The following is a 115,343-nucleotide window of genomic DNA, read 5'->3' as shown; positions in this document are numbered from 1 at the left end:
CGATTGCAGGAATTTTATTGACTGTGTTTGTCGTTCGTAATTTCCTGAACAATCACATAGAAAAAGGCAGTTCCAAAGTATTGTATGCGGTTGCCAAAAAAGGCGGCATCATGCCCAAAAAGCAAATGTATGCCCAAATCGTAACGAGTTCGCTAACCGTTGGACTAGGTGGTTCCGCAGGTTTGGAAAGCCCGATTGTGATTACGGGCGCGGCTTTTGGTTCCAACTTCGCACAGAAATACCATTTATCACAAAAAGACCGAATTTTACTTTTGGCGTGTGGTGTTGCGGCCGGAATTGGTGCGGCGTTCAATGCACCGATTGCCGGAGTTCTATTTGCCATAGAAGTAGTTTTAACTGATATTTCTATTTCGGCATTTATCCCAATTATCATTTCGGCAGCAACGGGCGCATTGATTTCAACCATTACTTTGAGTGACGATGTGATTTTAAATTTCCAACAAACGCTTAAATTTGATTACCACAATACGCCTTATTACATTTTATTGGGAATTTTAGCAGGCCTAACTTCAATTTATCATGCTAGAAATTTTCAAAAGGTCGAAAAATTCTTTGGTACGTTTAAAAACAAAGGCTATCGTAGAGCTTTATTTGGAGCAATACTTCTAGCTATTCTGATTTTCTTTTTCCCAACACTTTTTGGTGAAGGTTATGAAAGTATCAAAACATTAGCTTCCAAAAACCCAAGCATACTATTAGACAACACCATGCTTGAAAGATTCAAAAGCAGCGAATGGGTTTTGTTGGCTTTCATTGGTGTTACGATGTTATTGAAAGCATTCGCAACCGGTCTAACTTTAGGCAGTGGCGGAAACGGTGGCAACTTTGCGCCTTCGCTTTTTGTGGGTTCATATTTGGGTTATTTTGTAGCCAAATCAATCAATCTTTTAAACTTCACACATCCTTTACCAATCGCCAATTTTACCATCGTAGGTATGGCCGGAATCTTGAGTGGCTTATTTCACGCGCCTTTAACAGCTATATTTCTTATCGTAGAAATTACGGGCGGTTATGATTTAATGGTGCCTTTAATGATTGTATCTTCAGTGAGTTTTGCCGTTTCCAAACAGTTTGAAAAACACTCTATGGATGTCAAAAGCTTAGCTGATAAAGGGGAAGTTTTCACTAGTGACAAAGACAAAAACATTTTGCAAAGCATTGACTTTTACAATTTGGTGCAACAAAATTATAAAACTTTAACCGTTCAAGATTCACCAGGAAAAGTCGTGGATATATTTTCTACTACCGAACAAAAAATAATTCCCATTCTCAATGAAGACAAATCATTAATAGGTTTAGTCGATTTTGAAGAAGTCAAAGCTTTTATTTTCAACCCAAATCACGTCAAATTTATGACTATGCCTGAAATCATTAGTCAACCCAAAGAATTAATACTGTTTGAAGACAAGCCTGAGAAAATAATGAAATTGTTTGAAGGCTCTAAAGTCAATGTTTTACCAGTTATTCATAAAGGAAAATACTTTGGTTTCCTCTCTAAAATTGATGTGCTCGAAAGCTATCGCCAACGACTTAGAGAAATGGTGATTGAATGATTTTTAATATCGGATAGGTTTAAATTTTTATATTCCCGATAATTATCATATCTTTGTTTTTGAAATGTGGAATATTGATTTAACCTATCGCGAAGAATTCTATACAACTTTTGAAAGATTGTATGACAAGCAAGGTCTTTTACAAAAAAGCAGACCATTGCCAAACATCGCTTTGCAAAAAATAAAAGAAACACTCTCTATCGAATGGACTTATAATTCTAATAGTATCGAAGGCAATACTTTATCCTTACGTGAAACACAAATGGTTTTGCAAGAAGGAATTACCATCAAAGGAAAATCACTTCGGGAACATTTTGAAGCCAAAAACCATGAGAAAGCCATTGATTATTTATACAGTATTGTTAATGATGATTATGTTTTAAGAAGTATTGATGTTCTTTCATTACATGGTTTGGTTTTGCGTTCCATTGAAGATGATTATGCAGGAAGAATCAGAAATGCCGGTGTTAGAATTTCAGGGGCTAATTTTATACCACCTAATGCCAATAAGGTTTCTGATTTATTGGATGAGTTGATTGCTTTTGTAAATGCTAATCCGCTTGGTTTAAATGACATAGAATTGGCTACTGTTTTTCATCATAAATTGGTTTGGATACATCCGTTCTTTGATGGCAACGGAAGAACCGTGAGACTAGCTATGAATTTACTCTTGATGAGAAAAGGGTTTCCACCGGCTATCATTTTAAAAAATGACCGAGCAAAATACTACGAAGCGCTCAATCAAGCCAATGGTGGCAATTATCAAAAACTCACTTTGCTGATGTGTCAAGCCTTGGAAAGAACATTAAATATTTACATTAGTTCTCTTCCTGATAATGATTATGATTTTAGAGAAATTTCCAGTATTGTCAGTGAGCCAAGTTCCACTTATAGTCAAGAATATGTATCGCTTTTAGCACGTCAAGGCAAGATTGATGCTCATAAAGAAGGTAGAAATTGGTTCACCACCAAGAAAGCCATCGAGGACTACATAAACAATAGACAAAGAAAGCGTTAATCCAATTTTAGCGCTTTCTTTTTTAACAATTACTTCTTAACTGTCTATTCAAAAATTGCATCCAAAACACTACCTTTGCTTCCGAAATTTCGGAATGCCCAATTGCTATGCTTGAAACAGAAAATACTATTGAAGTTCTCGGCGCTCGAGTACACAATCTGAAGAATATTGACATCAACATTCCTCGCGAAAAACTGGTCGTTATTACCGGTCTTTCGGGTTCGGGGAAATCGTCTTTGGCTTTCGACACCATTTATGCCGAAGGGCAACGTCGTTATATCGAAACTTTTTCGGCTTATGCACGTCAATTTTTGGGCGGATTGGAACGTCCGGATGTGGATAAAATCGATGGATTGTCACCCGTAATTGCCATTGAACAAAAAACAACGAGTAAAAGTCCGCGTTCAACTGTGGGAACGATCACTGAGATTTATGATTTCCTACGCTTACTTTACGCCCGTGGTGGCGAAGCTTATAGTTATGTCACCGGCGAAAAAATGGTTTCTTATTCGGATGAACAAATCAAGGATTTGATTATTCAAAACTTTACCGGAAAACGCATCAACATTTTGGCTCCCATTATTCGCGCCAGAAAAGGACATTACGCCGAATTGTTCCAACAAATCACCAAACAAGGTTTTCTGAAAGTACGTGTCAATGGCGATGTGCAAGATTTGCTTCCCGGAATGAAACTCGACCGTTACAAAACCCACGATATCGAAATTGTCATCGACAGGATGGTGATAGAAAACAATGAGGACAACGAAAAACGCTTGGCCGAAAGCATCAAAACCGCGATGTATCACGGCGAAAATGTTTTGATGATTTTGGACCAAGACACGAATGAGGTTCGTTATTTCAGTCGGAATTTGATGTGTCCGACTTCCGGAATATCCTATCAAAATCCGGAGCCGAATTTATTTTCGTTCAATTCCCCAAAAGGTGCATGTGAAGAATGTAAAGGTTTGGGAACAGTTCACGAAATCAACTTAAAAAAAATAATTCCGAATCCGAAGTTATCCATCAAAAATGGTGGTTTTGCTCCGTTAGGCGAATACAAATCGTCATGGATTTTTAAGCAGTTGGAGATTATCGGAGAAAAATTTGGCTTTAGCCTAACCGATGCTATTGAAAATATTCCCGAAGAAGCGATGCAGATTATTTTGCACGGAGGCAAAGAAAAATTTAGTGTAGAATCAAAAACTTTGGGCATTACTAAAGAATACAAAATAGAGTTCGAAGGCATTTCGCATTTTATCAAAAACCAATACGATGAAAGCAATTCGACTTCTATCAAACGTTGGGCGAAAGAATTCATGGATGAGATAAAATGTCCAGAATGTGAAGGTTCGCGCTTGAAAAAAGAAGCGATGTATTTCCGAATTCACGAAAAAAACATCTACGATTTATCGACTATGGACATTTCGGATTTGTCAGTTTGGTTTGATAATTTGGATAAACACCTTTCTGAAAAACAAACCATAATTGCTTCCGAAATTGTCAAAGAAATCAAAGACCGTTTGCGCTTTTTGGTGAATGTGGGCTTGAATTATTTATCGATAAATCGCAGCTCCAAATCGCTTTCGGGCGGTGAAGCACAGCGTATTCGTTTGGCCACGCAAATTGGTTCGCAACTCGTTGGCGTGTTGTATATTTTGGACGAACCAAGTATCGGTTTGCACCAAAGAGACAACGAAAAACTGATTCATTCTTTGGAACAATTAAGAGATATTGGGAATTCTGTTTTGGTGGTGGAACACGACAAAGACATGATAGAACGAGCCGATTACGTCATTGATATTGGTCCGAAAGCCGGAAAATTTGGCGGGGAAATCATCAGCAAAGGCACGCCTAAGGAATTGCTCAACGAACACACCATTACCGCCATGTATTTGAATGGTGAAATGAAAATTGAAGTGCCAAAGAAGCGACGTGAAGGCAATGGTAAGTTTATGAAACTAAGCGGCGCAACCGGAAACAACTTAAAAAATGTTTCTATCGAGTTACCTTTGGGTAAATTGATTTGCGTAACCGGAGTTTCGGGCAGTGGTAAATCGACTTTGATTAATGAAACGCTCTACCCTATTTTGAATGCGTATTATTTCAACGGCGTTAAAAAACCGCAACCTTATAAAAAAATTGAAGGTTTAGAACATATCGACAAAGTTATTGATATTGATCAAAGTCCGATAGGCAGAACGCCACGCTCGAATCCGGCGACTTATACCGATGTGTTTTCAGAAATCAGAAGTTTGTACACCCAAACGCCTGAAGCCATGATTCGCGGTTATAAAGCCGGACGTTTTAGCTTTAATGTTTCGGGCGGAAGATGTGAAACTTGTGAAGGTTCGGGTGTTCGCACCATTGAAATGAGTTTCTTACCGGATGTTTATGTCGAATGTGAAACTTGTCAAGGGAAACGTTTTAACCGGGAAACGTTAGAAATTCGATACAAAGGCAAATCCATTTCCGATGTTTTGAATATGACCGTGGATGAAGCCGTAGTCTTCTTTGAAAACATTCCGAAAATTTACAGAAAAGTCAAAACGATACAAGATGTTGGTTTGGGTTACATCACTTTAGGCCAACAAAGCACAACACTTTCAGGCGGTGAAGCGCAACGCATCAAATTGGCCACAGAACTATCTAAAAAAGACACCGGAAACACGTTTTACATCATGGACGAACCGACAACCGGACTGCATTTTGAAGACATACGCGTGTTGATGGATGTGATTAATAAATTGGTCGACAAAGGCAATACGATTTTGATTATCGAACACAATATGGACGTGATTAAACTAGCCGATCACATTATAGACGTTGGACCGGAAGGCGGCAAAGGCGGTGGACAAATTCTTTGCGCCGGAACACCGGAAGAGATTGTAAAGAACAAGAAAAGCTATACGGCTCAATTCTTAAAAAAAGAACTAAATTAGCAGGCTGTTTTTAGCCCGGATTGTAACAGAAATCCTTTTTAATTTTTCTTTAAAATTAAAAAGATTGCCGTGGAAAGCCGGAAACAGCTTCAAATAAAAATTAAAAAAATTACTATGGCATTTGAACAATACGAAAATGAAGACGATAAAATTCAGGAAAAACTAAAACAAAAAACCTGGAACGAAATAAGAACCAACGATTCTTGGGCAATTTTTAAAATCATGTCGGAGTTCGTCAACGGTTACGAAAGCATGGCGCGCATTGGTCCGTGTGTTTCGATTTTTGGTTCAGCCCGAACCAAACCGGATAACAAATACTATTTATTGGCGGAAAAAATTGCTTATAAAATCAGTAAAGCCGGTTATGGTGTCATCACCGGTGGCGGACCCGGAATTATGGAAGCCGGAAACAAAGGCGCGCACAATGGCGGCGGTACTTCGGTGGGTTTGAATATCGAATTGCCTTTTGAGCAACATTTTAATCCGTATATCGACAAGGATAAGAACTTGAATTTTGACTATTTCTTTGTGCGCAAAGTCATGTTCGTCAAATATTCTCAAGGCTTTGTAGTTATGCCGGGAGGATTCGGGACTTTGGACGAATTGTTTGAAGCAATTACTTTAATCCAAACGAAGAAAATTGGCAGATTCCCAATCATTTTGGTTGGCACTGAATTTTGGTCAGGCTTATTAGATTGGATAAAAACAACCATGATTGAGAAAGAACACAATGCCAGTCCGGACGATATGAACCTCATTAAAGTGGTTGATACCGAAGACGAAGTGGTAGAAGCTTTGGATAATTTCTACAAAAAATACAATTTGAGTCCGAATTTCTAGGCTCAACATTTAAAAAAAAGAATTAAACCATTAAGGAATTAAGAAAAATTAAGATTTTGGCGCTCTTAATGAAACTTAATTCCTTAATGTTTTAAAAAATAAAACAGTCATATCCAAAATAAATTCATTTGAAAAAGCTATTGTTTTTTATTTTCCTAAGTCAGGCAATTTTTGCCCAACATCATTCTAAAATGGTGGTGGAAATCAATAGCGAAACCAAAACACTCAACGTTGTTCAAGAGCTAACGTTTCACAACCAATCAAACGACACTTTAAGTTTTATCGTTTTAAATGATTGGAACAATGCGTATCGGGATAAAAATACGCCTTTAGCCGAACGTTTTTCCGATGAATTTGTGCGTAATTTTCATTTGGCACAAGACAAAGAACGAGGTCAAACCGATAACATTACCATCATCGACCAAAACCAGTCGATGCTGACTTGGGAAAGAGATGACAAGTATCCCGATGTGATTCAGATTCGTTTGCGCGAAAAGTTAAGTCCGAATCAAAAAGCAACTATCAAATTGACCTATTTTGTCAAGATTCCAAGTGATAAATTTACTTCTTTTGGTTATGGCGACAACGAAAAAATGAACCTCAAAAACTGTTTTCTGACTCCGGCGCGATACGAAAACAAAGCCTTTGTCAAATACAATAATTTGAACTTAGATGATGCCGCGAATGCGGTTACGGATTATGATTTAAACATTAGAGTTGCGGCAAATTTAGCGGTGAACTCCGATTTAAATCAAGTTCAAAAAGAAACGCAAAACAACCAAAACCAGTACTTGTTTTCAGGTAAAAACCGATTGAATCTTAACTTATTTGTTGCTATTCCCAAAGAATATTCGGTGTTCAAGAACAGTCAAGTAGAAGTCATTTCTAACCTAAGAGACAATCGTTTGACCGACATTCAACGAGCCATTGTTATTGACAAAATCGTTAATTATGTCTACGAAAATTTAGGGCAATATCCACATGAAAAAATTACAGTTTCCCAAGCTGATTACGATAGAAATCCGTTTTATGGTTTGAATCAATTGCCCAATTTCATCAGTCCGTTTCCTGATGAATTCCTATATGAAATTAAGTTTTTGAAAACTTATTTGAATAACTTTTTGCACAATGCACTCCAACTCGATCCAAGAAAAGACAGTTGGATTATCAACGGCATTCAAGTGTACACGATGATGAAATACATTGATGAATTTCATCCTGAAAGCAAAATGATGGGCAACGTCGCCAAGCTCAAAGTTTTGCGGGCTTACAATTTGGTCAGCCTTGATTTTAATGGACAATACAGCTATTTCTACATGTTGATGGCGCGAAAGAATCTCGACCAACCTTTGGGCGCGCCTAAAAATACTCTGATTAAATTCAACGAAAAAATCGCATCGAAATACCGCGCCGGATTGAGTTTGAAATACCTTGACAGTTATCTCGAACAAAATGTTGTACCCAACAGCATCAGACAATTCATCGACTTGAATAAAAAGCAACAAACCAGTCGGAATGATTTTGAAAGCTTACTGACCAAAAACTCGCCCAAAGACATCAATTGGTTTTTTGACAAAATCATTTACTCACGGGATATCATCGATTTCAAATTTGACAAAGTAATCAAAACCAAAGACAGCATCAGTTTTTCACTAAAGAACAAAACCGAAACCAATGTGCCAATTCCTATTTATGGTATCAAAGGCAAAAATGTAGTCTTTAAAAAATGGATTGATACCTTTCCAAAAGACAGTGTTTTTACCGTTCCGAGAAATGAAGCCGAGAAAATTGTCATCAATTATAAAAACGAAGTGCCCGAGTTCAACTTGAGAAACAACTGGCAATCACTGCGGGGATTTCGCCTAAACAGTCGACCAATAAAATTCATTTTTTTCAAAGATTTAGAAGATCCGAATTACAACCAGATCGTGTACATTCCGACTTTGGAATACAATTTATACGATGGTTTATTGCCGGGTATTCGCATTCACAACAAGACCATTTTAGACAAACCGTTTAATTTTGATGTCAATCCGACGATTTCTACCAAAACGCAAAGTCTTTCGGGGAAAGCCAATTTTATGGTCAACCAATTCAATCGCGAGAGTAATTTGTATAATATTCGGTATCAACTGAACGGCCACTATTTGCATTATGCCCCTGATGCTTATTACACCAAAATCAATCCGATGGTTTTCCTACGGTTCCGTCCCGATGATTTGAGAGACAACAAAAAGGAAATGCTTGTCTTCAAATACATTATGATTGATCGAGAAAAATCAGCTTTTACGACAGATGAAAACACCGAAAACTACAAGGTATTCAATGCCAAATATTACAATGGTAAAACCGAAGTCACTCAGCACTATAACTTCTTGGGCGATTTTCAATTGTCGAGTTCTTTCGGGAAAATAGCCGGAGAGGTACAATATCGTAAACTTTACAACGACAAAAGACAATTAAATTTACGTTGGTTTGCCGGAACATTTTTTTACAATAAAAATGTCTCTACCTATTTCGATTTTGCTTTAGATCGACCTACCGATTATTTGTTCGAATATGATTATTTAGGTCGCTCTGAAACCACCGGTTTATTCAGCCAACAATTACTTCCTTCAGATGGATTTTTCAAATCGATATTGGAAACCAGAACGGCTAACCAATGGATGACGACTTTAAACGCCAGCACCAACATCTGGAATTGGATTGAAGTGTATGGCGATGTCGGAATGATAAAAAATAAGAATTCTGCGGAGCAATTTGTTTACGACAGTGGTGTTCGCTTGAACTTAGTTACCGATTATTTCGAATTGTATTTCCCGGTTTATTCGAACAACGGTTGGGAAATTGGCGAAAAAAACTACGGCGAAAGAATCCGATTTATCGTCACTTTCAATCCTGATACTTTGATTGGCCTTTTCACCAGAAAGTGGTTTTAAGCACGGTTCAAATCGTTTAAATATTACACATTTCTTTACGATATTTGAATATTGTTGAAAATTTCTCAATCAACTCTCTTTTTTAAGGTTTAAAATTATTGATACTGAAATTAGTTTTTTTCAACAGTATGGTGGAAATTACTTCTTTTTATTTAAATTTGTTACTTCAAGAAACTTTTCCACTATGACTGAAGCACAAACCAAGACCGAAATTACCTTCGAAGATTTCAAAGCAGAAGTACTGAATGATTACCGAATTGCCAAGATAAGCCGCGAATGCAGTTTGTTAGGCCGAAAAGAAGTACTGACCGGAAAAGCCAAGTTCGGTATTTTCGGAGACGGGAAAGAAGTGCCGCAATTGGCCTTGGCGAAAGCGTTTCAAAATGGTGATTTCCGTTCGGGTTACTACCGCGATCAGACTTTTATGATGGCGATTGGGCAATTGACTATTCAGCAATTCTTCGCCGGTTTGTATGGTCATACCGATTTGGCTCACGATCCAATGAGTGCCGGCCGTCAAATGGGCGGTCACTTTGCCACCCATTCATTAGATGAAAACGGGAATTGGAACAACTTAACGCAACAAAAAAATTCGAGTGCCGATATCTCGCCTACTGCCGGACAAATGCCGCGTTTGTTAGGATTAGCACAAGCTTCAAAAATATACAGAAACGTTCGTGGTTTAGAAGAGTTAACAAATTTCTCTAACGCCGGAAACGAAGTCGCTTGGGGAACGATTGGAAATGCTTCCACTTCAGAAGGATTGTTTTTTGAAACCATCAATGCTGCCGGTGTTTTACAAGTGCCGATGGTGATGAGTGTTTGGGATGACGAATACGGAATTTCTGTTCACGCCCGTTACCAAACCACCAAAGAAAACATTTCGGAAATCTTAAAAGGATTCCAACGCGACGAAGACAATAACGGTTACGAAATCATGACTGTGAAAGGTTGGGATTATCCGGCTTTGGTAGAAACTTATCAAAAAGCAGGCGCGATTGCTCGTGAGCAACATGTTCCGGTTTTAATACACGTTTACGAATTAACGCAACCGCAAGGTCACTCGACTTCGGGTTCACACGAGCGTTATAAAAATGCCGAGCGCTTGGCTTGGGAAGCCGAATTTGATTGTTTGGCTCAAATGAAAACTTGGTTAGTCGATAACAATTTGGCCACCGCCGAAGAATTAGAAACCATCGATAACGAAGCCAAGAAAGAAGTGCTCGAAGGCAAAAAAGCCGCTTGGACTGCTTTTGTTTCGCCTATGAAAGAAGAGCAACAAGAATTGGTTTCTATACTAAATTCGATTGCGGAAACCAGTTCGAATAAAGTCTTTATTGAAAAATATGCCGCTGAATTGGCTTCGATTAAAGAACCAATTCGCAAAGATATTATCACAACCGCGCGTAAAGTATTGCGTTTGGTAGTCAAAGAAAGCGGTCAATCACAATTGGCGACATGGATTACCAATTACACTAATAAAATCCAGCCGAAATTCAGTTCGCACCTGTTCTCGCAATCAAATTCAAATGCCTTAGCCGCCACTGAAGTAGCGGCCCAATACAATGAGGCAGCGGAAGAAGTGGATGCAAGATTGGTATTGCGCGACAACTTTGATGCGATTTTTAATAAATATCCTGAGACTTTAATTTTTGGAGAAGATGCCGGAAACATTGGCGATGTAAACCAAGGTTTAGAAGGCATGCAAGAAAAATACGGTGAACTTCGCGTGGCCGATGCCGGTATCCGTGAAGCCACCATTTTAGGACAAGGCATCGGGATGGCGATGCGTGGTTTGAGACCGATTGCCGAAATCCAGTATTTAGATTATTTGTTGTACGCCATCCAAATCATGAGTGATGACTTGGCGACTTTACAATACAGAACCCACGGCCGTCAAAAAGCACCGTTGATTATCAGAACGCGTGGTCACAGACTCGAAGGAATTTGGCACTCAGGTTCACCGATGGGTATGATTATTAATGCCATTCGTGGGATTCACGTTTTGGTTCCGAGAAACATGACTAAAGCAGCAGGATTTTACAACACTTTATTAGAAACCGACGAACCGGCTTTGGTAGTAGAATGTTTGAACGGTTACCGTTTGAAAGAAAAAATGCCGACCAACTTGGGCGAATTCAAAACCCCGATTGGCGTGGTGGAAACCATTAAAGAAGGAAGCGATATCACGATAGTTTCTTATGGTTCTACGCTAAGAATCATTGAGCAAGCTGCAAAAGAATTATTGGAAGTTGGGATTGATGTCGAAATCATCGACGCCCAATCGTTGTTGCCGTTTGACGTGAACCACGACTGTGTGAAAAGCATCGCCAAAACCAACCGATTATTGGTGGTTGATGAAGATGTTCCGGGTGGCGCTTCGGCTTACCTACTCCAACAAATTGTAGACGAGCAAAACGCTTACCAACATTTAGACAGCCAACCGCAAACGCTAGCCTCGAAAGCGCACCGACCGTCTTACGGTACTGACGGAGACTATTTCTCCAAACCTTCCGCTGAAGATGTTTTTGAAAAGGTTTACGCGATTATGCACGAAGCGAAACCGGAGGAATATCCGAGTTTGTATTAATATAAAGGAACCGGTTGGTTCCTTTTTTTTATGTCCTCAGTTTTGTCATTCCACTATTCATTGCTTTGTCATTCTGACGAAGGAAGAATCTCATTATTCATTTACCACCGACTAAAAACAGAATTTTACGATGAAAGGAGTTTTTTACAAGACGATGGATTATTATTTTATGGGTTTGGTTATATTTGAGAGATAGCCAAATAATTTGTGAGAATACCTTAAAGTATTTCGCATTAACATATTCAACTCATTTTAAAATTAACTCATAAACATTATGGATAAAGGAGCTCACTTTTATAGATGCGATTTTCAAGTTCATAGTCCAAGAGATATAGCCTATACAGGCAATAAATATGGCCTAAATCCTGAAGAGATTGAAAACATAACTCACCAACAAAAGGAAAAGATCATTTCAGAAAGGGAGCAGTTTTCAAAGGAATATTTACAAAAGATGAGAGACGCTGGATTAAATGCGATAGCGATGACAGATCATCATGATGTTGTATTTGTAAAGCAGTTGAGAAAAGTTGCAGAAGCAGAGAATCAAATCTATAAATCAAATTCGGAATTCGAAAAAATTATTACTGTATTTCCAGGTATTGAAATGAGTTTAGCGAATCCTGTTAGCCAATGTATAATAATTTTTGATTCTGACTTCAGCGATTCAAATTTAGATTCAGTGTTACATTTTTTTGGAATAAATCCAACTAATGAATTTGAAAAAGTAACTACACCAACATTAAAAATATCACAGACCGTAATCAATGACCTAGTTCATTTACACGAAAAATTAGATGAACTAAATTATTGCAAAGGCAGATATGTAATACTCCCAAACGTTGGAAAAAGTGGAGACCATACAATTATGCGAAATGGTTTTCATGAACATTATAGAAAAATGCCTTGCGTTGGAGGGTATGTTGACAAAGCAATTTCACAGGAAAGCGGTTATCAAAATAAACTGAACGGCGGTGATGTTAATTATGGAAATAAATCTATTGCATTAATTTCTACATCAGATAATCGTTATGAAGATGGTAGAGAATTTGGTAAATATTCAACTTGGATAAAATGGGCTGAACCAACTGCGGAAGCTATAAAACAAGCTTGCCTTGCAAAAGAATCTAGAATATCGCAAATAGAGCCTGAATTACCACAAATTTTCATTCATTCAATCGATGTTACTACCTCAAAATTTCTCGGTACGTTCAACATTAATCTAAATAGACAATATAATGCTTTAATTGGTGGAAGAGGAACCGGAAAGTCTACAATCCTTGAATATTTAAGGTGGGGACTTTGCGATCAAACAATTCAAAATTCAGATTTTGATGAATTAAGTATTATAGAAAAAAGAAGAGAAGCATTAATTCAAAAAACACTTACTGATGTTAATGGAGAGGTTCGCATTACAATGGAGAAAAATGGTATTTTGCATATAGTTAAAAGAAATTCAAAATCACGAGAGATCCTTTTAAAAATTGGCAATGGGGACTTTCAGCAAGTAAAAGAAGATGATATAAGAAAGATTCTTCCAATACAATCTTACAGCCAAAAACAACTAAGTGATGTTGGTGTTAAAACTGATGAACTAAAAAGGTTTATTGAACAACCTATAACCAATCGATTAGATTCAATAAAATTTAATCTTAATGAAACTAGTACGAAACTCAAAAACTCATATAACCAGCTAATTAGAAAAAAAGAGATTGAGCAAGAAATTGACAACTTTAATCTTGAATCTCAATCTTTAAACAATCAGGCAGAAAATATTCGTAAGTCTTTAAAAGGGGTTACAATTGCTGACCAAGAAACAATTAATAAAAAACCAAAGTTTGAGAAAGAGGAAACTATAATTTCAAATTCAAAAAATGAACTGACAGTTTTTGAGAATAAAGCAGATGAATTACTTCGCCTTTTGGAAAAATATCCAGAACCACTTGGCGACATTGGAGAAATAGAAAATAAAGAGATTATTCAGAATATATCAAATGAAATTGATTCAACATTTGGAGAAATAAAAACCACGGCTCTTGCACTTAAAGCAATTTTCAGTCCTGAAAAACTATCAAAACTAAATGAATTTATTCAACAATGGAATCAAAAGAAAGAAGCTTTTGAAATAGCTTATGAACTCTCAAAAAGCAATTCGCAATCCAGCCAGCAACAACTTTTAGAAATTCAAAGAATAGAAAAGAGACTTAGCGAAATTAACAAAATTATATCTGATAGGAAACTACTTTTAAAAGAAATCGGCTCACCAGAAGAAGATTTCACAACACAAAGGCATAATTGGCAAAAATATCATATTGAAAAAGTTGAATTGCTAAATGATCAAGCGGCTAAATTTACAGATTTATCTAAAAATCTAATTAAAGCAGAGGTTACCAAGAGTATAAATCTTCAACCTTTCAAATCACAACTCAAAAACATATTTGAGGGAACAAGAATTAGAGAAGAAAGAATAGATTCTGTAGTTGAAACCATAAAGCAATCAGCAGATCCAATAAAAGAATATACAGCTATTCTTGAAGAATTCCGTCTTCTTGCAGAACTTAAAGTATCTGAAGACAAAACCCTCAAAATTCCAGAGACTCCAATATTAACTAATTGCGGTTATAGTGAAGACCATAAATCAAAACTATGTAGTCAAATATCTGCTGATGATTGGTTACGCCTTTCTGCAAGTGAACTAGAATTCAATCCTGAATTTTATTACACTACAAATAATCAACTTGGAGATGTAATCCCTTTCAGAGAAGCGTCAGCTGGTCAACAAGCTACCGCATTATTGACAGTATTACTAAACCAACCTGGTATTCCATTATTAATTGACCAGCCTGAAGACGACATTGATAATAGAGCAATAGACCAAATAATTAAAAACATTTGGGAAGCTAAGAAAAAAAGACAACTCATATTTACTAGTCATAACGCTAACCTTGTTGTTAACGGTGATGCTGAACTTGTTATTTGTTGCGACTATAAAGATTCAACAAGTCAAACTAGAGGTATAATAAAAGAAGAGGGAGCTATTGATAAAAAATTAGTTAGAAACGAAATTACCTCAGTTATGGAAGGTGGAGAGAAAGCATTCAAACTCCGAAAAGACAAATATGGGTTTTAAACGAAAAACCTGATACTAAAGATTGTCAATCCAAATCAACAAGTACAATCAAACACCTAACCGCCTAAAACCCCGTTAGGTGTTTTTATTTCCCCAAAACCCCAAAACCCAACTTCCCAGCATTTCCAAGCCTTCCCAGCCCGCAAACGAGCTTCGGACTCACACAAATTAGCTTCGGAGATTTACTGATGGCCTTCTAAATTCTTGTGGCAATTTTGAAATTGATTTTCATTTTGCCACAGTTTTGTGGCAATTTTAAAATTGATTTTCATTTTGCCACAGCTTTGTGGCAATTTTGAAATTGATTTTCGTTTTGCCACAACTCTTCTTTTAGTCTTGACAAGCACTTCGACTCCAAACTCCTTTCTCCAAACTCCCAACTTAAACTCCTAATTCTTATCTTTACCAAAAATAAAAAACCATGCAACACATTATAGACCGCTTTATCAGCTACGTCACTATTGATACCGAATCAGACCCGAATTCAACCACTACACCGAGTACCAAAAAGCAATTCGATTTAGCCAATAAATTGGTGGACGAATTGAAAGCTATTGGTATGAAAGAAGTCACGATTGACAAACACGGTTATGTGATGGCGACTTTGGCTTCGAATGTGAAACACCAAGTCCCAACAATAGGTTTTGTATCGCATTTTGACACTACGCCCGACTTTACCGGGAAAGATGTTAAACCACAAGTGATTACCAATTATGATGGTGGCGATATCATACTAAACAAGGAACAAAACATCGTTTTATCGCCTAGTTATTTCAAAGATTTATTGCAGTACAAAGGACAAACGTTAATCACCACTAACGGTCTGACTTTATTAGGTGCCGATGACAAAGCGGGAATCACCGAAATCATGACCGCGATGGAATATTTAATCCAACATCCGGAAATTCAACACGGAAAAATCAGGGTGTGTTTTACACCCGATGAGGAAATTGGTCGTGGTGCCGATTTGTTTGACGTGAAGAAATTCGGAGCCGATTGGGCTTACACTATGGATGGCAGTCAGATTGGCGAATTAGAATATGAAAACTTCAACGCCGCCGGAGTGAAAATTACTTTCAAAGGAAAATCAGTTCACCCAGGTTATGCCAAAGGTAAAATGATCAACTCGATGTTGATTGCCAACGATTTCATCAACGAATTACCGAAGCACGAAACACCGCAAGAAACGAAAGGTTATGAAGGTTTTTTCCATGTAACGGGTTTGACCGGAAGCATTGAGGAAACCAAATTGGAACTCATCATTCGTGATCACGATATGAAGAAGTTCCTCAAGCGTAAAGAATTGGTTCACAAAATCACGAAGAAATTCAATAAAGAATTCAAAAAGCAATTCGGAGAAGACATTGTCATCTGCGAAATCAAAGACCAATACTACAACATGAAGGAAAAGGTAGAACCGGTAATGTTCATCGTGGATTTGGCCGAAAAAGCGATGAAATCTTTAGGTATTAAACCGCTAATCAAACCGATTCGTGGTGGAACCGATGGTTGTCGTTTGTCTTATATGGGATTGCCTTGCCCGAACATTTTTGCCGGTGGACACAACTTCCACGGGAAATACGAATACGTTCCGGTAGAAAGCATGCAGAAAGCGGTAGAAGTGATTGTAAAAATTGCGGAATTGACGGCAACGACTGATTTTAGTAAAAAGGCGAAGAAAGAAAAGAAGGCTAAGAAGAAATAAGTACGAAGTACAAGGTACGAGGTACGAAGTGAGTATAAAATCCTAATCAGTAATATGAAAGAAGATAAAAACCCCTGGATGAAAAATGAGCAATGGAACGAAGAAATTGGTCTGTTGCGTGCTATTGTTTTGAAAACCGAATTGGTGGAAACCAACAAATGGGGTGGCGAAGTTTATACGGTGAATAACAAAAACGTATTGGGCATTGGGAGTTTTAAAAACTATTTTGCGCTATGGTTTTTCAACGGTGTTTTCTTAAAAGATGAAGCCAAGGTTTTAGTCAATGCCAATGAAGGCGTGACGAAAGCTTTGCGACAATGGCGATTTACTTCGGCTACCGAAATTGATGAAAAACTGATTTTACATTACATAAACGAAGCGATTGCCAATGAAAAAGCTGGCTTAGCTTTCAAACCCGAAAAGAAAGAAGCGATGCAATGTGCCTTCTTTGAAGCCGAATTGAATAAAAATACTGCATTAAAAAAAGCTTTAGAACAACTGACGCCTTTCAAGCAAAAAGAATATTGGGAATACATGGCGACAGCCAAACAGGAGAAAACGAAAGTCACCCGATTGGAGAAAATCACACCAATGATTTTGGAAGGCAAAGGATTTAACGACAAATACCGAAAATAAGTAAGAAGTACAAAGTACGAGGTACGAAGTGAAAAGGTTTAAAAAAGAATCCCAAACTCCATTATGGAATTTGGGATTTTTACTTTGTATTTCGTACTTCTTACTTCGTACTTTGCTTTATGCTTTCTTATTAGCCGCTGCAGTCAATTCTAAAGAAATAGCGGAACGCTCAATCTTTAATTTACCCGACATGGTTTCGATGACGGCTGTACCTTCTGACAACTCAGCAATTTTACCGTGGAAACCACTTTTGGTGATGATTTTATCGCCTACTTTTAAGCTTGATTCAAATTCTTTTTCTTGTTTGATTTTCTTTTGTTGCGGTCTGATCATAAAGAAATAGATCACGACAAACATTAATAAAAACGGGAAAAAACTTCCTAATTGTCCAAATTGTTCCATAATAATAATTTATTTTGCTCCTTTCGGAACTTCGATGTTAGCTTTAATGGTTAGTATTTTATTGCCTTCTGCAGTGTTACACATGATAGAAACGGTTTTGGCTGTTGATCCGGTCTTTCCTGCAGAATTAAAAGACACTTTAATATTTCCTGATTCTCCCGGTTTGATAGGTGTTTTAGGATATTCAGGAACGGTACAACCGCAAGAACCTTTGGCAGAAGTGATAATTAAATCGGCTTCCCCTGTATTTTTAAACTCAAAAACATAACTTGGTTTGTCACCTTGTTGGATAGTTCCAAAATCATGTACTTCATTGTCAAAAGTCATTACCGGATACTTTCCGTTTGCGTCTGCTTGAACTACCGGAATATCATTCATATTGGCTTCCGGTTGTTTTACCGAAATGGTGTCGGCACCCGAATTGTTTTCGGCTGCATTGTCTTTTTTACAAGCTGTTGTAAAGGCTAACAAAGCTGAAATGGCGATTAAATAGATTCTTTTTTTCATAGTTTATAATTATAGTAAACCTCTACCGGTTTTTTTGATTTTATCTTCCGTTTGAAATTCTTTGACTAAATTATCTAAAATTCCGTTGATAAAAATACTGCTTTTTGGCGTAGAATATTCTTTGGCAATTTCCAAATACTCGTTAATCGTAACTTTTATTGGAATAGACGGGAATTTCAAGAACTCACAAATGGCCATTTTTAAAATGATGGTGTCAATTTCGGCAATACGATCGGCATCCCAATTTGGGGTTTTATCGATGTATTCTTTGGCTAATTGTACTTCATTTAAAACTGTTTTCCTGAACAAGTTGCCCACAAATTCTTTGTCTTCTTCGTCTTTGTACAATTTCACCACTTTGAATTCGCCCTTTTCGGAAACCAATTTTAACTGCTTCTGAATTTGGGTATTCACTACCGGAATATCGTCTGTCCAAGTTAGTTTGTTGTCTTCCAAATATTCATAAAGCTTTTCATTGGGTGCAATTAGATCCGTGAACATGTCAACCACAAACTGTTTGTCTTCTTCAAAATTATTCTGACGGTTGCTCATGTATTTGGCATACAAATCACTCTGCTTGATGTCATTAAGCAAAATCAAAATATAATCATCGTTTAGTGACCAATTGTTGATTTTTCTTTGTTCTAAAGCGATACTCAACGAGCTATTCTCTTCCAATTGAAGCAGCACCGCATTATTGATAAATTTTTTATTGGGATTTTTTTCTTCAGGCGTGGCCAAATGTTTTTTACTGGAAGCTTCCAAAAAAACAATCTCTTTTTTTCTGATTTCTGTCAAAGTCGACAACATGATTAAATATAAATCCTGAATGTTATCAATACTTTGGATTAAGAACTTTTCTTCTTTCTCCAATTCCTCAGAATTTTTTTGATGCATGGCGTAGATGGACTGCATCACTTTTACTCGAATATGTCTTCTGTTTAACACGGATAAGAACTTTTAAAAATTAACAACGCGAAAGAATTTCTTTCGCGTTGCAAAAATAGGAATATTTTAAAACCTAATATTATTTATTAGCGTTTTCTTTTTTTCTTTGGTCAATTCTGTTTTGCGCAATTTGCATCGCTGCTTGTTGCGTAGTCATGTTGTTGATGTCGGCAAAATTGAAAATCTCTAACGTAGTGTTATAGATATTCTCAGTTTTTTTCATGGCTTCGTCTTTACCGTATTTCACGATTTCGCCGTAAACATTGATAATTCCACCGGCGTTGATTAAGAAATCAGGTGCATAAGCGATGCCTCTTTCTCTTAAAATTTGACCGTGAATGGCTTCTACTGCCAATTGGTTGTTAGCCGCTCCTGCGATTACTTTAGCTTTAATTTTGTGAATCGTTTCGTCATTGATGGTAGCACCTAAAGCACAAGGCGAATAGATATCAACGTCAGCACTGTATAAATCGGCTCCGGTGAAAATTTTGGCGCCATATTTCGCTACCATGTTTTCCATTTTATCTTGGTGAATGTCCGACACAAAAACCTCTGCGCCTTCTTTTCTTAAATAGCTGATTAGCGTTTCACCTACGTGACCGGTTCCTTGCACCAATACTTTTTTACCTTCTAATTTTTCCGAACCGAATTGGTATTTAGCGGCGGCTTTCATTCCCATGTAAACACCATAAGCCGTTACCGGAGAAGGATTTCCTGAACCTCCGATTGACTCAGAAATACCCGTAACATGATTGGTTACTTTGTGGATTCTGTCCATGTCTTCCGTTGTTGTTCCAACGTCTTCGGCCGTGATGTATTTACCACTTAAAGAATTTACGAATTCTCCGAAACGTGTTATCATCTCAGGCGTTTTATCGGTTTTAGAATCGCCAATGATAACGGCTTTTCCACCACCAAGATTTAAACCAGTGATGGCCGACTTGTAAGTCATTCCGCGTGACAGTCTTAAAACATCATTTAATGCTTCCCATTCGTTAGCATAATTCCACATTCTAGTGCCACCAAGCGCCGGTCCCATAACTGTGTTGTGTATACCAATAATTGCTTTTAAACCTGTATCTTTGTCATTACAAAAAACGATTTGTTCGTGATTGTCAAAAGAAAGTTGACCGAAAACAGGATCCATCTTTTTTAGCTCGACCGGTGTAGTGATTTCTGAAGTCATAATGAAGTTGTATTAATTTAAGACTTTGTAAAAAGTCGGTACAAAAATAAAATATTATTCAATAAAACTCACCAATATCAGGAATAATTAGCAAATTGTTAATAAAATCAATTTAAATAAAGAATATAATAATTTAATTATTTTCAGCGTTTTAACAAATTTTAGGTCGTAATTCCCGTTTTTGAAAAATTAACATGAAAGAACTTCAATATTTAAACAAATACTTTATCAAATACAAATTCCATTTCTTATTAGGAATTTTAATCACTATAGTCGCACAAATTTTTTCTCTTTTTACTCCTAAGTTAATCAGCAAATCTTTCAAAGCCATTGAGGATTTTAACCGCAACAAAATAAGCAGCGAATTGATTAAAGCCGAATTGATTGAAAACATCCTTTGGATTATTGGTACTACTTTGATTGCCGGTGTTTTAACTTTTTTGATGCGCCAAACTTTAATCGTAATGTCGCGCCATGTGGAATTTGACTTGAAAAATGAAGTCTTCAAACATTACGAAGTTTTAGACCAAAATTTTTACAAGCGCAACCGAACCGGTGATTTAATGAACCGCATCAGCGAAGATGTTGGTAAGGTGCGTATGTACGTTGGACCGGCCGTGATGTACACCATCAATACTTTTATTCGATTTACTGTTGTCATTATTTATATGTATAATGTATCGCCTTTATTGACTTTATATACCATTTTACCATTACCGATTTTATCCTTTATCATTTTCCGATTGAGTACCGAAATCAACAAACGCAGTACGACTTTCCAACAATATTTATCTAAAATTTCGAGTTTTACCCAAGAGATTTTCTCCGGAATTCGTGTCGTGAAAGCTTATGCGATGGAAAAACAATACCAAGAAGAAATCATTGACTTGGCTAAAGAAAGCAAAACGAAAAGTATGAGTTTAGCTCGTGTACAATCGCTTTTCGGCCCGTTGATGATTGCACTAATTGGCGTAAGTAACTTGGTGGTAATTTATTTTGGTGGCTTAATGTATATCGATGGAACGATTAAAAGCATCGGAACCATTGCCGAGTTTATTTTGTATGTCAACATGCTGACTTGGCCGGTAGCTTCTATCGGATGGGTTTCCTCTTTAGTACAAGAAGCCGAAGCTTCACAGAAAAGAATCAATGAGTTCCTGAAAATTGAACCGGAAATTAAAAACAAAGCGACGGAAAACACCAACATTCAAGGCGAAATCGAGTTCAAGAACGTAACTTTTACTTATGAAGATACTGAAATTACAGCGCTAAAAAACATCTCCTTCAAGGTCAAAAAAGGAGAAACTTTAGCCATTTTAGGGCAAACCGGTTCGGGGAAGTCGAGTATACTTTCCTTGATTACCCGAATGTACGACATCAAAGAAGGCCAAATTACTATTGACGGAAAAGCTATAGACCGAGTTAATTTAAACGATTTGAGAAACAGCATTGGAATCGTACCACAAGATGCCTTTTTATTTTCGGATACGATAAAAAACAACATCAAATTCGGTAAAGAAAACGCAACTGATGAAGAAGTAATGACGGCAGCCAAAAACGCTGTAGTTCATGACAACATTATGAATTTTAATTTGCAATACGAAACCATTTTGGGTGAACGTGGGATTACGCTTTCGGGCGGGCAAAAACAAAGGGTTTCCATTGCTCGAGCGATTATAAAAAATCCGGAGATATTGTTGTTTGACGACTGTTTATCGGCAGTGGACACCGAAACAGAAGAACAAATTTTGAATAATTTACTCCAAATCTCTAAAGACAAAACTACCATCATAGTGAGTCACCGGGTTTCATCGGCGAAAAATGCCGACAAAATTATCATCATCGATGAAGGCCAAATAATACAAGAAGGTTCTCATAATCAATTGGTAAACCAACCGGGTTATTATGCAGAGTTATATCTCAAACAACTTTCGGAAAAAGAATTAAATTAATTGTTGTTTGGTAACAAAAAATTTACCATTTTTGAACTATATAGAAACACCATTAATTGACTGAAAGAATATGAGAGAAAATGATATGTTAGAAAAAGATGAGATTTTTTCTAAAGTTTTAAGAGCGGGAAGAAGAACTTATTTCTTCGATGTGCGTGCCACCAAAGCAGATGATTACTACATTACCATTACCGAAAGCAAAAAGTTTACTGAAGAAGATGGTTCTTTTCACTTCAAAAAACACAAAATCTATTTGTATAAAGAAGATTTCGCCGCTTTCACTGATATTTTAGAAGAAATGACCGCTTACGTTTTGAACCACAAAGGCGAAGAAGTAATTTCAGAAAGACACCAAAAAGACTTCAAAAGAGAATACCAACAAGAAACAGCTGAAGAAACCAATACAACTTCTGAAAAGAGTTTCACTGATATCGACTTTGACGATATATAAAAAAGTAATTAGTGACTAGTAATAAAGATAAGTCCGGAGCTGAAAAGTTTTGGACTTTTTTAAATTAATTGATATGCAAAAATTTACAGCTTTCATCAACAAGTATGGCATCCTATTTCACAGTCTGAGCATACTGTTTTGGCTATGGCTGATTTCTAACGGTATTCAAACCATGCAAACTGAGGAATTACCTTTAACGAAGAAAATCGCTTTTGGAGGTTTGATCATGTTTTTGTTTTTGTCGATCTTTAATTTGTACAGAGCTATAATTAAAAGAAAACAAAGCTAACCAATCCTCAAGCCATTCTCGACTTTCAAATCGGAAGTCAATAAAACAATATCATTGTCAGCTCCGACTGAACCTAAAACCAAACATTCGCTCATAAAATTCCCTATTTGCTTTTTAGGAAAGTTAACCACTGCGACGATCTGTTTGCCAATTAAATCTTCTTTAGCATATCGCTTGGTAATTTGGGCCGATGATTTCCTGATGCCGATTTCATTTCCAAAATCAATTACCAATTGAAACGCCGGTTTCCGGGCTTCGGGAAAATCGTTTGCTTCTAATATGGTTCCTATACGCATAGCTACTTTTTCGAATTCTTGCCAAGTCAATTCCATAATCTTTGGTTTAATCAATAAACAAACCTAAGAATTATAAAAACATGTCCTTAAATTGTGTAACGCTTTTTTCAGGTCAGAAGTGTAATTTTATAAATCAATATTTGAGCGAAATCAAATGTAAAATTCCAGCAAGATGAGAGAATATCAAGTAGACCATGAACCGGATTTAAGAGAAACTAATTTCATAGTTCAAGAAAATTCAACCGATAAATTTATCGAAACTGCGCCCAATGTAAAACTCTACGTCAAAGATTACGGCTATGGAAAACCGGTGATTTTAATTCATGGTTGGCCATTGTCAAACGAAATGTGGGAATATCAAATTGAAGCTTTGGTCGAAAGCGGTTTCCGAGTAATTGCTTATGACCGAAGAGGTTTTGGAAAATCTTCACAACCTTGGAACGGATATGATTATGATACTTTAACCGATGACTTAAAATCGATTATCGACCAATTGGATTTAACTGATGTTACACTGGTAGGATTCTCTATGGGCGGCGGCGAGGTGGTTCGCTATTTCAGTCGTTATGGTGGAAAAAATGTTTCCAAAGCCGCACTGATTTCCTCAGTGACGCCATTCAGATTATGGACAGAAAACAATCCTGAAGGTAATCTTCCAGAAAAAAACGAAGCCACTGCCAATAAAATCAAGGAAGACCGAATTGGTTTCTTGGATGGTTTTGGAAAGACATTCTTTGGCGTAAGTATGCTAGCCAATCCTATGAGTTCTTCTCTATTGGATTATTTCAAAATGTTGTGCTCTTTTGCTTCACCACGGGCGACTTTAGAATGCGCCAAATCCTTTTCGACGACGGATTTCCGTAAAGAAATGGCAACCATAAAAGTTCCAACGCTGATTATTCATGGCGATGAAGACGAAATTGTACCGATTGAAGTTTCTTCTGAAAAATCGGCCGCTATGATTCAAAACAACACCTTTATTATTTACGAAGAAGCACCACATGGCTTATTTTATACCGAAAGAGAGCGATTGAACAAGGACTTAATTGCCTTTCTTAATTCATAATTCAAAAACCTTAAGATGAAAATCCGGAGCGCACTTCAAATGCACTTCGGGTTTTTATTTTATAACCTTATTATTTTTATACAATACTGTTAATCTAAAAGTTGAATATATTTTATACATTTAGGTTTTAATAAATCACACTAAGGTTATCGCTATGAAAATTGCCTTGTTTACTAACGAATTTCCACCGAATATTTATGGCGGCGCCGGAGTTCATATCGATTTTCTAAGTCAGGAATTGGCTAAATTAAGTGAAGTGAAAGTGCGTTGTTTCGGCAACCAAGAAGAAGCAACCGAATCGATGAATGTCATCGGAATTCAATCTTCTTTAACCAAACCCGAAGACGACAACAATCCGCATCTCAAGATGTTTCATAATTTGAGTCGGAATGTCGAAATGTCGCAACACACTTTACAAGCCGATATCATTCATTGTCACACTTGGTACACGCACTTGGCCGGAATCTTTTCGAGAGAATTATTGCAATCGCCGTTAATTTTAACGACACACAGTTTAGAAACACATCGCCCTTGGAAAGTGGAACAACTGGGCAATGGTTATTTTTTGTCGCGTTGGATAGAAAACCATGCTTACAATACCGCCGACGGGATTATTGCCGTTAGCGAACAAATGAAAACCGATGTCATTGATGCTTATGGCGTTGCTCCGGAAAAAGTAACAGTCATTCACAACGGCATTGATCCTGATTTTTACGCACCCACTTTTGACAACGATTTATTAAAGGAATACAACATCAATCCTGATATTCCGTTTGTGCTTTTTGTGGGTAGAATTACGCGCCAAAAAGGGATTTCTCAATTGATTTCGGCTGCTAAATATTTCAATGCAGATTGTCAAATTGTACTTTGTGCCGGTGCGCCGGATACTCCGGAAATAGCTCAAGAAACAGAAGAATTAATAACCGATTTAAAAGCGAAAAGAAATGGGGTCATTCTGATTTCAGAAATGTTGCCTCGCGAAAAAATCAAAGTGCTTTACAGTCACGCTCGCGTTTTTGCCTGTCCGTCATTATACGAACCATTTGGCATTATCAATCTCGAAGCCATGTCTTGTGAAACTCCGGTTGTTGGAAGTGCTGTTGGCGGTATTCCCGAAATTATAGTTGAAGGCGAAACCGGTTATTTAATTGAACTGGAAAGCATTTCCAGAACCGATTTTAACCCAAAACATCCTGAAGCATTTCAGCAGAACTTTGCTGCTAAAGTCAATCAATTATTAGCCGATGAAAGTTTGGCAACGCAATTGGGCAAAGCCGGAAGAAAAAGGGTTTTAGAAAAATTCAGTTGGGCCTCCATTGCCAAAACCACTTATAACTATTACCAAGACGTAATCAACCAATTTGAAAAAGAAAAAGCCTGATATATATCTCAGCCAAAAAAAATTGAAATATGATAAATAAAAGCACACTAGCCATTATTTTAGGTGGCGGACAAGGTTCAAGATTGGCGCCATTAACACTGACCCGTTCAAAACCGGCTGTCCCGATTGCCGGAAAATACCGTTTGGTGGATATTCCGATTTCGAATTGTATCAACTCTGATATTAAAAGGATGTTTGTGTTAACGCAATTCAATTCGGCTTCATTGAACCAACACATCAAAAATACTTATCATTTTAGCCATTTCAGTACGGCTTTCGTTGACATTTTAGCGGCCGAACAAACACCCGACAATATTACGTGGTTTCAAGGTACAGCTGATGCGGTTCGACAGTGTATGCATCATTTTATGAACCATGAGTTTGATTATGCGCTGATTTTATCGGGTGACCAATTGTACCAAATGGATTTTAATGCGATGATCAAAGCGCATCATGATGCCGGTGCCGATATTTCGATTGCCACTTTACCGGTTACCGCTAAAGAAGCTACCGAATTTGGGATTCTAAAAACTGATGCCGAAAATTACATTACTTCTTTCATCGAAAAACCCAATGCGAGTTTACTCCCAGAATGGACTTCAGAGGTAAGCGAAGAATCTCAAGCCGAAGGCAAACATTATTTGGCGTCAATGGGAATCTACATCTTCAACAAAGAATTGTTAGTTGAATTGATGAAAAACCCGGACACTAAGGATTTTGGCAAAGAAATCATTCCGCAAGCCATTGGAAAGCAAAAAATGTTAAGCTATCAATATGAAGGTTATTGGACCGACATTGGAAACATTGACTCATTCTTTGAGGCCAATTTAGGCTTAACCGATGACATTCCTAAATTCAATTTATTTGACAATTCGAGTAAAATTTATACCCGTGCCAGGGTTTTGCCTCCGTCAAAAATTACCGGTTCATCAACCGTTGACAAATCAGTTATAGCCGAAGGTTGTATTTTAAACGGAGCTACTGTTGAACATTCAGTGATCGGGATTAGAAGTCGCGTAGGTTATGGATCAACCGTAATCAACTCCTATTTGATGGGCAATGATTATTATCAAAACCTGGAAGAAATCAGAACCAATTCATTGCATGGAATTATCAACGTTGGTATTGGTGAACGTTGTTTTATCAATAACACTATAGTTGACAAAGATTGTAGAATCGGCAATGATGTTCGTCTCAACGGTGGAAAACACTTAGAAGATACCGATACTGAATTATACACGATAAAAGATGGCATCATAGTCGTCAAAAAAGGTGCTATCCTTCCGAATGGATTTACTGTATAAAATAAAAAAACACTCTAAACAGAGTGTTTTTTTATTATTGCATAGTCAAATAATTGTAGATTTTTTGACCTTGGGCATCATCTAAGTTGGCTTTCTTTTGCATATCTAAAACAATCGGTTTCCATTGTTCTGCATTGTAGTCAGTTGGTTGGTATAAAGAATGGCATTTACCACAATTATTCTCAAAAAGAGATTTTCCTTCTGCCAATTCAGGAGTCATGACTGTAGCGAATTTAATTTCCTCTTTTGGTGTTGTTGCCATTGGCATACTCGATTTAGAAGCACATGAATAAATAATAGTGGCCAAAACAGCCAAGGCAAGTACTTTATATTTCATGATTTTTAGTTATTGGTTGAAGTAAATGTAAAGAAAAATCCCAACCGTAAACAGTTGGGATTTTCTTTTAATCAAAACTTAAGTTTTGTATTACCCTTTTACATCCATTAATTCTACATCGAAAACCAAAGTTGCATCCGGTGGAATTACACCTCCGGCGCCGCTTGAACCATATCCTAAATAAGACGGAATTACAAAACGCGCTTTATCTCCAACTTGTAACAAGGCAATGCCTTCATCCCAACCTTCAATCACGTGACCTTTTCCTAATGGGAATTCGATTGGTTTTTTACGTGGATAAGACGAGTCAAATGTTTTACCATTTTCTAATTGTCCGGTATAATGAACTGAAACCGTTTTGCCGGCTTCGGCTTGTTTGCCGTTTCCTTTTTGGATGAATTTGTAACGCAAACCGCTTGCTGTTTTTTCAAAACCGGCAGCCAATTTTTCCATCGATTCTTCCGCTTGTTTTTTAGCTTCTTCGATTCTTCTTTGTCTTGAACCTTCAAACGTTCTGAAGGCTTCAATGGCATTCCATTTTTGAGCTTCATCTCCTACCCTAACGATTTCCAATGTTTCTATTGAATCACCTTGGGCAACTGCATCAACAATATCTTGTCCTTCAACCACGTGACCAAAAACAGTGTGTTTTCCGTCTAACCAATTTGTTGGTACATGCGTGATGAAAAACTGGGAACCATTGCTTCCCGGTCCGGCATTGGCCATTGATAAAACACCCGGTTTATCGTGTTTTAACGTTGGGTGAAACTCATCGTCAAAATTATAACCCGGACCACCGGTTCCGATACCTTGCGGACAACCACCTTGTATCATAAAATCGGGGATTACTCGGTGGAATTTTAAGCCATCATAATAAGGTTTTCCCATAGGTTTGGCTGAATTCTCTAATTGTCCTTCGGCTAGGCCTACAAAATTCCCTACCGTTCCCGGTGTTAAATCGTGTGTTAGTTTTACTAAAATCGATCCTTTTGTGGTGTTGAATTTAGCGTATATTCCGTTTTCCATGGTGTTATTTTTTAAAAAATCTGGTGCAAAGGTACTATTTTATATTGTAAATTTGGTTACCAAAAACAAAAGCATGAGTTCAATTTTCAGTAAAGTCGACAACGATGTAATCATCTCCAGAATCCACCAACTCACCCCGGAAAGTAAAGCTTTATGGGGAAAAATGACCGTAGACCAGATGTTGTCTCATTGTCAGGCACCATTGGATTTCGCTTTTGGAAAAACACCTATGAAGGCCAATTTTTTGATGCGTATCATTGGGAAATTGGCACGGAATAAAATATTGAATTCAAAAGAATACCATAAGAACAGTCCGACTGCGCCGGCTTTTATCCGAAAAGAAACTTATGATTTTGAAGCCGCAAAACAAGGACTGATTGAAAGAATCAATATTTTTTCTGAACTGGGTCAGAAAGCCATTAAAACGACTAAGCATCCTTTCTTTGGGGAAATGACTTATGAAGAATGGAGTAAAATGCACACCATGCATTTGGATCACCATTTGAGACAATTTGGGGTTTAAAAAAGAAAATAGAATATAGAAAATAGAAAATAGAGAATAGAATATAGAGAATAGAATATAGAGAAAAGATGAAAGAAGGTTCCGATTATATCAAACTCAATAAAGCTACTTGGAACGATAAAGTGGATGTTCACATCGCTTCAGCGTTTTATGATATGGAAAGTTTTTTGAACGGAAAATCAACGCTGAACGACATTGAGTTGGCTTTATTGGGCGATGTTTCCGGTAAAAAGATATTGCATTTGCAGTGTCATTTTGGGCAAGATACGATTTCGTTGTCGCGAATGGGTGCCAAAGCCACCGGATTAGATTTATCGGATAAAGCCATTGAAAGAGCTCGAGAATTTGCTAAAAAACTTAATCTCGACGTAACTTTTGTTTGTTGCGATATTTATGAGGCTCCAACATTAATCGATGAAAAATTCGATATTGTTTTTACCAGTTATGGTACTATTGGCTGGTTTCCCGATTTGGAAAAATGGGCGAAAGTGGTTTCGCATTTTTTAAAGCCGAACGGACAATTTATCATGGCGGATTTTCATCCGGTGGTTTGGATGTTTGATGATGATTTTACAACCGTTTTTTATAATTATTTTAATGTCGAGCCCATTATTGAAAACACTACCGGAACTTACGCCGACAAGCAAGCGCCGATTGAAACTAAAACCATTACTTGGAACCACCCGATTAGTGAGATTTTGAACAGTTTGATACAAAGCGGTTTGGAAATCAACACTTTTAACGAATACGATTATTCGCCTTATAATTGTTTTAACCAAACGATAGAATCAGAACCGGGAAAGTTCCGTATCAAACCTTTGGACAATAAAATCCCGATGGTGTATTCGATTTTGGCATCGAAGAAATAAATTTCCTCTTTAAATTGAAACCCTAGCCCGGATTGAAGTGAAAATCCTTTTTTAATTTGCCGTGGGTTTTAACCCTTGGCAATTTAAAAAAGATTGTAGCGGAAAGCCGGAAACAGCTTCAAAAAAAACTTCTTTATATTTGCACCATGCGAATAGACATCATTACCATATTACCCGATTTATTGCGAAGTCCGTTTGAAGGCTCGATTATGAAACGCGCCATCGAAAAAGGATTGGTGGAAGTGCATTTTCACAACCTGAGAGATTACACGACCAACAAGCAGAAAAGTGTTGACGATTACCAATTTGGCGGCGGTGCAGGCATGGTCATGATGATACAGCCGATAGACGATTGCATCACGCATTTGAAAAGCCAACGCGAGTATGACGAAATTATTTATATGTCGCCCGACGGAGAAACGTTGAACCAAAAAATGGCCAATACGATGTCGATGTACGAGAATATTATCATTCTTTGCGGCCATTATAAAGGCGTTGACCAACGCGTTCGCGATCATTTTATTACGAAGGAAATCTCGATTGGCGATTATGTCCTTTCGGGTGGTGAAATTGGCGCGATTGTTTTTTGCGATGCAATTATCCGATTGATTCCCGGTGTTTTGAGTGATGAAACTTCGGCTTTGACAGATAGTTTTCAGGACAATTTGTTATCGGGACCAATTTATACACGACCGGCAGATTATAAAGGTTGGAAAGTGCCTGAAGTGTTGACTAGTGGTCATTTTGCTAAAATTGACAAATGGCGAGAAGACATGGCGTATGAGCATACCAAAAATAGAAGACCTGATTTATTGGAAGACTAATCATGGAAAAACCGGTTGTTACTGCTTTGTTGGCTTACGGCATGTCGGGGAAAGTTTTTCACGCGCCGTTTTTAGCAACGAATAAAGGTTTTCAGCTTTATGCCGTTTTGGAACGAAATGCAAAGAAAGCGGCAAACGATTATCCTGAAATCATTAGTTTTTCGACTATTGACGAATTACTTTCAGATGAAACCATTGAATTGGTGGTAATCAACACGCCGAATAATACTCATTTTGATTATGCCAAGTTGGCTTTAGAAGCTAACAAACATGTCTTAATTGAAAAACCGGCTACTGCTACTCCGAAAGAATTTGAAACGCTTTTGGCTTTGTCCGAAAAAGTAACCCGTAAAGTTTTTGTTTACCAAAATCGTCGTTGGAGCAGTGATATCACTTCGGCTAAAAACATCATAAACTCAGGAAAACTCGGCGATATTATTGAAATGCATTTGAGATTCGACCGTTATCGTCCAACGATTGGTGTCAAAACTTTTAAAGAAACTCCGATTCCGAGTAGCGGGATTTGGTATGATTTAGGTTCGCATTTGATTGACCAAGCGATTTCTATTTTTGGAAAACCTGAGCGTCATTACAGACATAAAAATAGCTATCGCGACAATTCTCAAGTTGATGATTTTGCGTTTATGCATATTGTTTTCCCGAATAAAGTCAATGTATTTATTACTACAAGTATGTTGGTTACCGATGCCCAGGCCGGCATTGTAATTCATGGTACTAAAGGAAGTTTCATTAAAGCATTCTGTGACGAGCAGGAAAATCAATTGATTGAAGGCATGTCACCTTTACATCCAAAATTTGGCATGGAAAAACCAAACAAAGAAGGAAAACTGACTTATTACAATGAAAACGACCAACAAATAGTTGAAACGATTCCGTCAATTAAAGGAAATTTCAATGCACTATTTGATGAAGTTTATCAAAGCATTCGCAGCAACAAAGAGTATTCTGTTAAAAATCAAGACATTACGGCTCAATTAAAATTGCTTGTTTGATTAAAAAAAATTCGTAATTCGTAATTCATAATTCGCAATTCTTTTTTATCTTTGCCCCCACATTTGACTAACCTCTGGCGAAAACCGTGAATGTTGCTCAGATTTCAAACCATAATATTCTTAAAAATGGCAAATTTAGTAGATTTCGTTAATAACGAATTATCAACAAAAAAAGATTTCCCTTTATTCGGAGCTGGTGATACTATCACAGTTTACTACGAAATTAAAGAGGGTGAAAAAACAAGAACTCAGTTTTTCAAAGGAGTTGTAATCCAAAGAAAAGGTGCAGGATTGACTGAAACTTTTACTATCCGTAAAATGTCTGGTGCTGTTGGTGTAGAGCGTATCTTCCCAGTAAACATGCCGGCTTTGCAAAAAGTTGAAGTAAACCAAAGAGGTAAAGTTAGAAGAGCTCGTATCTACTACTTTAGAGAACTTACCGGTAAAAAAGCAAAAATCAAAGAAAGAAGAAGATAATTCTCCGCTTTGTACTCATAAAAAAAGTCCCGATTTTGTCGGGACTTTTTTTATTCCTGACAATTTAAATTCGATATTTTGACAATTCAATATTTTTTTCTGCTTTAATTGTCGATTTGATAATTCAATCGATTTCGTAAAAGGTTCGCCTTGATTTCTTTATATTTGCTTGCTTCAAAATAAACACTTTTGAGGTCATACAACACAAACAAACATTACGAATAAAAACCTTTACAATGACACAAAAAGCAAAAATCCACTACACTTTAACAGATGAAGCGCCAATGTTGGCCACGCATTCGTTTTTGCCTATAGTACAAGCCTTCACCGCTCCGGCTAATATCGATATTGAATTAAGAGATATTTCACTGGCCGGAAGAATTTTATCTAATTTCCCGGAATACTTAAAAGATGACCAAAGGGTTAGCGATGCTTTAGCCGAATTAGGACAACTGGCTACAACGCCTGAAGCCAACATCATAAAACTACCCAACGTTTCCGCTTCTATTCCGCAATTAACAGACGCTATTGCCGAATTACAAGCACATGGTTACGCAGTTCCGAATTATCCTGACAATCCAACAACCGACGAAGAAAAAGCTATTAAAACAGCTTATGCTAAAGTATTGGGTTCTGCCGTAAATCCGGTTTTACGTGAAGGAAACTCTGATCGTAGAGCACCGAAAGCGGTGAAAAATTATGCCAAAGCCAATCCGCATTCTATGGGCGCTTGGTCTAAAGAGTCTAAAACCAAAGTAGCCTTTATGAATGAAGGCGATTTCTACGGTACTGAAAAATCGGTTACAGTGGCCAATGCAGCTCAATTCAAAATAGAATTTGTTGGCATAGACGGTTCGACTAAAGAATTAAAAGGCTTATCTGCTCTGAAATCAGGAGAAGTAATTGATTCTTCGGTAATGAATTTAAGATCCCTAAAGACTTTTGTTTCTAAAACTATTGAAGAAGCCAAAGCCGCCGGCGTTTTATTATCGGCTCACTTAAAAGCCACGATGATGAAAGTGTCCGACCCGATTATTTTCGGGGCGATGGTGGAAGTATATTTCAAAGACGTTTTTGCTAAATATGGCGACGTATTCAAATCATTAGGCTACAAAGCCGATAATGGTTTAGGTGATTTGTATGTAAAAATTGCAGGTCATCCGCAAGAAGCTGAAATCACAGCTGCGATTGAAACGGCAATTGCCAACGGACCGGCGTTAGCCATGGTGAATTCTGATAAAGGAATCACTAACTTCCACGTACCATCAGACGTTATTGTTGACGCTTCTATGCCGGCGATGATTCGTACTTCGGGACAAATGTGGAACAAAGAAGGCAAAGCCCAAGATACTTTTGCTTTAATTCCGGATAGATGTTACGCAGGTCTTTACGTAGCGACTATTGAAGATTGTAAAACCAATGGCGCGCTCGACCCAAGAACTATGGGTTCAGTACCGAATGTAGGTTTGATGGCTCAAAAAGCAGAAGAATACGGTTCACACGACAAAACTTTCCAAGCCGAAGCTGACGGAACTATTCAAGTTTTAGATGCAGAAGGCAATGTATTGATGGAACAAGCGGTAGAAGCCGGAGATATTTTCAGAATGTGTCAAACCAAAGATGCACCCATTCAAGACTGGGTAAAGTTAGCGGTAAACAGAGCGCGATTATCCGCGACACCTGCCATTTTCTGGTTGGATGAAAACCGTGCACACGATAGAGAAATCATCAAAAAAGTACACTTATACCTAAAAGATTACGACACCAACGGATTGGACATTAGAATCATGAATCCGATTGATGCGACTAAACTGACTTTAGAAAGAATCCGTCAAGGGTTAGACACCATTTCAGTAACCGGAAACGTATTGCGTGATTATTTAACCGATTTGTTCCCGATTTTAGAAGTGGGCACTTCGGCCAAAATGTTATCCATTGTTCCATTAATGAATGGCGGTGGCTTGTTCGAAACCGGAGCCGGAGGTTCAGCACCAAAACACATTGAGCAATTTATTGAAGAAGGTTATTTGCGTTGGGATTCGTTAGGCGAATTCTTAGCACTCGGCGCTTCCTTGGAACATTTAGCGCAAACCCAAAACAATCCTAAATCGATGGTTTTAGCCGAAGCTTTAGACGTTGCCACTGAAAAATTCTTGGCTAACGATAAATCTCCGGCGCGTAAAGTCGGCCAAATTGACAACAGAGGTTCGCATTTCTACTTGGCGATGTATTGGGCAGAAGCTTTAGCTGCTCAAACTAAGGACGCAGAATTACAAGCTAAGTTTACTCAAATTGCAGGTGAATTAAACGCTAACGAAGCTAAAATTAATGAAGAGCTAATTGGAGCCCAAGGGAAACCTCAGCAAATTGGCGGTTATTATCAACCTTCAAAAGTTTTGACTGAAAAGGCAATGCGTCCGAGTGAAACTTTTAATACTATTTTATCAAAATTAGTATAATCAAATTCGATTTATTTAATAAAAAAAGCGACTTAATTAAGTCGCTTTTTTTTATTTCTGTTCTTGTAAACCGCCGTCATCTTTTAAGATAATTAATTTGGCTTTGACACCGGTAGTCAAGTTCCATTTATTAGTGGTTACAATGCCTTTCTTTTGGTCGTAAATTACAAACTGCGCTGTGTTTGGTCCGGATTCTCCCTGATTTAAAGCTTCTATTTCTATTTTGTTGATCCCTTCGTTTAAGTCTAGATACACTTCTTTGAAACTAACTTCTAATAAAATAGCATCAACCACAATTTTATCATTGAGCCAAATTCTAACCAAATCTCCGTCAGGTGCTTCATGATCTCTACAAGCAATACTTATAGTTTTGGAGCCGGTTTTAAATTGGCCTAAAAAACTATCACTTTTGAATTTTTCCAGAATTTCACCATCGCTGCTTTTCTTGTTCATTCTTTCAGTATATGGCTTTGATGGATCAGCAAATTTCTCTTTTTCCATTATACTCTTTTCTTCCTCGGGTTTCTTTTTTAACAGAGAAACATTTTCGAGCAACTTGTCTTTCTTATCAAAAATACTAGGATAAGTAATCGATTTTGAAGAAGTTGGAGATACTTCTCCGGTTGGATTAGTTACCGGTGCTATTTTTAAAGTCTTCTTGGGCTGCTCAAATTGAGCAAACCCTTCAAAACTGACAATTATCAAAAATAATATCGTAAAACTTGCCTTCATTATATCTTTCTTGTGATTAGTGAAAATAATAAAATCTCTAAAAAAACTGTTTTGTATTAACCAAACCTTAACAAATGATTATGAGGAAATTACTAATTTTATCAAGAATTTTGCAACTCTAAAAGCCAAATTTATGCCAAAAAATATTTTCACTCCTATCTTTTTAATATTATTAACGTTTCAACTCTATTCTCAACAAAAATATACCATCAGTGGTTTGGTTTCAGACGGGAAAAATAAAGAGACCTTAATAGGTGTTTCATTGTATATTCAAGAAACCAAAACCGGCCTGACCACTAATGAATACGGTTTCTATTCTATTACTTTGCCCAAAGGAAGCTATACTTTATCGATTAGTTACATTGGCTACAAAACCATCACTGAAACCATAGAACTTACTCAAGACATTCGAAAGAATTTTTTAATATCAGAAAGCAGTCAACAACTTGATGAAGTCGTAATTCTTCAAAACAGCAAGCGTGTCGATGTGAGAAAGCCTGAAATGAGCGTCAACAAACTGACCATTCAGGAAATCAAAGAAATGCCCGTAATATTCGGAGAAGTTGATGTGATTAAATCGATTCTAACGCTTCCCGGAGTGACCAATGCCGGCGAAGGACAATCGGGTTTTAATGTTCGTGGCGGTGGTGCAGATCAAAACTTGGTTTTGTTAGATGAAGCTACTATTTATAATTCCTCTCACTTGTTTGGGTTATTTTCAGTTTTTAATCCGGATGCTATCAAAGATTTAAAGCTATACAAAGGTGGAATTCCTGCAAGATACGGAGGTCGATTATCTTCTATTTTAGACATTTACCAAAAGGAAGGCAACAAAGATTCCTTTCACATGAATGGCGGTATTGGTCTAATTTCAAGCAGAATCCTGGCTGAAGGACCAATCGTAAAAGGTAAGGGTTCCTTTGTGGTTGCCGGAAGAGGTTCGTATGCGCACCTTTTTCTAAAATTGGTAGACAATCCGAACTCGGCTTATTTTTATGATTTGAATACCAAATTGAGCTATTCTCTTAATGAAAAAAACAATGTTTATCTTTCGGGATATTTTGGCAGAGATGTATTTCAATTGAATAATAGTTTTGTCAACACTTATGGAAATACCGTTATTAATTTAAGATGGAATCATTTATTCTCAGACAAATTATTCTCTAATCTTTCTATGATTTATTCTGATTATTATTATGGCCTTCGATTGGATTTTATCGGATTCAATTGGGACAGCGGTATTAAGAACTACAATTTAAAATACGATTTCAAACATTATTTGACCGATAAATTCAAACTGACTTACGGTTTACAAACCAATTATTACGATTTTAATCCGGGTAAAATTGAACCTACCAATGAAGAATCCGGAATTAATGCGGATCAATTGGACAAAAAATATGCTGTGGAAAATGCCGTTTATTTAGATGCAGAACACCAAATCTCTAAAAACATTGCGCTTTCTTACGGCATTCGCGTTAGTAATTTTCTTCGTTTAGGACAACAAACTTTAAACACTTATGCCAATAATCAGCCGGTCACTTTTAATTCTCAATATCAAATTTATGAAAGCGCGGAACCTATCGGAACGGTGAGTTATGGTAAAAATCAAACGATAGCCCATTTCGAAAATCTTGAACCTCGTTTTGCTATTGCTTACACCTTAAATGATGACCAATCGATAAAAGCGAGTTACAACCGAATGTCGCAGTATTTGCATTTGATTTCCAACACGCAGTCGCCAACACCTTTAGACGTTTGGGCACCAAGTGACCAATATTTGAAACCACAGATTTTAGACCAAGTCGCTTTGGGTTATTTCCGAAATTTAAGTGATGATTTATATTCGCTTGAAGTAGAAACTTTTTTTAAGAAAATTAAAAATCGCGTCGATTATATTGACGGTGCAAACTTAATAGCCAACGAAGCCATTGAAAGAGTTGTTTTAAACGGAAAAGCCAGGGCTTATGGTTTAGAAATTTTGTTCCGAAAAAACTCGGGTCGATTCAAAGGTTGGGTTTCTTATACCTTGTCGAGAACAGAACAACAAGTTGAAGGCAGAACACCAGAGGAAACGGGTATTAATAACGGAGAATGGTATCGCACCGGTTTTGATAAACTGCATAATTTGGCCATAGTAGGCAATTATAAATTAAATGAAAAATGGCGTTTTAGTTCCAATTTTATTTTGCAAACCGGTCAACCCGTTACCTTTCCAACCGGTCAATATGAATACCAAGGCATCACCGTTCCGATTTTCAGCTCGCGAAACGAAAATAATTTACCAATGTACCATCGCTTAGACGTTTCGGCTACTTTGACACCAACTAAAAACAAAGGCAGAAAGTGGCAAAGTGAATGGGTTTTCGGAATTTACAATATTTACAACAGGATGAATTCGGCTTCCATTACATTCAGACAAAACCAAGAAACCGGTTCTAATGAAGCCATCCGACTGTCGATTTTCGGAATTGTTCCCAGTGCCACTTATAACATTAAATTCTAAATTTATGAAAAAGATATTATTCAGTTTATCCATAGTTCTTTTTGCTTTCACTTCTTGTGAAAAAGTAATTGATGTGGATTTGTCTACCTCAGCACCAAGATTGGTTATTGAAGCTTCTATTCAATGGATGAATGGAACTCCGGGAAATGAACAAATCATCAAACTTTCTACTACGACCGGTTATTTCTCCAATGAAATTCCTCCGGTAACTGATGCGATAGTTTACATTACCAATAGTTCTAATGAGGTTTTTAATTTTATTCAAGACACAGAACTCGGAGTTTACAAATGCCTAAACTTTAATCCGGTATTAAATGAAACTTACACTTTAACCGTTATCTATGAAGGAGAAACTTATACTTCAACTGAAAAATTGTTAGATACGCCAACAGTAACCAGAATAGAACAAAACGATGAAGGCGGTATTTTAGGCGATGAAATTGAAGTGAAATTCTTTTTCAATGATTTAGTCAATGAAACCAATCATTATTTGGTAAGAATTGATGACCCCTATAAAGTCATCCCCGAATATGGTGTAATTGAAGACCGTTTTTTTCAAAACAATGAGATGTTTGGTTTGTATTTCAGTGAAGATTTAAAAGCCGGAGACACCTTAAAATTTACCCTAAACGGTATTACCCTAAATTACTATAACTATATGGATATCTTATTGGAACAAACCGGTTCAAATAGTATGGGACCATTTTCTACACCAACGTCAACGGTTAGAGGCAATATCATCAACCAAACGGATTTCAATAATTTTGCCCTAGGTTTTTTCAGATTGAGCAAAACCGAAGTTTCCGAATATATTATACAATAAATTGACACGCTAAGCCTAACGATTTTAGATTTCTGAAGTTTAGAATAAAGTAAAACAATATCACTAAATTTACACCTTTTCATTCTGAAATCTTAAGTCTAAAATCTAAATTCACAATGTCATCACATCACATCGTTCGCGACGACCAAGAACCAGCTTTGATTATTGCCAATGGCGAGGCTTGTAGTACAGAACTATTAGGACAATTGCTTGAATGGTCACCACTAGTCATCGTTCTAGATTCGGCTATTGAGCGGGTTTTGGAGTTAGGGATTAAAGTTGATGTATTGCTGGGCGATTTTGACCGAGGTTTTGACCCGGAATATTACAAAGAAAAGCAATACCCCATTGAAATTGTTTACGCACCCAACCAAGAGAAAACCGACTTGGAAAAAGCCTTTGATTATTTAATCGAAAAAGGTCACAAAGCTGCCAATGTGATTTGGGCTACCGGAAGAAGAGCCGACCATACAATTACCAATTTAACCAACATAGTTGCTTATCGAAATAAATTAAAAGTCGTGATTCTTGACGACCATTCGAAAGTGTTTTTATTGCCGAATCAATTTGAAAAATGGTATACGGAAAACACCATACTTTCTCTAATTCCTATCGGAAAAGTAACCGGCATCTCAACCCAAAATCTTTTCTATTCTTTAACCAATGAAGCATTAACCATCGGTTACCGAACCGGAAGCAGCAACCACGTTACTAAAGACGGAATCGTAAAAATCACTCACACCGACGGCGATTTGTTGCTGATGGAATGTTGGGATTAAAAATAACCGCAGATTCGCAAATTAAATATCTCATAAATAATTTGCAGTTACTAAATTAAAATATACTTTGAAAACTCAAAATAGTTCAGAAAAAACAAGCTTCCACCCGAGAAATCCACACCGATTTCGATATGATTTCGACGCTTTGATAAAAGTTTGTCCCGAATTGCAAAGTTTTGTTTACACCAACGAGCACAACATAGAATCTGTAGATTTCAGTAATCCTGATGCTGTAAAAGCACTGAACAAAGCCTTGTTGATTTTCTATTACGACATTCAAAATTGGGACATTCCGACCAATTATCTTTGTCCACCGATTCCGGGAAGAACTGATTACGTTCATTACCTCGCCGATTTATTGGCCGAAACAAACAATGGTGTCATTCCTGAAGGCGAAGCTATAGTAGGTTTAGATATTGGGATTGGTGCCAATTGCATTTATCCAATTATTGGAAATAGCTCTTATGGTTGGAGTTTTGTTGGCACCGATATTGACGAAAAAGCGCTGCAAAATTGCAAAAAAATCATAGCCAATAATCCAAAGTTGATTGAGGTGATTAGTTTACAATTGCAAATTGAACCTAGATTTATTTTCAAAAACATCATTTTGCCGGAAGACAAATTTGCTTTTACGATTTGTAACCCGCCGTTTCACAATTCGGCTGAAGAAGCGGCGAAAAGTGCTTTGCGAAAAGTGAATACTTTAAGTGATAAAAAAACCTCAAAACCCGTTTTAAATTTCGGTGGCCAAAATGCAGAATTGTGGTGCCAAGGCGGCGAAATAGGTTTTATCACCCAAATGATTTATGAAAGCGCCAAATATCCGATGCAATGTTTATGGTTTACGACTTTAGTTTCCAAAAAAGACAACCTGAAAAGCATTTATAAAACGCTGAATAAAGTTGGCGCTGCCGAAATCAGAACCATCGATATGGCGCAAGGCCAAAAGATTAGCCGAATAGTGGCGTGGACGTTTTTGACCAATAAACAACAGCAAGATTGGAAGTACGAGGTACAAAGTACGAAGTGAGAAGTACGAAGTGGGAAGTGGGAAGTGTGAAGTGAAAATTTTAATTTTGATTTATATGACAAATGATTTGAAACAAAGAACAAAAAAGTTTGCTTTAGATTGTTGGAAATTGTGCTCACAATTACCAAAAACCAGAGAGTACAATGCCTATGTCAATCAACTTATCAGAAGTTCGAGTTCTGTGGGTGCCAATTACAGGGCATCACAACGGGCTAAATCAACCGCAGATTTTTTAAACAAACTTAAAATTGTGGAAGAAGAAATTGATGAAAGTGATTATTTTTTAGAGTTACTTTTTGAGGTTTCTCAAATGGAAAAATTAAATTTGGAATCTGGATTTCAACCATTAATAAAAGAGGCAAAAGAATTAACCGCTATTATAGTTGCGGCTATAAAAACAACCAAAAGTAATATTAAAACCAAATAAAAACTTCGTACTTTGTACTTTGTAAATCGCACTTAAAAAATGAAATTCCAAGTCGTATCCGAATACCAACCTACCGGTGACCAACCACAAGCTATAGACAAACTAGTCAAAGGCATTGTTAATGGTGAAAAATACCAAACACTTTTAGGCGTAACCGGTTCCGGAAAGACGTTTACTATGGCTAATGTGATCCAAAATGTGGAAAAACCGACTTTGGTTTTGGCTCACAACAAAACCTTGGCAGCTCAGTTGTATTCAGAGTTTAAGCAATTTTTTCCGAATAATTCCGTACAGTATTTTGTGTCGTATTATGACTATTACCAACCCGAAGCTTACATTCCGGTTACCGGCGTTTTTATCGAGAAAGATTTGTCCATCAATGACGAATTGGAGAAACTGCGTTTGAGCACTACTTCTGCCCTATTATCAGGACGAAGAGATGTTTTGGTTGTAGCTTCTGTCTCTTGTTTGTACGGTATCGGAAATCCGGTCGAGTTTCAAAAAAATGTGATTTCAATTGACAAAGGCCAAATAATTTCACGCACTAAATTATTACATCGCCTAGTGCAAAGTTTATATTCCAGAACCGAAGTAGAATTCACTCCGGGAACATTTAGAATCAAAGGCGACACTGTGGAAATCTTCCCGAGTTATGCAGACGAACCTTTCCGTGTGCATTTCTTTGGCGACGAAATTGAAGAAATAGAAGCTTTCGACCCAAAAACCGCCAAAGTTTTCGAACGCTACGAAAAACTGAATATTTATCCCGCCAATATGTTTGTAACATCACCCGATGTTTTGCAAGCGGCAATTTGGGATATCCAACAGGATTTGGTGAAGCAAGTCGATTATTTTAAAGAAATAGGCAAACATCTTGAAGCCAAACGTTTGGAAGAACGCACCAATTTCGATTTAGAAATGATTCGCGAATTGGGCTATTGTTCCGGAATCGAAAATTATTCTCGCTACTTAGACCGAAGACTTCCCGGAACACGACCTTTTTGTTTGTTAGATTATTTTCCCGACGATTATTTAATGGTGGTAGATGAAAGTCACGTCACGATTTCACAAGTACATGCCATGTATGGCGGTGATAGAAGTCGGAAAGAAAACTTAGTCGAATACGGTTTTCGTTTACCGGCCGCGATGGACAATCGTCCGTTGAAGTTTGAGGAATTTGAAAGCATGCAAAACCAAGTGGTTTATGTTTCCGCCACACCTGCAGATTATGAATTGCAAAAATCCGAAGGAATTTATGTAGAGCAAGTGATTCGTCCAACGGGCTTATTGGATCCAATTATTGAAGTACGTCCGAGTTTGAACCAAATTGACGATTTAATCGAAGAAATTCAAGTTAGATGTGAAGCTGATGAGCGAGTTTTGGTCACCACTTTAACCAAAAGAATGGCGGAAGAACTGACCAAATATTTGACGAAGGTTTCCATTCGTTGTCGCTATATTCATTCGGATGTTGATACTTTGGAACGTGTTGAAATTATGCAGGATTTGCGCAAAGGTTTATTTGATGTTTTGATAGGCGTAAACTTATTGCGTGAAGGTTTAGATTTACCCGAAGTGTCTTTGGTAGCGATTTTGGATGCCGATAAAGAAGGTTTTTTGCGCAGTCATCGTTCGTTGACCCAAACCGTAGGTCGTGCCGCAAGAAACGTGAACGGAAAAGCAATTATGTATGCTGACAAGATTACCAACAGCATGCAAAAAACGATGGATGACACCAATTACCGTCGTGGCAAACAAATAGAATACAATACGCTTCATGGATTGGAACCAAAAGCACTGAACAAAAGTTTAGGAAATGCTTTAAGTGGTAATTCGGTTTCAACCCAATATTTTGAAGACAAAATCGCCAAAGCAGCCGAACCGGAAAGTTTGTATTTATCCAAACCCGAAATCGAAAAGAAAATCCGTGACGCTCGAAAAGCCATGGAAAAAGCGGCAAAAGATTTAGATTTTATGCAAGCGGCAAAGTTTCGTGATGAAATTCAGACGTTGCAAAGTAAATTAACTACAACATAAAAAATACTATGACAAAGACACTCTATTTTTTCATTGTTTTAATCTCATACACAGCTTCTGCACAGGAAACAATTAAACCTAAAGCCAAAAAGAAAAACACCATCTCTATAGAATTTTACCAGCCCATACAAAATTCTCTTCGGGAGTTTTATAACGATGATTGGTTATTATCGCCCTATTTGACAGAGAAGAATAATTATTCCAGAAATGCTTTCTCAAATGCCTTTGGAATCAGTTATGAAAGAATCAAGCATGATGTCGTTTTTAGAACAAGATTAGGACTTACCATACGAGACATCAAAGAACATCTGGATTTTGAAGCTTTCAATATTGATGAAAATATTAAAACAACTGTCAATAACAACTACACTTATACTCAAAATCATATCAATGTCTTTGTCGGTATTGCAAAACGAATTCATTTAGCCAATAATTTTGATTTTGATTTTGGAATCGATCTTGCTTCGGTTTATTATTTGGAAGGAAAAGGTGATTATAACTACAATCTTTACCAAGAAAGTACTTTGGACAACAGTCCTTTGTACGAACAAAACATAACTGTTAATGATAGGATTGGAAATATATCCAGTTTCGGATTAGGCCCGGTTTTTAAACCACAATACAATTTTTCAGAGAATTGGGTTGTATCTGCCGAATTTCAGGTTTACTTCATGAAAACATTTTCCAATAACAAGTCGACGCGACTTGAAATAAGTGATGTATCGGTTCCTAATCAAAATATTAATGAACATGTTGAAGTATATGGAGACGTAAAATATGATGTAAAACAATGGAATTGGACGAAAATATCTCCTCTACTTAGAATTGGATATCAATTTTAGAACCTACCAATTGAAGAATTTTTATAATATTTTCACAAACTAAGAAGAAATTATTTGGCTGGAATTTTAGGATAAACGACAAAATAATCTAATTATTTATCTGTTGCTATGCGAAAAAATTTTCAATGAAATTAAGGCGTTGCAAAGTAAATTGACTACGATTGAATGAAAAGTATTTTTACCCATAAATCGGAAACACCAACAGAACTTCAGCTTCAAGAAGCTTTGGGAGAAGCCTATCCTTTTTGGCAAACTTTTATGGAACATACTTTAAAATTATATCCGGAAGCTGTAAGCGAATGGCATTTTTCAAGCGAGAAATTCGGCTGGAGTTATAGGATAAAAGATAAAAAAAGAGTGATTATTTACTTGTTACCAAGGGATAAATTCTTTAAAGTTGCTTTTGTTTTTGGCCAAAAAGCCACCGATGCTATTTTGGAAAGTAACATTTCTGAAACTATAAAAACCGAACTTCAAGCGGCTAAAGTATATGCTGAAGGACGTGGAATTAGGATTGAAATTACTGATAAAACTTTGCTAAACGATATATTAAATCTCATTGAAATAAAGATCAACCATTAAATAAAAAAGCGCCCTAATTTAGGACGCTTATTGATTAAAGGATATCAATCAATCTTTTTGGTTTAGGCAACGCTTCTTGCTTTTTTGGTAACGTTACAAACAATACTCCGTTTTCATAATTAGCATTGATGTCCTCTGTGTTTACTGTTTCCGGTAAAGTAAATGCTCTTCTGAAAGCAGCATAGCTAAACTCTCTGCGTGTATATCTTCCGTTATCGTCTTTTTGCTCATTTTCTGTTTTTACTTCTGAAGAAATAGTCAAGACATTGTGGTCGATTTCAATGGTAAAATCGTCTTTAACTTTTCCCGGTGCGGCTAACTCTAAACTGTAATTAGTGTCGGTTTCTTTAATGTTAACGGCCGGTATATTGGTTTGTAAATTTTGAAATCCGCCAAACCAATCAGGCTTCAAAAACTCATCAATGATTGATGGAAAGTTGTTGTAGTTTCTTTTAACTAAGTTCATGGTTGTAAAAATTTAATGTTAAACATTTTATTTTAATCACAATCCAAAAAACAAACAATATACCAAGACAATACATAAGTCATTTTGGCAATATTTTTAAGTTAGAAATGAAATTTTGTCGGATTTAAGAATCTTTTAACTGACTAAAAATCAGTTTAATTGCTCTTGAAATACTTCGAGTAAAAACTCCGGAGAAATCATTTTGGTAGGCGAAATTTCCATCGCTTTCAATACGCGTTTAATTGCATGCGGATTCAATCCCATATTGATTCCTATTTCATGAATTTTAATCTGTTCACGTTCGTGTAACACACCATCACAATGCATTAACAAAGCCAAACGATAGAATTGTTGGATACGTTCAAACTCTGTTTTGATATGAGTAGGATAATTTTCTTGATGAAATAAGGCTTTAAAATCTTCTTTTGCCACCTGAAGTTCATCGGCTATCATTGATAAAAAAAGGAATTCTCTTTCGTGCAGTCTTCCGTCAACTACAGAAAAAGCAATCATTTCGGCCAATAACGCTAATTTTTCTTCGTATTTATTCATCAATCAATAATTATTTTTTTGCTAAAATATGATTTTTTGTCAAATGTTAATCATTTATTTTAAACATTGATACCTCCATAATTTTAGTTAATTTTACCTTTTTAAAAATTAATGCTACCATGAAAATAGTAAAAATAGTGTTGTTCTGTATTCTCTTTTTTACAATTGAAGCCAATGCACAGTTTGTTAATCCCAACGGCGGACAAGGCATGAATAGAAATAACCGAATGCAAAGTCCTCAATCAACCCCAAGAGAGTTAACTCCGGCAGAAATTGAAAAAAACAGGACTAAGCAAGTTGACAGCTATATGTCTGTTTTAAAAACTGAGTTGACTCTTGACGAGTTGCAATATATTGCGATTAAAAACGAAATGATCAACAGTAGTAAAAGAATGGATATTGTACTTAAAAGTGACTATTCAGACGAAGAAAAAACAGCGGAAATGAAATCCATTCAAGAAAATATGGATAAAACCATAGTGAGTTATTTGAATGCTTCCCAAAAAGAAAAATACGCACTGTTAAAAACTCAAAAAGCAGATAAGAAGAAGAAAAAAACAAAAGGCACTACCGAGCAAAGCGGAGCTGAAGAAAAGGAAAAAGAAACCGATTCTAACAACTAATCATTTTGAAAGTCCTTTTTTTTCTTCTAGTTAGTTTTGCTTTCAGTCAGCTAAATGCCCAAGAAAGCACAGCCAGCAAGCAAGTTTCAACTTTTACCATTGAAGCGCCGCAACTAAAAACCACTAAGAAAATCTGGGTGTACTTGCCTAAAAATTATTCGGCTTCCGCCAAAAAATATCCTGTTCTTTACATGCATGATGCTCAAAACCTTTTTGATGCTAAGACTTCCTATGTAGGCGAATGGAATGTTGATGAGACTTTAGACAGCATCAATGCACAAGTAATCGTAATTGGAATCGAACATGGTGGAGAAAAGCGCATCGAAGAATTGACGCCTTATCCGCATCCGAAATACGCTGGTGGCAAAGCTGATGATTATTTAGATTTTATAGTCAGTACACTAAAACCTAAAGTTGACGCGACTTACCGGACCAAAACCAATGCCAAAAACACAGCCATTATGGGAAGTTCTTTAGGCGGATTGGTTTCCTTTTATGCCGCTTTGAAATATCCTGATGTGTTTGGAAAAGTAGGTTGCTTCTCGCCTTCTTTTTGGTTTAATCGAAAAGATATTAATGATTTACTATCAAAAACAACTGAATTCAAAACCAAAATCTATTTTCTTTGTGGCGATAATGAAGGCGATGCCGATATTGTCCCAGACATGGAAAATGTAGAAAAATGGGTCAATACCAAGCGGTGTGAATGCAAAAAACTCAACAAAAAAGTAATTGTCAAAGGCGGACAACACAACGAAAAATTGTGGCGGGAGAATTTTAAAAAGGCGTATCTTTGGCTGTTTTAAAGTACGAAGTAAAAATTACGAAGTACAAAGTAAAATTTGAAAAATGAACAACAACGATATATTCAAAAAACTCCGTGTCGCTTTACAACTGCGCGATGACCAAATTGTAGAAATCATGCAATTGGTAGATTTCAGAATTTCGGCAGCCGAATTGGGTGCTTTTTTCCGTAATGCCGACCATCCTAAATATATGGATTGTGGTGACCAAGTGCTACGTAATTTTCTGAACGGATTGGTCATTCATTTGCGTGGTACCAAAGAAGAACCCAAAAATGCGATGGATGTGATTAAACAAAATCAGGAAGCGGTAAAGAAAAATGTAATTGAAAAGCCAAAAACTGAATTCAAGCCAAAGCCTAAAACAATTACAAAGAAAAAGCCTTTCAATCCAAAAGACAAAAAGCAAGCGCCCAAAGTCCAAGTAGTGGAAAAAGTGCAATATAAAAACGGTAAAAACAAAAAATCCTGAGCTTTCACTCAGGATTTTTTTATTCTAATCTTAATCGTTTCTGCTCTCTGGCGAGTAACGTATTTTTCAGCAACATAGCAATCGTCATTGGACCAACACCACCAGGTACCGGTGTGATATAAGAAGCTTTTTTGGATACAAATTCAAAATCAACATCACCGGTAATTCGGTAACCTCTTGGATCAGTATCATCGGCTACACGAGTGATTCCTACGTCAATTACTACGGCGTCATCTTTAATCATTTCGGCTTTCAAGTAATTTGGAACACCTAAAGCGGTGATAATAATATCGGCTTGCGTGGTGATTTGCGCAATATTTTTAGTGTAACTGTGTGTCAAGGTAACGGTCGAATTTCCGGGAAATCCTTTTCTTCCCATTAAAATACTCATTGGGCGACCAACAATGTGACTTCTTCCAATGACAACGGTATGTTTTCCTTTGGTTTCTACATTGTATCGTTCCAATAATTCTAAAATTCCAAATGGTGTTGCCGGAATAAAAGTTGTCATATCCAAAGCCATTTTTCCGAAGTTTTCAGGATGGAAACCATCAACGTCTTTGCTTGGATCAATCGCCATCAAAACCCTTTGTGTATCGATTTGTTCCGGCAAGGGCAACTGTACAATGAAACCATCGATATCATCATTTTCATTGAGTTCTTTGATCTTCTTCAACAACTCCGTTTCCGAAGTAGTACTTGGCATTTTAACCAAAGTTGATTCAAAACCCACCAATTCACAGGCTTTTACTTTGCTTCCGACATACGTCAAACTCGCACCGTCATTCCCTACAATTACTGCAGCTAAATGTGGTACTTTTTCACCATTGGCTTTCATTTTATTCACTTCAGCCGTGATTTCTGCTTTAATATCGTTCGATACTTTCTTTCCGTCTAATAATTCCATAATCGATGTTTCAGGTTTAAAGTTTCAGGTTTAAAGTTGTGTAAAACTGAAACATTAGTAGTTAGTTATATACTGAAAAAATTTAAGGTTTAAAACTTCATAACTTGAAACTTTAAACCTTAAACTAATCTATCTCATTCCTTTCATGCCGCCCATCATGCGCATTAAGTTTTTGCCACCACCGCCTTGCATCATCTTCATCATTTTGCTCATTTGGTCGAATTGCTTCAGCAATTGGTTTACCTGCTCTATTTTCGTTCCCGAACCTTTGGCGATTCTGTTTTTTCTTTTCATATCAATAACAGCCGGTTTGGTTCTTTCCAATGGTGTCATCGAGTGAATGATGGCTTCTATGTGTTTGAACGCATCGTCTTCAATTTCAACATCTTTTAGTGCTTTTCCGGCACCTGGAATCATGCCGACTAAGTCTTTCATGTTCCCCATTTTTTTCACTTGCTGGATTTGGGCTAAGAAATCGTCGAAACCAAATTCGTTTTTAGCGATTTTCTTTTGGAGTTTTCTAGCTTCTTCTTCGTCGTATTGCTCTTGTGCTCTTTCTACTAACGAAACCACGTCACCCATGCCAAGTATTCTTTCCGCCATACGCGATGGATAGAATACATCGATAGCTTCCATTTTTTCTCCGGTTCCGATAAATTTGATTGGTTTGTCTACTACCGATTTGATAGAAATCGCAGCTCCACCTCGAGTATCACCGTCTAATTTGGTTAAAATTACTCCGTCAAAATTCAATCTGTCGTTAAACGCTTTGGCAGTATTTACGGCATCTTGACCGGTCATCGAATCGACTACAAACAATGTTTCTTGTGGTTTGATAGCTGCATGCACATTAGCAATTTCGTTCATCATTTCTTCATCGATGGCCAAACGACCGGCAGTATCGACAATGACTACATTGAATCCTTTTGATTTGGCATATTGAATGGCATTTTGAGCGATGGAAACCGCATTTTTATTTTCAGGTTCAGAATATACTTCAACTCCGATTTGGTCACCAACCACGTGTAACTGGTTAATCGCCGCCGGACGATAGATATCACAAGCTACCAATAATGGTTTTTTCCCTTTTTTGGTTTTCAAGTAATTAGCCAGTTTTCCTGAGAAAGTGGTTTTACCCGAACCTTGTAAACCCGACATCAAAATAATCGATGGCGTTCCTGACAAGTTGATTCCTGTAGCTTCGCCGCCCATTAATTCGGTCAATTCGTCTTTTACGATTTTGACCATCAGTTGTCCCGGTTGTAATGTAGTTAATACATTTTCACCGATAGCTTTGTCTTTAACTCTAGTGGTAAAATCTTTGGCAATTTTAAAATTAACGTCGGCATCCAATAAAGCACGACGTACTTCTTTTAAAGTCTCGGCTACATTGACTTCGGTGATTTTTCCATGTCCTTTTAGGATATGTAATGCTTTATCTAGTTTATCACTTAAATTATTGAACATAATGCTATGCTTTGTTTTAATGAAGTGCAAATTTAAGGATTTGATTTAGAACTTCTATGCTTGACCAAATAAAAAAACCATCCTTTTTATCGGGATGGTTTTCAATCAATAACTCTATTTAAAATCAAACTTAATTTTTAGTAAACACTAAGGTATCGGTTCCGCCATTTCCGCCGCTAACATCAATTAATGAAATGGTTGTTGCAGTATAAGACACTATATCCCAATCGTCTGTAAGATCAGCAAAGTTAGCTGGTGAAGTAAAACCAATATTAAAATCTAAATCGTTGCTTGGACTATCATCGTTACTGTCATCAGAAGTAACCGACCAAGTTCCGGCATAAGTATTGGTTCCGTTGGTTGCCGTTAAAACATTACCTGTAGCAAACGTAAAATTGTATCCTGTAAAATGATTGGTTTCATCGTTACCTGAATCAACGTAACTCGTTACTCTCCAAGTTCCATTCGTAGCAGTATTGATTACCGGAGTAGGATCTGATGAGGAAGAGGAATCATCATCAGAACTGCACATGGATGCCACATTTAGCATGAATAGGCAGAAAAGGGCCGGGATTAAAATTAGTTTTTTCATTGTTTTAGTATTTATTAGGTTAATATTTAGTTTTTTGTAAAAGTCAGGTAATCGGTACTTCCATCGCCGCCGCTGACGTGTTTCAATCTGATTTGCGTTGCTGAAAACTCAATGATTCTCCAATCTTCTTCTATTTCATCTAAAGCATTTCCGGCAAAACTTAAGTCCAGTTTATTTACTCCGCTGTTAACATATGTGCTCCAAGTTCCATTGGTGGTCACTCCGTTTTTAACCGCTGCAACAGTACTATTATTATTGAAAGTAAAATCATATCCGTTAAAATAACTCGTTTGGTTATCATCATCTTCCATGAAATAAGAAATATACCAAGTGCCGGAAGTCAAAACAGCTATAAAAGTTTGATTTCCGCTTCCACCGCCTGAATTATTATCATCACAATCATCTATAGAATCGTCGATAAAATTCTCTAACTCATTATTTGAATTAATAACGATTGTTTGTCCGTTAGAATTCACTGCCGAGATAGGATAATTAATAGCTACAAAAACATTGTTTCCTAAATTGCTCAAAAAATTAAAAAGATTACTGTTATTGGTAATGGTTATAGTATTAGCCAACTGATTATTACTATCATAGATATTCAATGTAATTGGGTAAACCAATGTAATACAGTCAATTTCATCAAAACCGTCATCTTCATCACAATCCTCTAAGACATCCTCTAAATCATCAGCATCTTGCAACACTTGGGTTTGAAAATTTTGATAAATAATAGTTATCGGATAGACAAAGTTCACCAAATCATCATCATCTGAAAATTCATCAATTGCATTTTGAACCGTTTGGTAATCTGCTTGGTCAGATACAACTATTTGTTGTGCGTTTACAATCACAGTTACTGGCAATTGCACGCTAAAACAACTCGAACTATCCAATACATTATCAACTGCCGTTGGGTTTTGAGAAGTTCGAGACAACAATCCTGCTATCCTTGAACCAACCACAAAAGTTTGGGTATTGTCTTGAATAATCGTTTCCTCTTCTTCCTGACAACTGCCTAAAGAGATAAAAATAAAGCCGAAAATTATATATCGTACTGCTTTCATAAGATGATAATAGGTTTAGCTCCGCTCCGTTCGCCTTTGGCTTTGGTTGGTTTGGATGTAAAACAAGTCAATGTAAAATTACCCTACTTTAATTGAAAAAAATAATTATTTTTACCAAAGACTTAGCCACTAAATTTTATGTCAAACAAGGAATTATCAGGGATTTGTAAGGAAAATATTTTTTCCGGCTTTTTTAAAAGTCATGCCAAAGCCTTGCGGAATTACCTTTATTACAAATTTGGCAACGAAGACCAAGCCGAAGATATAACCCAAGAAGCCTTTATCAAATTATGGCAAAATTGTGCCGATGTTCCCCTTGAAAAGGCCAAATCTTATATTTATACGATTGCCAATAATGCTTCCTTAAATGTTATTGCCCATCAAAAAGTGGTTTTGAATTATGCTAAAAGTGCTCCCAATAAAGATACCACTAATGTAAGTCCGGAGTTTATTTTGGAAGAAAACGAATTCAAAAGCAAACTATTAAAAGCAATTGACAATCTAAACGAAACCCAACGTGTAGCCTTTTTAATGCATCGTATTGATGGTAAAAAATATGCTGAAATTGCTGAAATATTAAACATCTCTGTAAAAGCAGTTGAAAAACGAATTCATTTGGCTTTAGTAGAACTAAGAAAAGAGTTTGATCATTTTAAGTAGGGTAAAATTAAATAAAACGGTTTCAGTATTGAAATGCAGAAGATTATGGAAGAAAATTACAAATTAGCAAAATGGCTGGCCGGCGAAATGACCGATGAAGAATTGGCTGCATTCCAAGCGGAACCCGACTTTGCCATTTATGAAAATATTAAAAAACACTCATCATCTTTGGAAACACCCAATTTTGATGAAGATAAAACTTTGCGGACTATTTTAGCTTCACCAAAGAAAGAAATTAAAACCGTTTCACTCACTCAAAATTGGTTCTTCAGAATTGCGGCAGTTTTAGTCATCGGATTGGGATTGTTTTTGGGTTACCAAAACTTTGCCACTTCAACTGAGTATGCTGAAAATGGTGTTTTAAACTCATTTATTTTGCCGGATAATTCAGAAGTAGTTTTAAACTCGGGTTCCAAAATAGACTATAAAAAATGGAATTGGGACAACCATCGATCGCTTAAACTCAACGGAGAAGCTTATTTTAAAGTTGCCAAAGGGCAAAAATTTGAAGTCAATACTTCACTCGGAAAAGTGACTGTACTCGGAACACAATTTAATGTAAAACAACGCGATAACCGATTTGACGTAACTTGTTATGAAGGAAAAGTCAAAGTGAATTATGGCGATACTGAAGTCATTATTACCAAAGGCATGAGTGTTGCTTTTGAAAACGGAAAATCTATCAAAATTCCCGAAAGTACTATTCAAAATCCGGAATGGCTGAACAATGAAATGGTTTTCTATCAAGCCAATTTAAAATCAATTATAGGTGAATTCGAACGTCGTTTTGATGTAACTTTGACCTTAGAATCAAATGACAATTCCCAATTATTCACCGGAACTATTCCGGCAGAAAATATTGATGTTGCCTTGCAGATTTTGTCCACAACTTATCATTTGAAACCTACTAAAGTGAGTAAAAACAAAATCCTCTTAAAAGCGGTTGATGCTCAAAAATAGATTAGTCTATTCTTTCTTTATTTTTCTTTTTTTGGTTGCCCAATGTTTGGCGCAAGGAGAAAAGAAGGCCATTCCATTGAAAAATATTTTGGCACAAATCACGAAGAAACACGAAGTAAAATTCAGTTATATCGAAGACGAAATTGTAGTTTATGCAATTGTTCCACCCGATAAAAATTGGACTTTGGAACAAAAAATTGATTACTTAAAAAAAGAAACTCAGCTCGGATTCAAAGCCATTAGCCAAAAATATTACAGCATTTTCAACGACCAAAAATTAGACAAACCACTTTGTGGTTTTTTGCTTGATGTTGAAACCGGAAAAGGAATTGAAAATGCTTTACTCAAAATTGACAAAACCTCGATTTCAGTTTTTACCAATGAAACCGGCTATTTTGAATTGCCTAAAATTTCTTCCGATTTAATTGAAGTGCAACACCAAAGCTACCAATCGTTTAGCATCAATCCGAAAGATTTAAATGTTGCTGATTGTCCTAAATTCAAATTACAGTCTATAACACTATCGCTTGATGAAGTTGTAACGCAAAGGTATTTGGCAACCGGAATCAGCAAAAAAACGGATGGTTCCATTGAAGTAAAACCAAAGAAATTCGGCATTTTACCCGGTTTAATCGAACCCGATGTTTTGCAAACGATGCAACAAGTTCCGGGCATTATCAGCGTTGATGAAACGATTTCTAACATCAATGTTCGTGGCGGAACGCATGACCAAAATTTATTTCTTTGGAATGGCATTCGGATGTTTCAAACCGGACACTTTTTTGGCTTGATTTCGGCTTTTAATCCATCATTGGCCCAAACTATTTTGATTTCAAAAAACGGTAGTTCGGCATTTTTTGGCGAAAGTGTTTCGAGTTTGGTTGACATTTCTTCCAGAACCAATTCGATAGAAAAAACCAATAGTAGCATTAGTACCAATCTTATTAGTGTTGAGTTTTACACCAAATTAAAAGTTTCCGAAAAGGCCAATTTGACTTTGTCTGCCAGACGTTCATTAACTGATTTTTTTAAATCGCCTACGTATAAAAACTACAGTGACAGAATTTTTCAAAACACCGTAATTACCGATTTGAACAACAATGAAATTGTGAATTACAAAAGTGAAGTCGATTTCTATTTTTACGATATGACGGCACAATTTGAGCAAAAAATTGGTTCCAAAAACGAATTGAATATTGATGTTATTGCCATTGAAAACACTTTACAATTCAATCAAACTTCAACCGATTTGAGCAGAACCAGCCAATTGGAGCAGGAAAATTTCGGTGCTACAATTCAATGGAAAACCAATTGGAATGCAAAAAATGTTACGGAATTTAAAGGTTATTTTTCGAGTTATGATTTGAATTCGTCTTATGAAACTTTGGAGAACAATCAGATTTTAGATCAAAAAAATCAAGTGCTTGACACCGGATTTCAAGTTAGGCATTCGAATACGATTTCAAATCAATTTACCCTTAATTCGGGTTACCAATTCAATGAAACCGGGATTACGAATTTTGACGAAATCAACTCACCTTTCTTCTCGAGAACCATTACCAATGTTTTGCTGACACATGTTGGAATTACCGAAGGTGTTTTTGAAACCGAAAGCAAAAAAACCTTTTTGAAAGCCGGTTTTCGGGCCAATTATTTTGACAAATTCGATGCCTTTATTTTAGAACCGAGACTTCAGTTCAATCAAGCGTTAACTTCTGAGTTGAGATTTGAAATTTTGGGCGAACAAAAAAGCCAAACACTTTCACAAATTATCGACTTGCAACAAGATTTTTTGGGTGTTGAAAAACGACGATGGACATTGGCTAACAATTCGACTATACCTATTCAAAAAAGCAATCAGATTTCATTAGGTTTTAGTTATAAAAAGAACAATTGGCTTTTGACTTTAGACAATTTCTATAAAAAAATCACCGGAATTACCAGTAGCAGTCAGGGTTTTCAGAACCAATTTGAATTGGAAAAAACCACAGGTGATTACCGGGTTTTGGGTTCCGAATTTTTGATTCAGAAATCATTTAATCGATTTTACACTTGGTTGAGTTATACTTACAATGACAATAAATACGATTTTGAAGTCTTATCGACTACTACTTTCCCTAACAATTATGCGATTACTCATGCTATTTCTTGGGCGGGAATTTATGAATGGAAGCAACTGAAATTGGCTTTGGGAACCAAATGGCATACCGGAAGACCAATTACAACGCCGGCTTCATTTACGGTTACTGAAGCGAATCCGAATATCGTTTATCATTCACCGAACAATTCCAGACTTAAAGATTATTTTCAAGTCAATTTTTCGGTTTCTAAAGATTGGAAATTGAGTTCGAAAGTTACATTGCAAACTGTTGCTTCTATCTTGAATTTATTGAATACCCAAAACAGTTTGAATCGCTTTTACAGAGTCAACACAACCGATAATTCGGTAGAAAGTGTCGATACTTATTCGCTTGAAATGACGCCAAACTTCAATATAAAACTCAGTTTTTAGTATAAAAAAAGGCCGGAAAAAATTCCAGCCTTTTTCTGCACAAACTAACCAAAAAAATTAAAATGTTGTCAAACTATTAGGCTGATACACAAAATTAAAAGTAAAGTAACGTCCAACAGAAGTCGCATCCGGATTTGAAGGTGCGTTTTGATAATAACTTAAAATTTCGAACTTGGCATATTTCCCATCATGCGTTTTTACTACAAATATTTTACCGGCAATTGGCGAAATGATGTTATTGCTTGGATTGTAATCATACCAACCGTTTCCACTTCCCGTTGGAATAGCGTAAGTTGCATTTCCATCCTGAGCAAAAGTAGAAGCGGCAGGAATTAATGTAACTCCAGCCAATGTTCCAGTCACCATGCTAACTGCTCCAACACCGGTTCTTGTTGGTTCATCTGTAATTCCGATTTGAGTTCCGCCATTTACAATGATGGTTGTTCCTCTAAAAGCAATATCCCAATTGTCATTGGTAACTACGGCATTTTCCGAGAAACTGAATTTGGTAAACGCGCCGCCAACAGGCTGTCCTTGACCACCGGTTTGTGGTGCAAATAAATTAGAGAAAGTTTCTGTTTCCAAAGCCGTATTTGCGTTGGAATCGTCATTACTACAAGAAGAAACGACTATAGCTAAGGCTATCATTGAAAGTTTTAAGAAATTTGTTTTCATAAAAAAGGATTTATAGATTAAAAATTAAATTGAATTCGGGCAAAAAGTTGTCTTCCGGAAATATTGCTGATTTCCTGCGGATTGGTAAAATCGAATAGATTATTGGCTCCGATTTGGAGTGAGAATTTTTCTTTAAAATGTTTGGAAACCGATAGATTAGTGATGAAATAGCCATCGACAAAATCGTCGTATTTGTCTAAAATTTGATTGCTGTTGCTGTCGAAAATGCCATATTTACTTCGGTAAAAAATTCTCAAATTGACATCTGTTTTTAGCTTTGTAAAAGTGTAATAGGCTTTGAAATTGGCGGTATGTTTCGACCGATTAAACAATCCGAAATAGTCTGATTTTTTGAGTTGAAAAGACTGTAAGGTTTCGGGATCACGGGCAAAAACTTCTCCGTTCTCTATTGCTTCAATTACTGATTTGTCTTTGGCAATTAAATATTGGTAACCGACAGAAACTTTAAACTTATTCGTGAAATTATAAGCGATGTTATTTTCGATGCCGTAAGTGAAAATTTCATCGATATTGAAATAACTGAATACATTTTGACCGTTGGTTCTTTGGGCAACAACTTTGGTATCTATCAAATTGGAAATCGAATTGTAGAAAGCATTAATGTCAATCGTCAACTTGCCTTTTTGGACATAAGTTCCGAAGTTGAAATTCACCGAACTTTCCGGTTTTAGAGGATTGTTGAAATCAATGCCCGGACTTCTGAATAAAATTTGGCCTTGATTGTCTAATTCGTTCAAACGATCTTCTGCGACATTGTAACCTAAAACGGTATAACCAACGGATGAATTGGTGAAGTCGAAATACAATTGTCTGAAATCGGGTGCTTTGAAACCGTAACCGACAGAAGTTTTTAAAGAAATGACTTTGTTAACTTTATAATTTAGAGCCAATTTTGGACTGAATTGCGACTGATATTGATTGTGATTGTCGTAGCGAAATCCGGCCAAGATGTTCCACTTTTCTGTTGGATTGTAATCATATTGCAAAAATCCGTATTGCGAATTGAAAGTGACATTGGAACTGAAATAGGTTCGGTCTAAAGTTTCATGGTTGATACCGATTCCGGCCGTAGTTTTACTTTTTGGAGTTGAGAAAGCGGTTCTAATTTCCGGTCGAAATAGCCATTGGTTATAATAACTTTCTTCAAAAAGTTGGTTATTGACATCTTTTAAAAACTCTGCTGTTTTGTAGTTTGTAGCGTAAATTTCGTATTCGGAATTAATTTTAGCATTCCATTTTTGTTCCAATTTTAGTTGCGAATTCCATTCGTTAATTTTCGCATCGCCATTATAATTTTCATCTGAAACAACCGCTTTATACTCTTGTTTTTGATGGTAAAATCGATTACCAAAAACCAACTTTAGGTCTTCTGAAAATTCATAATACAATTTGGGCTGAATGGTTGTGCTGAAATAAGGTTCTACGGTTTGAATCGCATTGGTTTTGTCCAAGTCATAACCATCCGTTGCGAAGTAATTGGTAAAAATACTTCCAGAAAATCGCTTTTTTTTCCAAACAAAATCAGCATTGGCATCATTCGTATTAAAAGTTGCATATCGATAAGACAGATTTCCTGAAAGATTGTCTTTTTTTGGTTTTTTGGTGATGATATTAATCACGCCGGCCAAAGTTTCGGAACCGTATAAGGAAGATGAGGCGCCTTTTACAATTTCAATTCGTTCAATATTGCCAACACTAATTCTGGATAAATCTAAAGTTCCGGCACTTCTTCCAACTAGCGGAACGCCATCGATCATAATTAAAGTGTAAGCAGCGTCTAAACCTTGTACTTGAATGCCTTCTACTCCGCCAAAATCCGGAATCGTAATTAATCCGATTTGCTCTGCTAAAATTTCATTCAATCTGGTAACACCGGCTCTTGAAATTGCATCAGAAGTTATGATGGATGTTGGTAATGGTAACGAAGAGAGTTTGCGTTCTGTTCTGGTAGCTGTAATGACAACTTCATTTAGCACATTGACTTTTACACTGTCAACTGTTTGCTTTTCCTGAGCAAAAACAAGACCTGAGCACATTATCAATCCAAAACAAAAACATCTATTTAGAAACATTCTTAATAATTTTTGACAAATATATATTCTTATTTTTATTTATTCTAAATTAATTTAATATTTTTGTCACATAATTTCAAACCTAAATTTTAACAATATGAAAATCAATTCATTTCTATTTTCAACAGCAATTTTGCTAATCGGATTCAGTGGTTTTAGTCAGGAAACCAAAAAACAACAAGATCAAAAAGCTATTAAATCGATGTGTGGTTGCTATGAAGTCAAGTTCAATTTTGCGGAAACTTTCAGTTATTCAAAAGACAGCGCAAACTACAAACCGTCCAAAACCAAACACGACAGCGGATTAGAATGGGTAGAATTGGTCGAAAACCAAGAAAACAAAATTGTATTGCAACATTTATTGATTGTCGGAAGTACAGAAAAAGACATTGTTAAACACTGGAGACAAGATTGGCTTTATGAAAACACCGAATTGTATTCTTTCTTCAAAGACAAAACTTGGAAATACCAAAAATTAGCGCCAAAATCAGTAAAAGGCCAATGGACGCAAAAAATTTATCAAGTTGATGACAGTCCGAGATATGAAGGAACAGCGAGTTGGGTTTTTGTAGACGGCAAAAGCTATTGGAACACCACCACCGATGCGCCGTTACCAAGAAGAGAACACACTAAAAGAGATGACTATAATGTGTTGAAACGCAGAAACATTCACGAAATTACCTCTTACGGTTGGTTACACGAACAAGACAACGACAAAATTGTCAGAGATGACAAAGGCAATGATGTTCTTTTGGCACAAGAAAAAGGACTTGATGTTTACACCAAAGTCGATGACAGCAAGTGTAAAGCGGCGCAAGATTATTGGAAAACAAACAAAGCACTTTGGCAAAAAGTTAGAACGAAATGGGATGCCGTTTTTGCTAATGACAAAGATTTAACACTTCAAAAATCGGTGAACAACAAACCGCTTTACTCCTTTCTGTTTGATTTAAAACCGGAAGCCAGTCAGCAAGAAGTTGATGCGATTATTGATTCTTTTGTTGTAAAATAAATATTGATTGAGGCAACAATTAAAAACAAAAAATCCAAACTGTTCAGTTTGGATTTTTTGTTTTTACATTCTTTCCGGAACGTCTATTCCTAGGAGTTTGAAGGCTGATTTTATGGTTTCGCCCACCTTTTTAGAAAGTTGGACTCTGAAGGTTTTCTTAGTCAAATCTTCTTCGCCTAAAATTGACACCGATTGGTAGAACGAGTTGTATTCTTTGACCAATTCATAAGTGTAATTAGCGACCAGCGCCGGACTGTGATTATGAGCTGCATTTTGAATTACTTCCGGGAAAAGTTCGATTTGTTTTAATAGTTCTTTTTCTTTGTCGTGTAATTCGATTGCAGTTGTTATTGCATTTAAATCGAAATTCGCTTTGCGCAAAATCGATTGGATACGCGCGTAAGTATATTGAATAAACGGACCGGTATTTCCGGCGAAATCGACTGATTCTTCCGGGTTGAACAGGATTTGTTTTTTAGGATCAACTTTTAAGATGTAATATTTCAAAGCACCGAGACCAATCGTTTTGAACAATTTGGCTTTTTCTTCGGCTGAATAACCTTCCAATTTTCCTAATTCCGTTGAGATTCTTCCGGCGGTTTCGGTCATTTCTTCCATTAAATCATCGGCATCAACAACGGTTCCTTCACGAGATTTCATTTTTCCCGAAGGCAATTCGACCATACCATAAGACAAATGATATAAACTTTCTGCCCAATCAAATCCAAGTTTTTTCAGAATTAAAAATAGTACTTTGAAGTGGTAATCTTGTTCGTTGCCAACGGTGTAAACCATACCGCCGACATCCGGGAAATCTTTCACACGTTGGATGGCTGTTCCGATATCTTGCGTCATGTAAACGGCGGTTCCGTCAGAACGCAATACAATTTTTCGGTCTAAACCATCTTCGGTTAAGTCAATCCAAACCGAACCATCCGAATCTTTTTCGAAGATGCCTTTTTCTAAACCGAATTGGACTACTTCTTTACCTAACAAATAAGTATTGCTTTCGTAATAATAGCTGTCGAAATCGACGCCTAAGTTTTTATACGTTTGGGCAAAACCGTCGTAAACCCATTGGTTCATTTTTTTCCACAACTCAATGATTTCAGACTTTCCGGCTTCCCAATCCAGAAGCATTTGTTGGGCTTCTACAATAATTGGCGCTTGCTTTTTGGCTTCGTCTTCGGTTTTACCTTGGGCAATTAATTCGTTTATTTGTGCCTTATATTCTTGGTCGAATTTTACGTAGAAATTGCCAACCAACTTGTCGCCTTTTAAACCGGCTGATTCCGGTGTTTGGCCTTCGCCAAATTTTTGCCACGCTAACATTGATTTACAGATGTGAATACCGCGATCGTTGATGATTTGGGTTTTGTATACTTTTTTACCTGAAGCTTTGATAATTTCGGCTACTGAGTAACCTAATAAATTGTTACGAACATGACCTAAATGCAACGGTTTATTGGTATTTGGCGAAGAATATTCTACCATTACTGCTTTATCATTTGGCTTAACCGAAACAAATCCGAAGTTTTCATTTTCTTTAATACCGTTGAAGAAATTCAAATAATAATTATCAGAAACGACAATATTTAGGAAGCCGGAAACAACATTAAATCGAACCACTTCTTCAGCATTAGCCATTAAATACTCCCCGATTTTTGTTCCAATTTCTATTGGATTTCCTTTGATGACTTTCAATAACGGAAAAATAACCATCGTGATATCGCCTTCAAAATCTTTGCGGGTCAATTGAAACTCTACCCTTTCAACATTGGCATTGAATAGTTCTTGAATGGCAACTTGAATGTGACTCGTTAAAATTTGTGAAAGCTTCATGGTAATTTCTTTTTGGTTGGCAAAGATAAACATTCATAGATAAATTATAATAATTGGTTTACCAATATAAAATTTGAAAATAAGTAAGTGAATAATACGTATTTGTAAGTTTTATACTTAATAAAAACGTTTTGTATTGCATTTCATCGATTTTATTTGCTCTTAAACGATATTATTATCAATATTTGTCTCGTCAAAATCCCCAAATCATGAAAAAACTATTATTATTTATTTCGATCTTAATCTCTACTCTAGGATTCTCACAGGCTATAACGGTTAGTACAACCAGTTATACTGTACCACAATTGGTCAACAATGTTTTGATTAATTCCCCTTGTGTCTCGGCGACGAATATCACATGGAGTACGGGATCTAATTTTGGTTCCTCTAATGGAATTGGATTCTTTCAAAACACCAATCCCAATTTTCCTATGCAAAGTGGTGTAGTTTTGAGTACCGGAAATGCTTTGAATGCGCCAGGGCCGAACACCTCAATTTTAAATGATGGTTCAGTTGCTTGGCCCGGAGATGCGAGTCTTGAAGCTACATTAGCAGCAGCAGGCATTCCAATGGTTTCTTCGAATGCTACTGTATTGGAATTTGACTTTACACCAATTTCACCTAATTTTAGTTTTGATTTTATATTTGCTTCTGAAGAATATGGTAATTTTCAATGTCAGTATTCTGATGCTTTTGCATTTTTATTGACTAATATGAATACCGGAATAACTACCAACTTAGCGGTAGTACCTAACAGTAATAATCCTATTTCTGTTGTAACCATTAGAGATTTTCTTTTTAATTCTTCGTGTCCTTCGGCGAACTCACAATATTTCGGGAGTTTTAATGGTGGTTCAGGTGCTGCAGGTGCTGCCACCAATTTTAATGGACAAACTACAGTATTAACTGCGGCTTCAGTTTTAACTCCGGGTGTGCCTTATCATATTAAATTAGTAATTGCAGACAGATTAGACCCACAGTCAGATTCGGCTATTTTTATGTCTTCTGACAGCTTTAACATTGGACAAAATGTTTTAGGTTTAGACTTAACTACAGCAGGCAATAATGCATTATGTTTTGGAACAACTCATACTTTAAATACCGGTTTGAATGCCAGTGATTACACCTTTGTTTGGGAAAGAAATGGTGTGGTATTAACTGGTGAAACTTCACCATCTCTTGTAATTAACCAAGAAGGAGATTATACTGTTACTTATACTAATAATAACAATTTTTGCCAACCCATTTCAGACACAGTAACTATAGAATATTATCCAGAAATAGTTTCATTGAATCCAAGAGCACTATCAAGATGTAATACCGGTGCAGCTCTCTATTCTTTTAACTTAGATTCAAACACTAGTAGAGTAAAGCAAGGTTTAGATCCTTTAACTCAAGTTACTTATCATCTTACGCAAAATGATGCTAACAACAATCTTAATCCGTTACCTCTTCAGTATGATACAGCTTATGACCTACTTATTTATGTTAGAATTCAATTGCCAAATGGTTGCTTTAGAGTTAAATCATTCTATTTAATAATATCTCCGCCCCCAACAGCAACACAGCCACAAGATTTGATAATGTGTTCTAGATCTCATGCTGATAACGATGCTTATTTCAATTTAACTTCGCAAACTCTTGCTATACTAAATGGACAGTCAACCTCAATATATACATTAAGATATTACACCTCGCTACTTAACGCAACCAATGCGACTAATCCTATATCTACTGCTAATTCCGTTAATTTTTTATCCTCTGAACAAACTATTTATGTTAGGGTTTTCAACTCAAATGACACGGCTTGTTTTAGTACTACAAGTTTTAATCTAATCGTAAACTCGACACCAATTGTTGATGATTTAGAAGACGTTATAGTTTGCTCAAATTACACCTTGCAACCACTAACCCACGGGAACTATTTTACGGAAACAGATGGTGGAGGCACTATGCTGAATGCCGGTGATGTTATAACTGAGACCACAACCCTATATATTTATAATCAACCTAGTGGTTCAACTTGTGGTGCAAATAGTTCATTTACCATAACAATTCTTGATATCCCTTCGCTTACACCTTCCAGTATAACGAATTGCGGAAGCTATACTTTACCGTCATTGGATTATGGAAAATATTATACCGGACCGGGTGGATCAGGAGCTGAAATTCCTGCAGGAACAATTATCAATACTTCACAGACCATCTATCATTATTTTGTAACCGATACACCTCCTCTTTGTGTAGTGGATGCAAGTTTTACGGTTACTATTCTCCCAACTGTTGAAGTTGGTGAAAGAGCTAATGTTTTTGAATGTTCTTCGTATACTTTGCCGGCTTTGTCTTTAGGAAACTATTTTACAGGACCTAACGGAAGCGGAACACAACTTGCTGCAGGAACGCAAATTACTACCAGCCAAACGATTTATGTTTTTGCTACTACAACCGGGACAACACCTTGTAGCGATGAAGACAGTTTTGAAGTAGTTATTGGGTTAACAGCGCCTCAAGATGTAGCCCAATGTAATGGCTATACATTGCCTGAATTAGCCGTGGGTAATTATTTTACAGGTCCTAACGGAAGCGGACAACAAATTCAGCCAGGTACAGTTATCAACTCCAGTACAACACTGTATATATATGCTGTAACCGCAAGTGGTGGATCAAACTGTACAAATAATTTATCTTTTACTATAAGCATAGCGCAACCGTTAATTGATACATTAAGTGATGTAGTCGTATGTGAAAGTTATACACTACCGGCGTTAACTCATGGAGAATATTACACAGAAACAGATGGTACCGGTACATTATTGTATCCGGGTGACGTTATTATTTCAACTCAAACAATTTATATTTTCAAAAGATTGAATAGTACTTGTTTCAACCAATCAACTTTTACTGTAACAATTAATCCATTACCGGCAATTAGTTCAAGATCAGATATTGATATTTGTGACCAATACGTTTTAACCCCTTTACAAGTAGGAAATTATTACACTGGCCCTGATGGTACAGGAGCAATAATCCCAGGCGGAACGGTTATCACAACCTCTCAACTGATTTATATTTATGCCATTTCTAACTCAACTCCGGCTTGTAGTGCACAAAATAGTTTTCAAATCAATATTTTTACAACTTCTGCAGATGAATTAGCTAATGTAACCGCTTGTGATAGCTTTACTTTACCAACTTTATCAACAAACAATAAATATTATACACAATCTGGAGGTCCAAATGGAACCGGAACAGAAATTTTGGCCGGAACCACAATTACTTCTACACAAACTATTTACATTTACAAAGAGTCTGAAATTAGAACTGCATTCTCCTGTATTGATGAAACATCATTTACAGTAACCATTAATAACACTCCTATAGTTGCAACTATGGCCAATGTGTTTGCTTGTAATTCTTATACACTACAACCATTAACTGTTGGTAACTATTACACAGGCCCTAATGGTACCGGAACTATGTTAAATGCCGGTGACGCTATAACTTCAACTCAAGTTGTTTATGTTTTTGCAAGAACAAATACTACTCCGGATTGTACCAGCGAAACTAGCTTTACCATCACTATTTTTAACGTAGATGATATACCCAATGTGACAATTTGTGAGAGCTATACTTTGCCTGCTTTGACCATTGGAAACTATTTTACAGGACCAAACGGAACAGGAACACAACTCCCTGCAGGAACTACATTTTCAAACTCACAAACTATTTATATTTATGCTCTTTCGCCTTTCACTCCTAGTTGTTCTGATGAAAGCTCATTTACAGTAACTATCATTGATACACCGGTTGCTAATCCTGTTCCAGTTGCTCAAAGAACCGTTTGCGATGAAGATGGAACGAATGATGGGGTAACTCCTTTTAATTTATCAACTTTGTCTGCTGCCGTTTTAGGTGCTCAAACCGGAAACGAATTCACTGTTGCTTACTATGCTTCATTAGCCGATGCTTCAAACCAATCCAATGCTATTGCAACCACTACTCTTTCAACTATTTATGTTAGAGTTAGCAATACTTTAGCTACAAGTTGTTTTGACATTAAGCCAATTACAATTATTGTAAACAAACTCCCTGAACCGACTCCAATTGATGGGGTAATCTGCTTTGACAGTGAAACACAAACACTTTTAAATGCTTACAATATCTTTAGCGGATTAAGTTCAGCTACCCATACTTTTGTTTGGACAAATGAACAAGGTGTTACGGTTGGAACCGGAAACAATTATACTGCTGTATTACCAGGAGTTTATACTTTAGTAGCCACTAGAACTTCAACGGGATGTAGTTCAGAACCGGTAAATGTAACTGTTATTGCCTCTGAACCGGCAGTAGTTACTTATACTGTGACAGAAGATTTTTCGGATTCACAATACATCACTGTTGTTGCTACCGGTCAAGGAAATAATTTTGAATACCAATTGGATAATGGACCATTCCAAGACAGTCCGGTTTTTGAAAATGTTTTATCAGGTGTACACACAATCACTGTAAGAGACAAATATGGATGTGGCTCTACTACTATTCAAGCTATAGTAATCAACTATCCAAAGTATTTCACCCCTAATAGTGATGGTTACAATGATACTTGGAATATCTCTAATTTATCAAATCAGCCAAGTGCCAACATTACGATCTATGACCGATATGGAAAAACCATCAAACAAATAAGACCTAGCGGAAATGGTTGGGATGGCACCTACAATGGAAACATGATGCCTTCTGATGATTATTGGTTTGTAGTTACTTATACTGATGAGAATCAGACGAAACAAGAGTTCAAGGCGCACTTCGCTATGAAACGGTAATTTCTAATTAAAAATAACATTTAAAACTCTCAATTTTTTTGAGAGTTTTTTTGTTTTTACTGTAACAAATAAATGTTTTTCAAGTCTACTTGGTTGAATCAAATTAACAACTGTTGAAGAATCATCTTCATCGGTAAAAATCTCAACATTAAATCATCAATTAAAACAAAATGAAATTTAAATTATTTTTTCTTTTAGTGCTTAGTAATTTTTCAATACTAATGGCTCAAAGTTCAACAAACAATGGTATAATCTCGGGTAAAGTAATCGACAAAAATTCTAAACAACCAATACCATATGTTAATGTGTCTGTTCTAGAAAATGAAAAAATCATTACCGGAGGAATCACCCAAGAAAATGGTAGTTTCTCTATAAAAGGTTTGGCTTTAAAAAAATACACCATTGAAATTCAATTTATTGGCTATAAAAAAGTAATTCAAACAGTGACTTTATCAGAAAGCGATAAAAACGTTAATCTCAATACGATTGCTATTGAAGAAGAGGCAGTACAATTGACCGGAGTTGAAATCGTAAAAGAGCGTTCAACTATCGAACAAAAAATCGACAGAAAAGTAGTTAATGTTGGAAAAGACTTAATCGCTTCCGGAAATACTGCTTCAGAAATCATGAACAATATTCCAACGGTTAGTGTTGACCCGCAAACCAAAGAATTGAGTTTGAGAGGAAATTCAAACGTAAGAGTTTTAATTGACGGAAAGCCTTCAAACATTGATCCGGCTCAATTGTTACAACAAATTCCGTCTTCTTCTATCAAACAAATAGAATTGATTACCAATCCTTCGGCCAAATACAATCCGGAAGGCATGAGCGGAATCATCAACATCATCTTACACAAAAATTCACAAGAAGGTTTCAACGGAAGCATCAATTCAGGCGTAACTTTTGGTATCACTCCTAAAGTCAATACAGCTTTGAATCTAAATTATAAAGTGGGAAAAGTAAACTTCTACACCAATTATGGTTTGAATCATGGCAAAAACGCTAATAACGGTTACATCGACAGTTTCAGACCACTTTTCGAAAACAATCAAGAATTTGGTGGTTCAAACTTGAATACTTCTCATCTGATTAAATTTGGAATGGATTATTTTATTAATGAAAAAAACACGATTTCCTTTTACACCAATCAAAACATTGTAAATGGCGGAGGATTTGGCTACACGAATATTGATTATCTGAATTCATTATTGAGAAATTCTAGACAAACATCGGATTCTGACACTGAAAACCATACACAAACTTATGATTTAGCTTATAAACATGATTTTACTAAAAAAGGAGAAACTTTAGATTTTCAGGCTAACTTTTCGAATACTAAAAGTCCGGAAAACACTGACTATGTATTTGCTCAAACCAACCCAACCTCAACAAGATTTACCAATAATGACATCAAGCGTGATACCGATTATTTGCAAATCAACTTAGATTATGTAAATCCGTTATCAGAAACGGTTAAGTTGGAAATTGGTGCTGAAACGCGTCTACAAAAAATCACAAACGATTTTGATGAAGTAATTACTGAGTCACCTACCTATAGTAGAGTTGGAAATTCAAATTTTGAATTTACCCGAAATATTCATTCTTTTTATACCAACTTAGGTAAGCAATGGGAAAAATGGAGTGTACAAGCCGGAGTAAGATTGGAACAGTATGAAATAGATGGCGATTTTGAAAACGTGGTATCTTCCTCAGATCCGACCGAGAATATCAATGACCAAAGCAGTATCAAGGACGAGATTTTCTCAGTTTATCCCTCTTTATTTTTCAACTATAAAGCCAGTGACAAAGATTCTTTCAACTTCAACTACTCAAGACGTGTTGACCGACCAAGTATTGGCCAAATCAGCCCGATCAGAGAATGGACAACGCCATTGGTTGAATCAAGAGGAAACCCGGCATTAGAACCGCAATTTACCAATTCATTCGAAGTAAATTATACCAGAACAACTAAAATAGGCTCGGTTACTACCGGTGTTTTTTACAGACAAATCAATGATGAAATTGGTAGAATCATTTATAAAAACCCTGACAATAACAATCAAGACATTATTTCTTATGACAATTTTGATGATAATAGTGCCATTGGTGCCGAAGTTTCTGCCAACTTAAAGTTAACCAAATGGTGGTCAGTCAATGCCAGTAGCGATGCTTATTTTAAAACCGTTAGAGGAACGGTTCAAAATGCCAATACCCAAGAACAAGAAAGAGCCGAAGCCGATGTAGTCATCTTCAATGCGAGAATGAACAACAACTTTGTAGCAACCAAAAAATTGAGATTCAATTTATTTGCCATGTACAGAGGAAGAGATTTAGGGTTACAGTTTGAAAGAAAACCTATGTATAAAATGGATATCGGGTCTACATATACTATTCTAAAAGGAAAAGGAAGTATTACCGCCCGAGTAAATGACGTTTTTGAGACAATGAATTTCGCCTTTGATGGAAATATTCCTTATCGTCAAGTGGGAGCCTTTTACTGGGAAAGTCAAACCTTCTATTTAGGATTTAACTATATGTTTGGTGGTGGCAAAAACAGTGCTATGCAACGCAAACAAAGAGATCAAAACGAAACACAAGGTAGTGGTGGCCTTTTATAATTATCACATGGATTATTTGAATTTAGTTGTTATGAAAAAGCCAAACGTAAAGTTTGGCTTTTTCTATTGATACAGGTTTGTTTTTACCACTTTATAATTGCACTTGCCCAAGTAAATCCGCTACCAAAAGCTGCCAAAACAATAGTGTCGCCTTCTTTGATTTTACCTTGCTCCCATGCTTCTGTTAAAGCAATCGGAATAGAAGCAGCTGTTGTGTTCCCGTATTTTTGAATGTTATTAAAAACTTGGTCGTCTCTCAATTTGAATTTTTGCTGAATGAACTGAGAAATTCTCAAATTCGCTTGGTGCGGAATCAGCAAATCAATATCTGAAACTTGTAAATTATTAGCTTGTAAACCTTCGTTAATGACTTCACTAAAACGAACTACTGCATTCTTAAATACAAATTGTCCGTTCATGTGAGGAAAATAACTTTCGTCTTCAGGATTATTTTCAGCGATAATATCAGTCACCCATCTTCCGCCCATTCCCGGTGCTAAAACGGCTAATTCTTTAGCATGTTCTCCTTCTGAATGCAAGTGTGTTGAAAGAATTCCTCTTGTAGCATCTTCTTCTCTGCTTAACATTGCAGCACCTGCGCCATCACCAAATATTACTGAAACACCTCTACCTCTATCGGACATGTCTAAACCTAAGGATTGCACTTCTGAAGCAACCACCAAAATATTTTTATACATTCCGGTTTTGATAAATTGGTCGGCTACAGATAACGCATATATAAAACCTGAACATTGGTTACGAATATCTAAAGCACCAATAGTTTTTAAACCTAATTCTTTCTGCAAAGCCACACCCGGTCCCGGAAAATAGAAATCGGGAGAAATCGTGGCAAAGACAATAAAATCAATGTCATCATGAGCAACACCGGAACGTTCTATGGCAATTTTAGCCGCCTTTACACCCATGGAAGTTGTTGTATCTTCGCCTCTTATGATGTGTCGTCTTTCTTTGATACCGGTGCGTTCCTGAATCCATTCATCATTGGTATCCATTATTTTGGCCAAATCATCATTGGTCACAACATTATCGGGAACATAAAAACCTAAGCCTGTTATTTTGGACTGGTACATATTTCGTTTCTATTAATTTAGTAAAAATGAAGCGTTAAAAGTAAGCATCTTTTAAAAAAGCACCACACAAGGTAGTCATTTTTTAGAGATTGCTAAAATATGGGTTTGGTATTTTATTTAAAACTTAGGCAAAAGAAACCACCTGGCAATAAATCTTCTTGACTTTCAAAAAAAAGGATTTGGGTTTTGTATTTTGCCTCTACCAAATAATGACTGCCTTTGTAATAACTATTGACGATTTCAACTTTTAAATCAGACTTTGGAACCACTTTCAATTGATGTGGATAAACATATTGAAGCTTACCATCGATTTCAATTTCATTAACGTCTCCAAAAAGCGAAGCGATGTATTTGTTGGTTGGATTTTGGTACAAATTTTTAGGCGAATCCGCCTTGATAATTTTGCCATCTTTCATCACAATCACTTCATCAGAAAAAGAAAGCACATCAGAGCTATCGTGTGTTGCCACAATGGTTGTGATTTTTTTTTCTTTCAGGTAGGCAAACAATTTTCGACGCAAACTATTCTTTCTGAAATTATCGATATGGCTAAACGGTTCGTCTAACAACAACACTTCGGGTTCGAGTGCTAAAACTCTGGCCAAAGCCACGCGTTGCATTTGTCCACCACTGAGAAACTGGGCTTTGCTATTCTCATATTCGGTCATTTCAACAATTTCAAGTAATTCAGCTATGCGTTCTTTTTTCTTGTCTGCATAAATATTTGAAAGGTATTTACCTACATTTTCCGCGACAGTAATAAAAGGCATTAAATCAAAATCTTGCGCCAAATATTTCATATATTCCATACCGGGAACTAAATGATATTTTGGCCCTAAAACTTCATTTTTGTTCCATAATATTCGCCCTTCGTTTAAATCATATAAGCCATAAACCAGTTTAAGCAACGTACTTTTTCCACAGCCACTTTCACCAATTACCACTAAGCTTTTCCCTTTTTCTAATTGAAAAGAAACGGAACTCAGTGTGGGTTTATCTTTATAAGAAAAAGAAATATTTTGAACTTTCAGCATGGGTTTAAGGAATTGGTGCCGGTATTAAATTTCACAAATGTGCAATTTTGCATAATCTCGCATTGTTTTTTTTACAAAAATCCTCAACTTTGTTGAGATTATGGTCTATTCACGGAACAAAATAATTTATTACACAAGATGTTCAAATATACTTTGAAATATGAAATTGAAATTAATTATTTTTCTATTTATCGTTTTTGTTACTAACAAAACTTTGGCTCAGGTGGGAATCAATACAACTTCACCCGAAGCCCAATTTGATATTCGCTCGAGTAACCAATCTACTCCGGCCAATACTGATGGTATATTGATCCCAAAAATAGACAGCTTTCCTGCCACAAATCCAACAGCATTGCAACAGGGAATGTTAGTTTATCTTACTACAACTGCAACATTTGCGAGTAGCAGTCGCACTCCAGGTTTTTATTATTGGGACAATGGGACAGCGAATTGGATTGGCATTCAATCCAGTGAAAGAATTGATTGGAATATTTTGGGAAATGCCAATACAAATCCGGCAACCCATTTTTTAGGAACAACTGATAATCAAGATATTGTTTTCAGAAGATTTAACATTAGAGCGGGTTATATTGGAGATCCAACTTATGACGGTGGTTTCAATTTTAACAATGGAAACACTTCTTTTGGTGCTAATTCAATGCTTAATCCTACCATTAATTTTGGAACACAATCTGGAGTAAGAAATACCGCTTTTGGTGTAAATGTCATGCCGAGTTTAACAACCGGAAGATTAAACGTAGGTGTCGGAGAATTTGCTTTATTCTCCAACACATCAGGAATCACAAATACGGCTATTGGTTCAGGAGCGTTATATTCCAATAGTTCCGCCAATAACAATGTGGCCATTGGAAGAAATGCTTTGACTACATCCAATAGTGACAATAATACGGCAGTAGGTTTTGCTGCTTTACGCCAAAATGTTTCTGGCACCAACAATACCGCTTTAGGTTATGAAGCCTTGAGGAATGTTTTGGGCAGCGGAAACGTTGGTATAGGATATCAAGCAGGAAGATTAGAAACGGGAAGTAACAAACTGTACATTGAAAATTCGAATGCTGATGCTTCTAACGCTTTGATTTATGGTGAATTTGACAATAACATCCTAAGAACAAACGGTACGCTACAAATAGGAAATCCAACAACGACCGGCTATTCTTTTCCAACCAACAGAGGAACAAACGGTCAGTTTTTACAAACCGATGGCGCAGGAATTACGACTTGGGCAACCGTTCCAGTGAATACAATAAAACCATATACAACCACCGGAGCAGCCACCGGAATTTACAACGTTTCTTTGACAGAATATACCATAAGAGTTTTTGGTGGTGTTTCGGAAATTCGTTTGCCAAATGCTATTGGTAATGCCGGTAAAGTATTTATCATTATTGGCAGTAACGGCATTGGTGCTAAGATTTTTTCAACATTAGGCGGAATAATTTATGACGATGTAACCAATACCATATTAAATACTTTAAATGCAAATACCCGATATATGGTACAAAGCGATGGTGCCGACTGGATAGTGATTGGAAATTAAATTGGCTTTTTATAAAAAAAGATAAGAGCGACGGGACTCAAACGTGGAGTGTCGCTCTTATCAACCTAACCAATAAATAAACAATCTTTAATTCTGAATGTATTTTTCAAATGACTTAGTGTCAATTCTTGCTTTTAAATCATGTAATAAATTATACAATCCGAAGAAGGTTCTGTTGATGTATAAAAAGTGCTTTGAACCTCTATTTCCATTCATTTTTCTGAGTTGGGTGTCTTTAGAAAATTCTTCACCCATTTGGGCAATTTTACCAAAGAAATCTTCGTCTGAAAAATCAAAATAGTCGCCATGAAACGGTTTGGTAAACAAACTCAGCAAATCGTGAAATATCTTGGTAAAATAGTCTATTTCCGCTTTGCTGTCATCGTGACGCAAAATTTCTAATTCATATAATTTTTCATTGAACAATTTTGGATTGCCAATGATTTCAGGTTTTGCCAATTCAAAATACGGAATGTAAAATTCTTCCGGAACGTGCTTGATACAACCAAAATCTATAGCCACTAATGTTCCATCAGCATCAATTAAAAAATTACCCGGATGCGGATCGGCGTGTACTTGCTTCAAATGGTGCATTTGGTACATATAAAAATCCCATAATGCTTGCCCAATTTTGTCGCCTTTAACCCTATCTTTATTGTGCGCTGTGAATTCTGAAAGATGCTCTCCGTCAATCCATTCCATTGTCAAAATCTTCTCTGAAGAAAATTCTGGATAATATTTCGGAAAACGCAAGTTGTCTATTTTGCTACACCAATCGGATACTTCTAAGCTTTGTTTTAATTCCAAGATATAATCCGTCTCTTCCAATAACTTATTTTCTACTTCCAGAAAATACTTCTCAGAATCCTTTCCTTTCAGATTAAACATTCTGGTGGCAAAAGGTTTCACCAAAGCCAAATCAGAGCTAATACTATCCGCCACTCCCGGATATTGGATTTTCACAGCAAGTTTTTTCCCATTTTTTGTTGCTTTGTGTACCTGACCGATACTCGCCGCATTCATAGCATCCGGAGTGAAGGAGTCGTATAATTCTTCAGGATATTTTCCCAAATATTTTTTAAATGTTTTTCGAACCAATGGCGCTGACAAAGGCGGAACCGAAAATTGTGACAACGAAAACTTATCGACATAAGCTTGCGGCATAATGCTTTTGTCCATGCTCAACATTTGAGCGACTTTCAAAGCACTTCCTTTTAAGTTTTTCAATCCGTCATATATATCTTCAGCATTGCTTTCATTTAGCTTATCACGGTTTAAATTAGGATTCACTATTTTTTCACCATAATAAGCTACGTAATTCCCTCCAACTTTAATTCCGGTTTTAACCAGTTGACTGGCGCGTTCAATTTTACCGGTTGGGATTTTATCTAATGTTTTCATTTATTGCATTTTTTCTTTCCAAAGAAATTTGCCTAAATCAAACAAACTTTCCAATGGTTTAGTATCTAATAAATCCACTACAGTATTTACTGATTTTTCAATCAAGACATCTGTTTTTTCGAAACTTTTAGAAGAATCATCCATCCAAAATTTCAATATGAATAAGAACTGAAGCCAAGCACCTTCAGAGAAAACAGGTTCGGTTACTTTCGCTACTTTCCCGAATTGCTCTGAGGGTTTTGACTTTATTTTATCTACGATATATTCTTTAAAATGGTTTCTGAAAAGTTTTAAGTTTTTCAAATTTTTTAATCCTTCCTTATTTTCTTTTAGTGAAAACAACACATAACTTCTATTCAACGTTAGAATTTCAAACAAAGTAAAATAAAGTGTCAATAATTTATTCTTGTCCGAATAACTCTGAAACTCTTGCTCTTTTTCAATTGTAGCGATAGCATTTTCCAAAAACTTGACCCAAATATTCTGTTTTACAACTTCTAACGAACCAAAAAAGGAATAAAAATCGCTTTCCTCTATTTCATGCTTCTTACAAAACACAAAAGCATTTTTGGGTTCTTCATTGGATTCTAAAACATCATTAATAAACAATTCTATAATGTAATCGTCATTAATGATGTCTTTTTTTGCCTTAGCGCGTTTAGTTGTTGCCATAGTGTTGATTTTAAAAGATACGTAAATTTACAACTGTTCAATCATTTTTTAAAATAACTAAACAAAAAGTTTTGTTAAATGTTGTTCAAAAAAAATGAAAATAAAAAAAGCGTTCACTTGTGGTGAACGCTTTCAATTAAACATAAATGATTCTTATTTTCCCGCTTCTTTTTGAGCTTCTTGTACCATTTTCTCATTGGCCGTGATAGCAAACTCCACTCGACGGTTTTGACTTCTTCCTTCAGGGGTATCATTAGTTGCAATAGGATCTGCAATTCCTAATCCTGTTGTAGTAAATCGTCCTGATGACAAACCTTTACCAGCTAGATAAGTTCTAACTGAGGCAGCTCTTTGCTCAGACAAGGTTAGATTATATTCAGGACTTCCGGTAATATCGGTGTAACCATAAATCTGAATATTAGTATCAGGATATTGATTAAATACAGGAACCAATTTATCTAAATTAGCTTTGGCAGTAGTTGTAAGTGTTGATTTGTTAGTATCAAAGCGCACTGCATTTTCTCCTAAAACCAATCGTATTCCTTCACCAACTCTTTCCACTTGGGCACCAGGCAAAGCTGTTTCAATTTCTCTGGCCTGTTTGTCCATTTTGTTACCTATTACACCACCCGCAACACCACCAATTACACCACCAAGAACAGCCCCAAGAGCACCATTCCCTCCTTTTCCGATATTATTTCCTAAAACTCCACCTAAAACAGCTCCTCCAACAGCCCCAATGGCCACACCTCGTTGTGAATTACTGGTGTTTTTTACTGCTTCACAACTGGTAAAAACTGTTGACAAAACCATTAAACCTCCTAATAAAATTGCGCTATACTTTTTCATGTTTATTAATTTAATTTTTCAAATTGATATACTACATCAGTTAAAGTTCCTCCAACATTGATTTTGTCAATCAACTGAAAAGAACTGCCGGTTTGATTGGCTACTCTTAATACGTAACCAGATTTAACCGTTTTGGCTTTGGACTCATCCAAAATTTTCAATACAAATTCACCTTCTTTGTTAATAAACCAAGAAATTGGCGTAGAATAGGCAGTACAACTTGAACTGTTTAAAGCCATATTCCCTTTGTTGCTCATGGAAACAAACTTCCAAGTACTTCCGATAAAACACTTAGAATCAGCAAGGTCAAACGAGGTAACTTTAATTACTTCCGAACCGGGATAAGACACTGAAGAAACCCTCCATTCCCCTTTAATCGCCATCTGAGATTTTGAGTCAATTTTTGTACTGGTGGCCGAATTCGATTTACAAGATAGAATCAAAACCGATAATAAACTTAGTAAAATAATTTTTTTCATCCTATTGTATATTTATATTTTGTTAAGACAAATATACGGTCATTTTTGATTACATTTTTACATAATTTCTGTTAATGATTGTAGAATTGTTACTACGTCAATTTGTCATAAATCATATAATTGGTATTAGTTTTGACAATCAGTTTTCAAATTGTTTAACCCGCCTGCCCGCTGGCAGGTTTAAAAATCTAAATATGACAACAGGAAAAATTAATGTATCAGTAGAAAACATCTTTCCACTAATCAAGAAGTTTTTATACAGCGACCACGAAATTTTCTTGCGTGAATTAGTATCCAATGCTACGGATGCTACTTTAAAATTAAAACATTTAACCAGTATTGGCGAAGCCAAAGTCGAATATGGCAATCCAATCATCGAAGTCAAAATCGACAAAGAAGGCAAAAAATTACACCTAATCGACCAAGGATTAGGTATGACAGCCGAAGAAGTGGAAAAGTACATCAACCAAGTCGCTTTCTCAGGAGCAGAAGAATTTTTAGAAAAGTATAAAGACTCTGCCAAAGACTCAGGTATTATTGGTCATTTTGGTTTAGGCTTTTATTCTGCATTTATGGTAGCCGAAAAAGTAGAAATCATCACCAAATCATTCAAAGATGAACCGGCAGCGCATTGGACTTGTGATGGCAGTCCGGAATTTACTTTGGAACCGCATGACAAAACCGAAAGAGGAACCGAAATCATTTTACACATTGCGGAAGACTCCTTAGAATTTTTAGAAGAATTCAAAATCCGTGAGTTGTTGACTAAATACAATAAATTCATGCCTGTGCCGATTAAATTTGGTACCAGAAAAGAAAAAATAGAACAGAAAAAAGGCGAATCAGTTGCCGAAGAAGACAAAGACAATATTTTCACTGAAGTGGAAGTAGACAATATCATCAACAATCCGAATCCGGCATGGACTAAACAACCGGCAGATTTGACTGATGAAGATTACAAAAACTTCTACCGCGAATTGTATCCGATGCAGTTTGAAGAACCATTATTCAATATCCATTTGAATGTGGATTATCCTTTTAACTTAACCGGGATTTTATATTTCCCGAAAATGTCAGCCGATTTACAGATGCAAAAGGACAAAATCCAATTGTACCAAAATCAAGTTTATGTAACCGACAATGTAGAAGGAATCGTCCCGGAATTTTTAGGCATGCTGAAAGGTGTGATTGACTCTCCGGACATTCCGCTGAACGTTTCTCGTTCGTATTTACAAGCCGATGGTAATGTTAAAAAGATATCGAATTACATTACCAGAAAAGTAGCGGATAAATTGAAATCGTTATTCAATGAAAACCGTGAAGACTTTGAAAAAAAATGGAATGACATCAAAATTGTATTGGAATATGGAATGTTATCGGAACCAAAATTCTACGAAAAAGCCGGTGACTTCGTTTTGTATCCAACAGTTGACAACAAATATTACACCTTGTCTGAATTGAAAGAAGCCATTACTGCCAACCAAACCGACAAAAACGGAAAATTAGTCGTATTGTATGCTTCTAACAAAGATGCACAGCACAGTTATGTGGAAATAGCCAAAGAGAAAGGCTATAAAGTATTGCTATTGGATTCGCCTATCGTATCACATTTGATTCAGAAACTGGAAAGCGATAATGAAAACTTAACTTTCACCCGTGTAGATTCTGACCACATTGACAAGTTAATTCAGAAAGAAGATACCCAGATTTCAAAATTATCTGAAGAAGAATCAACCACTTTGAAAACGGTTTTAGAAGAAATTGTTCCAAAAACCAATTACTCTGTTCAATTAGAACCAATGGACAGTAGTGCAGCACCATTTATTATCACACAACCGGAATTCATGCGAAGAATGAAAGAAATGAGTCAGTCCGGAGGCGGCGGTATGTTCGGCATGGGTAATTTCCCTGAAATGTATAATTTGGTGGTGAATACCAACTCAAACTTGGCGACAACCATTTTAAATACTGTTGATAAATCGGCTCAGGAAAGTTTGGTGAAACAAGCTTTAGATTTAGCTAAGATTTCTCAAGGTTTATTGAAAGGCGAAGAATTAACCGCTTTTGTAAAAAGAAGTTTTGAATTAATCAAGTAATTAGGCATTAGCCAAAAGATAATAGTTAGAAAACCTGTGAGTGAAAGCTTGCAGGTTTTTTTATTAAAATTAATTGTCGAACTTCGTAATTCGTAATTCATAATTCTAATGACACTCAACATAGAAACTCCGGCCTTATTGTTTTCAGCCACATCATTGATTCTATTGGCTTATACCAATCGGTTTTTGACCATTGCGCAAATCGTTCGTAGCTTGAAAAAGCATTATGACGAAGTGCATACCAAAAGTATTTTACTCCAAATCAGAAACCTCAACTTGAGGCTTTCTTTAATTCGTTATATGCAACTTTTTGGGGTTTTGTGTTTGTTTCTTTCCGTGTTTGCGATGCTGTGTTTGTTTGTGGAATGGCAAACCGCGGGGATTTATCTTTTTGCGGCAAGTTTACTTTGTTTACTGACTTCCTTAGCAATTTCTTTTTGGGAAATTAGTATTTCGGTAACCGCATTGAGACTTCATTTAAGTGATATAGAGGAAGAAGAGAGAAAAAAGTAAAAAACTTACACTTTATTTTATATCTTTATTGATGCCAAATAGTTAACCAAAAACCAACATCAATGAAACAAAAACTACTATTCCTTTTTTTACTGACTTTTTCCATAGTTATTGCTAAGCCGAAAGAAGCTGCTGTTAATGGCCCGGCAATTGGTTTAAAGATGTCTGGTGTTTTTTCGGGCGGATCTAGCAACATTCAATTTTCTTTTTATATAAAAAATACTGGTACCGAAACCCTCACCAATATATACATAACCGAAGCACCTGGTACAACGCCTATAACATACAATTTCAACACTATAGCTAGTTTGGCTCCCGGCGAAGAAATTAGCTACTTGTATGGTTATAAATATGCAATGTGCTATGACATAAGTCAAACCATTGTCCACGCTACAACTACAGCTAATGCAGAAATAACAGATTTATCTTCGGACCCTTCGTATCCTTCCTATGGCACCTATTATAATGACATTATTACGCATACCGTTTACGAGGATAACATCGGTCAAGTTTCTCAAAACGGAACTTATTTTGACCAAAACAGCAACAATATAGTTGACGTTGGTGATGTTATCAATTATACCTATCAATTTTTTGGATTCGTCAATTTCCAGACTTTTTTCGATGATAATGCCATAATTTCAGATATCACATATTCGTCAGGTCAAGTTTCAGCAACAGGCATTCATTATATTACACAAGCTGAAGTGAATATGGGCTATGTCTACAACAACTCCCATGTCAATTACTCTTCTCAGTGTTGGGGTTCAAGTTATGTTGAATTCGAAGATGAATCCGTTTGTTATAGTTGCCCCAATCCAAATAATGCCAATATTATTACTAAAATAAGTAACTTACAACCCCATCTAATCTCAGGCAATGTAAAATTCAACAACAATAATGACAATTGTAATACCGGTGTAAATTTTCCAAACAGAAGAGTGGACACATCCGATGGTACTCATAGCTATACAACTTACACCAATTACAGTGGTGACTATCATATTATACTTCCTAATATGTTTGGAAATTATACCACAACTGCTACGACTAATTTAAGTCCCAATTTTACCTCTAATCCTATTTCGTTAACAACCACAACTTATAATTCGGGCATACCGGTTAATTATAATAACAATAATTTCTGCATCAGTGCTATTACAGATTTTGCCGATTTAAGTATTTCTATGTTCAACATCAACCAAGCCATTCCGGGCAATGTAGCAACCTACAGAATTGTTTATTCTAATCGTGGAAGTACTAATTTAAGCGGTAGTATCCAATTGACTTTTGACAATGGAAAACTAACTTTTGGAAATAGTTCACCTGTTCAAAACAATGCAACTTCCAATACTTTGACCTGGAATTACAACAATTTATTGCCTTTTGAAAGTCGACACATCAATCTGTCCTTTAACGTTCTGACGCCGCCAACAGTTAACGTCAATGATTTATTAAATTTTACAGTGGTTGGAAACCCAATTGCCGGAGACAATAATACTTCCAATAATACTTTGGTTTGGGATCAAATTGTCAGAAGCTCTTTTGACCCGAATGACAAAACCGTAATCGAAGGAGATTATATTACTACGGCTGAAGCCAATAATTATCTGACTTACCTGACTCGTTTTCAAAACTCCGGAACTGCTAATGCAACTACTGTAGTTATCAAAGAAACATTAGATGCCGATTTGGATTGGAATACATTTGAACCTATTGCTTCCAGTCATGAAGCCAATATTCAACTGCGTTACGGCAATGATTTGACTTATACTTTTTCTAATATTGATTTGCCGTATGAATCGGCTAACGAACCGGCAAGTCACGGTTGGATGGTATACAAAATCAAACCTAAAAGTAATTTTGCCATTGGCGACATAGCGAGTTCAAAATCAGATATTTATTTTGATTACAACTTACCAATCACAACCAATACAGTCACAACTCAAATGGTTGCATTGTCTATTGCAGAAAATATTAAAAATAATTTCACTTTGTATCCAAACCCAACTTCAAATCATTTTACAATTCAAATGCAAACGGAAATGAATGCCCAATACCAAATCTTTGACATCAATGGAAAACTCCTTCAAAGCAGTACCGTTGAAAGTTTGAAACCGATAGATATCAGTACTTTTCAAAGCGGATTTTATTTCGTCTCCATCAATACAGAACATGGAAAATCGACATATAAATTGGTCAAAAATTAAAACTAAAAATCCCGATAACTCGGGATTTTTTTTATTTACTCAAATACATTTTTCTTCTCGAATACAATTCATAGAACTGATCGTCTTTCAAATCATCTATGAACAAAATGCTTTCTCCGGTTGATTTCATCTCTGGTCCGAGTGCTTTGTTGACATTCGGGAATTTGCTGAAAGAGAAAACCGGCTGTTTGATCGCATAGCCTTTCAACTGTGGATTAAAAGTAAAATCGGTTACTTTATTTTCGCCCAACATTACTTTGGTTGCATAATTTACGTATGGTTCGCCATACGCTTTCGCAATAAATGGCACTGTACGCGACGCTCTCGGATTAGCTTCAATGATATAAACGATATCGTCTTTGATGGCAAATTGGATGTTGATTAAACCAACGGTTCTCAAGGCCAACGCAATTTTCTTCGTGTGGTCTTTGATTTGTTGCATGACAAATTCACCCAAGTTAAACGGTGGCAAAGTCGCATTCGAATCGCCCGAGTGAACACCACAAGGTTCGATATGCTCCATAATTCCAATAATGTAAACGTTTTCACCATCACAAATTGCATCGGCTTCGGCTTCAATTGCTCCGTCTAAATAGTTATCCAACAACAATTTGTTCCCCGGAATATTTTTCAACAAATCGATTACGTGTTCTTCCAATTCCTGTTTGTTGATTACGATTTTCATGCCCTGTCCGCCCAATACATAAGAAGGACGAACCAATAACGGGAAATCCAACACATCGGCCAAAGCGGAAGCTTGATCAGCATTTTCGGCTACGCCAAATTTTGGAAACGGAATTTTTAATTCGGTCAACAAGTCGGAGAAACGACCTCTATCTTCGGCTAAATCCAAAGCGTCGAAAGATGTTCCTAATATTTTGATGCCGTAACGGTCTAATTTTTCGGCCAATTTCAAAGCGGTTTGTCCGCCCAATTGCACGATTACACCTTCCGGTTTTTCGTGGCGGATGATGTCGTAAATGTGTTCCCAAAATACCGGCTCAAAGTATAATTTGTCTGCCGTATCAAAATCGGTCGAAACCGTTTCCGGATTACAGTTGATCATGATGGTTTCGTAACCACACTCTTTAGCCGCTAAAACCCCGTGAACACAAGAATAATCAAACTCGATTCCTTGTCCGATTCGGTTTGGTCCCGAACCTAAAACCACGACTTTCTTTTTCGGAGTGACAATACTTTCATTGTGAACATATCTTTCTCCGGTTGCCGTTTGAATTTCGGCTTCAAAAGTAGAATAGTAATAAGGTGTTAAAGCTTTAAATTCGGCGGCACAAGTGTCTACTAATTTGTAAACTCTTTTCACATTCATTTCGTCTCGCAACTTGTACACTTGGCTTTCCAAACAACCCATCATGTGGGCAATTTGGCGGTCACCGTAGCCTTTTTGTTTGGCCTCGAGTAGCAATTCTTTGGGTAAGGTGTCGACTTTATATTGAGAAATCTCTCTTTCTAATAAGTATAACTCTTCGTATTGTTTCAAAAACCACATGTCAATTTTAGTAATTTCGTGGATTCTGCTTAATGGAATGCCCATGGCAATCGCATCATAAATCACAAAAACTCGGTCCCAACTCGCAAAAGTCAGTTTCTCGATAATTTGTTCGTAGTTTTTATAGCCTTTTCCGTCTGCTCCGATTCCGTTGCGTTTGATTTCTAACGACTGAGTCGCTTTGTGTAAGGCTTCTTGGAACGAACGCCCTATTCCCATCACTTCTCCAACCGATTTCATTTGCAATCCTAAAGTTCGGTCTGAACCTTCGAATTTATCGAAGTTCCAACGCGGGATTTTTACGATTACGTAGTCTAAAGTTGGTTCAAATAAGGCTGAAGTTGATTTGGTGATTTGATTTTGTAATTCGTTTAGGTTGTAGCCTAAAGCTAACTTTGTCGCCACTTTGGCTATAGGATAACCGGTTGCTTTTGAAGCTAAAGCTGACGAACGAGAGACACGCGGATTGATTTCAATGGCTACTATATCTTCTTTTTCATCCGGAGAAACAGCGAATTGTACGTTACAACCTCCGGCAAAGTTTCCGATAGAGCGCATCATTAAGATGGCATAATCACGCATTCTTTGAAAAGTGGTATCTGATAAAGTCATGGCCGGTGCAACCGTAATCGAATCTCCGGTATGGATTCCCATTGGATCCATATTTTCGATGGAACAAATGATGACTACGTTGTCGTTTTGATCTCGAAGTAATTCTAATTCGTATTCTTTCCAGCCTAACAAAGCCTTATCAATTAGGACTTCGTGTATTGGTGATGCTTCTAAACCTCTGGTTAGCAACTCATCGAAATCTTCTTTTTTGTGTACGAATGCCGCTCCGGTTCCACCCAAAGTAAACGATGGTCGGATTACTAATGGGAAACCAAATTCCTGTGCAATTTCTTTTCCTTTTAAGAAAGAAGTTGCTGTTTTCGCCGGTGCTGTTGGTACATCTATTCTTGCCAACAATTGTTTGAATTGCTCACGGTCTTCTGTAATGTTAATCGCGTTGATATCGACACCGATTAATCGCACGCCGAAATCTTGCCAGATGCCTTTTTCGTCGGCTTCCAAACACAAGTTTAAAGCGGTTTGTCCGCCCATGGTTGGTAACACTGCATCAATTTGCGGGTGTTCTTTTAAGATTTGGATAATCGATTTGGTGGTTAATGGCAAAAGGTAAACATGGTCGGCCATGGATGGATCGGTCATAATCGTGGCCGGATTGGAATTGATTAAGATAACTTCGATTCCTTCTTCTCTGAGTGAACGAGCCGATTGAGAACCGGCGTAATCAAATTCGCAGGCTTGTCCGATTACGATTGGTCCGGAACCAATAATTAAAACCGATTTGATGGAGTTGTCTTTAGGCATTGTAGTTTGTGTTGTGTGTTATTTAGTTGTTTTCTATTAATTCTGTTCCGAATGTCCACTGGACATTCTCCTCTTAATATCAAATGTTGTTTATTCTTAACCCTAGCCCCGATAGTAGTGTAAATCCTTTTTATTTTTCTTTAAAAATAAAAAGATTGCAACGGATAGCGGGAAATAGCTCCTAAAAATTATCAATATTTATGAACAGGTTTAAAAAAAAGCCGCTACTAATAAAAGTAACGGCTTGATATTGATTAATTGCTAATCATTATTTTTTGTGTCTTGGTTCAGAAGATACAGTCAATTTATGTCTTCCTTTTGCTCTACGACGCGCAAGGACTTTTCTTCCATTTGCAGAAGCCATTCTGTCCATAAATCCGTGTTTATTTCTTCTTTTTCTTTTCGATGGTTGAAACGTTCTTTTGCTCATTGCTCTGTATCTTTAAAATCTTGTTTAATTTCTATGGTATACGGCTGTTTTAAAACCGAGTGCAAATATACAAACCTTTTTTTTTCTGGCAAGTAGTTTTATAAAAATATTTTCAAATCCTTTTATTACCTTTGTGCCACTAAAAATTAAAAGACATGTTTCACAGATTTATTAAATTAATCATAGCGGCATTGATGGTCGCAGTAGGCATTTGGCAATTTACGGAAGGCAATATCGGTAACGGTATTTTCTTGATTTTATTGACCGCTATTCCTATCTTTTTATATTACAAAAACGAGTTCATCCTATTGGCTTTCTTGAAATTGAGAAAGCAGGATTTTGCCGGAGCGAAAGTTTGGTTGGACAAAATCAAAAATCCGGAAACGGCTTTAGTTAGAAAGCAACAAGGTTATTACAATTATTTGCACGGATTGATGACGTCGCAAACCAATTTGCACCAATCAGAAAAATTTTTCAAAAAAGCGATTGAATTGGGTTTAAGTATGGATATGGATTTGGCCGTAGCCAAATTGAATTTAGCCGGAATTGCCATGTCGAGAAGACGCAAAATGGAAGCTACCGCTTTATTAAACGAAGCAAAAAAGCTTGACAAACAGAATATGCTGAATGATCAGATTAAGATGATGAAAGAGCAGATGAAGAAGATTTAGTGTTCAGTCACAGTTTACAGTAAATAAAAAACGTCCTGAAAAACCAGGACGTTTTTTTATTTTGATTATTTCTGCTTACTGAGACTGCGACTGAAAACTCAATTAATATCCCGCTAACGGAATTTCAATTTCGTATCTTTTCTTATTAGGATTCACCAATTTTTTATCTCTCAACCAAGGATTGTGGATTTTCAGAATCTTATAGTTGATGCCTTGCGACATGGCAAAACCGGTTAAATCAGTAATAGTACTATCTACAGCAACTCTTTTGGTTGGAATCGGCGCATACAAATCGCTCTCAAAAATATTGAAACCGTATTTTGCAGGTTGTTTCATGATTTCTTTTAAAGCTAAGATTCTAAAAACATAACGTGAAGTTTCTTCGGTTAAAGCCAAATCATAATAGTTACTTACTTTTTGCTCCTCAATTTTTTTAGTAATACCGGCCATTCCACCGTTATAAGATGCTGCCGCTAATGTCCAGGAACCAAATTTTTGTTTGGCGGCTAATAAATAACGACAAGCGGCTTCAGTGGATTTTTCTAAATGGTATCTTTCATCTACAACGTCATTGACTTCCATTCCTTTTTCTTTAGCGGTATCGGGCATAAATTGCCAAACACCTCTTGCTCCTGCCGGAGAAACCGCATTGACTAAACCACTTTCGATGACGGCTAAATATTTAAAATCATCCGGAACACCATACTTGGCTAAAATAGGTTCGATAATTGGAAAAGCGCGGTTGGCTCTTTTTATAATTAATGCCGTGGTTGCGTCAAGATTGGCATTGATGAGCAATTCTCTATCCAATCTTTCTCGTACGTCTGTAATTTGAAGTGGTGCTTTTTCACCGGCAAAATCAACCTCTGTCGGGAAATATAGGGCTGTGCCTTCTCGCAAGACTTTATCTTTTTTATCTCCGGCTATTCCAAAAATCAGAAATCCCGAAATTACAATGATGGTTAGAGTCGAAAATAGGGCTTTATTCGTTTTCATAATGATTCATTTTTACATTGTAAAACTACAACTTTATATCGTAAAGCTACAAAAATTGAACCGTTACGACTTATCTTCTAACATTATTTTAGGCAAATTTTCATTTAGCCAACGGTATTTACTTAAAATCATAATGTGCGTTCCACCTTTAACCGGAATAAAATTTTTAATATACTTTGGAGGAAAAACTTCGTCGGCATCGCCATGAATGTGTATTATCTCTTCGTCTATTTCTGTTCTGTCCCAATTGATAATTTTTTCGATTGCCCAATCCAAATAGCGCTTGTCCCGAACAGCCAAAAACTTTTCATACAATGCCATCCTTTGCTTAACAATGGAAGAACCAAAAGAGAACTTAACCAACATTTCAATGTTTTCAAATAATTTTGTTGGGATGAGTTTATAAGCCTTAGTGGTTTTAGCGACTTTAAATCGTCTAGGAAATTCTGTATTTGACTTAACGCTGGAAATAATGATGACTTTCTTTGGTTTGAGAAACTGTTTCATCTCTTGCACTAAAACACCACCAAAGGAAACACCAATCAAAATAGGATTTTCATAGGTTACTTTTTCGGCAATTCTCTGAGCATAAGCACTTAGAGTTTCCCCGATATTTGGGATTTCCCATTCCAGTAAATGCATTTCAAAAGTGTCTTCAGGCAATTGAATTCTTTCAAAAATGGTGGAACTGGCTGCCATGCCTGGCATGAAGTAAACATGGATTTTAGACATTATTTGACGGTAAACTCGTTAATTATTAGTAAATTTGCATAAAAATAATCCTTTTATTTCACTTGATTATGAACACAACATTAATTTCAGAAAAAATGGAAATTAAAGACAACACCTTTGCTCGTCAGTTTGAAACATTGGTTGATGGTAAATTAATTTCTGTTGAATATTCCTTTCAAGAAAAGAAAATATTCCTGACGAGAATTAATACTTTTGACGGCTTTAATGATGAGGAGTTTATCAATGACCTATTGAAAAACATCATGGAAATTGCTTATGAACGCAAACTAAAAGTGGTTCCGATTTTACCGAAAATTGCGCTTTTCTTCAGAAAGAATACTACGTACAGAGATTTATTGCCTCCGGGAATAAAAATCTAATACAAAATAACTTTAACATAAGTCGTCTTAAAATCAAGGCGACTTTTTTTGTGGATTTTATTTATATTTATCGAATGAACAAAGAAGATATTATTGCTTTTTTTGAAACCATCGATAAATATTACGGCTCCAAAACCGAAATTACTGAAGGTTTGTGTACCGATATGGAGCATTTGGATGCCAATTTAACCACATGGAATTTATCTGAATTCGAACTAATTCGTTCTGCTTATCGAAAAACAGGTGAGAAACTAATGATGGAAGGCAGCAATATGTACTACGAAATTTCAGCCGACAGGATTATAGGTTTCGAACAATCGGGAAGACATAAATTTGAATTTATTGAACTTTATGGAAACTCCGTTTTTAGAATAACTAAAATTCGGTTTCACTATAAATATTAATGTAATTACGATAAGCTTAGACTTCTACATCTAGAAACTCCATTCTCACGCTTCCGTCTTCATCTATTCGGGACAAATTGATTTCGTGTAAAGTATTGACCAATTCCGGATTCCATGGTGTTTTTACTTTTACATAGTTCTCCGTGAAACCGTGAATGTAGCCTTCTTTGTTTTCGCTTTCAAACAAAACGGTTCTGTTGGTTCCGATTTGACTTTCATAAAAAGCACGGCGTTTTTTTACCGACAAACCGCGTAGCATTTTACTTCTTTTCGAACGCACATTCGCAGGAACAACACCTTCCATTTCGGCAGCTTCGGTGTTATCTCTTTCGGAATAGGTGAATACGTGCAAATAAGAAATATCCAATTCATTTAAGAAATTATAGGTTTCCAAAAAGTGTTCGTCTGTTTCTCCCGGAAACCCAACGATTACATCTACGCCAATACAAGCATGTGGCATTACCTCGCGAATTTTGGCAACTCTATCAGTATAAACTTCGCGCAAATAACGGCGTTTCATTTTCTTTAAAATATCATTGCTTCCGCTTTGTAACGGAATATGGAAATGCGGCACAAAAGTTCGGCTTTGTGAAACGAACTCGATGGTTTCGTTCTTCAACAGATTCGGTTCGATAGAAGAAATTCGCAATCTTTCGATGCCTTCTACTTCGTCTAACGCTTTTACTAAATCGAGAAAAGTATGTTCGTGTTTTTTGTTCCCAAATTCTCCTTTACCATAATCGCCTATATTCACACCGGTCAAAACGATTTCTTTGATGCCTTGCTGTGAAATCTCGAAAGCGTTTTTCAACACATTGTCTAAAGCATCGCTGCGGGAAATACCTCGCGCTAACGGAATGGTACAATAAGTACATTTGTAATCGCAACCATCTTGCACTTTTAAGAAAGCACGCGTTCTGTCGCCTATGGAATAACTGCCAACATAAAAATCGGCTTCTTCAATTTCGCACGAATGCACTTCGCCCATATCGTTTTTGGACAAGTCATTGATGTAATCGGTGATTTTGAATTTTTCGGTCGCACCCAAAACCAAATCGACACCATCAACGGCGGCCAATTCTTCCGGTTTCAATTGGGCATAACAACCGACGGCGGCAACGAACGCTTTGTCGTTGAGTTTCATGGCTTTCTTTACAACTTGCTTGAATTGTTTATCGGCATTTTCAGTCACCGAGCATGTATTGATTACATAAATATCGGCAACTTCTTCAAAATCGACGCGGTCAAAACCTTCGTCTTGGAAATTTCTCGCAATGGTAGAAGTTTCGGAGAAATTGAGTTTGCACCCTAAAGTATAGAAGGCGACTTTTTTTCTGTTTTCCATAAAATTGCTCAATTGATGAAATCGTTGTCAAAAAATTGAGTGGGCAAAGATAATTCAATTTGAAGATTATACAATTTGAAAATTTGAAAATGTACTATATAGATGAACTAATTTTCAAATTAGCAAATTTTCAAATTTTCAAATCAAAACTATTCCTTTCGATATTTCTGCGTTATTTCAAAAACGTGTTCCAAAATCTTAGCATCTTCTTCAGTGAATTCTACTTGGCGTCTTGCCATTACTATTTTAGCGGTTTGAAAAGCTTTAGAAGTTAAATAAGTAGTAAATCCTGAACTTCCACCCCAAGAAAAACTCGGCACAAAATTACGTGGAAAACCGGAGCCGAAAATATTAGCCGAAACGCCAACCACCGTTCCGGTATTGAACATCGTATTGATACCACATTTACTGTGATCGCCCATCATTAGTCCGCAAAACTGTAAACCGGTTCGAGCAAAACCTTCCGTTTCATAACTCCACAAACGCACTTCTTCGTAATTGTTTTTCAGATTCGAATTGTTACTGTCGGCACCAATATTACACCATTCCCCTAAAACTGAATTACCTAAAAAACCATCATGACCTTTATTAGAATAACCCATTAAAACCGAGTTGCTCACTTCGCCGCCAATTACCGAATGTGGCCCAATGGTCGTGGCACCATAAACTTTAGAAGCCAACTTCACCCTACCCGATTCGCACAAAGCAAATGGTCCGCGAATAACAGAACCTTCCATGATTTCGGCATTTTTTCCGATATAGATTGGTCCGGTAGAAGCGTTTAAAGTCACGAACTCCAACTTCGCGCCTTCTTCAATAAAAATATTTTCGGGCGAAATGACATTGACACTTTTAGGAATGGGTTGCGAATTTCTGTCTTCAGTGATTAATTCGAAATCTTCTCGCAAAGCCGCATCATTTTTGGCAAAAATATCCCAAGTGTGTTCAATTTTTAAACCTTCTTCATTATATTCGATAATTTCATACGAATCAAAATCAACCTCTTCTTGCGTATCATTGGTAAAAAAAGCGACTACTTCTTCACCTTGAAAAATGGCTTGGTTACTTTCTAAACTTTTGACCATTTCAGCCAAAACATCATTGGGCAAAAAAGAAGCGTTAATCATTACGTTTTCTTCCATTTCTACCATTGGAAACTTTTCAGAAAGGTATTCTTCGGTTAGAGTTGTTGTTGTGTAACCTAAATATTTCTCCCATTTTTCACGAATAGTCAGAATTCCGACGCGAATATCGGCTACCGGTCGTGTGAAAGTAAAAGGCAGTAAGGCATTGCGAACGGTTCCGTCAAAAAGTATGTAGTTCATGTCAGTTTCGGGTTATAAAGTTGCGAGTCCAAAGTTACAAAGTTTATTGAATAAAAAAACCACTCACTTTGGTGAATGGTCTTTCTAAAATTTGAACTCTAATCCCGAAGGTTCGGGGCTTATTTTGCGTGTTTAGCGTATTTTGTTTTGAATTTATCAATACGTCCAGCAGTATCGATAAGTTTAGATTTACCAGTATAAAAAGGGTGAGAAGTTCTAGAAATCTCCATTTTGAAAACTGGATATTCAACACCTTCATGTGTGATAGTTTCTTTAGTTTCTACTGTTGATTTAGTGATAAAAACATCTTCATTTGACATGTCTTTGAAAGCAACTAATCTGTAATTTTCCGGGTGGATTCCTTTTTTCATGATAAATCTTTTTATTGTTTTGAAGTAGTTCGTTTTGAAGCTTCCACTTTGAAAGGTGTAAACTGGCTACAACTTTTATTAATTTCTTTTTTTAAATTGAGAGTGCAAAAATACAACTTTTTTATAAAAATCAAAGCGAACTGTAACTTTTTTTAATTGTTTTGAACTTACTGGTAAGTAATTGCGGAATTACTATATTTGTTAATTAATTAAAACCTAAAACCATGAATGAAATTATTAAGAAAAACGGCGTAACTTATGGAATTATCCTAGGACTTTTTTCAGTTCTTTTTACAACGGCAATTTATGTTATTGACTTGAAATTGTTTACAAGTTGGTGGCTTGGTCTAGTATCATTTGCAATAGCTATTACAATTGGAGTTGTGTTAGTGTCTAAAACAAAAAAACAAATGGGGACTATGACTTTCAAAGAAGGCTTCACGGTATATTTCATTGCTGCACTGATTGGCACTTTTGTTTCAACTATTTATAATTATGTTTTATTCAATTTTATAGACACTCAAGCCAAAGAAACTATCAAAGAAATAACAATGAAGTATACGGCTGATATGATGCAAAAATTTGGAACACCAGCTGCAGCGATCAATGATACCATGCAAAAGTTAGCAGAAACAGATAATTATTCTCTTGACAATTTACTTTTTGGAATGGCTATTGTTTTGGTTTTTCAAGCCATTTTCGGTTTAATTTTAGCCGCCATATTTAAATCAAAATCGAATCAAGGATTATAGATGAATCTATCCATAATAATTCCGCTTCTTAACGAACAGGAATCTTTACCCGAATTACACCAATGGATTGTCAAAGTCATGACAGCCCACAATTACACCTATGAAGTTATTTTCATCGATGATGGAAGCACCGATAGTTCATGGGCATTAATTGAAAATCTTTCGAAAGAAAACCCCAATGTAAAAGGGATTCGCTTCCTGAGAAACTTCGGAAAATCGCAAGCTTTGCATGCCGGTTTTGCGAAAGCGCAAGGCGATGTGGTAATCACTATGGATGCCGATTTACAAGACAGTCCGGATGAAATTCCGGATTTGTACAATATGGTGATGAACCAAAATTTCGACTTGGTTTCGGGCTGGAAAAAGAAGCGTTATGATAATGCCGTGACCAAAAACTTGCCTTCCAAATTATTCAATTGGGCCGCAAGAAAAACCTCAGGCGTTTATTTGAATGATTTCAACTGCGGCTTGAAAGCTTACAAAAGTGTGGTGATTAAAAACATCGAAGTTTCGGGAGAAATGCACCGCTATATTCCGGTTTTGGCCAAAAATGCAGGCTTCGGGAAAATAGGTGAAAAAGTAGTCATCCACCAAGCGCGAAAATACGGCGAATCTAAATTTGGCATGAGCCGATTTATCAATGGATTCTTGGATTTGATTACCATTTGGTTCCTTTCTAAATACGGCAAACGCCCAATGCATTTGTTCGGAGCACTTGGCGTGGTGATGTTCATCATTGGGTTTATTTCAACTTTTTTAATCATCGGAATTAAGTTGATGAAGCTATTTGTATTTAACGAACCAACTATTTTGGTGGCACAAAATCCTCTTTTCTATATTGCTTTAACCTCCATGATTATTGGTTCTCAATTATTCCTAGCCGGATTTTTAGGCGAAATTATACTTCGAACCAAAAACAATGAAGAGCGTTATAAAATTTCAAGCGAAGTGAATTTGTAACCAAACTTGAGGACGCAAATTGCGACCTTAAACAATCAAAAACATGGAAATAGAAGTTATACAAAATAAAATTTATGAAATTAGAGGATTTAAAGCAATGCTCGATTTTGATTTAGCCGATTTGTATAATGTTGAAAATAAACGACTTAAGGCATCTGTTAGAAGAAACATAAATCGTTTTCCTCAAGATTTCATGTTCGAATTAACTGAAAATGAGTTCACAAACTTGAGGACTAAATTTTCGTCCTCAAGTTACGGAGGTGTAAGATATATGCCTTTCGCTTTCACAGAACAAGGAATCGCAATGCTTTCCAGCGTTTTGAATAGTGAAAAAGCGATTGAAATAAACATTTCTATCATTAGAGCTTTTGTTACTATCAGACAATTTTCTTTATCTTATGCTGAACTTAAAACCCGAATAGAAGAATTTGAAAGTCAGTTTCCCGATATTTACAAAGCTTTAAATTATCTGGTAGACAAAGACACAAACAATAAAACCGAGAGAAACAAAATCGGTTACAAAAAATAATACCATGCATATCGAAAAACATATTTTAGACAAAGTAAACGAATGGTTGACCCCAACTTTTGACGTTGACACTCAGAACCAAATCAAAGAAATGATGACGACTTCTCCCAAAAACTTGGAAGAGAGTTTTTATAAAAACTTAGAATTCGGAACCGGTGGAATGCGCGGAATTATGGGCGTTGGCACTAATCGCATCAACAAATACACTTTGGGCAAAAACACCCAAGGTATTTCCGATTATCTAAAAAAATCCTTTCCGGGTGAAGAACTGAAAGTCGTAATTGCTTACGATTGTCGTCACAATAGCGACACTTTAGGAAAAGTGGTTGCTGACGTTTTCTCGGCTAATGGCATTAAAGTGTATTTGTTTTCAGAAATGAGACCAACTCCGGAATTGTCATTCGCTTTAAAATATTTAAACTGTCATGCCGGAATTGTACTAACCGCTTCGCACAATCCGCCGGAATACAATGGCTACAAAGTATATTGGCAAGATGGTGGACAATTGGTTCCGCCACAAGATGAAGAAATCATTCAGGTCATTGAAAACTTAAAATACAGCGAAATCAAATTCGAAGCCAACAATAATTTAATCGAATACATCGATATTGAGGTTGACAATGCTTTTGTGAATTCTACTGTGGAAAATGCTAGTTTTAACACATCAGCAAGCGCCAAATCTAATTTAAAAATCGTTTACACTTCCTTACACGGAACTTCTATAAAATCGGTGCCGAGTGTTTTGGCGAAAGCCGGATATTCCGATGTCAATATTGTTCCGGAACAAGCTGAACCAAATGGTGATTTTCCAACGGTAATATCTCCAAATCCTGAAGAACCGGAAGCGTTGACCATGGCTTTGGCTTTGGCTGAAAAATTACACGCCGATATCGTTTTTGGAACTGATCCGGATAGCGATCGTTTAGGTGTTGCCGTTCGCGACAACAACAATAAAATGATTCTCCTGAACGGAAATCAAACGATGGTTGTAATGACCAACTATTTATTGGAACAATGGAAAAAAGCAGGCAAGCTTGACGGCAAACAATTCATCGGTTCGACTATCGTTTCAACACCTATGATGTTAGAATTGGCTTCGGCTTATGGCGTGGAATGCAAAGTTGGGTTAACCGGTTTCAAATGGATTGCCAAGTTTATCAAAGATTTCCCTGAACTGAAATTCATCGGCGGTGGTGAAGAAAGTTTCGGCTTTATGGTAGGCGATGCGGTTCGCGATAAAGATGCGGTAGGCGCCATTTTATTAATGTGTGAAATTGCGGCACAAGCCAAAGAAAATAACAGCTCGGTTTACCAATATTTACAGCAGATGTATGTCGATTTTGGTTTTTACAAAGAACACTTAATTTCGATTACCAAAAAAGGAATCGAAGGCGCCAATGAAATCAAGCAAATGATGATTGACCTACGCGAGAAACCAGTAGCTGAAATCAACGGACAACGTGTCATCATGGTAGAAGATTATCAAAATTCGACTGCAAAAAATTTATTGACCGGCGAAACAGAAAGTTTGCTGATTCCAAAATCAGACGTGTTGATTTATTATTTAGAAGACGGCTCAAAAATTTGTGCACGTCCAAGTGGAACAGAACCTAAAATCAAATTCTATTTCAGTGTCAATACCGCCATCGAAAACTTGGGAGAAATTCCGGCTGCTGATGCTTATTTGGACACTAAAATACAAAACATAATTTCAGAAATGCAGTTGAACTAATGAGCAGCATCAAAAAGATATTTCCTTTTATTCGTCCGTATAAAAAGTACGTTTACCTAAACATTTTTTTTAATGTTTTCTATGCTTTGTTTAGCGCAGTTTCTTTTGTGGCGCTGATTCCGATGTTGTCCGTACTTTTTAAAGAAGACAATAAAATCACGACGAAACCGGTTTTTGAAGGCATTGAACATTTTGGCGATTATGTTGAAAATTATATGGGATATTACATTTCTCATTTCAACCAAACCGAAGGTCCGCAATACACTTTGCTAATTATGATTTCTTTGATAATTACGTTGTTTTTATTGAAAAACTTGTGTAATTATTGGGCGATGTATTTCATCACTTTCCTTAGAAATGGAGTTTTGAGAGATATTCGAAATGCGATGTATCAAAAATCCGTAGAATTGCCTATCTCCTATTTTTCAGAGAAAAGAAAAGGCGATGTGATTTCGAGAATGACTTCGGATGTTTTAGAAATTCAGCATTCATTTTTGTCGGTTTTAGAATTGATTGTCCGAGAACCTTTGACCATCTTATTTACCATCGGTGCAATGTTTTTTATTAGTATCAAATTAACGTTATTCGTTTTTATATTCATCCCAATATCCGGTTTTATTATTTCTAAAGTTGGTAAATCTTTGAAGAAAAAATCAGACAGAGCGGCGATTGAACAAGGGTATTTTTTATCAATCATAGAAGAAACCTTAAGCGGATTAAAAGTGATAAAAGGCTTCAACAGTGAGAAAGTATTTAAGGGAAAATTCACCAATTCTACTGATAGATTTTTCCATTTAAACAATAAAATTCTAAACCGTCAAAACCTTTCTTCTCCTTTAAGTGAATTCTTGGGAATCCTTATTATTGCGGTACTTCTAGTTTATGGCGGAAGTATGGTTTTAGTGGAAGGCACGCTTTCGGGCGCTAAATTTATTGGCTACATGGGATTGGCTTACAATATTCTGACTCCGGCCAAAGCGATTTCAAAAGCGAGTTACGGTGTGAAAAAAGGAGAAGCTGCTGCCGAAAGAATCTTAGAAATATTGGAACAAGAAAACCCAATTGAAAGCAAAGAAAACGCCATCAACAAATCGACTTTCGAAAGCGGCATTACTTTAGAAAATATCAATTTCAGATACGAAGACGAAAACGTATTGAAGAATTTCTCTTTAACTGTTCCAAAAGGAAAAACCGTTGCCTTAGTAGGTCAATCCGGTTCAGGAAAAAGTACGATTGCCAATTTACTGACGCGTTTTTATGATGTAAATGAAGGTAAAATAACGATAGACAATGTTGATATCAAAGACATAGATTTACATTCGCTACGCGGATTAATGGGATTGGTTACTCAAGATTCTATCCTATTCAACGATACGATTAAAGCCAATATTGCTTTGGGCAAATTAGACGCCACCGATGAAGAAATCATTGAAGCTTTGAAAATTGCCAACGCCTATGAATTTGTAAAAGATTTACCTGATGGTATTTATGCCAATGTCGGCGATAGCGGTAACAAACTTTCCGGCGGACAAAAACAACGTTTGTCGATTGCACGTGCGGTTTTAAAAAATCCACCGATTATGATTTTGGACGAAGCAACTTCTGCTTTGGATACCGAAAGCGAAAGATTGGTACAACAAGCCTTGGAAAACATGATGCAAAATCGAACTTCGGTAGTGATTGCACACCGACTTTCAACGATTCAAAAAGCGGATATGATAGTCGTAATGCAAAAAGGTGAAATCGTAGAACAAGGAACACATGACGAACTTTTAGCCAAAAACGGGACTTACTCTAAATTGGTAACGATGCAATCTTTTGATTAGATTGTTAGATTATTAGATTATTGGACTGTTAGATTTTAGAAGTTTTAAGATTAAAGCTGAAATTCGTAATTCATAATTCCAAAATGTACGTAAACAATCCAAATATCAAATTGCCTGAAGACTCCAATACGGTAATTTGGAAGTATTTGGACTTGTCAAAATTTCTGGATTTATTGCTCTCAGATCAATTATTCATGTCGCGTTCGGATAAATTTGAAGACCAATATGAAGGTACATTCAGCGAGCCTACTTATGAAGAAATCAAAAAATTATCTGAAAACAATCCTGAATTTTTAGCCTATTACAAGTCTCATCGCGAAAAAGTCGTCGTTAGCAGTTGGCACATCAACGAATACGAATCGTTTGCGATGTGGCAAATTTTTACCCAAAACAGCGAAGGTTTAGCGATTCAGTCAACGATTGGTCGTTTACAAAAAGCTTTGGAAGCCGAAAAAAATTACAAACAATTTATCGGCGAAGTCAATTATATCGATTACAAAAAGGAATATATTCCGTTTGATGATATGTTCTTTCCTTTTTTATTTAAGCGAAAAAGTTTTCAATACGAAAGGGAAGTCAGAGTGATTTCAGATTTATCAGAAAACGATTTGAAGATCAATGAAGGTTTAAAAATAAATGTCGATATCAACCAAATGATTGAAAAAATCTACATTCATCCCAAATCTGAAAACTGGTATAAAAAGTTGGTGATTGAATTGGTTTCCAAATTAGGCTTTGACTTCGAGATTGAAAAATCTGATTTAGAAAGTGATATTTTAATCTAATAATTAAGGTAACGGATTAATTTCTGTAGCTTTCCATTCTTTGTCCAAAAGATTCACGAAGTAATAATGAAGTTTGTCTTCTTTATCGAATGCTCCGTTTTTATTAGTGTCTTCAATGGCTCTAAAATACAATCTGTTTCTGGAATCTATGACATTCCAATCAATCAATTCTTGAAAATCTGTGGAGACTTTAGTAAAGTTTTTTCCGGAAACATCACTTAAATAAAGTGATTTAATATCATTATTATTTACTTTATTGTCTTTATTGGTATCTAAATCTGCCAAAGTAAAAACCATTATCTGTTTTTTGGTTTTGTCTGCTATATTTTTTAAATAAGTCGCTGTTTCAATCAACACATTTTTATCGGTTAAACTATAAATAGTGTCCTGCCCTATTTCTTGAAACTTCAAATTTTGCAAATAACCGGTGATTTGGTATTCCCCATAATTAGAAACCGTATATCCGGTATTAGAATCATAAGAAGATTTTATACCTTTTTTGTCACTGGAAACCGTTCCGATTGGAAAGATTAAAAAATTGGTTCCTTCCATATTAATAGGCAAATCGGCGATTTCAATTAAAGTCGTGTCTTCCGGAACTTCGTTTTTAGCTTTTGAAGTTTCTTGGTAAATCACTTTGGGTTTTGGCGCTTCTTCTTTTTTACAACTTACCAAAGACAACGTTAAAACTAAGAAAATATAGAAAGTGTAATTTTTCATTTTGAAATAATTTGTACTCAAAAATAGTGATTTATTTCTATAATTTCGCGGTCAATTTCACATTGAAAACACGCGTTGTCATATAGTTTGGAATACCGTATTGATTTTTGGTATACACATCTCTCACCCAAGTATTAGTAATGGCATTTTGATTGTTGAACAAGTTGAAGATTTCAAAACCAATCGATAAATCCTGGAATTTCTTAATCCAATGTCCATCTGGTCTTTCGTTATTTCTTTCGGTCAATACATAGGAGAATCCAACATCGGCACGACGGTAATCACGCAAACGCGTTTGGTAAGTATAAGCATCAGCATAAGAAGGCGAACCACCAGGCAAACCGGTATTGTAAACCAAATTCAAGTACAATTTCATATTCGGTAAATTCGGCATATAATCTTGGAATAGGATTCCGAATTTCAATCTTTGGTCTGTTGGACGAGCTATAAAACCCCTGTCATTTTGATTTTCCTCTGTTTTCATATACCCAAAACTCAACCACGATTCTGTTCCGGGAACGAATTCACCGTTTAGTCTCATATCCAAACCATAAGCATAAGCTTCCGCATCATTATTGGCACGGTATCGAATCCTAACATTTTCTAGAGTATAAGTATTGACGTCTGTCATGGTTTTATAATAAGCTTCGCTAACCAACTTAAAAGGACGATTATTCATTTTAAAATTATAATCATTACTCAACACAAAATGAATGGATTGTTGTGCTTTCACATTCGGATTTACAATTCCATTTCTGTCTCGTAATTCGCGATACAATGGCGGTTGATGGTAAAAACCGGCTGCTAATCGGAAAATCATGTCGCTATCCCAATCAGGTTTTAGGGCCAATTGTGCTCTCGGACTAATAACCGTTTGGCTTTTAGCATTTGAAATGCCATCACCCGAAACGGTCCAATTGTGAAAACGCGTTCCGGCTGTAACCCATAATTGACTGTTGCCAATATTCGCTTTTGTATTCCATTGAGCAAAACCGGAAAGTCTGTCGATATCGATGAAATTTGTCGCTCTCACATTTTGGTAAGGCACTAATGGTCCGGTATATGGATTATAAGGTTGGTCGTTTGGCAAATCAAAATCCGGCGGATTTAAGGAAAAACCGGCTGAGTCAATCACTTCCCATTCTACTATTCGGTCGCGAATATTTTCACGAGTGTATTTGAAACCCCAATCGATTTGGTGTTTTTTGTTATTAATAAAATGCGTTCCTTTAACTTCAGCATTAATAAATAAAGCATCTAAATCGTTACGCGCATGGTTCAACTGACTTCCTACGCCTTGGCTAAAGGTAATTTCCCCTAAAGTTTCGGAACCGATATTAGTATCAACTTCTCCTAAAAAATATGCGGCATAAATGTCGAAATATTCTTGTTCCTGAGTGTGATAAACTGAAGTAATTAACCTGTAATTATTGTTTTCATTTTGGGTAAAAGTGGTTTTAAAAGCACCAAAAAGTGTTTGGTAACGGTCTTTTTCTTGTCCATCGTAAAAAATTTGCAAGGCAATTGGTTCGTCTATGGTTCCAAAATTAGTTTGGCGTGTCAAAGGCTGATAATTGTACCGGTTCTGCGATGCGTTTCCTAAGAAACTGAACTGCCATCTTTTATTAGGACTGAAATTCACATTGGTTTGCACATCCATAAACGTTGGTCGGAAATTGGTTTGTGTTTCCTGACTGTTTACGAAAAGGGAATTGTCTCGGTACCGAATTCCGGTAATGGCTGACCATTTTTTGTTTTTAGAAATGCCTTCTCCTGTAACACTTCCTCCTAGGAAACTGGCTTCCGCTGTAATCCCAAACTTGGTTGGCTTTCTGTAAGTGATGTCTAAAACAGAAGCCATTTTATCGCCATATTTAGCTTGAAATCCACCGGCAGAAAAGTCAACATTTTGAACCATATCGGTATTGGTAAAACTCAACCCTTCTTGTTGTCCGGAACGAACTAAGAACGGACGATAGACTTCAATTTCGTTCACATAAACCAGATTCTCATCATAATTTCCACCGCGAACGTTGTATCCTGAACTCAATTCATTATTGGCGTTTACACCGGCAAAAGTCTTTATAACACTTTCTACTCCGGGCATTGCACTGGGGTTTTTTCTAATGGTTTCAGGTTCGATTGAGGTTATTCCTTGCACTCTTCTTCGGCTGCTTGTAATTACCACATCTTGCAATTGTTCTGCTTTATCATTCATCATCACGTGAAACTCAAAGTTTTCACCTGGTTTCAACTGAAAAGTAGCCGTTATATTTTTTAAATTTTTATGGGTAAAAACCAATACCACTTTTTGGTTAGCGGGAACAGTTATTTCATAAAAACCGTTTTTATCGGTAGTAGCGGTTTTGGTTTGGTAACTTATGCTGGCGTTTTCAACCGGTCTGTTGTTTTCATCGAGTACGACTCCGGCGACTTTAGCTGTTGGGTTTTGTTGGGCAAAAGCGATGCAACTGAACGCAAAAAAAAGGAGCGTGAAAAAGAATTTATTTGTTCTCAAACTATAAAATTAAGGTTTTTGACTTCTAAAAAATTGTGTTTCAAAGATAGTAGAATTTCCAACATTATCCTTAACAACGACTTTTAAATCGTTTTTTCCTTCCGCTACTATCCCATCTGAAAAGCGATGAATTAGTTTTTTGGTTTTGGGTTCGTATTCTAATAAAATCCATTTGCCGTTGAGCGTGCCTTCGTAGCTTTTGATGCCCGACAAATCATCAGAAATGGTAAATATTAATTCGTTTTGCTGGCTAATCCATTGACCACCGATTTTTTTATCAATCTTAATTTTCGGTGGCATACTGTCTTTGAACAGTTTGTAATCTCCCAAATATTTGGAATAAACAGTAAACGAATTTTTGTAGCGTTTAGTATTGTAGTAGTAGACTTTTTTACCGTCAGTAGAACCAATAAACATTTTCTGTCTGTCTTTTTCTGCCGTAATACTGTCTTCAAAAGTAATTGTCATATTGACAAAAGCCGGCTCTAAATCATCATGCAAATGCAACAAACCATTTTTGACTTCAAAATCCATGTAGAAATCTTTTAGAAATGCATTGGCCGGAATGGAAACCGTCACATTTTCCATAGAAAAGACATTTTCTTTATTGGCTTTCACTAAATACTTAGACGTAATTGGCACTTCATCAACTTTGGGCGTCAAGACCGAATATTCGATTGGAATAAAAATCTTGGTCGTATTTTCATTAAAATCGGCAATCTCTATTTTGTAATTTTGAGTGAAATTAGCATTGACGGTAATAATTCCGTTGCTTTTACCGGATTGAATTATGCTCAGCGGAAATGGATTTTCAACAAATAGTTTTTGAACACGTTGTCCTAACTTTTTGTATCGGCTGTAATCAATTAACGCATTGATGTATCGGGTTTCGTCAAAAGCGAAAGTATCGAACTTATAACTAAAATCGTTTGTTCCATTTAAAAAAGTTTGCACGCTAAAAATACCGTTAGCGTTCCAAGAGACATCATCATAGTCGATGGCTGTAATTCCGAATCCAATTTTTCCATTGGCCATCACTTTCTCCGCTATAAAACTTCCGTCAGCTTGTTGTGAGATGCTGACTGCAATTGGTCTTTTTGATTGATTAACCACTGAATTTTTATCAAGTGGATAAACAAATAAACTATTCAAAATTGGTTTTTTCGTATCTTTAATAGCCGAATCAAATCCGAAACACAAAGGATTTATGATTTTTTCAGATTTTGTATCGCGAATTTCGAAATGTAGATGCGGCCCATCAGAACCGCCTGTATTTCCTGAAATGGCTATAATATCATCTTTCTTAATTAACAAATCAGTCGGTAAAAAAGCCAAGTCAATTTCGTAAGATTTGGCTTTGTATTGTTCTCTTTTAATTAATTTTTCAACTTCCCCAAAACCAGATTGCAAATGACCGTAAACTGAAGTGTAGCCGTTTGGATGAGTGATGTAAATGGCTTTACCATATCCGTTTTCGGCTATCTTGATACGAGAAACATAACCATCAGCGACGGCGTAAACCTTGAAACCTTCCTTTTTTTGGGTTTTGAAATCGAAACCTGAATGAAAATGATTCGGTCTTAATTCTCCAAAATTCCCCGAAAGTTGCAATGGAATATCCAAAGGAGAACGAAAATAGTCCTTCGGATACTGATTTTGTCCAAAAAGCAAAGCAGCATAAAAACAAAAAAACCAAATGCATTTCATGAAAAAGATATTTTAGCTAAGGTACAAAAAAGTAAGTTAAAATTTACGATTACTATTTTTTATTCGTAACTTCTTAAAAAACAAAATATTATAATTTCATTTAAAATCTAAGAATAAATAATTGTCAAAAATATTGTGCAAACAAAATAGAATCCTAACTTTGTAAAGTAAGTAATGAATAAAGTAATTTATGAGTGAAATTGCAGAAATAATTGATTCTGTTGAAAATAGGATTGAAAAACTTTTTATGAAAATAGACAGTTTGGAGAAAAATTCTATGGCATTAAGAACAGAATTACAAGAAGCTGCAACTATGATTCAAAAGCAAACTGACGAAATCAAAACACTGAAATCAGAATGTGAATCCCTCAAAATGGCCAATTCATTATTAGGCGGTGAAGAAAACAAAAGAGATACCAAGCTTAAAATAAATTCATTAATCAGAGAGATAGATTACTGTATTGCTCAGTTGTCAGACTAAAACATGGAGGATAAGCTTAAAATAAAGTTATCAATAGCTGACAGAGTTTATCCGTTAACGGTAGATATGTCGCAAGAAGAAGGACTCAGAAGTGCTTCCAAAAAAATTGATGCGATGATTAAGCAATTCGAAGAAAACTATGCAGTTCGCGACAAACAAGATGTATTGGCCATGTGCGCTTTACAATTTGCCTCGCAAGTAGAGCAAAAGCAAGTTGACAACGCCATTGATGGTTCAGAAACTCTGGATAGATTAAAAAAGATTAATGATTTATTGTTCGACTATCTCGAAAAAAAATAACGTTCTTAACATAAATTACAATACCGCCTACATTAGATTTTAATTGGTAAACTCAACACTAACAATTTAGAATGAGCAAATCATCGTTACTAAAGCATGCCACTTTTATCGTGGATCCTTGACCAACGAGTTAGCTCAAAACTTGTCCTTACGAGTTTATGCATTCACCTAATGTAGGCTTTTTTTATATATAAACCCTAACAAAAAACATGGAAACTATATTGATTATAATTGCGTTAGTCGCAGGAATCGGCGGAGGTTTTGGAATTGCAAAATTCTTGGAAAAAAGCAACGTCTCTAATATGATTAAAAACGCTAAAAAAGAGGCTGCCTCAATCTTAAGAGATGCCAACGTTGAAGCTGAAAACATCAAAAAAGACAAATTACTTCAAGCCAAAGAGAAGTTTTTAGAATTAAAATCGGAACATGAAAAAGAAATTCTAAACAAAGACAAAAAAATTGCGGAAGTAGAAAAAAGAACTCGTGACAAAGAATCTCAAGTGTCTAGCGAATTGGCCAAAGCCAAAAAAGTAAACGACGATTACGAAGCCAAAACAAACGAATACAACGCTAAAATTGAGTTATTAGACAAAAAACAACAAGAGCTTGAAAAACTGCACAAAAGCCAAGTAGAGCAATTGGAAGTAATTTCAGGGCTATCCGCCGAAGATGCTCGTGAGCAATTGGTAGAAAGCTTAAAAGCAGAGGCTAAAACCAAAGCAATGTCGCACATTCAAGATACCATTGAAGAAGCAAAATTAACTGCACAACAAGAAGCTAAAAAAGTAATCATCAACACTATCCAAAGAGTTGGAACAGAAGAAGCAGTTGAAAATTGTGTTTCTGTTTTCAATATCGAATCGGATGATGTAAAAGGAAGAATCATTGGTCGTGAAGGAAGAAATATCCGTGCTTTAGAAGCCGCTACCGGTGTTGAAATCATCGTTGACGATACTCCGGAAGCAATCATCCTTTCTTGTTTTGATCCGGTGAGAAGAGAAATCGCTCGTTTGTCATTACACAAATTGGTAACCGACGGTAGAATTCACCCGGCGAGAATTGAAGAAGTGGTGGCTAAAACTACAAAACAAATTGACGACGAAATTATTGAAGTAGGAAAACGTACAGTAATCGACTTAGGTATTCACGGCTTACATCCAGAATTGATTAAAGTGGTGGGTCGAATGAAATACCGTTCATCTTACGGACAAAATTTATTACAACACTCGCGTGAAGTCGCCAAACTTTGTGGTATCATGGCGGCCGAATTAGGATTGAATGTAAAATTGGCCAAACGTGCCGGTTTATTACACGATATCGGAAAAGTGCCGGATACCGAAAGTGATTTACCTCACGCGCTATTAGGAATGCAATGGGCTGAAAAATTTGGTGAAAAAGAAGAAGTTTGTAACGCTATTGGAGCGCACCATGATGAGATAGAAATGAAATATTTAATCTCACCTATCATTCAGGTGTGTGATGCTATTTCAGGTGCAAGACCCGGCGCAAGACGTCAAGTACTGGATTCTTATATCCAAAGATTGAAAGACTTAGAAAATATTGCCTTTGGCTTTAACGGCGTTAAAAATGCTTATGCTATTCAAGCCGGTCGTGAATTACGTGTAATTGTAGAAAGTGAAAAAGTTAGCGATGATATGGCTTCTAATCTATCATTTGAAATATCCCAAAAAATTCAAACCGAGATGACTTATCCTGGGCAAGTTAAAATTACCGTAATCAGAGAAACTAGAGCGGTAAATATTGCAAAATAATTAAAAATATGATTTTAAAATATAAAAAAAAGCAACTACAAAGTTGCTTTTTTTTGTTGGAATATATTCAGAATTGTTTCGCTAGTCATAGGTTTTACAATATAACCTTCAATTAAACACTTAAATTGTTCAAGCTTATCTGTATTAAAATAATCTTCTGATGAACTAACTATATATAAGGTTATTCGATCTAAAATCTCATTTGGTAAATCTTTCAATTCTTCCATAAACTGCCAACCATCAAGAACCGGCATGTTAATGTCTAATAAAATTAAATCAGGGAGATTTTCTTCAGTATTCAATCTTTCGTTTAATGCGCACAAAGCATCAAAACCATTCTCAAAAAAAGACGGATTGACTTGGATACTATTTTTTTCAAGTAGCTTTTTGATGATAAAGTGGTGTACCTTATCATCATCCACAACAAATAGGTTGTTGAATTTCATTTTAAAAACAGATTTGGGGATTATTGTTTTTGACCGTACAAAATTAAACAATAAATCCGATAAACTACTTTTTTCTCGGATGAAATGTATTAATTATTTGTGTTAAATGTTTTCTATCCAAGTGAACATAGATTTCTGTAGTCGTAATTGACTCGTGTCCGAGCATCATTTGAATTGATCGCAAATCAGCTCCATTTTGAAGTAAATGTGTAGCAAAAGAATGCCTCAATGTGTGCGGACTAATGGTTTTTCCCAAATTTATTTTGACCGCCAACGATTTAATAATCGTAAAAACCATAGCGCGGGTTAGCTGTTTTCCCCTTCGATTTAAGAATAACGTATCTTCAAAACCTTTGGTTACAACCATGTGATTTCTTGTAGATTCTCTATAAATTTTGATATATTTCTGTGTAGACTCGGCTATTGGAACAAATCGTTGCTTGTTACCTTTCCCAGTAATTTTGATAAAACCTTCTTCAAAAAATAAATCAGATATTTTCAAAGATACTATTTCAGAAACTCGTAAACCACAACCATATAAAGTTTCGAGCATGGCTCTATTACGTTCACCTTCAGCTGAAGATAAATCAATAGCACCGATTAAATTATCAATATCTTCTACCGAGAGCGTATCCGGCAGTTTTCTGCCAATTCTTGGTGATTCAATTAATTCCATCGGATTGTCGGCGCGAAAATCTTCAAAAACAAGATACGTGAAAAAGCTTTTCAGTCCAGAAATAATTCGGGCTTGCGATCGTGCATTAACCTCTTTAGAGACGGCATAAATAAACTGCTGAACTACTTCCTCGTTGATCTTTTCAGGTGCTATTTTGATGCCGTTTTCATTTAAGAAAGAACACAATCTTTCCAAATCAAAAGTATAATTGGCCACCGTATTTTTAGACAAACCTCTTTCAATTTTTAAGTAAGATTGAAAACTCTTGATATAGTTGCTCCAGTTCATGGTACAAATAAACGAAATATGGGCAAAAAAAAACCTCTCATTAATGAGAGGTTTTAAAAATATAATCTTTTAAACTGATTAGAATCTGTATCCTAAACCAATTTGGAATGAAGTAGTATTGATTTTAGCATCTAAATCAGTATCATTCAAATCTGCTAAACCTAAGTTATATCTAGCATCAAAGAACAAACCAGATGATAACTCATAACCGGCACCAATTCCTAAACCATAGTCTAATGATTTCAAATTATCTTTAATATCATCACCACCAGCTACAAATCCAAACTGTGGTCCTGCTTGAAGATTTAAACCTTCCATTACATAATACTTAGCCATAACTGGAATTCTAACAAAGTTTACAGCAGCATCTTTAGCACCTTCCATTGAGTACAACAATTCAGGTTGTACGTGGAATTTTTCAGAAATAGCGAAATCTACTAAACCTCCGATGTAAAAACCAGAAGTAGCATCTCCTTCAAAATCTCCAGTGAAATTAGAGTTGATGTAACCGGCTTTAACTCCAAATTTCATGTCACTCGAACCACCTTTGTCTTGTGCATTTGCAAAAGAAAAAGCAAATACAGCAGCGATAGTCAATAAAACTTTTTTCATGTTTGTTTAATTTTAAAATTAGTACAACAAATTTATAGTAATCTTTTTCACTCGTAAATACACCCGCCCTATCTTTTCAACAATGTTGTTAACATAAAAATATATTTTACATTATTGACAATCAGCTATTAAACAAAAAAACCACACTTTTCAGTGTGGTTTTGTGAATAAGTCAGTTATAATTACAGTTTGTAAATTAAACCAAAATTAATAGTTGACATGTCAAGACCTAAATTAAATCCTGTAGTTTTTTCAGCTCCATCACCTCCGTTATCGTTAGATGAATAACCAAAACCTCCCCAAGAAGAAGTAATAGCAAAACTATTAGATACAAAGTAATGTAATCCAACAGGAACATTAACACCTATAATTTTTGATGTTGAGTCAAATCCTTCAATCTCTGATTTAACAGAAACATAAGAAATATTTCCTCCTACAGAAAGAGAAAATTTACTCGCCGGTGTCCAAAAGTATTTTACTCCAGCGTTAATTCCAAAACCAGAATTCTTAACTTCAAAAAAATCTCCGTCTCCTGTCACATCCACTACATCTTTACCTGAAAGATAAGCTAATGAACCTTCAATAGCAAGGTTTTCAGAAAGGAAATAACCTAAACCTGGCGCAATTGTAAATTGATCTGTTTTGAAATCTCCAGTTTTTTCACTTGCGAAGTTAAAAGTACCTGATAAGTACAAATCACCTTTAGAAAATCCTTCTGAACCTTCTTTTTTGTCTTGTGCATTAGCAAACCCAAAAGCGAATACTGCAGCAACAGTTAAAATAATTTTTTTCATGTTTGTTTAATTTTAAAATTAATACAACAAAGTTATTGGTTTAGTTTAATAGGAATAATTAGGGTTTTTGTTGTTATTAACAAGGTTATTAACATTTTTAAATACCAAAACAGCTGTTCTTCAATAAAATAACTAAAAAATGAATATTTAGCTAAAAAACCATCAAATAAAAAGCAGCCCTCATTTTTGCCATATCTTTGTTTCATCGCTCAAAAATACAGGTGCAATAAATCTAAATTAATTCCGTTATATTAAAAAGTATATTATAAACACATGTTTCACTTTAATTAATCTGTTTATGAAAAAAGCAATTGGTTTATTATTTCTGCTAATGAGCATTAGTACTGTAAATGCTCAAATGGTAAAGTTCGGTTTAAAAGCCGGAGCCAACTTCTCTAATCTTGAAGGCGATAATGTTAGCGGTTCTACTTACACCAGTTTTCACTTTGGCGCTGTAGTAGAATTAAAGCTATTAGAAAACTTGGCTATCCAACCAGAATTAGTATATTCTTCTCAAGGCACAAAAATTGACAGCGATGCCTTTGATGACATTAATTACAACTACATCACCGTTCCGGTATTGGCTAAATTTTACTTAACCAAAAACAAATTGAGTTTTGAAGCCGGTCCACAATTTTCATTCTTAGTCAATGAAAATGTTGAAGAACAATTTGAAGGAGAAACATTTGATTTTGGCATAGCCGGTGGATTAGGTTACAACATCACCGACAACTTCTTTCTTCAAGCACGTTACATCGCAGGATTGACCGAAGCCTCCAGAAATGCTGAGGTTACCAATAGGGTTATTCAACTCTCCGTTGGCTTTAAATTTTAAAAATATATAACTTTACCATAAAACCGTTGCCCATTCAGCAACGGTTTTTTATTTTTACTAAAATTCTCTCCATGAAAATAGCCATCATCAACGGTCCTAATCTTAATTTACTAGGGAAACGCGAGCCTGAAGTATACGGAAATGAGACATTTGAATCTTTTTTTGAAACTTTAAAAAGCAAATATCATACACTTGAATTAAGCTATTTTCAAAGCAACATTGAAGGTGAACTAATCGATAAAATTCAGGCTGTTGGATTTACTTATGACGGTATCATTCTCAATGCCGCAGCGTACACCCATACTTCTGTTGGAATTGGCGATGCTGTTAAAGCTATCACAACGCCGGTAATCGAAGTACACATTTCTAATACATTTGCTCGAGAAACTTTTCGTCATCAATCTTTTATTTCTCCAAATGCAAAAGGAATTATTATTGGTTTCGGTTTAAAAAGTTACGAATTGGCTTTACAATCTTTTTTATAGTTTCACTGAGATTCACAAAGAAAAAAGAGATACACTGAGAAAAATGGAAATTAATCTACTAACTGAGAAAATTATTGGACTTGCTATTGAAGTACATAGACAACTTGGACCTGGATTACTTGAATCGGCTTATAAAGAATGTTTGTTTTATGAAATTAAAAAATCCGGAATTATTGTTGAATGCGAAAAAGCATTACCATTAGTCTACAAAGAAATAAAATTAGAGCAAGGCTATAGAATTGATTTATTAATTGAAAACAAATTAGTTATAGAACTCAAAACTGTTGAAGTTTTTACCGATGTACATTTTGCACAAATCCTTACTTACATGAAATTAGGGAATTATTCGACAGGCTTACTTATAAACTTTAATACAAAAATGCTAAAACAAGGAATAAAAAGATTCCGAATATAAACCTCTGTGAATCTCTTAAAACTCTTTGAATCTCTGTGTAATTATAAAATTCCACAGAGATTCACAAAGAAAAATGGAGATACACTGAGAGAAATGTAAATCTATCTAGTAACTAAAAAAGTTATTGGACTTGACATTAAAGCACTCAAAAATGCTAAAAAAGATTTAGAATATAAACCTCTGTGAATCTCTTAAAACTCTGCGAATCTCTGTGTAACAAATAAAACCATGAAAAAAAAACTACTCTCTGCCCTATTCTTATTCCTTACCACAATTGCTTTATCTCAAATCAAAGGCAAAATCACCGATGAAAAAGGAAATCCACTGCCTTTTGTAAACATCTTCGAAGAAAATACCTATAACGGAACCACGAGTAATGATCAAGGGCAATTTGAATTAAATCTTAAAACTGCCGGAAATCAACACACCATTATTTTTCAATATTTAGGGTATAAAACCAACAAAAAAACCGTAAGCATTGATAAAACACCTATTGTTTTAGACATTGTAATGATTGAGGAAAACTTCATTCTAAACGAGGTTGTCATTAATCCAAAAGACAATCCGGCCAATGAAATCATTCGGAACGCTATCAAGAGTAAAAAAGAAAATTCAGCCAAAACAGCAAAGTACACAGCCGATTTTTATTCACGAGGCATTTTTAGGGTTAAAAATTTACCCAAAACTATCTTAGGACAAAAACTCGATTTTTTTGACGAGGTAATCGACTCAACAAGAAGCGGCATTTTGTATTTATCCGAAACCGTCTCCAAAGTTACTTTCCAAAAACCAGATAAAATGAAAGAAGTCATTTTGGCTTCTAAAGTTAGCGGCAATGACAATGGTTTTAGTTTTAACGATGCTTCATCAGCCAATTTCGATTTTTATGAAAATTATTTAGAGTTTGATGCCAATGTAGTGTCACCCATTGCTGACAATGCTTTCAACTATTACAAATACCAATTTGAAGGTTCGTTTTTTACTGAAAACCGACAACAGATTAACAAAATTAAAATCATTCCTCGCAGAGAAACCGAACCGGTAATGTCGGGCTACATTTATATTGTTGATGATACTTATGCGATTTATGCCGTTGATGTAAGTTTTACGGGTAAGCAAATTCAAAATCCGGCTTTAAACACCTTGGCTTTGAAACAAAGTTTTAGCTACAACAATACCTCAAAAATATGGGCTAAAAACACCCAAACTTTAGATTTTGATGCCGGAATGTTTGGCGTGAATATCTCGGGTAGATTTACCTATGTGTTTTCCAATTTTGAATTTACGGAAAAATTTGAAAAGAAAACCTTCACCGCAGAAGTCATTCGATTTGAGGAAAATGCCAATAAAAAAGATGATGCTTTTTGGAACACCATTCGTCCGGTACCATTGACTTCAGAAGAAACTACCGATTACCTCAAAAAAGATTCGCTTCAGGAAAAGAAGAAATCAAAAGTATACTTGGATTCTATCGATGCCAAAAAAAATAAATTCCGCTTGATGGACATTTTGAATGGTTATAGCTATTCCAATTCTTATAAAAAATGGTCAATAAACTACAACGGACCAATGTTAAATACTTCTTTCAACACCGTTCAAGGCTACAATACCAGTATCGGCTTGTCTTACTTCAAAAGAAACGAAGATAAAAATACTTATTACCAATTTGGTTCGTCTTTGGCGTATGGCTTTTCAGATGAAAAGTTTAGACCAACAGCCTATTTCTCGTCTAAATTGAGCAACAAATCAAAATCTTATCTTTCTGTTTTTGGCGGAAATTCGGTGAATCAGTTCAATCGAGAAGAACCTATTTCTAAACTAATTAATTCCATAAGCACGTTATTTTTTAAAAACAACTTTATGAAATTGTACGAGAAGAATTATATAGCTGCTAATTTTTCAAGAGAAATGTTCAACGGATTGAACATGAGCTTGGGACTTGAATATTCTGAAAGAAAACCACTTTTCAACACTACCGATTACACTATCATCAAAAATGATGATTTATATACTTCAAATAATCCCTTATTGCCTTTTGATTTTTCAACACCTGCAATTGACAGACACAATTTAGTCAAGTTAAATGTTGGTGCGCGAATTCGATTTGGACAAAAATACATCACCCGACCGGATGGAAAATACAATCTCGGAAATGACAAATTCCCGACACTTTCTTTAAACTTCGAAAAAGGATTAGCAAGCAATGAAAGCCAATACAATTATGATAAAATTTCAGCCAGAACAACCTATGATTTAACGATGGGTAACAAGGGCCAAATAGCCTTCAACATCAAAGCCGGAAAGTTCTTTAATGCCGAAGGAATATCTTTTGTAGATTACCAGCATTTTAACGGAAACCAAACCCATGTCGTTTTTGGCAGTTCATACACCAATCAATTTAACTTTTTACCCTACTATTTAGCCAGTACCAACGACAGTTATTTTGAAACGCATATGGAATACAATGACAAAGGATTTATCATGAATAAAATTCCTTTGTTGAACAAATTGCAGTCAAAATTAGTTTTAGGATTTAAAAATCTAGCGGTTCCGGATAGAAATCCGTACCAAGAATTCTCAGCCGGTTTGAGCAATTTAGGTTTTGGGAAATTCAGAATTTTAAGAATCGATTATGTTCGCACTTACCAAAACGGTTATCAAGGCGATGGCGTGATGTTTGGCTTGAATTTCTAATCTGATTTTTATTTCAAAAAACATCATATCCAAAACGGAGTAACGTAAGGACAACTACAAAAAGGAAAAACTTTCTAATAAAGTCGTTTCCTTTTTTTATGGCCAATTTGGCGCCAACCCAACCACCGAGCGCATTACAAAAAGCCATTGGAATGGCAAAAGCCCAAATGATTTTTCCTTTGAGAATAAAAAGACAAATCGAACCAAAGTTGGTAGCCAAATTAACCATTTTAGCATTTGCGGAAGCGTGAAGGAAATCAAACCCTAAAATAGAGACAAATCCTAACACCAAAAAACTCCCTGTTCCCGGACCAATAAAGCCGTCGTAGAAACCAACCATAACACTTATAACAACTGCGTAAAGCATTTGTCTTTTAACAGAATGAGTTTTTTCTTGATGCTGACCGAAATTTTTCTTTCTAAAAGTATAAATCGCCAATCCAATTAAGACAAAAAACAACAGCGGTTTCATAAAGTCATTACTCACTACATTCAACAATGCCGAACCTAAAAAAGCCGAACAAAAAGCCAAAATCGCCATAATGGAAAGCAGTTTCCAATTCATCTCTACTTTCTTCAAATACTGAAAAGCAGCAAAACTAGTTCCGCTAAACGCCGGAATTTTGAGCGAACCTATAATGCTCGCTACTGATAAATTGGGCATCAAAATCATCGCGACCGGAGTTTGTATCAAACCGCCGCCACCAACAATCGCATCGACAAATCCGGCAAAAAAAGAAGCTATACAAAGCAAAACGATGATGTAAGTTTCCATAGGCTTAAAATGAATAGAGGCACAATTTGCGCCTCTATTTTCTATATTCTTTTCTCTGTTTTCTTAGATTAAACACGAACAATATTCGCTCCTAAAGCTCTCAATCTTTCATCAATCCTTTCATAACCTCTATCAATTTGCTCAATGTTTTGAATCGTTGAAGTTCCTTTGGCCGAAAGCGCTGCAATCAATAATGAGATTCCCGCACGAATATCAGGCGAAGACATAGTGGTTGCTTTTAATTGCGATTGGAAATTGTGACCCATTACTACGGCTCTGTGAGGATCACACAACATAATTTTGGCACCCATATCAATCAATTTGTCTACGAAGAACAAACGGCTTTCAAACATTTTTTGGTGAATTAACACATCACCATTCGCTTGTGTTGCAACCACTAAAACAATGCTCAATAAGTCCGGTGTAAATCCTGGCCAAGGCGCATCGGCTATCGTTAAAATAGAACCGTCGATATCAGTTTTTACGGTATAACCTTTAGTATGAGCCGGAATGTAAATATCATCGCCTTTTTTCTCCAAAGTGATGCCCAATTTTCTGAACACACTCGGAATAACGCCAAGGTTTTCCCAACTCACATTTTTAATGGTAATTTCACTGCGTGTCATGGCTGCCAAACCAATCCACGAACCGATTTCAATCATGTCCGGAAGGATTCGGTGTTCGCAACCGCCTAATTTTTCTACCCCTTCAATCGTCAATAAGTTAGAACCAACACCGGTGATTTTGGCTCCCATGGAATTCAACATTTTACACAATTGTTGCAAATAAGGCTCACAAGCGGCGTTGTAAATTGTAGTTGTTCCTTCAGCTAAAACTGCTGCCATCACGATATTCGCTGTTCCGGTTACGGAAGCTTCGTCCAATAACATGTGCGCACCTTTCAAACGGGTTTTGGTTTCTACACCGTAGAAATGATCTTCTCTTTCATAACGGAATTTCGCACCAAGATTAATAAACCCTTCAAAGTGCGTATCTAATCTTCTTCTACCAATTTTATCACCACCCGGTTTTGGAATATAACCACAACCAAATCGGGCTAAAAGTGGCCCAACAATCATAATAGAACCTCTTAAACTGCCACCTTCTTTTTTAAAGGCTTCCGTTTTTAAATAATCAATATTGACTTCATCCGCTTGAAACGTGTAATCGCCAACACCATTTTTTTGAATTTTCACACCCAAATTGCCCAATAAAACGATTAGTTTATTAACGTCAATAATATCCGGAATATTGGTAATTCTAACTTTTTCTGAAGTTAATAAAGCCGGACACAAAACTTGCAATGCTTCATTCTTTGCGCCCTGTGGTTGTACATCTCCTTTTAATTGGATACCACCTTCTATTTTAAAAGTTCCCATTCTTTATAATTATGAATTATAAATTATGAATCAGGAGTTTTGGTCGTTAAGAAATACATTCATAACTCATAACTCATAACTCATAACTATTTCTGATTGTTATTATTCTTCTTTATAAACGGTTTCTTCCCGTTATTATTACTCTTGATTTTGGCGTTTTGAGGCGGCATATTCTTGTTCGACATTTTCTTATTGGTTCGCATCAAATCATTAGTATTCAACAATTCTTCGCTGCTTTGCAATAAGTTTAACGTGCCTTCAGACAATTCGTATAAATGCTCAAAAATCACCGTATCGGTTACGGTGTCTTTATTCCAACTCAAATAAGATTTCTTCATGTGGTTGGCAATGACTTTGACCAAAGCATTTTTCATTTCGCCTTCTTCCCAACTGTTGGCCACATCAATCATGTACTTGATATTGTTGCCATAAAAACGGTATTTCGGATTTTTTTGTGGGTAAGGCAATCTTTCCGGCTTAAGATGAATTACATCTTTGGTCGGAATGGGATACGGAGAATCAACATCCAATCTGAAATCGGACATGATAAAAATCTGATCCCACAATTTGTGCTGAAAATCAGGCACATCTCGCAAGTGTGGATTCAAACTGCCCATCACTTGAATGATATATTTGGCCGCTTTGTTGCGCTCTTCCCTATCTGCAATTACTGTAGCTTGGTCAATCAATTTTTGCAAATGACGACCATATTCCGGAATGAGTAAATGTGGTCTTTCAGCATTGTATTCCAAATGGTGAACAACATCATTGGCATTCTCCTTTATATATTTCTCGGCCATCATAATGAAATTATTCCTTCTATGTTAGACACTTCGATGTATTTCTCGACTACGCTTTCCGGACTTTCCATCATCACGTTAACCGAAAGACTAGTGTATTTTCCCGTTTTAGATTGAGTAGTTTGAATTACAGCACCCAAATTGTCAAAAGCATTCTCCACTTCTTCAATCTTTTTCGGATCAGTGGGCACAATAAATTTGTACAAATATTCAGTAGGCCAGGTTGAAGTATTGTTCAGCTCTTCCCGTAATCGGGTATAAAATTCTTCTGTTTTCTTATCCATTCATCAAAAAATAAAAGCAAATATACAGTATTGATTTCAGATTTTACAGAAGAATTCCATCGGTTTTATTTATTTTTTTGAACGAAAGGTTCGGGCCGTTTCAGCAAGCCGTATTCCCGCTTTCCGTCTCGTTTACAACGAGACTCCAATCGGGGTTATTAGAGCAACTTTTCGCACTTTTGGCCACGACCGAAATAAAAACCAAAATCCCTTTCGGTATTCTGATTTGTTTCAATAAATTTGCGCCTTATTTCCAAAATCTTGAAAAAAGAACTCATAGTCATAACCGGCGGTCCCGGCACCGGAAAAACCACCATCATCGATGCACTTATCGAACAAGGTTATGCGTGTTTCCCTGAAATTTCAAGACAAGTCACTTTGGAAGCCAAAAAACAAGGCATCGAACAATTGTTTTTAGAAAAACCATTACTTTTCAGCGAATTGTTATTGGAAGGCAGAAGAAAACAACACCAACAAGCCACAGAAGATGTAGCCGAATTGGTATTTCTAGACAGAGGAATTCCGGACATTTTAGCTTATATGCATTACATCGGCGACAGTTATCCGGCATTTTTTGACCAAGCTTGCAGAGACCATACTTATTCCAAAATATTCGTACTTCCGCCTTGGGAAGAAATCTACGAAAGCGACGAAGCGCGTTATGAAAATTTTGAACAGGCGAAACTCATCTTCGATCACTTGATAGAAACCTACGAAAAATATGGTTACGAACTCATTCAAGTACCTTGTGGAACGG

The 115,343-nt window shown here is 36.2% G+C and carries 100 protein-coding genes and 1 other RNA gene (2 of these 101 running past the window's edge); 60 read left to right on the top strand and 41 right to left on the bottom strand.

The features are described from left to right. The 9 genes from ACK4R1_RS06330 to ACK4R1_RS06290 form a co-directional block, all read left to right on the top strand. A protein-coding gene (locus tag ACK4R1_RS06330; RefSeq protein WP_409684768.1) for a chloride channel protein crosses the window boundary here: on the top strand, positions 1-1,574 show its 3' portion. Its footprint begins 247 nt before the window's first position; the window shows 1,574 of its 1,821 coding nt (coding positions 248-1,821); its start codon lies off the left edge, out of view; it ends in the stop codon at positions 1,572-1,574. Positions 1,575-1,638: 64 nt separating this feature from the next. Beyond that, positions 1,639-2,592, top strand: a complete 954-nt coding sequence (locus tag ACK4R1_RS06325; RefSeq protein ID WP_409684766.1) for a Fic family protein — start codon at positions 1,639-1,641, stop codon at positions 2,590-2,592. 107 nt (positions 2,593-2,699) lie between these two features. Next, positions 2,700-5,531 (top strand): excinuclease ABC subunit UvrA, encoded by a 2,832-nt coding sequence (uvrA, locus tag ACK4R1_RS06320; RefSeq protein ID WP_409684764.1) that lies wholly within the window; start codon positions 2,700-2,702, stop codon positions 5,529-5,531. A gap of 114 nt (positions 5,532-5,645) precedes the next feature. After that, a complete protein-coding gene (locus ACK4R1_RS06315) occupies positions 5,646-6,371 on the top strand; it encodes a TIGR00730 family Rossman fold protein (protein WP_409684762.1) in 726 nt (241 codons plus the stop codon). 128 nt (positions 6,372-6,499) lie between these two features. Further along, complete coding sequence (locus tag ACK4R1_RS06310; RefSeq protein WP_409684761.1) at positions 6,500-9,310, top strand: aminopeptidase; 2,811 nt, start codon at positions 6,500-6,502, stop codon at positions 9,308-9,310. 184 nt (positions 9,311-9,494) lie between these two features. Beyond that, on the top strand, positions 9,495-11,900 hold the full coding sequence (locus tag ACK4R1_RS06305) for a thiamine pyrophosphate-dependent enzyme (RefSeq protein ID WP_409684759.1): 2,406 nt from the start codon (positions 9,495-9,497) through the stop codon (positions 11,898-11,900). A 274-nt stretch (positions 11,901-12,174) separates the two neighbouring features. Then, positions 12,175-15,027: a TrlF family AAA-like ATPase gene (locus ACK4R1_RS06300; protein WP_409684757.1), complete on the top strand. Its 2,853-nt coding sequence runs from the start codon at positions 12,175-12,177 to the stop codon at positions 15,025-15,027. A 421-nt stretch (positions 15,028-15,448) separates the two neighbouring features. After that, positions 15,449-16,732 (top strand): peptidase T, encoded by a 1,284-nt coding sequence (pepT, locus tag ACK4R1_RS06295; RefSeq protein ID WP_409684755.1) that lies wholly within the window; start codon positions 15,449-15,451, stop codon positions 16,730-16,732. A gap of 54 nt (positions 16,733-16,786) precedes the next feature. Further along, complete coding sequence (locus ACK4R1_RS06290; protein WP_409684753.1) at positions 16,787-17,368, top strand: YdeI/OmpD-associated family protein; 582 nt, start codon at positions 16,787-16,789, stop codon at positions 17,366-17,368. A gap of 117 nt (positions 17,369-17,485) precedes the next feature. Here the strand turns inward: ACK4R1_RS06290 and yajC are convergent, their stop codons facing one another. The 4 genes from yajC to ACK4R1_RS06270 form a co-directional block, all read right to left on the bottom strand. Then, positions 17,486-17,770, bottom strand: a complete 285-nt coding sequence (gene yajC, locus ACK4R1_RS06285; RefSeq protein WP_409684751.1) for a preprotein translocase subunit YajC — start codon at positions 17,768-17,770, stop codon at positions 17,486-17,488. A gap of 9 nt (positions 17,771-17,779) precedes the next feature. Then, positions 17,780-18,277 carry a DUF1573 domain-containing protein gene (locus ACK4R1_RS06280; RefSeq protein WP_409684750.1) on the bottom strand — a complete coding sequence of 166 codons (498 nt, stop codon included), beginning with the start codon at positions 18,275-18,277 and terminating at the stop codon, positions 17,780-17,782. Between the two features lie 9 nt (positions 18,278-18,286). Next, entirely contained in the window at positions 18,287-19,192 is a 906-nt protein-coding gene (gene nusB, locus ACK4R1_RS06275) for a transcription antitermination factor NusB (protein ID WP_409684822.1), read from the bottom strand. A 112-nt stretch (positions 19,193-19,304) separates the two neighbouring features. Beyond that, entirely contained in the window at positions 19,305-20,411 is a 1,107-nt protein-coding gene (locus ACK4R1_RS06270; protein ID WP_409684748.1) for a Glu/Leu/Phe/Val family dehydrogenase, read from the bottom strand. Between the two features lie 194 nt (positions 20,412-20,605). Between ACK4R1_RS06270 and ACK4R1_RS06265 the strand changes: the two genes are divergently transcribed. From ACK4R1_RS06265 to ACK4R1_RS06255, 3 genes are all read left to right on the top strand, one after another. Next, entirely contained in the window at positions 20,606-22,363 is a 1,758-nt protein-coding gene (locus ACK4R1_RS06265) for an ABC transporter ATP-binding protein (protein WP_409684746.1), read from the top strand. A gap of 70 nt (positions 22,364-22,433) precedes the next feature. Beyond that, positions 22,434-22,814, top strand: coding sequence for a PUR family DNA/RNA-binding protein (locus tag ACK4R1_RS06260; RefSeq protein ID WP_409684745.1), 381 nt, complete (start codon positions 22,434-22,436; stop codon positions 22,812-22,814). Positions 22,815-22,887: 73 nt separating this feature from the next. Then, on the top strand, positions 22,888-23,103 hold the full coding sequence (locus tag ACK4R1_RS06255) for a hypothetical protein (protein ID WP_409684743.1): 216 nt from the start codon (positions 22,888-22,890) through the stop codon (positions 23,101-23,103). Here ACK4R1_RS06255 and ACK4R1_RS06250 read toward each other — a convergent pair. After that, a complete protein-coding gene (locus ACK4R1_RS06250; protein ID WP_409684741.1) occupies positions 23,100-23,435 on the bottom strand; it encodes a tRNA-binding protein in 336 nt (111 codons plus the stop codon). The two genes, ACK4R1_RS06255 and ACK4R1_RS06250, sit on opposite strands and share 4 nt — an antisense overlap. 136 nt (positions 23,436-23,571) lie before the next feature. On the opposite strand from ACK4R1_RS06250, the gene ACK4R1_RS06245 reads away from it, so the two are divergent. The 3 genes from ACK4R1_RS06245 to ACK4R1_RS06235 all read left to right on the top strand — a co-directional run bounded on the left by ACK4R1_RS06245 (position 23,572) and on the right by ACK4R1_RS06235 (position 27,150). Continuing rightward, positions 23,572-24,465, top strand: a complete 894-nt coding sequence (locus ACK4R1_RS06245) for an alpha/beta fold hydrolase (RefSeq protein WP_409684739.1) — start codon at positions 23,572-23,574, stop codon at positions 24,463-24,465. A gap of 154 nt (positions 24,466-24,619) precedes the next feature. Then, positions 24,620-25,846 (top strand): glycogen synthase, encoded by a 1,227-nt coding sequence (gene glgA, locus ACK4R1_RS06240; protein WP_409684737.1) that lies wholly within the window; start codon positions 24,620-24,622, stop codon positions 25,844-25,846. Positions 25,847-25,875: 29 nt separating this feature from the next. Next, positions 25,876-27,150: a glucose-1-phosphate adenylyltransferase gene (locus ACK4R1_RS06235; RefSeq protein WP_409684736.1), complete on the top strand. Its 1,275-nt coding sequence runs from the start codon at positions 25,876-25,878 to the stop codon at positions 27,148-27,150. Between the two features lie 34 nt (positions 27,151-27,184). Here the strand turns inward: ACK4R1_RS06235 and ACK4R1_RS06230 are convergent, their stop codons facing one another. Next, positions 27,185-27,487, bottom strand: a complete 303-nt coding sequence (locus ACK4R1_RS06230; RefSeq protein WP_409684734.1) for a cytochrome c — start codon at positions 27,485-27,487, stop codon at positions 27,185-27,187. A 90-nt stretch (positions 27,488-27,577) separates the two neighbouring features. Then, positions 27,578-28,513 carry a peptidylprolyl isomerase gene (locus ACK4R1_RS06225; RefSeq protein ID WP_409684732.1) on the bottom strand — a complete coding sequence of 312 codons (936 nt, stop codon included), beginning with the start codon at positions 28,511-28,513 and terminating at the stop codon, positions 27,578-27,580. A gap of 73 nt (positions 28,514-28,586) precedes the next feature. Between ACK4R1_RS06225 and ACK4R1_RS06220 the strand changes: the two genes are divergently transcribed. From ACK4R1_RS06220 to ACK4R1_RS06195, 6 genes are all read left to right on the top strand, one after another. Further along, positions 28,587-29,036: a DUF1569 domain-containing protein gene (locus ACK4R1_RS06220; protein WP_409684730.1), complete on the top strand. Its 450-nt coding sequence runs from the start codon at positions 28,587-28,589 to the stop codon at positions 29,034-29,036. A 68-nt stretch (positions 29,037-29,104) separates the two neighbouring features. Next, entirely contained in the window at positions 29,105-29,905 is an 801-nt protein-coding gene (locus ACK4R1_RS06215) for a class I SAM-dependent methyltransferase (RefSeq protein WP_409684728.1), read from the top strand. 146 nt (positions 29,906-30,051) lie between these two features. Continuing rightward, on the top strand, positions 30,052-30,729 hold the full coding sequence (gene trmD, locus ACK4R1_RS06210) for a tRNA (guanosine(37)-N1)-methyltransferase TrmD (protein WP_409684726.1): 678 nt from the start codon (positions 30,052-30,054) through the stop codon (positions 30,727-30,729). Between the two features lie 2 nt (positions 30,730-30,731). Beyond that, positions 30,732-31,742: a Gfo/Idh/MocA family oxidoreductase gene (locus tag ACK4R1_RS06205; RefSeq protein ID WP_409684724.1), complete on the top strand. Its 1,011-nt coding sequence runs from the start codon at positions 30,732-30,734 to the stop codon at positions 31,740-31,742. Positions 31,743-31,868: 126 nt separating this feature from the next. Beyond that, positions 31,869-32,219, top strand: coding sequence for a 50S ribosomal protein L19 (gene rplS, locus ACK4R1_RS06200; protein ID WP_121315098.1), 351 nt, complete (start codon positions 31,869-31,871; stop codon positions 32,217-32,219). 236 nt (positions 32,220-32,455) lie between these two features. After that, entirely contained in the window at positions 32,456-34,678 is a 2,223-nt protein-coding gene (locus ACK4R1_RS06195; protein ID WP_409684722.1) for an NADP-dependent isocitrate dehydrogenase, read from the top strand. A 51-nt stretch (positions 34,679-34,729) separates the two neighbouring features. Here ACK4R1_RS06195 and ACK4R1_RS06190 read toward each other — a convergent pair whose 3' ends face one another. Then, positions 34,730-35,410: a hypothetical protein gene (locus tag ACK4R1_RS06190; protein WP_409684720.1), complete on the bottom strand. Its 681-nt coding sequence runs from the start codon at positions 35,408-35,410 to the stop codon at positions 34,730-34,732. A gap of 133 nt (positions 35,411-35,543) precedes the next feature. Here ACK4R1_RS06190 and ACK4R1_RS06185 point away from each other — a divergent pair, with 133 nt between their 5' ends. From ACK4R1_RS06185 to ACK4R1_RS06150, 8 genes are all read left to right on the top strand, one after another. Then, on the top strand, positions 35,544-37,916 hold the full coding sequence (locus ACK4R1_RS06185; protein ID WP_409684718.1) for a TonB-dependent receptor: 2,373 nt from the start codon (positions 35,544-35,546) through the stop codon (positions 37,914-37,916). Positions 37,917-37,920: 4 nt separating this feature from the next. Further along, a complete protein-coding gene (locus tag ACK4R1_RS06180) occupies positions 37,921-38,739 on the top strand; it encodes a DUF4249 domain-containing protein (RefSeq protein WP_409684717.1) in 819 nt (272 codons plus the stop codon). A 116-nt stretch (positions 38,740-38,855) separates the two neighbouring features. Next, positions 38,856-39,518 carry a thiamine diphosphokinase gene (locus tag ACK4R1_RS06175; RefSeq protein WP_409684715.1) on the top strand — a complete coding sequence of 221 codons (663 nt, stop codon included), beginning with the start codon at positions 38,856-38,858 and terminating at the stop codon, positions 39,516-39,518. Between the two features lie 67 nt (positions 39,519-39,585). Next, the gene (gene rlmF / locus ACK4R1_RS06170; RefSeq protein ID WP_409684713.1) at positions 39,586-40,548 is read left to right on the top strand and encodes a 23S rRNA (adenine(1618)-N(6))-methyltransferase RlmF; all 963 of its coding nucleotides are present in this window, start codon (positions 39,586-39,588) and stop codon (positions 40,546-40,548) included. A gap of 31 nt (positions 40,549-40,579) precedes the next feature. Further along, complete coding sequence (locus tag ACK4R1_RS06165; protein ID WP_409684711.1) at positions 40,580-40,975, top strand: four helix bundle protein; 396 nt, start codon at positions 40,580-40,582, stop codon at positions 40,973-40,975. A 39-nt stretch (positions 40,976-41,014) separates the two neighbouring features. Further along, positions 41,015-43,012: an excinuclease ABC subunit UvrB gene (uvrB, locus tag ACK4R1_RS06160; protein WP_409684709.1), complete on the top strand. Its 1,998-nt coding sequence runs from the start codon at positions 41,015-41,017 to the stop codon at positions 43,010-43,012. Between the two features lie 8 nt (positions 43,013-43,020). Continuing rightward, entirely contained in the window at positions 43,021-43,854 is an 834-nt protein-coding gene (locus ACK4R1_RS06155; protein WP_409684708.1) for a hypothetical protein, read from the top strand. 165 nt (positions 43,855-44,019) lie between these two features. Then, positions 44,020-44,436: a DUF3788 family protein gene (locus tag ACK4R1_RS06150; RefSeq protein ID WP_409684706.1), complete on the top strand. Its 417-nt coding sequence runs from the start codon at positions 44,020-44,022 to the stop codon at positions 44,434-44,436. Between the two features lie 34 nt (positions 44,437-44,470). Here the strand turns inward: ACK4R1_RS06150 and ACK4R1_RS06145 are convergent, their stop codons facing one another. Beyond that, positions 44,471-44,902, bottom strand: a complete 432-nt coding sequence (locus ACK4R1_RS06145) for an Hsp20/alpha crystallin family protein (RefSeq protein ID WP_409684704.1) — start codon at positions 44,900-44,902, stop codon at positions 44,471-44,473. Between the two features lie 150 nt (positions 44,903-45,052). Beyond that, positions 45,053-45,454, bottom strand: a complete 402-nt coding sequence (locus ACK4R1_RS06140; protein WP_409684702.1) for an excinuclease ABC subunit B — start codon at positions 45,452-45,454, stop codon at positions 45,053-45,055. A 119-nt stretch (positions 45,455-45,573) separates the two neighbouring features. On the opposite strand from ACK4R1_RS06140, the gene ACK4R1_RS06135 reads away from it, so the two are divergent. The 3 genes from ACK4R1_RS06135 to ACK4R1_RS06125 are packed head-to-tail and all read left to right on the top strand — an operon-like array spanning position 45,574 to position 47,352. Further along, positions 45,574-46,077, top strand: a complete 504-nt coding sequence (locus tag ACK4R1_RS06135) for a hypothetical protein (protein WP_409684700.1) — start codon at positions 45,574-45,576, stop codon at positions 46,075-46,077. Continuing rightward, entirely contained in the window at positions 46,077-46,883 is an 807-nt protein-coding gene (locus tag ACK4R1_RS06130) for an alpha/beta hydrolase (protein ID WP_409684820.1), read from the top strand. Before ACK4R1_RS06135 ends, ACK4R1_RS06130 begins: the two co-directional genes overlap by 1 nt. 43 nt (positions 46,884-46,926) lie before the next feature. After that, positions 46,927-47,352, top strand: coding sequence for a DUF1456 family protein (locus ACK4R1_RS06125; RefSeq protein WP_409684698.1), 426 nt, complete (start codon positions 46,927-46,929; stop codon positions 47,350-47,352). Between the two features lie 19 nt (positions 47,353-47,371). On the opposite strand, the gene ACK4R1_RS06120 is transcribed toward ACK4R1_RS06125, so the two are convergent. The 4 genes from ACK4R1_RS06120 to ACK4R1_RS06105 all read right to left on the bottom strand — a co-directional run bounded on the left by ACK4R1_RS06120 (position 47,372) and on the right by ACK4R1_RS06105 (position 51,385). Next, complete coding sequence (locus tag ACK4R1_RS06120) at positions 47,372-48,259, bottom strand: bifunctional 5,10-methylenetetrahydrofolate dehydrogenase/5,10-methenyltetrahydrofolate cyclohydrolase (RefSeq protein ID WP_409684696.1); 888 nt, start codon at positions 48,257-48,259, stop codon at positions 47,372-47,374. A 129-nt stretch (positions 48,260-48,388) separates the two neighbouring features. Further along, entirely contained in the window at positions 48,389-49,726 is a 1,338-nt protein-coding gene (gene ffh, locus ACK4R1_RS06115) for a signal recognition particle protein (RefSeq protein WP_409684694.1), read from the bottom strand. Positions 49,727-49,856: 130 nt separating this feature from the next. Continuing rightward, positions 49,857-50,318 (bottom strand): hypothetical protein, encoded by a 462-nt coding sequence (locus ACK4R1_RS06110; protein ID WP_409684692.1) that lies wholly within the window; start codon positions 50,316-50,318, stop codon positions 49,857-49,859. Between the two features lie 26 nt (positions 50,319-50,344). Next, positions 50,345-51,385 (bottom strand): hypothetical protein, encoded by a 1,041-nt coding sequence (locus ACK4R1_RS06105; RefSeq protein WP_409684690.1) that lies wholly within the window; start codon positions 51,383-51,385, stop codon positions 50,345-50,347. Positions 51,386-51,523: 138 nt separating this feature from the next. Between ACK4R1_RS06105 and ACK4R1_RS06100 the strand changes: the two genes are divergently transcribed. Genes ACK4R1_RS06100 through ACK4R1_RS06090 form a run of 3 tightly spaced genes read left to right on the top strand, consistent with a single transcriptional unit; the run spans position 51,524 to position 55,517 of the window. After that, on the top strand, positions 51,524-52,045 hold the full coding sequence (locus ACK4R1_RS06100) for an RNA polymerase sigma factor (protein ID WP_409684688.1): 522 nt from the start codon (positions 51,524-51,526) through the stop codon (positions 52,043-52,045). 45 nt (positions 52,046-52,090) lie between these two features. Continuing rightward, on the top strand, positions 52,091-53,005 hold the full coding sequence (locus tag ACK4R1_RS06095) for a FecR family protein (RefSeq protein WP_409684687.1): 915 nt from the start codon (positions 52,091-52,093) through the stop codon (positions 53,003-53,005). Further along, positions 52,992-55,517 (top strand): TonB-dependent receptor plug domain-containing protein, encoded by a 2,526-nt coding sequence (locus tag ACK4R1_RS06090; protein WP_409684685.1) that lies wholly within the window; start codon positions 52,992-52,994, stop codon positions 55,515-55,517. The genes ACK4R1_RS06095 and ACK4R1_RS06090 overlap by 14 nt, the downstream gene beginning before the upstream one ends. A 57-nt stretch (positions 55,518-55,574) precedes the next feature. Here the strand turns inward: ACK4R1_RS06090 and ACK4R1_RS06085 are convergent, their stop codons facing one another. Then, on the bottom strand, positions 55,575-56,192 hold the full coding sequence (locus ACK4R1_RS06085) for an HmuY family protein (RefSeq protein WP_409684683.1): 618 nt from the start codon (positions 56,190-56,192) through the stop codon (positions 55,575-55,577). Between the two features lie 17 nt (positions 56,193-56,209). Then, positions 56,210-58,285: a TonB-dependent receptor plug domain-containing protein gene (locus ACK4R1_RS06080; RefSeq protein ID WP_409684681.1), complete on the bottom strand. Its 2,076-nt coding sequence runs from the start codon at positions 58,283-58,285 to the stop codon at positions 56,210-56,212. 97 nt (positions 58,286-58,382) lie between these two features. Between ACK4R1_RS06080 and ACK4R1_RS06075 the strand changes: the two genes are divergently transcribed. After that, complete coding sequence (locus tag ACK4R1_RS06075) at positions 58,383-59,297, top strand: DUF6607 family protein (protein WP_409684679.1); 915 nt, start codon at positions 58,383-58,385, stop codon at positions 59,295-59,297. A 63-nt stretch (positions 59,298-59,360) separates the two neighbouring features. Here ACK4R1_RS06075 and argS read toward each other — a convergent pair whose 3' ends face one another. Next, positions 59,361-61,139, bottom strand: a complete 1,779-nt coding sequence (gene argS / locus ACK4R1_RS06070) for an arginine--tRNA ligase (protein WP_409684677.1) — start codon at positions 61,137-61,139, stop codon at positions 59,361-59,363. Positions 61,140-61,348: 209 nt separating this feature from the next. Here argS and ACK4R1_RS06065 point away from each other — a divergent pair, with 209 nt between their 5' ends. Both ACK4R1_RS06065 and ACK4R1_RS06060 read left to right on the top strand, forming a co-directional pair. Then, the gene (locus ACK4R1_RS06065) at positions 61,349-65,962 is read left to right on the top strand and encodes a choice-of-anchor L domain-containing protein (protein WP_409684675.1); all 4,614 of its coding nucleotides are present in this window, start codon (positions 61,349-61,351) and stop codon (positions 65,960-65,962) included. Between the two features lie 170 nt (positions 65,963-66,132). Beyond that, the gene (locus ACK4R1_RS06060; protein WP_409684674.1) at positions 66,133-68,580 is read left to right on the top strand and encodes a TonB-dependent receptor domain-containing protein; all 2,448 of its coding nucleotides are present in this window, start codon (positions 66,133-66,135) and stop codon (positions 68,578-68,580) included. A gap of 83 nt (positions 68,581-68,663) precedes the next feature. Here the strand turns inward: ACK4R1_RS06060 and ACK4R1_RS06055 are convergent, their stop codons facing one another. Then, a complete protein-coding gene (locus tag ACK4R1_RS06055; protein ID WP_409684672.1) occupies positions 68,664-69,671 on the bottom strand; it encodes a 3-oxoacyl-ACP synthase III family protein in 1,008 nt (335 codons plus the stop codon). 113 nt (positions 69,672-69,784) lie between these two features. Next, positions 69,785-70,705: an ABC transporter ATP-binding protein gene (locus tag ACK4R1_RS06050; protein WP_409684670.1), complete on the bottom strand. Its 921-nt coding sequence runs from the start codon at positions 70,703-70,705 to the stop codon at positions 69,785-69,787. A 160-nt stretch (positions 70,706-70,865) separates the two neighbouring features. Here ACK4R1_RS06050 and ACK4R1_RS06045 point away from each other — a divergent pair, with 160 nt between their 5' ends. Next, on the top strand, positions 70,866-72,263 hold the full coding sequence (locus ACK4R1_RS06045) for a hypothetical protein (protein ID WP_409684668.1): 1,398 nt from the start codon (positions 70,866-70,868) through the stop codon (positions 72,261-72,263). Positions 72,264-72,350: 87 nt separating this feature from the next. Here the strand turns inward: ACK4R1_RS06045 and ACK4R1_RS06040 are convergent, their stop codons facing one another. From ACK4R1_RS06040 to ACK4R1_RS06025, 4 genes are all read right to left on the bottom strand, one after another. After that, positions 72,351-73,664 (bottom strand): ABC1 kinase family protein, encoded by a 1,314-nt coding sequence (locus ACK4R1_RS06040; RefSeq protein WP_409684666.1) that lies wholly within the window; start codon positions 73,662-73,664, stop codon positions 72,351-72,353. After that, positions 73,665-74,336, bottom strand: coding sequence for a TetR family transcriptional regulator C-terminal domain-containing protein (locus ACK4R1_RS06035; protein WP_409684664.1), 672 nt, complete (start codon positions 74,334-74,336; stop codon positions 73,665-73,667). Positions 74,337-74,489: 153 nt separating this feature from the next. Next, complete coding sequence (locus tag ACK4R1_RS06030) at positions 74,490-75,185, bottom strand: OmpA family protein (RefSeq protein WP_409684662.1); 696 nt, start codon at positions 75,183-75,185, stop codon at positions 74,490-74,492. A gap of 5 nt (positions 75,186-75,190) precedes the next feature. After that, complete coding sequence (locus tag ACK4R1_RS06025) at positions 75,191-75,664, bottom strand: hypothetical protein (protein ID WP_409684661.1); 474 nt, start codon at positions 75,662-75,664, stop codon at positions 75,191-75,193. 194 nt (positions 75,665-75,858) lie between these two features. Between ACK4R1_RS06025 and htpG the strand changes: the two genes are divergently transcribed. From htpG to ACK4R1_RS06010, 3 genes are all read left to right on the top strand, one after another. Next, complete coding sequence (gene htpG / locus ACK4R1_RS06020; protein ID WP_409684659.1) at positions 75,859-77,760, top strand: molecular chaperone HtpG; 1,902 nt, start codon at positions 75,859-75,861, stop codon at positions 77,758-77,760. 108 nt (positions 77,761-77,868) lie between these two features. Further along, positions 77,869-78,273, top strand: coding sequence for a DUF2721 domain-containing protein (locus ACK4R1_RS06015; RefSeq protein WP_409684657.1), 405 nt, complete (start codon positions 77,869-77,871; stop codon positions 78,271-78,273). Between the two features lie 62 nt (positions 78,274-78,335). Next, positions 78,336-80,483: a T9SS type A sorting domain-containing protein gene (locus ACK4R1_RS06010; RefSeq protein WP_409684655.1), complete on the top strand. Its 2,148-nt coding sequence runs from the start codon at positions 78,336-78,338 to the stop codon at positions 80,481-80,483. 31 nt (positions 80,484-80,514) lie between these two features. Here ACK4R1_RS06010 and carB read toward each other — a convergent pair whose 3' ends face one another. Together carB and rpmH are read right to left on the bottom strand one after the other, a co-directional pair. Next, complete coding sequence (carB, locus tag ACK4R1_RS06005; protein WP_409684653.1) at positions 80,515-83,367, bottom strand: carbamoyl-phosphate synthase large subunit; 2,853 nt, start codon at positions 83,365-83,367, stop codon at positions 80,515-80,517. 268 nt (positions 83,368-83,635) lie between these two features. After that, positions 83,636-83,797 (bottom strand): 50S ribosomal protein L34, encoded by a 162-nt coding sequence (gene rpmH / locus ACK4R1_RS06000; RefSeq protein ID WP_008464848.1) that lies wholly within the window; start codon positions 83,795-83,797, stop codon positions 83,636-83,638. 155 nt (positions 83,798-83,952) lie between these two features. Between rpmH and ACK4R1_RS05995 the strand changes: the two genes are divergently transcribed. Next, on the top strand, positions 83,953-84,468 hold the full coding sequence (locus tag ACK4R1_RS05995; protein WP_409684652.1) for a DUF2892 domain-containing protein: 516 nt from the start codon (positions 83,953-83,955) through the stop codon (positions 84,466-84,468). A 102-nt stretch (positions 84,469-84,570) separates the two neighbouring features. On the opposite strand, the gene ACK4R1_RS05990 is transcribed toward ACK4R1_RS05995, so the two are convergent. Together ACK4R1_RS05990 and ACK4R1_RS05985 are read right to left on the bottom strand one after the other, a co-directional pair. Next, entirely contained in the window at positions 84,571-85,464 is an 894-nt protein-coding gene (locus ACK4R1_RS05990; protein ID WP_409684650.1) for a lytic transglycosylase domain-containing protein, read from the bottom strand. Positions 85,465-85,527: 63 nt separating this feature from the next. After that, on the bottom strand, positions 85,528-86,196 hold the full coding sequence (locus ACK4R1_RS05985; RefSeq protein ID WP_409684648.1) for an alpha/beta hydrolase: 669 nt from the start codon (positions 86,194-86,196) through the stop codon (positions 85,528-85,530). A gap of 95 nt (positions 86,197-86,291) precedes the next feature. Between ACK4R1_RS05985 and ACK4R1_RS05980 the strand changes: the two genes are divergently transcribed. Together ACK4R1_RS05980 and ACK4R1_RS05975 are read left to right on the top strand one after the other, a co-directional pair. Beyond that, on the top strand, positions 86,292-86,576 hold the full coding sequence (locus ACK4R1_RS05980; protein WP_171222332.1) for a GNAT family N-acetyltransferase: 285 nt from the start codon (positions 86,292-86,294) through the stop codon (positions 86,574-86,576). A gap of 74 nt (positions 86,577-86,650) precedes the next feature. Next, positions 86,651-86,980, top strand: a complete 330-nt coding sequence (locus ACK4R1_RS05975) for a hypothetical protein (protein ID WP_409684646.1) — start codon at positions 86,651-86,653, stop codon at positions 86,978-86,980. Positions 86,981-86,996: 16 nt separating this feature from the next. Here the strand turns inward: ACK4R1_RS05975 and mtaB are convergent, their stop codons facing one another. From mtaB to ACK4R1_RS05960, 3 genes are all read right to left on the bottom strand, one after another. Beyond that, positions 86,997-88,325, bottom strand: coding sequence for a tRNA (N(6)-L-threonylcarbamoyladenosine(37)-C(2))-methylthiotransferase MtaB (mtaB, locus tag ACK4R1_RS05970; RefSeq protein WP_409684644.1), 1,329 nt, complete (start codon positions 88,323-88,325; stop codon positions 86,997-86,999). Between the two features lie 149 nt (positions 88,326-88,474). Then, a complete protein-coding gene (locus ACK4R1_RS05965) occupies positions 88,475-89,650 on the bottom strand; it encodes a GlmU family protein (protein ID WP_409684642.1) in 1,176 nt (391 codons plus the stop codon). Between the two features lie 119 nt (positions 89,651-89,769). Continuing rightward, entirely contained in the window at positions 89,770-90,021 is a 252-nt protein-coding gene (locus ACK4R1_RS05960) for a type B 50S ribosomal protein L31 (RefSeq protein WP_121314882.1), read from the bottom strand. 224 nt (positions 90,022-90,245) lie between these two features. Between ACK4R1_RS05960 and ACK4R1_RS05955 the strand changes: the two genes are divergently transcribed. The 6 genes from ACK4R1_RS05955 (at position 90,246) to ACK4R1_RS05930 (ending at position 96,605) form a co-directional block, all read left to right on the top strand. Continuing rightward, the gene (locus ACK4R1_RS05955) at positions 90,246-90,773 is read left to right on the top strand and encodes a DUF4199 domain-containing protein (protein WP_409684640.1); all 528 of its coding nucleotides are present in this window, start codon (positions 90,246-90,248) and stop codon (positions 90,771-90,773) included. After that, positions 90,774-91,733, top strand: coding sequence for a glycosyltransferase family 2 protein (locus tag ACK4R1_RS05950; RefSeq protein WP_409684638.1), 960 nt, complete (start codon positions 90,774-90,776; stop codon positions 91,731-91,733). Positions 91,734-91,776: 43 nt separating this feature from the next. Continuing rightward, complete coding sequence (locus ACK4R1_RS05945) at positions 91,777-92,262, top strand: ORF6N domain-containing protein (RefSeq protein WP_409684636.1); 486 nt, start codon at positions 91,777-91,779, stop codon at positions 92,260-92,262. 4 nt (positions 92,263-92,266) lie between these two features. After that, positions 92,267-93,994: a phospho-sugar mutase gene (locus tag ACK4R1_RS05940; protein ID WP_409684634.1), complete on the top strand. Its 1,728-nt coding sequence runs from the start codon at positions 92,267-92,269 to the stop codon at positions 93,992-93,994. Next, a complete protein-coding gene (locus ACK4R1_RS05935) occupies positions 93,994-95,820 on the top strand; it encodes an ABC transporter ATP-binding protein (protein WP_409684632.1) in 1,827 nt (608 codons plus the stop codon). The genes ACK4R1_RS05940 and ACK4R1_RS05935 overlap by 1 nt, the downstream gene beginning before the upstream one ends. 83 nt (positions 95,821-95,903) lie before the next feature. Beyond that, complete coding sequence (locus ACK4R1_RS05930; RefSeq protein WP_409684630.1) at positions 95,904-96,605, top strand: hypothetical protein; 702 nt, start codon at positions 95,904-95,906, stop codon at positions 96,603-96,605. A gap of 3 nt (positions 96,606-96,608) precedes the next feature. On the opposite strand, the gene ACK4R1_RS05925 is transcribed toward ACK4R1_RS05930, so the two are convergent. From ACK4R1_RS05925 to ACK4R1_RS05915, 3 genes are read right to left on the bottom strand one after another with little or no spacing between them, the layout of a single operon-like run. After that, on the bottom strand, positions 96,609-97,325 hold the full coding sequence (locus ACK4R1_RS05925) for a hypothetical protein (RefSeq protein WP_409684629.1): 717 nt from the start codon (positions 97,323-97,325) through the stop codon (positions 96,609-96,611). A gap of 37 nt (positions 97,326-97,362) precedes the next feature. Continuing rightward, positions 97,363-99,843 (bottom strand): carboxypeptidase-like regulatory domain-containing protein, encoded by a 2,481-nt coding sequence (locus ACK4R1_RS05920; protein WP_409684627.1) that lies wholly within the window; start codon positions 99,841-99,843, stop codon positions 97,363-97,365. A gap of 9 nt (positions 99,844-99,852) precedes the next feature. Beyond that, a complete protein-coding gene (locus ACK4R1_RS05915; RefSeq protein WP_409684625.1) occupies positions 99,853-101,550 on the bottom strand; it encodes a M23 family metallopeptidase in 1,698 nt (565 codons plus the stop codon). 190 nt (positions 101,551-101,740) lie between these two features. On the opposite strand from ACK4R1_RS05915, the gene ACK4R1_RS05910 reads away from it, so the two are divergent. From ACK4R1_RS05910 to rny, 4 genes are all read left to right on the top strand, one after another. Then, positions 101,741-102,031, top strand: a complete 291-nt coding sequence (locus ACK4R1_RS05910) for a hypothetical protein (protein WP_409684623.1) — start codon at positions 101,741-101,743, stop codon at positions 102,029-102,031. A gap of 3 nt (positions 102,032-102,034) precedes the next feature. Beyond that, entirely contained in the window at positions 102,035-102,331 is a 297-nt protein-coding gene (locus tag ACK4R1_RS05905; protein WP_409684621.1) for a cell division protein ZapA, read from the top strand. Between the two features lie 50 nt (positions 102,332-102,381). Continuing rightward, a non-coding RNA gene (gene ssrS, locus ACK4R1_RS05900) (6S RNA) lies at positions 102,382-102,489 on the top strand. A gap of 51 nt (positions 102,490-102,540) precedes the next feature. Next, positions 102,541-104,103: a ribonuclease Y gene (gene rny / locus ACK4R1_RS05895; RefSeq protein ID WP_409684619.1), complete on the top strand. Its 1,563-nt coding sequence runs from the start codon at positions 102,541-102,543 to the stop codon at positions 104,101-104,103. 35 nt (positions 104,104-104,138) lie between these two features. Here rny and ACK4R1_RS05890 read toward each other — a convergent pair whose 3' ends face one another. The 4 genes from ACK4R1_RS05890 to ACK4R1_RS05875 all read right to left on the bottom strand — a co-directional run bounded on the left by ACK4R1_RS05890 (position 104,139) and on the right by ACK4R1_RS05875 (position 106,919). Next, positions 104,139-104,549, bottom strand: coding sequence for a response regulator (locus ACK4R1_RS05890; protein ID WP_409684617.1), 411 nt, complete (start codon positions 104,547-104,549; stop codon positions 104,139-104,141). A 64-nt stretch (positions 104,550-104,613) separates the two neighbouring features. Then, the gene (gene xerD / locus ACK4R1_RS05885) at positions 104,614-105,513 is read right to left on the bottom strand and encodes a site-specific tyrosine recombinase XerD (protein WP_409684615.1); all 900 of its coding nucleotides are present in this window, start codon (positions 105,511-105,513) and stop codon (positions 104,614-104,616) included. Between the two features lie 78 nt (positions 105,514-105,591). Next, positions 105,592-106,125, bottom strand: coding sequence for a porin family protein (locus tag ACK4R1_RS05880; RefSeq protein ID WP_409684613.1), 534 nt, complete (start codon positions 106,123-106,125; stop codon positions 105,592-105,594). A 182-nt stretch (positions 106,126-106,307) separates the two neighbouring features. Continuing rightward, on the bottom strand, positions 106,308-106,919 hold the full coding sequence (locus ACK4R1_RS05875; RefSeq protein ID WP_409684611.1) for an outer membrane beta-barrel protein: 612 nt from the start codon (positions 106,917-106,919) through the stop codon (positions 106,308-106,310). Between the two features lie 298 nt (positions 106,920-107,217). On the opposite strand from ACK4R1_RS05875, the gene ACK4R1_RS05870 reads away from it, so the two are divergent. From ACK4R1_RS05870 to ACK4R1_RS05855, 4 genes are all read left to right on the top strand, one after another. Beyond that, positions 107,218-107,754, top strand: coding sequence for a porin family protein (locus ACK4R1_RS05870; RefSeq protein WP_409684610.1), 537 nt, complete (start codon positions 107,218-107,220; stop codon positions 107,752-107,754). Positions 107,755-107,825: 71 nt separating this feature from the next. Beyond that, entirely contained in the window at positions 107,826-108,239 is a 414-nt protein-coding gene (aroQ, locus tag ACK4R1_RS05865) for a type II 3-dehydroquinate dehydratase (protein ID WP_409684608.1), read from the top strand. 43 nt (positions 108,240-108,282) lie between these two features. Next, complete coding sequence (locus tag ACK4R1_RS05860) at positions 108,283-108,654, top strand: GxxExxY protein (RefSeq protein WP_409684606.1); 372 nt, start codon at positions 108,283-108,285, stop codon at positions 108,652-108,654. A 228-nt stretch (positions 108,655-108,882) separates the two neighbouring features. Continuing rightward, positions 108,883-111,348, top strand: coding sequence for a DUF5686 and carboxypeptidase regulatory-like domain-containing protein (locus ACK4R1_RS05855; protein WP_409684605.1), 2,466 nt, complete (start codon positions 108,883-108,885; stop codon positions 111,346-111,348). Between the two features lie 13 nt (positions 111,349-111,361). Here the strand turns inward: ACK4R1_RS05855 and ACK4R1_RS05850 are convergent, their stop codons facing one another. The 4 genes from ACK4R1_RS05850 to ACK4R1_RS05835 all read right to left on the bottom strand — a co-directional run bounded on the left by ACK4R1_RS05850 (position 111,362) and on the right by ACK4R1_RS05835 (position 114,586). Then, positions 111,362-112,123, bottom strand: coding sequence for a sulfite exporter TauE/SafE family protein (locus ACK4R1_RS05850; RefSeq protein WP_409684603.1), 762 nt, complete (start codon positions 112,121-112,123; stop codon positions 111,362-111,364). 68 nt (positions 112,124-112,191) lie between these two features. Continuing rightward, positions 112,192-113,502, bottom strand: a complete 1,311-nt coding sequence (gene murA / locus ACK4R1_RS05845; protein ID WP_409684601.1) for a UDP-N-acetylglucosamine 1-carboxyvinyltransferase — start codon at positions 113,500-113,502, stop codon at positions 112,192-112,194. Positions 113,503-113,588: 86 nt separating this feature from the next. Beyond that, positions 113,589-114,302 carry a DUF4290 domain-containing protein gene (locus ACK4R1_RS05840; RefSeq protein WP_409684817.1) on the bottom strand — a complete coding sequence of 238 codons (714 nt, stop codon included), beginning with the start codon at positions 114,300-114,302 and terminating at the stop codon, positions 113,589-113,591. Then, positions 114,302-114,586 (bottom strand): DUF493 family protein, encoded by a 285-nt coding sequence (locus tag ACK4R1_RS05835; protein WP_121314908.1) that lies wholly within the window; start codon positions 114,584-114,586, stop codon positions 114,302-114,304. The genes ACK4R1_RS05840 and ACK4R1_RS05835 overlap by 1 nt, the downstream gene beginning before the upstream one ends. A gap of 261 nt (positions 114,587-114,847) precedes the next feature. On the opposite strand from ACK4R1_RS05835, the gene ACK4R1_RS05830 reads away from it, so the two are divergent. After that, positions 114,848-115,343, top strand: the 5' portion of a protein-coding gene (locus tag ACK4R1_RS05830; protein WP_409684599.1) for an AAA family ATPase. The gene runs 41 nt beyond the window's last position; only the first 496 of its 537 coding nucleotides appear in the window; it begins with the start codon at positions 114,848-114,850; its stop codon lies off the right edge, out of view.

Source organism: Flavobacterium sp. (genome assembly GCF_046293665.1).
Classification (GTDB): Bacteria; Bacteroidota; Bacteroidia; order Flavobacteriales; family Flavobacteriaceae; genus Flavobacterium.
This window is presented reverse-complemented; position numbering and strand designations above follow the sequence as displayed.

What these genes read in the sequence shown, in the direction of transcription:
- ACK4R1_RS06325 (WP_409684766.1), top strand. Translation starts at nt 1,639, where the DNA reads ATGTGGAATATTGATTTAACCTATCGCGAAGAATTCTATACAACTTTT.
- uvrA (WP_409684764.1), top strand. Translation starts at nt 2,700, where the DNA reads ATGCTTGAAACAGAAAATACTATTGAAGTTCTCGGCGCTCGAGTACAC.
- ACK4R1_RS06315 (WP_409684762.1), top strand. Translation starts at nt 5,646, where the DNA reads ATGGCATTTGAACAATACGAAAATGAAGACGATAAAATTCAGGAAAAA.
- ACK4R1_RS06305 (WP_409684759.1), top strand. Translation starts at nt 9,495, where the DNA reads ATGACTGAAGCACAAACCAAGACCGAAATTACCTTCGAAGATTTCAAA.
- ACK4R1_RS06300 (WP_409684757.1), top strand. Translation starts at nt 12,175, where the DNA reads ATGGATAAAGGAGCTCACTTTTATAGATGCGATTTTCAAGTTCATAGT.
- pepT (WP_409684755.1), top strand. Translation starts at nt 15,449, where the DNA reads ATGCAACACATTATAGACCGCTTTATCAGCTACGTCACTATTGATACC.
- ACK4R1_RS06290 (WP_409684753.1), top strand. Translation starts at nt 16,787, where the DNA reads ATGAAAGAAGATAAAAACCCCTGGATGAAAAATGAGCAATGGAACGAA.
- yajC (WP_409684751.1), bottom strand. Translation starts at nt 17,770, where the DNA reads ATGGAACAATTTGGACAATTAGGAAGTTTTTTCCCGTTTTTATTAATG.
- ACK4R1_RS06280 (WP_409684750.1), bottom strand. Translation starts at nt 18,277, where the DNA reads ATGAAAAAAAGAATCTATTTAATCGCCATTTCAGCTTTGTTAGCCTTT.
- nusB (WP_409684822.1), bottom strand. Translation starts at nt 19,192, where the DNA reads ATGCAGTCCATCTACGCCATGCATCAAAAAAATTCTGAGGAATTGGAG.
- ACK4R1_RS06270 (WP_409684748.1), bottom strand. Translation starts at nt 20,411, where the DNA reads ATGACTTCAGAAATCACTACACCGGTCGAGCTAAAAAAGATGGATCCT.
- ACK4R1_RS06265 (WP_409684746.1), top strand. Translation starts at nt 20,606, where the DNA reads ATGAAAGAACTTCAATATTTAAACAAATACTTTATCAAATACAAATTC.
- ACK4R1_RS06260 (WP_409684745.1), top strand. Translation starts at nt 22,434, where the DNA reads ATGAGAGAAAATGATATGTTAGAAAAAGATGAGATTTTTTCTAAAGTT.
- ACK4R1_RS06255 (WP_409684743.1), top strand. Translation starts at nt 22,888, where the DNA reads ATGCAAAAATTTACAGCTTTCATCAACAAGTATGGCATCCTATTTCAC.
- ACK4R1_RS06250 (WP_409684741.1), bottom strand. Translation starts at nt 23,435, where the DNA reads ATGGAATTGACTTGGCAAGAATTCGAAAAAGTAGCTATGCGTATAGGA.
- ACK4R1_RS06245 (WP_409684739.1), top strand. Translation starts at nt 23,572, where the DNA reads ATGAGAGAATATCAAGTAGACCATGAACCGGATTTAAGAGAAACTAAT.
- glgA (WP_409684737.1), top strand. Translation starts at nt 24,620, where the DNA reads ATGAAAATTGCCTTGTTTACTAACGAATTTCCACCGAATATTTATGGC.
- ACK4R1_RS06235 (WP_409684736.1), top strand. Translation starts at nt 25,876, where the DNA reads ATGATAAATAAAAGCACACTAGCCATTATTTTAGGTGGCGGACAAGGT.
- ACK4R1_RS06230 (WP_409684734.1), bottom strand. Translation starts at nt 27,487, where the DNA reads ATGAAATATAAAGTACTTGCCTTGGCTGTTTTGGCCACTATTATTTAT.
- ACK4R1_RS06225 (WP_409684732.1), bottom strand. Translation starts at nt 28,513, where the DNA reads ATGGAAAACGGAATATACGCTAAATTCAACACCACAAAAGGATCGATT.
- ACK4R1_RS06220 (WP_409684730.1), top strand. Translation starts at nt 28,587, where the DNA reads ATGAGTTCAATTTTCAGTAAAGTCGACAACGATGTAATCATCTCCAGA.
- ACK4R1_RS06215 (WP_409684728.1), top strand. Translation starts at nt 29,105, where the DNA reads ATGAAAGAAGGTTCCGATTATATCAAACTCAATAAAGCTACTTGGAAC.
- trmD (WP_409684726.1), top strand. Translation starts at nt 30,052, where the DNA reads ATGCGAATAGACATCATTACCATATTACCCGATTTATTGCGAAGTCCG.
- ACK4R1_RS06205 (WP_409684724.1), top strand. Translation starts at nt 30,732, where the DNA reads ATGGAAAAACCGGTTGTTACTGCTTTGTTGGCTTACGGCATGTCGGGG.
- rplS (WP_121315098.1), top strand. Translation starts at nt 31,869, where the DNA reads ATGGCAAATTTAGTAGATTTCGTTAATAACGAATTATCAACAAAAAAA.
- ACK4R1_RS06195 (WP_409684722.1), top strand. Translation starts at nt 32,456, where the DNA reads ATGACACAAAAAGCAAAAATCCACTACACTTTAACAGATGAAGCGCCA.
- ACK4R1_RS06190 (WP_409684720.1), bottom strand. Translation starts at nt 35,410, where the DNA reads ATGAAGGCAAGTTTTACGATATTATTTTTGATAATTGTCAGTTTTGAA.
- ACK4R1_RS06185 (WP_409684718.1), top strand. Translation starts at nt 35,544, where the DNA reads ATGCCAAAAAATATTTTCACTCCTATCTTTTTAATATTATTAACGTTT.
- ACK4R1_RS06180 (WP_409684717.1), top strand. Translation starts at nt 37,921, where the DNA reads ATGAAAAAGATATTATTCAGTTTATCCATAGTTCTTTTTGCTTTCACT.
- ACK4R1_RS06175 (WP_409684715.1), top strand. Translation starts at nt 38,856, where the DNA reads ATGTCATCACATCACATCGTTCGCGACGACCAAGAACCAGCTTTGATT.
- uvrB (WP_409684709.1), top strand. Translation starts at nt 41,015, where the DNA reads ATGAAATTCCAAGTCGTATCCGAATACCAACCTACCGGTGACCAACCA.
- ACK4R1_RS06155 (WP_409684708.1), top strand. Translation starts at nt 43,021, where the DNA reads ATGACAAAGACACTCTATTTTTTCATTGTTTTAATCTCATACACAGCT.
- ACK4R1_RS06150 (WP_409684706.1), top strand. Translation starts at nt 44,020, where the DNA reads ATGAAAAGTATTTTTACCCATAAATCGGAAACACCAACAGAACTTCAG.
- ACK4R1_RS06145 (WP_409684704.1), bottom strand. Translation starts at nt 44,902, where the DNA reads ATGAACTTAGTTAAAAGAAACTACAACAACTTTCCATCAATCATTGAT.
- ACK4R1_RS06140 (WP_409684702.1), bottom strand. Translation starts at nt 45,454, where the DNA reads ATGAATAAATACGAAGAAAAATTAGCGTTATTGGCCGAAATGATTGCT.
- ACK4R1_RS06135 (WP_409684700.1), top strand. Translation starts at nt 45,574, where the DNA reads ATGAAAATAGTAAAAATAGTGTTGTTCTGTATTCTCTTTTTTACAATT.
- ACK4R1_RS06125 (WP_409684698.1), top strand. Translation starts at nt 46,927, where the DNA reads ATGAACAACAACGATATATTCAAAAAACTCCGTGTCGCTTTACAACTG.
- ACK4R1_RS06120 (WP_409684696.1), bottom strand. Translation starts at nt 48,259, where the DNA reads ATGGAATTATTAGACGGAAAGAAAGTATCGAACGATATTAAAGCAGAA.
- ffh (WP_409684694.1), bottom strand. Translation starts at nt 49,726, where the DNA reads ATGTTCAATAATTTAAGTGATAAACTAGATAAAGCATTACATATCCTA.
- ACK4R1_RS06110 (WP_409684692.1), bottom strand. Translation starts at nt 50,318, where the DNA reads ATGAAAAAACTAATTTTAATCCCGGCCCTTTTCTGCCTATTCATGCTA.
- ACK4R1_RS06105 (WP_409684690.1), bottom strand. Translation starts at nt 51,385, where the DNA reads ATGAAAGCAGTACGATATATAATTTTCGGCTTTATTTTTATCTCTTTA.
- ACK4R1_RS06100 (WP_409684688.1), top strand. Translation starts at nt 51,524, where the DNA reads ATGTCAAACAAGGAATTATCAGGGATTTGTAAGGAAAATATTTTTTCC.
- ACK4R1_RS06095 (WP_409684687.1), top strand. Translation starts at nt 52,091, where the DNA reads ATGGAAGAAAATTACAAATTAGCAAAATGGCTGGCCGGCGAAATGACC.
- ACK4R1_RS06090 (WP_409684685.1), top strand. Translation starts at nt 52,992, where the DNA reads ATGCTCAAAAATAGATTAGTCTATTCTTTCTTTATTTTTCTTTTTTTG.
- ACK4R1_RS06085 (WP_409684683.1), bottom strand. Translation starts at nt 56,192, where the DNA reads ATGAAAACAAATTTCTTAAAACTTTCAATGATAGCCTTAGCTATAGTC.
- ACK4R1_RS06080 (WP_409684681.1), bottom strand. Translation starts at nt 58,285, where the DNA reads ATGTTTCTAAATAGATGTTTTTGTTTTGGATTGATAATGTGCTCAGGT.
- ACK4R1_RS06075 (WP_409684679.1), top strand. Translation starts at nt 58,383, where the DNA reads ATGAAAATCAATTCATTTCTATTTTCAACAGCAATTTTGCTAATCGGA.
- argS (WP_409684677.1), bottom strand. Translation starts at nt 61,139, where the DNA reads ATGAAGCTTTCACAAATTTTAACGAGTCACATTCAAGTTGCCATTCAA.
- ACK4R1_RS06065 (WP_409684675.1), top strand. Translation starts at nt 61,349, where the DNA reads ATGAAAAAACTATTATTATTTATTTCGATCTTAATCTCTACTCTAGGA.
- ACK4R1_RS06060 (WP_409684674.1), top strand. Translation starts at nt 66,133, where the DNA reads ATGAAATTTAAATTATTTTTTCTTTTAGTGCTTAGTAATTTTTCAATA.
- ACK4R1_RS06055 (WP_409684672.1), bottom strand. Translation starts at nt 69,671, where the DNA reads ATGTACCAGTCCAAAATAACAGGCTTAGGTTTTTATGTTCCCGATAAT.
- ACK4R1_RS06050 (WP_409684670.1), bottom strand. Translation starts at nt 70,705, where the DNA reads ATGCTGAAAGTTCAAAATATTTCTTTTTCTTATAAAGATAAACCCACA.
- ACK4R1_RS06045 (WP_409684668.1), top strand. Translation starts at nt 70,866, where the DNA reads ATGAAATTGAAATTAATTATTTTTCTATTTATCGTTTTTGTTACTAAC.
- ACK4R1_RS06040 (WP_409684666.1), bottom strand. Translation starts at nt 73,664, where the DNA reads ATGAAAACATTAGATAAAATCCCAACCGGTAAAATTGAACGCGCCAGT.
- ACK4R1_RS06035 (WP_409684664.1), bottom strand. Translation starts at nt 74,336, where the DNA reads ATGGCAACAACTAAACGCGCTAAGGCAAAAAAAGACATCATTAATGAC.
- ACK4R1_RS06030 (WP_409684662.1), bottom strand. Translation starts at nt 75,185, where the DNA reads ATGAAAAAGTATAGCGCAATTTTATTAGGAGGTTTAATGGTTTTGTCA.
- ACK4R1_RS06025 (WP_409684661.1), bottom strand. Translation starts at nt 75,664, where the DNA reads ATGAAAAAAATTATTTTACTAAGTTTATTATCGGTTTTGATTCTATCT.
- htpG (WP_409684659.1), top strand. Translation starts at nt 75,859, where the DNA reads ATGACAACAGGAAAAATTAATGTATCAGTAGAAAACATCTTTCCACTA.
- ACK4R1_RS06015 (WP_409684657.1), top strand. Translation starts at nt 77,869, where the DNA reads ATGACACTCAACATAGAAACTCCGGCCTTATTGTTTTCAGCCACATCA.
- ACK4R1_RS06010 (WP_409684655.1), top strand. Translation starts at nt 78,336, where the DNA reads ATGAAACAAAAACTACTATTCCTTTTTTTACTGACTTTTTCCATAGTT.
- carB (WP_409684653.1), bottom strand. Translation starts at nt 83,367, where the DNA reads ATGCCTAAAGACAACTCCATCAAATCGGTTTTAATTATTGGTTCCGGA.
- rpmH (WP_008464848.1), bottom strand. Translation starts at nt 83,797, where the DNA reads ATGAGCAAAAGAACGTTTCAACCATCGAAAAGAAAAAGAAGAAATAAA.
- ACK4R1_RS05995 (WP_409684652.1), top strand. Translation starts at nt 83,953, where the DNA reads ATGTTTCACAGATTTATTAAATTAATCATAGCGGCATTGATGGTCGCA.
- ACK4R1_RS05990 (WP_409684650.1), bottom strand. Translation starts at nt 85,464, where the DNA reads ATGAAAACGAATAAAGCCCTATTTTCGACTCTAACCATCATTGTAATT.
- ACK4R1_RS05985 (WP_409684648.1), bottom strand. Translation starts at nt 86,196, where the DNA reads ATGTCTAAAATCCATGTTTACTTCATGCCAGGCATGGCAGCCAGTTCC.
- ACK4R1_RS05980 (WP_171222332.1), top strand. Translation starts at nt 86,292, where the DNA reads ATGGAAATTAAAGACAACACCTTTGCTCGTCAGTTTGAAACATTGGTT.
- ACK4R1_RS05975 (WP_409684646.1), top strand. Translation starts at nt 86,651, where the DNA reads ATGAACAAAGAAGATATTATTGCTTTTTTTGAAACCATCGATAAATAT.
- mtaB (WP_409684644.1), bottom strand. Translation starts at nt 88,325, where the DNA reads ATGGAAAACAGAAAAAAAGTCGCCTTCTATACTTTAGGGTGCAAACTC.
- ACK4R1_RS05965 (WP_409684642.1), bottom strand. Translation starts at nt 89,650, where the DNA reads ATGAACTACATACTTTTTGACGGAACCGTTCGCAATGCCTTACTGCCT.
- ACK4R1_RS05960 (WP_121314882.1), bottom strand. Translation starts at nt 90,021, where the DNA reads ATGAAAAAAGGAATCCACCCGGAAAATTACAGATTAGTTGCTTTCAAA.
- ACK4R1_RS05955 (WP_409684640.1), top strand. Translation starts at nt 90,246, where the DNA reads ATGAATGAAATTATTAAGAAAAACGGCGTAACTTATGGAATTATCCTA.
- ACK4R1_RS05950 (WP_409684638.1), top strand. Translation starts at nt 90,774, where the DNA reads ATGAATCTATCCATAATAATTCCGCTTCTTAACGAACAGGAATCTTTA.
- ACK4R1_RS05945 (WP_409684636.1), top strand. Translation starts at nt 91,777, where the DNA reads ATGGAAATAGAAGTTATACAAAATAAAATTTATGAAATTAGAGGATTT.
- ACK4R1_RS05940 (WP_409684634.1), top strand. Translation starts at nt 92,267, where the DNA reads ATGCATATCGAAAAACATATTTTAGACAAAGTAAACGAATGGTTGACC.
- ACK4R1_RS05935 (WP_409684632.1), top strand. Translation starts at nt 93,994, where the DNA reads ATGAGCAGCATCAAAAAGATATTTCCTTTTATTCGTCCGTATAAAAAG.
- ACK4R1_RS05930 (WP_409684630.1), top strand. Translation starts at nt 95,904, where the DNA reads ATGTACGTAAACAATCCAAATATCAAATTGCCTGAAGACTCCAATACG.
- ACK4R1_RS05925 (WP_409684629.1), bottom strand. Translation starts at nt 97,325, where the DNA reads ATGAAAAATTACACTTTCTATATTTTCTTAGTTTTAACGTTGTCTTTG.
- ACK4R1_RS05915 (WP_409684625.1), bottom strand. Translation starts at nt 101,550, where the DNA reads ATGAAATGCATTTGGTTTTTTTGTTTTTATGCTGCTTTGCTTTTTGGA.
- ACK4R1_RS05910 (WP_409684623.1), top strand. Translation starts at nt 101,741, where the DNA reads ATGAGTGAAATTGCAGAAATAATTGATTCTGTTGAAAATAGGATTGAA.
- ACK4R1_RS05905 (WP_409684621.1), top strand. Translation starts at nt 102,035, where the DNA reads ATGGAGGATAAGCTTAAAATAAAGTTATCAATAGCTGACAGAGTTTAT.
- rny (WP_409684619.1), top strand. Translation starts at nt 102,541, where the DNA reads ATGGAAACTATATTGATTATAATTGCGTTAGTCGCAGGAATCGGCGGA.
- ACK4R1_RS05890 (WP_409684617.1), bottom strand. Translation starts at nt 104,549, where the DNA reads ATGAAATTCAACAACCTATTTGTTGTGGATGATGATAAGGTACACCAC.
- xerD (WP_409684615.1), bottom strand. Translation starts at nt 105,513, where the DNA reads ATGAACTGGAGCAACTATATCAAGAGTTTTCAATCTTACTTAAAAATT.
- ACK4R1_RS05880 (WP_409684613.1), bottom strand. Translation starts at nt 106,125, where the DNA reads ATGAAAAAAGTTTTATTGACTATCGCTGCTGTATTTGCTTTTTCTTTT.
- ACK4R1_RS05875 (WP_409684611.1), bottom strand. Translation starts at nt 106,919, where the DNA reads ATGAAAAAAATTATTTTAACTGTTGCTGCAGTATTCGCTTTTGGGTTT.
- ACK4R1_RS05870 (WP_409684610.1), top strand. Translation starts at nt 107,218, where the DNA reads ATGAAAAAAGCAATTGGTTTATTATTTCTGCTAATGAGCATTAGTACT.
- aroQ (WP_409684608.1), top strand. Translation starts at nt 107,826, where the DNA reads ATGAAAATAGCCATCATCAACGGTCCTAATCTTAATTTACTAGGGAAA.
- ACK4R1_RS05860 (WP_409684606.1), top strand. Translation starts at nt 108,283, where the DNA reads ATGGAAATTAATCTACTAACTGAGAAAATTATTGGACTTGCTATTGAA.
- ACK4R1_RS05855 (WP_409684605.1), top strand. Translation starts at nt 108,883, where the DNA reads ATGAAAAAAAAACTACTCTCTGCCCTATTCTTATTCCTTACCACAATT.
- ACK4R1_RS05850 (WP_409684603.1), bottom strand. Translation starts at nt 112,123, where the DNA reads ATGGAAACTTACATCATCGTTTTGCTTTGTATAGCTTCTTTTTTTGCC.
- murA (WP_409684601.1), bottom strand. Translation starts at nt 113,502, where the DNA reads ATGGGAACTTTTAAAATAGAAGGTGGTATCCAATTAAAAGGAGATGTA.
- ACK4R1_RS05840 (WP_409684817.1), bottom strand. Translation starts at nt 114,302, where the DNA reads ATGGCCGAGAAATATATAAAGGAGAATGCCAATGATGTTGTTCACCAT.
- ACK4R1_RS05835 (WP_121314908.1), bottom strand. Translation starts at nt 114,586, where the DNA reads ATGGATAAGAAAACAGAAGAATTTTATACCCGATTACGGGAAGAGCTG.